Genomic DNA, 113,071 nt, shown 5'->3' with positions numbered 1-113,071 from the left:
GCCGCGGCATCAGCACGGACGCTTGCGCAGCTCCATCACGTAGTCGTGCGGCGCGCCGGCCGACTCGGCCGCGTCGGCGATCTCGCCCAGATAGCGCGCGGACGGCAGCCCGCCCTCGTATCCGTTCAGGACGTACACCCAGGCGGGCTCCTCGCCGTCCAACGTGTGCACGCGCACCCGCATCCGCCGGTAGATGTCGAGGCCGACACCCTCCCAGCGGTCCATGGAGTCCTCGTCCAGCGGTGCGATGTCGTACAGCGCGACGAAGACCTGGGAGCGCGGCGCCTCCACGATCGTGGCCAGCGCACCTTCCCAGCCCATCTGCTCCCCGCCGAACGTCAGCCGCCAGCCGTTGAGCCAGCCCGTGCCGCGCAGCGGGGAGTGCGGGGCGCGGCGGGTCATCAGCCGCGCGTCGAGGTTGCCGGCGTACGCGGCGTAGAGCGACATGGGATCGAGGGTACGGGAGGGGGAGCGGTGACCGCCTGTCCCGCCGACCTGTCCCGCTCACCCTGCATGGCGCCCCGCCGCGCCACCTCGCCCGGCGCGGGCCGGCCCCGGGCCCCGGCGCGAAGCACCTTGAGGCGTGCGGGACAATGGGTTCGACCGACCACCCGGCAGAGCGAGAGCGCGAGGCGTAACCCCAGTGACCCGGATCGTGATCATCGGTGGCGGACCCGGCGGATACGAGGCGGCCCTGGTGGGCGCCCAGCTCGGCGCGGAGGTGACCGTCGTCGACTGCGACGGCCTCGGCGGCGCGTCCGTCCTCACCGACTGCGTACCCTCGAAGACCCTGATCGCCACCGCCGAGGTGATGACGAACTTCGACTCCTCGCACGAGGAGCTCGGCATCATCGTCGCCGACGACACCCCGCACGTCGAGCAGGCAGCCCGGATCGTCGGCGTGGACCTCGGCAAGGTCAACCGACGGGTGAAGCGGCTCGCGCTCGCCCAGTCCCACGACATCACCGCATCCGTCACGCGTGCGGGCGCCCGCGTCATGCGCGGCCGCGGCCGGCTCGACGGACAGCAGGCCATGGACGGCTCCCGCCAGGTGGTCGTCACCGCGGCGGACGGCAGCGAGGAGCGCCTCACCGCCGACGCCGTGCTGCTCGCGACCGGCGGTCACCCGCGCGAGATCCCGGACGCGCAGCCCGACGGGGAGCGCATCCTCAACTGGACCCAGGTGTACGACCTGACCGAGCTCCCCGAAGAGCTCATCGTGGTCGGCTCCGGTGTCACGGGTGCCGAGTTCGCCGGTGCGTACCAGGCACTGGGCTCGCGGGTCACTCTGGTCTCCTCGCGCGACCGCGTGCTCCCGGGCGAGGACCCGGACGCCGCGGCCGTCCTGGAGGACGTGTTCCGGCGGCGCGGCATGAACGTCATGGCCCGCTCCCGCGCCCAGTCCGCCAAGCGTGTCGGCGACCGCGTCGAGGTGACCCTGGCCGACGGCCGTGTCATCTCCGGAACGCACTGCCTCATGGCCGTCGGCGCGATCCCCAACTCCGCGGGGATGGGCCTGGAGGAGGCCGGGGTCCGCCTCACCGAGTCCGGCCACATCTGGACCGACAAGGTCTCCCGCACCTCCGCGCCGGGCGTGTACGCCGCGGGTGACGTCACCGGCGTCTTCGCCCTGGCCTCGGTCGCCGCGATGCAGGGCCGGATCGCGATGTACCACTTCCTGGGCGACGCGGTGGCCCCGCTGAACCTCAAGACGGTCTCCTCGAACGTCTTCACCGACCCCGAGATCGCGACGGTCGGCTACACGCAGGCGGACGTCGACGGCGGCGTCATCGACGCCCGTGTCGTCAAGCTGCCGCTGCTGCGCAACCCGCGGGCGAAGATGCAGGGTATCCGGGACGGCTTCGTCAAGATCTTCTGCCGCCCGGGCACCGGAATCGTCGTCGGCGGAGTGGTCGTGTCCCCGCGTGCATCGGAACTGATCCACCCCATCTCGATCGCGGTCGACAACAATCTGACGGTCGAACAGATCGCAAACGCTTTCACCGTGTACCCCTCGCTGTCGGGCTCGATCGCAGAGGTGGCACGCCAGTTGCACACGCGGAAGACGACGAGCGTGGTGTAAGCCGGGCCAATCGCGGCCAAGCGGGGCCAAGCGAGGCGATCCCGTGAGGCAGTCGGCGTCGCCTTATCACATTTCGTTCCGCGGTGTGCGCAACTTCGCCAATTCGGCGCATAGTGCTGAAAACTATCGGCCGCTGGGGTTACTGTCAGTTTCGTGTTCGCTGCAGAACGTCGTCAATTGATCCTCGAAATGGTGCGGGCCAACGGGGCGGTCTCGCTCCGTGAGCTCGCCCGCGTCGTCCAGACCTCCGAAGTGACCGTACGGCGCGACGTGCGGGCACTGGAGGCAGAAGGACTCCTCGACCGCCGGCATGGCGGTGCGGTACTGCCGGGCGGATTCACGCGAGAGTCCGGCTTCCCGCAGAAATCCCATCTCGCGACCGCGGAGAAGACGGCCATCGCCGACGCAGCCGCGGCCCTGGTCGAAGAAGGCGAGGCCATCGTGGTCGGCGCGGGGACGACCACGCAGGAGCTGGCGCGCCGGCTCGCGCGGGTCCCGGGGCTGACCGTGGTCACCAACTCCCTGCTGGTGGCGCAGGCGCTGGCACATGCAAACCGTGTCGAGGTCGTCATGACCGGGGGCACGCTGCGTGGCTCGAACTATGCGCTGGTCGGCAGCGGGGCGGAGCAGTCGCTGCAGGGGCTGCGGGTCTCCCGGGCCTTTCTGTCGGGCAGCGGGCTGACCGCGGAGCGCGGGCTGTCCACGTCCAACATGCTGTCGGCGAGTGTGGACCGGGCGCTGGTCCAGGCCGCGGCGGAGGTGGTGGTCCTCGCGGACCACACCAAGCTGGGCACGGACACGATGTTCCAGACGGTGCCGACGGATGTGATCACGCGGCTGGTGACGGACGAGCCGCCGCCGCACGACGACCGGGCGGCGACGGAGCTCCAGGCTCTTGCGGACCAGGGGGTCCAGGTCGCGGTGGCGGGCGGCGGTGAGAGTGCGCGCCCTCGCCGTGAGGTCCCGCTCCCGGGCCAGCGCCGTACCCACCCCGGCCTGCGCCAGGCCCCCACGGCGGCGGCCCTCACGGCGGACCAGCCGGACCGCGTGCGGGTGGCGGACCTCCGACGCCGCTGATCACTCACGGGGCCTGACGCCCCCGTGCCCCCGCAGCCGCCCCCGGACCCCGCGGCTGCCCGGCGCCCGCGGCTGGGCCGTGCGGGGTGCGGGGTGACCCGGTGCCGGGTCGGCGTCCGGGGTGTCCGTCCTCCGGCGCGGGACGGGCTGGGTGTGTGGGGTCGGCCCGTGCCGTGCGGTTGCCGTCGGGGTCCGCTCCGGGGCTCGTGTCCCGGACTGTCGGTCCTCGCCGCGCTCCGCGCGAGCTGCGGGCGCCTTCACGTCCAGAACGCGACCCCTGCGCGTCCCCCTCGGGGGCCGGCCCCGGTGGCTGAGCCCGGTGAGCGGGTGCCCCATGGTTTGTGGGCAGTCGTTCCGCCCCGTGATTCGTGGGCAGTCGTTCCGCAGGGGGACGGGCGGGCACGAACCACCCACCTGGCGGCAACGGGTCCGCGTAGCCCCGCCTCGTCAGGGCCTCAAACCCCGCAGCGTCAGCGTCAGCAGACGGTCCGGGAGGCCCGGGTCGTCCGGGGCCTGCTCCGCGGCCAGGGCGATCGCGTTGGTGAGCTGCATGAGGTCGCCGATCGACACATCGGCGCGGACCGTGCCCGTCTCCTGGGCGCGCGCAAGGAGTTGGGCGCCCGCTTCGCGGAGGGGGACACTGCACTGGGACAGGGACGCGGACATGAGCGCCCGTGCCACGCCCCGGTACTCACCCGCATGGGTGATGATGGCGCGCAGCCACTCCACGAGCGCCGCGCACGGCTGCTCCGCCGAGGCCAGCTCCCGCGACCGCTCCAGCAGCGACGCCAGCGCCTCCTGGAAGACCGCGTTCATGAGCGCATGACGGTTCGGGAAGTGCCGGTACAGCGTCCCGATGCCGACACCCGCCCGCCGCGCGATGTCCTCGAGCGAGGCGTCCGTCCCGTGCTCCGCGAAGGCGGCACGCGCCTCGACGAGCAGCCGCTCGTAGTTGCGGCGCGCGTCGGCCCGCATCGGCCGGGCCGTCCCCGTCTCCGTACCGGCCTCCGTACTCGTGCCCGTGCTCGTGGTCATGGCATCCAGAATGCCGTACGCCCTTGCGCACGTGTGGGCCCGCCGGATGTACCCGGAAGGCCCACACAGAGACGCACAGAGGCGAGGCTCAGTCCTTGATCTCGCAGATCACCGCGCCGGACGTGAGCGACGCGCCCACTTCCGCCGCCAGTCCCTTGATCGTCCCGGAGCGGTGCGCGTTCAGCGGCTGCTCCATCTTCATCGCCTCGAGCACGACGACGAGGTCGCCCTCCTTGACCTCCTGGCCCTCCTCGACCGCGACCTTGACGATCGTGCCCTGCATCGGGGAGGCGAGGGTGTCGCCCGAGGCGGCGGGGCCGGACTTCTTCGCGACGCGGCGCTTCGGCTTCGCGCCACCCGCCGCGGCCGTACGCGCGAGCGTCATGCCCAGCGACGACGGCAGCGAGACCTCGAGCCGCTTGCCGCCGACCTCGACGACGACCGTCTCGCGGCCCGGCTCATCCTCCGCCTCGATGTCGACCGGAGCGGCGAAGGGCTTGATGTCGTTGACGAACTCGGTCTCGATCCACCGGGTGTGGACCGTGAACGGGTTGCCGTCGGCCGGTGCGAACGCGGGGTCGACGACGACCGCACGGTGGAACGGGATGGCCGTGGCCATGCCCTCCACCTGGAACTCCGCCAGCGCCCGCGCCGCACGCTGCAGCGCCTGCTCGCGCGTCGCGCCGGTGATGATGAGCTTGGCCAGCAGCGAGTCCCACGCGGGGCCGATGACCGAGCCGGTCTCCACGCCCGCGTCGAGCCGGACACCCGGGCCGGACGGCGGGACGAAGGACGTCACCGTGCCGGGCGCGGGAAGGAAGTTGCGGCCCGGGTCCTCGCCGTTGATGCGGAACTCGAACGAGTGGCCGCGCAGCGCCGGGTCGTCGTAGCCGAGCTTCTCGCCGTCGGCGATCCGGAACATCTCGCGGACCAGGTCGATGCCGGTGACCTCTTCGGTGACCGGGTGCTCCACCTGAAGCCGGGTGTTGACCTCGAGGAAGGAGATCGTGCCGTCCGTGCCGACGAGGAACTCGACGGTGCCGGCGCCGACGTAACCGGCCTCCTTGAGGATGGCCTTGGACGCGCGGTACAGCTCCGCGTTCTGCTCGGCGTTCAGGAACGGCGCGGGCGCCTCCTCCACCAGCTTCTGGTGGCGGCGCTGGAGAGAGCAGTCACGCGTCGACACGACGACGACGTTGCCGTGCTGGTCGGCGAGGCACTGGGTCTCCACGTGCCGCGGCTTGTCCAGGTACCGCTCGACGAAGCACTCGCCGCGGCCGAAGGCGGCGACGGCCTCGCGCACCGCGGACTCGTACAGCTCGGGCACTTCCTCCAGCGTGCGGGCGACCTTCAGGCCGCGTCCGCCGCCGCCGAAGGCGGCTTTGATGGCGATCGGGAGTCCGTGCTCCTCGGCGAACGCGACGACCTCATCGGCCCCCGAGACCGGGTCGGGCGTTCCGGCGACGAGCGGAGCCCCGGCGCGCTGGGCGATGTGACGGGCCGCCACCTTGTCGCCCAGATCGCGGATCGCGGCCGGCGGCGGGCCGATCCAGGTCAGGCCCGCGTCGATGACGGCCTGTGCGAAATCGGCGTTCTCGGAGAGGAAGCCGTAGCCGGGGTGGATCGCGTCGGCACCCGAATCGGCGGCGGCCTGCAGGACCTTGCCCATGTCCAGATAGCTGGTCGCCGGGGTGTCACCGCCCAGGGCGAACGCCTCGTCGGCCGCGCGGACGTGCAGTGCGTCACGGTCCGGATCGGCGTAGACGGCTACGCTCGCGATCCCGGCGTCCCGGCATGCACGGGCAACGCGGACAGCGATCTCGCCTCGGTTGGCGATGAGCACCTTGCGCACGATGGCTCCCTCCTTGCTGTGTTATCCCGGGGGATGCCACCCCCGGTGTGCGGCTACGCCGCGGGCCGGCCTCCGGCCGGACTCGTTCTCCCGGCCGAAGCACTCGGCGGGTCACCGCGCCGAAGACTTCGCTGAAACACGCTGAGTTTAGGGACTACCGACACGACGTTTCGACCCGTTCCCAGTCGTGAGCTTGCCCACACGGAGGGTGAAACGGGCCGCACCCGCGCCGCGAAACCCCTTGTCGCACCACGGTACGCCGGGTTCCTGCTGAGCAGCGTAGCCCCCGGATGTGGTCAAGGTCTCTGCGCAGGCGGTCAGCGGCGCGACACGTTTCTTTGTGGAGTCCCTACGAATGGCCGAATGATTCTTTGCCTGTGTCCGGGCCCTTGTCCGGAGGTTTACCCGTTAGTAGCGTTCGCGATGTCGTTCGTACTGCAGGTAACAGATGCTCGGAAACGAACCGGAACTGAGGGGTGGGCGCCGTGGCGCGCAGACCGGTGGCCGTGGTGGCCGCGCTCGTGCTCTTCGTGGAAGCCGTGGGGATCGTGGCGATCAACGGCATCCTCGCCACCGTCGTGGACAACCAGAGCATGTCCCTGGACGGCCTGGACCCCGATGTCATGTCGACCGGCACGTGGGTGATGGGCGGCGTCTTCGGCGCCTACCTCGCCTCCTGCGGGCTGGTCCTGCTGCTCGCCGGCCTGCGCGACCGCGCGCCGGGCCGCTTCGGACGGATCCTGCTCATCGTCTGTGCGGCCGTGCACGGCGTGCTGGGCGCGCTGTGCGTCGGACTGGTCGGCTGGTCCGCCTTCGCGTTCATGATGGTGGTGCTGGGCCTGATCGTGCTGACGCTGCTGGCGTACGAGAAGGGCGGGCCGGCCGGCCCGCCAACAGCGGACCCGGCGGACGGCTCCGCCCCGGCGACCACGAACGGGACGGCGACCACGAACGGGACGGCGCCCGCGTAGCCGTCGCGCGCGACGCGGACCTGCGGCGCCCCCGGGCCTGCTTGCCCGGGCTCGGCTCGCTCAGGTCCAGAGGTCGGTGATCCGGATCCCCAGTTCGCCGAGCAGCCGCCGCAGCAGTGGCAGCGACAGCCCGATGACATTGCCGTGGTCGCCCTCGATCGAGTCGACGAACGGTGCCGAGCGGCCGTCCAGCGTGAACGCGCCCGCCACGTGCAGCGGTTCGCCGCTCCCGACGTACGCGGCGATCTCGTCGTCCGTCGGGTCGCCGAAGTTCACCGTGGTCGAGGCGGTCGCGGAGGCGCGGCGGCCGGTGGCGGTGTCGATGACGCAGTGACCGGTGCGCAGGGCGCCCGTGCGGCCGCGCATGGCCTTCCAGCGGGCCGTGGCCTCCTCCGCGTCGGCCGGCTTGCCCAGGGCCTCGTCGTCGAGCTCCAGCACGGAGTCGCAGCCTATGACCAGCGCCCCGGCGGCCTCGGCGCGGCCCGCGACCGCGTCGGCCTTCGCCTCGGCGAGCACCAGGGCCAGCTCTCCCGGGCTCGGGGCGGTCAGGGCGTCCTCGTCGACACCGCTGACCATGACCTCGGGGGCCAGCCCGGCGTTCCGGAGCAGTGCGAGGCGGGCGGGCGATGCGGAGGCGAGGACGAGGCGGCGCGGCTGTTCGGTCATGCGGGCCATCGTAGGGGGCGGGGCGCACGGCGGTCCGGGGATCCTGGGTCGTGGGGTCCGTGGTCCCTGCCGGCGCGGGCTCGGTCAGCGCAGACCCACGACGCACATCGCGACGATCATCGCGAGCGCCAGCAGAATCCCCGCTCGGCGCATCTTCACCTGCATGTCGCGCATGTCCTCGGGGGGTTCGTTCTCGGGGTCGGACCACAGCATCCTTCGATCGTGCTGCTGTGACGTCCGGGGCGCCTGAGTATCCGTACTCAGGAGCCCCGGTGCCGAGGGACTAGTTCCGTCCCGGGCCGGTCCCGGGCCGGCAGCCCGGCGTGCCGGCCGTCGAGGCGCCGGACGGGCTCCGCATGAGCCCGTCCGGCGCCCGAGGGCACGCGCTAACCGGGCCAGAACGTGCGCGTCCAGGCCCGCGGGCCCGGGCGCAGGGCGCGTGCCCGTGCGATGCGGGCAGGATCCGACCACTCCTCCGGCACCCTGGGCGCGCCGGGCGCGGCGGAGGCCGACGCCGCGGCGCGCGCCTGGACCACCGCCAGTGCGGCGGCCAGCTCCTCCGGGGTGGGGTTGCCCCTCACGACCTTGATCACAGCGGCTCCTCTCGGTCCGGAGGGTTACAGGGGAATGTTTCCGTGCTTCTTCGGAGGGAGGTTTTCCCGCTTCGTCCGCAGCTGACGCAGGCCCTTCACGATCTGGGCGCGAGTCTCGGACGGCATGACCACCGCGTCGATGTAGCCGCGCTCGGCCGCGATGTACGGGTTGAGGAGCGTGTCCTCGTAGTCCGCGATCAGCTCGGCGCGGGCCGTCTCCTGCGCCTCCGCGTCACCGGCGGCCGCGATCGTGCGGCGGTGCAGGATGTTCACCGCGCCCTGCGCGCCCATGACCGCGATCTGCGCGGTCGGCCAGGCCAGGTTCAGGTCGGCGCCGAGGTGCTTGGAGCCCATGACGTCGTACGCGCCGCCGAAGGCCTTCCGCGTGATCACGGTGATCAGCGGAACCGTCGCCTCCGCGTAGGCGTAGATCAGCTTGGCGCCGCGCCGGATGATGCCGCTGTACTCCTGGTCCACGCCCGGCAGGAAGCCGGGCACGTCGACGAAGGTCAGCACCGGGATGTTGAACGCGTCGCAGGTGCGCACGAAGCGCGCGGCCTTCTCGCTCGCGTTGATGTCGAGACAGCCCGCGAACTGCATCGGCTGGTTGGCGACGATGCCGACCGGGAAGCCCTCGACGCGCCCGAAGCCCGTCAGGATGTTCGGCGCGAACATGGCCTGCGTCTCGAGGAATTCGCCGTCGTCCAGCACGTGCTCGATGACGGTGTGCATGTCGTACGGCTGGTTGGCGCTGTCCGGGATCAGCGTGTCGAGCTCGCGGTCCTCGTCGGTGAGGTCGAGAACGGCCTCCTCGGGGAAGGCCGGAGGCTCGGACAGGTTGTTCGACGGCAGGTACGAGAGAAGGGACTTGACGTAGTCGATCGCGTCCTTCTCGTCGCCCGCCATGTGGTGCGCGACACCGGAAGTGGTGTTGTGCGTACGGGCTCCGCCCAGCTCCTCGAAGCCCACGTCCTCACCGGTGACGGTCTTGATGACGTCGGGCCCGGTGATGAACATGTGCGAGGTCTGGTCGACCATCACCGTGAAGTCGGTGATCGCGGGGGAGTAGACCGCGCCGCCCGCACACGGGCCGACGACCAACGAGATCTGCGGGATCACGCCGGAGGCGTGGGTGTTGCGGCGGAAGATCTCGCCGTACATGCCGAGGGCCATGACGCCCTCCTGGATGCGGGCTCCGCCGGAGTCGTTGATCCCGATCATCGGGCAGCCGGTCTTCAGCGCGAAGTCCATCACCTTGACGATCTTCTGGCCGAACACCTCGCCCAGCGCCCCGCCGAAGACCGTGAAGTCCTGCGAGAACACGGCCACCGGGCGTCCGTCCACGGTGCCGTAGCCGGTGACGACGCCGTCTCCGTACGGGCGGGTCTTCTCCAGGCCGAAGTTGGTCGAGCGGTGCCGGGCGAGCTCGTCCAGCTCGACGAACGACCCCTCGTCCAGGAGCAGTTCGATCCGCTCACGGGCCGTCAGCTTGCCCTTGGCGTGCTGCTTCTCGACCGCGCGCTCGGAGCCCGCATGTGTCGCCTCATGGACGCGGCGCTGGAAATCCGCGAGCTTGCCAGCGGTGGTGTGGATGTCGATCTCTTGGGGCTCTGCCGGCTCGGACATCGCGATGCGGCTCCCTGCCTGGTCACGGGGGTGATGGGATGGTGGCTACTGACTCGTAGCGTATCGGCGCGGATACGGTTCGGCAGTGCGGCGTTGGCCACACCCGGTATGCCTTGCGGCGCGGCCGTACAGCGGCCCGCTACCGCCCGCGTGACCCGCGTCTTCGTCCTCGGACGCCGGACGGGTCCGTCCTCGAACGCCGTACGCGTTCGAGCGCCCGGGTTCGCGTCAGCGGGGTCGGAGAGGCCAAGCTGGGCCGCATGACGCCTCCCGCCGCTGCCGAAGGCCGCTGGTCCAACCTCGACCGGCCCCCGCTGAACGAACCCGCGCTGCGCCGCGCCCTGCTGCGTCCGGGCGGCCTGTGGACCTCGCTCGACGTCGTCGAGTCGACAGGCTCCACCAACTCCGACCTCGCGGCGCGCGCCGCGGCGGCCCCCGGGCTCCCCGAGGGCGCCGTGCTCGTCGCCGAGGAGCAGACGTCGGGCCGCGGCCGCCTCGACCGCAGCTGGACGGCGCCCCCGCGCTCCGGGCTCTTCCTCTCCGTACTGCTCAAGCCCGACGTGCCGGTCGAGCGCTGGGGCTGGCTGCCGCTGCTCACCGGTGTCGCGGCCGCGACCGGACTCGCCCGCGCCGCGGGCACCGACTTCGCCCTGAAGTGGCCGAACGACCTGCTGGTCAAGGTCGGCGGCGAGCATCGCAAGACCGGCGGCATCCTCGCCGAGCGCATCGGGAACGACGGCGTCGTCGTCGGGATCGGTATCAACGTCACGCTGCGCGAGGAGGAGCTGCCGGTTCCCCAGGCGGGCTCCCTCGCCCTGGCGGACGCCATCTCCACCGACCGCGACCCGCTGCTGAGGGCGCTGCTGCGTTCGCTGGAGCACTGGTACGGGGAGTGGCGCGCCGCGAACGGCGACCCGCACGTCTCCCGGCTCCAGGAGACGTACGCGGCGGGCTGCTCGACCCTCGGCCTCACGGTCCGTGCCGAGCTGCCCGGCGGCCACGCCCTCACCGGCGAGGCGGTCGCCATAGACGGCGACGGAAGGCTCGTGGTGGCCACCCCGGACGGCAAGGACCACCCCATCGGCGCGGGCGACATCGTCCACCTGCGGCCGGGCGGCTGAACGAGGCGGGGCACGGGGACGTGAGCTAGGGCACACCTGCCGTATCGTTGAGGCCGCGCCGGGGGTTCGCGGTATGCGCCGCGGACCGGCACGGCATGACAGATCGGCAGGGCAGTGCGCAGGGAACGGGCAGGAGGCGGCCGGTGACCGTCGACGACACGACTTCCGGTTCCGGCGCGGGCGCTTCCGGGTCTTCCGGTGGTACTGGCGCGTCCTCGGGAGGCTCCGCGGGCTCGGGCGGTCCCGGCGGCGGTGGGTCCGGGGGGTCCGGTGGTTCCACGGGCAACGGCGGTCCCGAGGGCAACGGCGGTCCCGAGGGCTCGGGCGGCGCCGGGGGCTCCCGCGGCTCCGGCGGGCGCCGGCAGCAGTCGTCCGACTCGTACCCCACCCCGCACCACGAGGTCGACCACACGGCCGAGCCGACCAAGGACCCGCTCGCCATCCGGCTGGAGCAGCTGATCCTCGGCGCCGACCGCCGCTACACCCCTTTCCAGGCGGCCCGTACGGCCGGGGTCTCCATGGACCTGGCCTCGCGCTTCTGGCGGGCCATGGGCTTCGCCGACATCGGCCAGGCCAAGGCGCTCACCGAGGCCGACGTCCTCGCCCTGCGCCGGCTCGCCGGTCTCGTCGAGGCGGGGCTGCTGAGCGAGCCCATGGCCGTGCAGGTGGCGCGGTCGACGGGGCAGACCACGGCGCGGCTCGCGGAGTGGCAGATCGACTCCTTCCTGGAGGGCCTGACCGAGCCGCCGGAGCCCGGGATGACCCGGACCGAGGTCACGTATCCCCTGGTCGAGCTGCTGCTGCCGGAGCTGGAGGAGTTCCTCGTCTATGTCTGGCGGCGCCAGCTCGCCGCCGCGACCGGCCGGGTCGTCCAGGCCGGGGACGACGAGGAGATGGTCGACCGGCGGCTCGCGGTCGGCTTCGCGGACCTCGTCGGCTTCACCCGGCTGACCCGCCGGCTGGAGGAGGAGGAGCTCGGCGAGCTCGTCGAGTCGTTCGAGACGACCTGCGCGGACCTGGTCGCCGCACACGGCGGCCGGCTGATCAAGACGCTCGGCGACGAGGTGCTGTACGCGGCGGACGACGCGGGCACGGCGGCGGAGATCGCGCTGCGGCTGATCGAGACGATGGCGCACGACGAGTCGATGCCGGCGCTGCGGGTCGGGATCGCGTTCGGGACGGTCACGACCCGGATGGGCGATGTGTTCGGTACGACGGTGAACCTGGCGAGCCGGCTCACCTCGATAGCGCCGAAGGACGCGGTCCTGGTGGACGGTGCCTTCGCGGAGGAGCTGTCGCGCACGGGCGACGCGCCGGTGTCGGAGGCGCAGGCGGCGGAGGAGGCCGCCGAGGCCGAGAAGAACGGCGAGGAGCCGGCCTCCCTGCCGAAGTACCGCTTCGCGCTGCAGCCGATGTGGCAGCGGCCCGTGCGCGGACTGGGTGTGGTGGAGCCCTGGCTGCTGACGAGGCGGCCCACCTAGGATCCTCCCGGTGAACCATCGTTAACACGCCGGGAGGTTTTGATCATGTCCGAGATCCTGTCGGAGCAGCGCTTCGGGGAGTTCGTCGTCGTACGCCGCCATGGGGACGGTCACGTCGCGGAACTCGTCCTCGACCGGCCCAAGGCGATGAACGCGGTCTCCACGGACATGGCACGGTCGATCGGCGCGGCGTGCGAGGCGCTCGGGGCCGACTCGACGGTACGGGTGACCGTGCTGACGTCCTCCCACGAGCGGGCCTTCTGCGTCGGCGCCGACCTGAAGGAGCGGAACTCCTTCACGGACGCGGAGTTGGTGCGGCAGCGGCCGACCGCCCGTGCTGCGTACACCGGGGTGCTGGAGCTGCCCATGCCGACGATCGCGGCGGTGCACGGCTTCGCGCTCGGCGGCGGGTTCGAACTGGCGCTCTCCTGTGATCTGATCGTGGCCGACGACACGGCCGTGGTCGGGCTGCCGGAGGTCTCCGTGGGCGTCATCCCGGGCGGCGGCGGCACGCAGCTGCTGCCGCGCCGGGTCGGCGCGGCGCGGGCGGCGGAGCTGATCTTCTCGGCGCGCCGGGTGGAGGGCCCTGCGGCGAAGGACCTCGGCCTGGTGGACGAACTGGTCGCGACCGGCGGTGACCGCGAGCGCGCCCTGGCCCTGGCGGAGACGATCGCCGCCAACTCCCCGGTGGGGCTGCGGGCCGCCAAGCGGGCGCTGCGCCTCGGGCACGGTCTTGACCTGCGGGCCGGTCTGGAGGTCGAGGACGCTGCGTGGCGGTCGGTGGCGTTCTCGGGCGACCGGGCCGAGGGGGTCGCGGCGTTCAACGAGAAGCGGAAGCCGGAGTGGCCCGGAGAGTGAGATTGCCCATAATGTCCCTAAGCTGGGGTGATGGGTGAGGATGTGCGACTGCGAGCCGTCGTGGCGCTCGCACAGTCGATGGCCGCCGCGCACACTCCGCGGGAGTCGTGGCGGGCGGCCGCGGTGGGCGCGTGCTCCGCGCTGACCGGGAGCTTTGCCGCGCTGTCGGTCTGGGAGCGGGGCCAGGGCCGGTTGAAGGTGCTCGTCAACGCGGGGGTCAGGGCCGCGGACGAGGAGGAGTTCCCGGACGGGGAGACGTATCCCGTCCACCGCTTCCCGGAGATCACGGAGTTTCTGCACGAGCAGTGGGCCGGGGGCGGTGCACCGCGCGCGTGGGTCGAGACGGCGGACGGCCCCGCGAACGGTGAACACGGGTACAGCCATCAGCGCGTCGACGCACTGCGGCAGCGCGGGCGGGGCTGCTGTGTCGTCGCGCCGATCGTGCTGCACGGGCGGGCGTGGGGCGAGCTGTACGTGGCCAGGGCGGCGGGGGAGCCGGTGTTCGACCGGGACGACGCGGACTTCGCGACGGTGCTGGCGTCGGTCGTGGCGGCGGGGATCGCGCAGCAGGAGCGGCTGGAGGAGGTGCGGCGGCTCGCTTTCACCGACCCGCTGACCGGGCTCGCGAACCGGCGCGCCGTCGACGTACGGCTCGACGAGGCGATCGAGCGGCACCGGACGGACGGGGCGGTGGTGTCGCTGGTGGTCTGCGACCTGAACGGCCTCAAGCGGGTCAACGACACCCTCGGCCATGCGACGGGCGACCGCCTGCTGGAACGCTTCGGGTCGGTGCTGTCGCTGTGCGGCGCGATGCTGCCGGGGGCGCTGGCGGCGCGGCTGGGCGGCGACGAGTTCTGTCTGCTGACGGTGGGGCCGACGGCGGACGAGGTGGTGAAGGTCGCGGACGAACTCTGCGAGCGGGCAGCTGCGTTGAAGCTCGGTGAGGGCGTGGCCTGCGGTGTCGCGTCGACGGGTGACCCCATCGGGCCCGTGCGGTCGGCCCGGCGGCTCTTCCGCCTCGCGGACGCGGCGCAGTACCGGGCGAAGGCGGCGCGGGCGCGGGCGGCGGTGGTGGCGGGGCGCGACGACACGGTGCTGCCCCTCGCGGACGCGCCTGCGCCGGCCCGCCAGGACCGCCGTCGCTTCCGCGACGCCCGCCCGTAGCCCCGGGGCGCCGCTCTCGGCCCGGAGCGCCCCGTGTGCGCGGGCGTGGCGGTGGCATGGGGCCCGCCCGGCCGGGTGTCCGTCCTCAAGCGCCGCAGGGGCCCGGAAGGGCCTGCTGCAGGCGCTCCGCCGCCCCCGGCGGCGGTAAGGAGTCCCTCCCCGGAGGGGTGGTGACAGAGAGGGATTCAATCCGTAGGGTGCTGAATATGGATATGCACACTGTCGTGGTGGGGACGTCCGGGACCACCGTCGCGGATGTCATCGCCGTCGCCCGCGGCAACGCCCGCATCGAGCTCTCCGAGGACGCCCGCACCGCGCTCGCCACCGCGCGCGGGATCGTCGACGCGCTGGCCGCGAAGCCCGAGCCGGTGTACGGGGTGTCGACCGGGTTCGGCGCGCTCGCGACCCGGCACATCGGTCATGACCTGCGCACCCAGCTCCAGCGCAACATCGTGAGGTCGCACGCCGCCGGCATGGGCCCGCACGTGGAGCGCGAGGTCGTCCGCGCGCTGATGTTCCTGCGGCTGAAGACCGTGGCATCCGGGCGCACCGGCGTCCGCCCCGAGGTCGCGCAGACCATGGCGGACGTGCTCAACGCCGGGATCACCCCCGTCGTCCACGAGTACGGCTCGCTCGGCTGCTCCGGCGACCTCGCCCCGCTGTCCCACTGCGCGCTGACGCTCATGGGGGAAGGCGACGCGGAGGGCCCCGACGGCACCGTCCGCCCCGCCGGTGAGCTCCTCGCCGCCCACGGCATCGCCCCCGTCGAGCTCCGTGAGAAGGAGGGCCTCGCCCTCCTCAACGGCACCGACGGCATGCTCGGCATGCTGATCATGGCCATCGCCGACCTGAAGCGGCTCTACACCTCCGCCGACATCACCGCCGCCCTCAGCCTGGAGGCGCTGCTCGGCACGGACAAGGTCCTCGCGCCCGAGCTGCACGCCATCCGCCCGCACCCCGGCCAGGCCGCCTCCGCCGCGAACATGAGCGCCGTGCTCAAGGGCTCCGAGCTCACCGGCCACTTCCAGGAGGAGGAGGCGCCCCGCGTCCAGGACGCGTACTCGGTGCGCTGCGCACCCCAGGTCGCCGGCGCCGGGCGCGACACCCTCGCGCACGCCCTGCTCGTCGCCGAGCGCGAGCTCGCCTCCGCCGTCGACAACCCCGTGGTGCTGCCCGACGGCCGTGTCGAGTCCAACGGCAACTTCCACGGCGCCCCGGTGGCGTACGTCCTCGACTTCCTCGCCATCGCCGCCGCCGACCTCGGCTCCATCGCCGAGCGCCGCACCGACCGGCTCCTCGACAAGAACCGCTCCCACGGCCTGCCGCCCTTCCTCGCCGACGACGCCGGCGTCGACTCGGGCCTGATGATCGCCCAGTACACACAGGCCGCGCTGGTGAGCGAGATGAAGCGGCTGGCCGTCCCGGCCTCCGCCGACTCCATCCCGTCCTCCGCCATGCAGGAGGACCACGTCTCCATGGGCTGGTCGGCCGCCCGCAAGCTGCGTACGGCCGTCGGCAACCTCACCCGGATCATCGCCGTGGAGCTGTACGCCTCCACCCGCGCGATCGAGCTGCGCCGCGGCCTGACCCCGGCCCCCGCATCGCAGGCGGCCATCGCGGCGCTCCGCGCGGCGGGCGTCGAGGGTCCCGGGCCCGACCGTTTCCTCGCGCCCGACCTGGCCGCCGCCGAGGCGTTCGTACGGGACGGAGAGCTCGTCGCAGCCGTGGAGCCGGTGACCGGACCGCTGGCGTAGGCGCAACGGGCACGCAGGACGTACCCGTACGTACGTGCGGTCAGTAGATACGCGCGCCCTGGCGCACGGCGAAGGTCACGAACCCCGCGCCGATCCCCAGGAACGTCACGCCACCGATCAGATACGGCGTGGTGTCCACACTGCCCGTCTCGGCGAGGCGCAGCTCCTCGGAACTGGAACCGGAACTGGAACCGGAGCCGGAGTCGCCTTGCCGAGACGCGGAAGCGGAAGTGGAAGCGGAAGGTCCGGATGCCTTCCCGGCCGCCTCGGCGTCGGCCGTCGCGTTCGCCGAGGGGACGAACCACAGCGCGCAGAGCAGGGTGCCTGCGGCGGTGGCGGTCAGCAGCGGGCGGCGAGCGACGGGCACGGGACGATCCCCCTTGTGACAACGGCGAATTGGCCGTGTGCGGTGATGCTGACGCGATGCTAGTGAAAGCAGCGGGTCGCAGGAAAGTCGGGATACCGGGGGGCCTACGCTCCGTCGTATGACCACTTCTGAGACATCACGCTATGTACGCCTGCACGTCGAATTGGTGCTTGAGATCGCGGAACCGGAAGAGCTGACCGGTGCCGCCCTGGAGCGCGTCGACGGGGACGAGTACATGCCCGGCGACGAGCGCTCCCACGCCCGCTCCACCGTGCGCGAGGACTCCGCCGAGGCCCTCGCCTACCTCATCGATCCGTTCGATCTGGTCAGCGAGGTGCCCGGGGTCGAGCTCGCCCAGGCCTCCTGGAGCTGCGAGCAGATCGACTACGACCCCGATGCCGAGGAGTGGGACCTCGAGGAGGAGGATGAGGACTTCGACGGCGAGGTCGAGGACGAACGCGAGGACGAGGACGACAGCGCGCGGCCGTAACGCACCGTGGCAGCAGCGGAACGGGTCCGGGGTCGCCGCAACCGCGAACCGGGGCCCGTTCGCATCCGTGCACCCCTTGGGGGACCGGGTCGTACGACCAGCGTCCCCGGAGCGGGAACCGGCGCGGCCCGCCGTGCGTCGATCAGTGGTGTTGCCCACATCTTTCCTCAGATGTGGAACCGGACGGACCTTTCTGGGTCTTCTTGAATGTGTTGGCAGGGAATCGGCAACGATGGAGAAGCGTGTGATGACGGACAGCAAGCGGCGCAAGAGGCTCATGGCCGCGTCCGCAATGCTCGGCGGCGTGCTGGTGCTCACCGGCTGCAGCAGCAGCAGCGCCGACTCGGGCGCCTCCGCCGAGAGCTCGAAGAAGTCACAGGCCGAGGTGGACGAGGCGGCCGCGAAGGACGCGTCGGACGCCCGAATAGTCATCGCGCCCAAGAACGGTGCCACCAACGCCTCCATCAACAAGGACGCCAAGGTCACCGTCAGTGCCGGCACGCTCACCGAGGTCACCATGACCGCGGCAGGCGGTGAGGCCGTCAAGGGCACGCTGTCCGCCGACGGCAAGAGCTGGCAGCCCGACGGCCAGTTGGAGCGCGGGACCGTCTACAAGATCACCGCCACCGCGAAGGACTCCGAGGGCCGCGAGGCGCACGAGAACTCGTCGTTCACGACCGTCTCGTCCTCAAACAGCTTCATCGGCAACTTCACGCCCGAGGACGGCTCCACGGTCGGTGTCGGCATGCCGGTCTCGATCAACTTCAACAAGGCGATCACGGACAAGGCCGCGGTCCAGGGGGGCATCAGCGTCTCCAGCAGCAGCGGCCAGGAGGTCGTCGGCCACTGGTTCAACTCCCAGCGCCTCGACTTCCGCCCCGACCAGTACTGGCAGGAGGGCTCCACCGTCACGCTGAAGCTGAAGCTCGACGGAGTCGAAGGCGCCGACGGCGTCTACGGCGTCCAGCAGAAGACGGTGACCTTCACCATCGGCCGCAATCAGGTCTCCACCGTCGACGTCGCCACCAAGACCATGACGGTCACCCAGGACGGCAAGACGATCAAGACCATCCCGATCTCCGCCGGCTCCCCCGAGAACCCGACCTACAACGGGCAGATGGTGATCTCCGAGAAGTTCAAGGAGACCCGGATGAACGGTGCCACCGTCGGCTTCACGGACGACGACGGCAAGGGCGAGTACGACATCAAGGACGTCCCGCACGCCATGCGGCTGTCCACGTCGGGCACCTTCATCCACGGCAACTACTGGGGCGCCGACTCGATCTTCGGCAGCGTCAACACCAGCCACGGCTGTGTCGGCCTGAACGACGCCAAGGGCGCGGGCGACCCGAACCAGCCGGCGGCCTGGCTCTACGACAACTCGATGGTCGGTGACGTCGTGATCGTCAAGAACTCCAAGGACAAGACGATCGCTCCCGACAACGGCCTCAACGGCTGGAACATGAGCTGGGCGGCGTGGACGGCCGGCTCGGAGGCCTGACGCCCGTTCATACGACCGAGCACGACGACGCCACGCACGACGGCGGCGGCTCCCGGAGGACTCCGGAAGCCGCCGCCGTCGTATGTGCGCCGTACGTGTCGACACGGTCTCCCTGCTGCGCCGGAGTCGGGACGACGTGGTCGGGCAGCGGCAACGACTCGTACGACAGGGTCGGTTCGCCCGTCAGCGGATGCCGCAACCGCTTCGTGTCGCGGCCCTTCGCAGACCGGGTCGACGAGGCGAACGAGCGGGTGCCGACGAGTGACGCCCGGTACCGCTTCGTGATCGACCCCTCGACGATCTGAGTCGACCCGGGTGGATCCGAGTCGATCCGAGTCGCCCTACCGGTCGGTGGAGATCCGAGGCACGGCCGAACTCGTCGGACAAGACTCTCCCGTACGAGCTCTCGCACAAGTACCTCGGGATCGACCCGCCCGCGGAGAGGCCGGAGGAGGTCCGGGTCATCGTGCGGATCACCCCGGAGCGGGCCATCGGCTTCGCGCCGTAGCCCACGCCCGCGTTCTCAGCGCGCGTGGTCGGCGTGGTCCTCGTCGCGCTCGTCGTCCGCGTCACGCTCGTCCTCCGCGTCACGCTCGTGGTCCGTGTGGCGCTCGTGGTCCGTGTCGTCCTCCTCCTCGTCCTCGTCCCCGTCCGACTCGAAACCGGAGAGCAGCAGCTCCAGGGCCGCCTGATCCGGACCGACCCACGGCGACGTTCCCGCCGCCGCGCCCAGGGTGTCGAGCATGTGGGCCGTGACGCCCGGCGCCGGCGGCAGATGGGCGGAGAGGATGAGGCCGGGGTTCCGGTCCCGTATCGGCTGGAAGGTGCCGAGGAACTTCGCCGGATCGACGTTCTCCACCCACGGGCTGTACACGGTGGCCCACAGCATCTGTGCGGCCTGCAGATCCTCGGCGTCGACCTCGCTCACGTCGTCGGCCTCCGCGAGGTCCGCGCTGGGCATGGGCCCGCCGAAGCAGTCGGAGGTGAAGCACGCCCCCGACCGGTCGTCGAAGAAGGCGACGGTCGTGGGGTTGTCGTACAGCGGCGGCCGGAAACCCGTGAGCGTCCGGTCGCCGACATCCAGGGACTGGCCCGGGTTCAGCAGGTGCAGCCGCTCGACCGGGAGGGGCCGCTCGGCCGACATGTCGCCGGCCGTCCCGAACGTACAGACGACACGGGCCTCGGGCGCCGCGGCGAGCAGATCGAAGATCCCGCCGGTGTGGTCGCGGTCCGCGTGCGTCAGCCAGATCCACCGCACATCGGCGGGGTCCATCACGGACCCGAGCGCTTCCAGAAAGTCCCTGCCGGGCAGCCCGAGCCCGGTGTCGACGACCACGGGCTGCGCCGCGAGCAGCACGAAGGCGTTGACGGACAGATACCCGATTCCCGGCACCGGCAGGCTGTCGCTGAGGACGCCGATGTCAGGGCGGACCTTGTGAACGCGCATAAGTCCATCGTGTGCCCCTGCCCATGGCCCCGCACCCCGCACCCGGGAGCGCCCGTGCGAGGTGCACGCGACAGGGTGTGCGGGGCAGGGTGTGCGGCGCCATGGGCGTGCGGATTTGTGCGTGGAGGTGGGGGTGGGCGGATATGCGCGTGCAGACGCGGGCGTCAGCCGATGCGGGCGCAGAGATCGTCGGTGGTGCCGTGCGCCATGGTCACGCTCTTGTACCCGGTGGCGCTGATCTCCATGGTGTACGCACCGTCGATGATGTACAGCCCGCGCGCCAGCGTGCCCCCGCCCTCCCTGAACCCGACGAGCACGGGCCCCAGCACCGCCCAGCGCTGCGAGCCGTCGACCCGGTACTCGACGACGGCCGTACCGCTCGCGTCCGCGTCGTAGAAGGCGCCGGTGTCGGTGTTCGTGACCCGTACGACCAGATCTCCCTTGTACGCGACGCGCTTCGCGGAACCGTCCGGCCTCCGCTCCAGCACCCGGCGTACGACCTCGTCGACGACAGGCTCGCCGTGGACGGGGAAGTCGCAGCGCGCGCCGGCGGGCACGTTCCAGGGAGCCGAGGGCGCCGGCTCCCAGCCGGGAGGCGTGAGGGTGGTGGCCGCGGCGGGTGCCGAGGCGAAGAGGACGGCGGCGAGTGCCGACAGCGCAACGATGGTGCGTCGCATGGCTGCTCCCTGGTCGGGTGGGCTCGGAGGACGACAAGGTCCACAGCCTCACGCCGGCCGCTGACCACACTCTCACCACGGCCGCACCCGCAGGCCATGGTTAGGCTGGCACCCGCCATGGAGTTCAAGCTGCTCGGCCCGTTCGAGGCCCGCCACCAAGGACAGCGGATCCTGTCGGGCAGCCGCCGACAGGAACGGTGCCTGCTGTCGATCCTCCTGCTGGACGCGGGCAACGTCGTGACGACCGCCCGCCTCGTGGACCTGCTGTGGAACGGAGCGGCACCCGACTCGGCCCGCGGCACCGTCCACACGTACATCGGAAGACTGCGCGCCCGCCTCACACCGCACGGGCTGCACATCGAGACCCGGCACGACGGCTACTCGATCGAACGCGACGGGCATGTGACGGACATTCAGGAGTTCCGGGCCCTCGTCCAGCGGGCGGCCGTGGACGGTGATCCCGGGGAGCGGCTGCGCTGTTACGACGAGGCCCTGGCGCTGTGGCGCGGACCCCTGCTCGCCGACGTGGCCGACGACCGGCTGCGTGAACGGCTCGGCGGCGGCGCACTCTCCGAACTGCGCCTGTCCGCCATGGAGCAGCGCGCCGAGGCCCAGCTCACCAAGGGCCTGCACGAACGGGTCGTGGCGGATCTGACCCCGTTGGCCCAGGAGCGCCCGGAGCGCGAGCGGCTCGTCGCCGCGCAGATGACCGCCCTGTACCGCAGCGGCCGCCAGGCCGACGCCCTCCAGCTGTACCGGAACACCCGAAAGGCCCTGGTCGACGGCCTGGGCATCGAGCCGGGCACCGAGCTCACCACGCTCCACGACCGCATCCTGCGTGGTGACCCCCGGCTGGACCGCCCACCGGCGCCCCTGTACGCGGTGCGGGTCGGTGACGAGTGGCTGCCGTGGGGCACGAGCGGCCATCCGGCGCTGGAGTTCTGCAACACGTACGCGGGATGGGGCGAGCGGGGCGGGCGCATACCCGGCTCGGACTGGCTGCGCCGTTACACGACCCTCGCCGTGTGGGCCGGCCATATGAACCTGGCGGACGACCACGACGTCACCCGTCTGCGTCGACAGGCCCTGCAGCACCCCGACGAGGCAGCCGAGGCGCTGGACGAGGCCCGCGACTTCCGTGCACAGCTGTACACCTGCCTGACCGAGCCGGAGGACGCCCGCGCCTTCAAGGCCGTGGCGGCCGTCGCCCAGGACGCGGCCCGGCTCTCGGTGTTCACCCGCGGCGACGACGGTCTCGGTCACTGGCGCCTGCCCCCGTCCGCCGGCCTCCGCCTCCCCACCCTCGCGACGGCCCGCACCGCCGCCGAACTCCTCGCGGACCCGCGCCGCTTCACGATCCGCACCTGTCCGAGCTCGGACTGCGGCTGGCTCTTCCTCGACGAGGGCGGCCGCCGCCGCTGGTGCAGCCTGTCGACGTGCGGCCGGGGGCGGGCGTCCGAGGGGTGACAGGCGTGCGTCAGCGAGCGCTCCCGTGATCGGCGATGACCTCATGGATCACGTGCCGCGCGGTGGCCGCCATCACCGGATTCGTGATCCGGTAGTACGCAAGCTCGATGAGCGCGATCGACAGCGCCCAGCCGCGTCCTCGCGCCCAGGCCGCGTCATCCACCCCCACCGCGTCCCGGAGGATGCCCCTCGCCTCGGCGTTCAGCAGGCTCCACGCGGCGATCAGATCGACGGCGGGCTCGCCGACGCCCATACACCCGAAGTCGATGCGGCCGTCAGCCGGTCACCGTCGAGCAGCACATTCCCCGGCGACAGATCCGCGTGCACCCATACGGCCGGGCCCTGCCACTCGGGCACCCGCAGGGCCGCGTCCCACGCCGCGCTCGCCGCGTCCGTGTCGACGACTCCGTGCAGCTTCCCGATCGCGTCGCGCGTCTCGGCGTCGCGTACCGCCAGGTGTTCGTGGCGGTACGCGGGCGGCGCGCCCGCCGGATCGATCCCCTGCAGTGCGACGACGAACGCCGCGAGATCCTTCGCGAGCCTTCCGTGGTCGGCCGTGCGGTGGACGACCGGGTTCTCGCCGTCGAGCCAGGGGTGGACGGACCAGGGCCAGGGATAGCCCTCGGCGGGCCTTCCCGCCGCGAGCGGAACGGGAACGGCAACCGGAAGCCGCGGCGCGAGGAGCGGCAGCCATCGCTGCTCCCTGTCCACGTCCTCGGCGCCGCCGGCGATGCGGGGGAGCCGTACGGCCATGTCCTCGCCGAGCCGGTAGACGGCGTTGACCGTCCCGGCGGAGTCGACCGACTCGACAGGCAGCCCCGCCCACTGCGGAAACTGGCCCGCGAGCAGTCGCCGGACAAGGGACACGTCGGTGTCGACCTCGTCGGCATGCATCTTGCCGGCGCCCATGCGCACTCCCGAACTGGACGGAAACCACCACGACTCGGCCGCCCATGCAAGTGGCTCGGCTCCACGCGGGTCAACCCGATTTCCGCCCGGGGACCGGGGCGCCGGGCGACGGATGTACGCTGCGCGCCACCCGGTACACGGGGCGGGACGGGGCGGGACACGCGGGGAACGGGGCGGGGAATGAGAAGGGCTCCGGGACGTCCGGGTCCGAGACGGGCGCTGACCACGATGGTGGCCCTGGGCGCCGGAGTCTTCCTGCTCGGCGCCGGCCTGATACGGCTCGAGACACAACGGATGGGCGTCCCCGGCCAATTCCGGGCCGATCGCTGCCAGTTGTCGGAGCCGGGTCAGCGTGACGAGGGTGTGTTCTGCTCCGGATCCTTCGAGGCCTCGGACGGCTCCTTCCGCATCGCGAGGGTGGAGGTCGACACCACCTTCGACGAAAGGCCTGCCGAGCCGGTGGCCACCAGGGTGGACGGCCCGTCGGCGACCGGGGCGGTCGAGGACCGGCTGAGCGCCGCACTGCTCCCGGCCGGCACGGGCCTGCTCCTGCTCCTCGTCGCGGTGCGCAACCTGTTCACCGCCTTCGGCCGCAGCCGCAGGAGCGGAGGAGCGGCGGCGGATTTCGACCAGCGGGGCGGCCGCCGGAGCACCAGCCCCGACCCGCGCCCCGCCCTCCCCGCACCGGAGGCAGCCCTGCCAGCCCTGGAACGGGTCCGGCGTCACTTCCGCGACCCCTCGTACCGCTTCGCCGTAGGACCAGGCTGGCTGCCGCTTGTGCTGCGGTGCCATGAAGCGGTCGTGGCGGAGTTCCCCGACTACGAACTCCTGGCGGTGAAGCAGAAGTGGGCGACCCTGGCCTTCCAGGCACGCCCTCGCCCGCGGACGTCCGGCGGCGACTGGACACCGGCCGAATCCACCAGGCTGGGTGAGCTGGTGGAGCGGTTCCGCCGGCTCAGCGCCACGGTCTGCGAACGCTGCGGAGCAGCGGGCACTCTCCGAGACCGGCGTCCGATCGAGAGGACGCTCTGCGACCGGTGCGATGCCGCGGTGGGCGCGGACGGCCGACTCTGAACTCGTACGGGAGCGACGGTCCCGGGGACCGCCGCTCACGCCACAACCGGGCGATCCCGGCGTGCTCCGCTGCCTCGTCCGTCACTCGGCGTGGGCCACGCCGGGGCAGCTCACGCCCGTCCCGCCGGGTTCGCCGCCGTGGCGGACTGCCAGGACGCATCACTGCCACCATCGGCGCCGGAGCCGCTCTCGGCCTGGCTCTGTCAGCTCAAGTCGTGGCACACCTGATCGACCGCGGATACATGGCAACCTCCGCCGCCTTGGTGGCAGTCGTCTCCGCCGTGCCGCCGCTTGTCGTGGCACACATGCTCCACATGGCAGCCATGCCGGCCGCCGAGGTGACAGCCGCCGAGCAGATGCGCGAGCTCGAAGAGACAGCCGCCTACCTCGCCGCCGAGGTGGCAGAAGCGCTCGACCTGGCGGGCCGACAGCTCGTGTCGAAGAGCCACGGCATCGTCAACGACTGCGACGTGCTGACATCCGCCGCCGAAGAGCTGGCAGCGGAGACCGGCACCGCCACCAGGAGCTGACTGGCAGCCTGGCAGAGGCCAGGGAGGAGGCGGCCCCCCCCGGCCGTCGTGAAGGAGACGGTCGCCGCCATGGCAGCCGAAGGCGCCAAGGTCGACGGCCAGAGCTGGAAGAGCGCCTCGGCGTCGCCGAACGGACGGGCTGTCGACATCTCGCCGCTCTTCAGACGGCATAGCGCCGGGAGCGCCCGCCTCCATCCCGACTCGGGCGAGGCGGCGCTGCGGGGCGCACGGTACGGGCGGTACAGCCTGATCAGCCCGAGTTGACCTTGACGCAGCGGCAGGGTTTCTACTGGGGGTCATACGGATCGCGGCCGGCATCGCGCTCGTCGAGGCGATCCGGGCTCACTGGAGAGGACACCGAGAGATGGGCACCGAAATGGGCACCGAGACGGTCACTGCCACCGAGAAGAACATGGCTCTGCTGCGTGCGGCCTACGCGTCGGTCGAGCGCGGCGATCTCGACGCGAGCGTCGAGCTGCTGACAGAGAACTTCATCGCCAACGTCCCCGGGGCACCCGAACCGCTGCACGGCCGTGAGATCTGGCGGTTCGGGACCCGGACCATGCTGGACGCCTTCCCTGACCTCCAGATCACCATCGAGGAGATCTTCGGCGTCGAGGACAAGGTCGTGGTGCGGGTCCACTTCCGCGGTACGCACCGCGGTGACTTTCAGGGTATGCCGGCCACGAACCGTGAGGTCAGCTACCGGAGCATCGAGATCTATCGCATGGAGGGCGACAAGATCGCCGAGGAGTGGGTCGCTCCGGACATGATCAGCCTCATGCAGCAGATCTCACCCGCGCCGGTCGCCGGCCAGTAGACGCACCACGCAAGGTAGCCGCAGAGGATGGGTCGCAGTGGGATATTCAGTGGTGAAACGGTCGCCTGAAAGGCGGGATTTGGACATGAACTCCCAGCTCAATGACGTGTCAGGCCATTCCTGGCTCGGTGCCCCGATCGATGCCCGCTCTCTCTTTGCTCCTGAGCAGGCCGCACGCATGGAAGCCCGGCGGGCCACTGCGTCACCGGTCAGTCCCGACGCTTCACGCAGCTGGCAGGCATGACGGTCTTCCTCTGCTCCAAGTGCGGCATCGAGCTCACGCCTGACGTGGCGGCGCTGCCCGCTGTCCCTGACCGGTCGTATGACGACAGTGATCGGGACAAGGAGACGCGGCGGGCACCGTCCACCGTGCCGCGAGGTCACTACGCGATCGAGCCCGAGCCGTGGGGTGCTCCGTACGTGCCGCACCCGGACCAGGAGAACGGCGGCGCTGCCCAGCCGCGAGGCCCGTGGATGTCCCGGGAGGGGGTTCTCATGATTTCTGCGGGGTCGCGCAACAACGTCGTCGTACATCCCGAAGATGCCGCCGGCCTCCAGCCGTTGCCCAACTGGGAGAACAGCGTGGCTGCTGCGGTCCGTCCGGTGACTGTGGCCTCAATGGCGCGTGTCCCTGCGGCGCCCGCGTTGCGACACTCGCCGCTGATTGCTTCGGCCCGTACGAACTGCACCTTGATCCGCTGCGGGTGTACGGGTTCGATCCCGACTGATCAGAGCCCCAATGGGTGGCTGGAGAGCCACCCGGAGTGGAGGTCGCGGAGTCTGTCGCGCTCTTCAGGTGTCGTCAGGATGACGTCGGCACCCCCGTCGTACGGGTGGTGGATGCGTCGAAGTTCCGTATCGGTGAAGAACACTTCGACGAGCGCCTCGTCCGCGACGGCGCGCAGCAGTTCATCGACACAGCCGAGTTTCCACGGGCGCCGGTCGGCGTACAGGCGGGTGTGGGTGTAGAACTCCGGGTCGGGGTCCTCCTGGTCCGACTCGGTCCACCAGAGGGTGCTGCCGGGGTGGAGAGTTTCTCGGGGTGTCGGGTAGCCGGCGGGCCCGGTCGGCGTGTTCGACCAGTCCATCGTCACCACGAACACGTCCGTGTCCGCGAACAGTTCGTCGAGGACCGTGTTGTACCGGTCCAGCACGATCGCGTATTCGTCGTTGGACTCCGGGTAGCGCTTCGAGCCCGGGAGGCTGTGGAAGCGCACCCAGCGGTCCGCGTACGTACTGCGGAACGTATGGGCGACGGGCGGACCTGACGGCCGGCGTTCTCGCCACAGCCCCGCCGGCAGCTCGGGGGTTGGGTCAGGGCTCACTTGCCGTCGGCCGGAGCGACACCGATCGGGCAAGAAACGCCCGTCCCGCCGATCCCGCAGTACCCACCGGGGTTCTTGTCCAGGTACTGCTGGTGGTAGGCCTCGGCCGCGTAGAAGGTGCGGCCGTCCGACGGAAGGATCTCCGTGGTGACCGTGCCGTGGCCGGCGCCGGTGAGGACCCTCTGGTAGGCCTCGCGGGAGGACTCGGCGGTCTCCGCCTGGTCCTCCGAGTGGGTGTAGACCGCCGAGCGGTACTGGGTGCCCACGTCGTTGCCCTGGCGGAAGCCCTGGGTGGGGTCGTGGGACTCCCAGAAGACCTTGAGCAGCTGCTCGTACGAGACGACCGAGGGGTCGAAGACGACGCGGACCGCTTCGGTGTGGCCCGTCCGGCCGGAGCAGACCTCTTCGTACGTCGGGTTCGGGGTGAAGCCGCCCTGGTAACCGACCAGGGTGGTCCAGACGCCCGCGGTCTGCCAGAACTTGCGCTCGGCGCCCCAGAAACAGCCCAGGCCGAAGTCCGCCACCTCGAGGCCCTCGGGGTAGGGGCCGAGGAGGGCGTTGCCGAGGACCGTGTGGCGGGCGGGGACGTCGAAGGCGGGGGTTTCGCGGCCGCGGAGGGCCTGCTCCGCAGTGGGCAGCTCGGGGACGCGGCGGGACAGGAACATGCGGGACTCCTCACGGGTCGACGTGCCCCAGCATCAACGCGGGGGCGGGGAGCGGGATTCCCCGGAACCGAGCCCCACGGCCGGAGCCTCCCGCCCCGCCCCCGAGCCTCGCCAACCGACCCTCGCCCTCAGTGCGTGCGGTTCTTCAGCACCTGCGCCGCCGTGAAGTCGCGCACATTCGTGTAGCGGTCCACCGGGTCGCCGGAGTACGTCCACGGGGCACAGCCGATGTGCCCCTCCGCCTCCACCTCGCGGAACTGCTCGAAGGCCTCCTCGTACCGGTCCTGCCAGTACAGCAGCCACGCCAGCATGTGCCGGGTCACGAGGATCCGCGGGTCCCGCGGCTCCAGGACGCCCGCCGTGGCCGCGGCCGCCACGTCGGCCAGGGCCGCGTCCACGGCCGCGACGATCTCCGGGCGCTTGTAGTACGTGTCCGGGTCCGCATCGTTCTCGTGGGTCTCGTACTCGAAGTACGCCTCCAACGGGATCAGGGTCAGGAGCTCGCCCGGCTCACCCTTGGCCGCCGCGCGGCGGGCGAAGTCCTCCGCCAGCTCGTGTGAGCCGCGCCACTTCGCGCACCAGTACTGGAGCGCGGAGATGTGCGCCGAGAAGCTGTGCGGGTCGCGCTTCTCGATCTCCGCCCACAGCTCGGCGAACATCTCGTGCGAGTAGCCGAGTCCCATCGCCACCGAGATCTCGCCGATGAACGGGGACGGGTCGTCACCGGCCAGCGCCTGTGCCTCGGCGAAGGCGTCCCGGGCCTCCCCGAGCACGCGGTGGAAGCTCGCGAACTGCTCCTGCGTCGTGTACTTCGCCCGCTTCGCGCCACGGATGTCCCACGCCACGCCCACCAGGGCGTTCGCGTGGATCGCCGCCGCCGCCGGGTCCTGCGGCCGCTCCCGGCGCCAGGCGAGCAGCCAGGCGTCGTCCTGCGCCGCCTCGTCGGCCAGCCAGCCGATGCGGCGGTTGCGCTCGTACCAGTCGCGTCCGGCCTCGGCGACGAAGGCCGCACCGGCCGCCCAGTCGCCGGACCGTACGGCTTCGCGGGCTGCCGCGTGGTGCGGGACGGTGGGGATCACCTGCTTGGTGACGAGCCGGTCGGCCGGTACGAGGCCCAGCGCGGCCGGGGCCTTCTTCACGTCGTCGTCCGTGACGACGTCGGGATGATCGGGGGAGGCCGCGGAGGCCTTCCTGCGCGCCTTCAGCCAGACGACGAGGGCGATGGCGATGACGGCGAGAGGGATCAGGCGTGCCATGGGATCAGGGTTCCGTTCCTATCGGTGCGCGTCGTGCGCGTCGTGCGCGTCGTGCGAAGTGCGAGGTGTGCGCGCCTTGCGAAGTGCGAGGTGTGCGCGTCGTGTGAAGTGCGAGGTGTGCGCGCCTTGCGGGGTGCGAGATGCGGGGTGTGCGCGCCTTGCGAGGACCGCGGTGCGCGTCATGCGTGGGGGTACGGGGCCGTGCGCGCCGCTCACGCGTGCGTGCCGACGAGCAGCTTCCGCAGCCCCTCCGTGTCCGGCTGGTCCGCCACCGCCGCGTCCAGAGCGGCCGGCAGCAACTCCTCGTACCCCTCCGGGAGGCGCAGCCGCGCCGAGTCCGACCAGGAGAGCTCCCAGCGGGCCCTGCCCGTCGCGGTGAACTCCCCGGCCACCAGGCGCGACAGCCCCCGGCGCACCGCCGGGCGAGCGAACTCGCGCGCCGCCCTGCCCGAAGCCGCGGCCGCCTCCTCCGACTTCGGCAGCCGGTCCGCGATCTGCCACAGCCTGCCCGCGTCGATCGCGTCCAGCAGCGCCCCCAGCGAGGGGTCGCCGCCCGTGACCTCGGCGGTCGCCCGCCGCAGCGGTTCCGCCTCCGCGGCGAAGTACGTCGTCATCGACTCGTGCACCAGCTCCGGCCAGTCCACGCGGCGCAGGCGCTGCGCCTCGGCCGTGAGCATCAGGTGCTCGAGACCGGCCAGCGTGTGCGAGGCGGAGTGGAGCAGCTCCAGCGCGGGGCGCACGGCCTCCGAGGCGCGTCCGTCGTCCGGCAGCGCCTCGATCCGGGCGACCCGCTCGGCGATCGGTGGGTGCGAGTCGTACGGGGACGACGGCTCCGTCGGCAGGTCGCGCCGCAGCTCGTCCAGCTCCCGCGTACGCGCCGCCAGCAGATGCCGTACGCCTCCGAACACCTCGCCTGGCGGCGGCAGCAGACCGGCCCCGACACCGAGCGTCGCGTACGACTCCATGTAGAAGTCGTGGGCGGCGTCGAGCACGGGGATCTCGCGCAGCGCGGACGCGGTCGCGTCCCGGCCCGCGATCCGCGCGGCGGCCAGGTCGGCGGCGAGCTCCTGGCGGCGTGAGCCGGACAGGGTGGCGCGCATGTAGAGCTTCCCGTACGCCGTGTAGATCTTCGCCATGGTGCGGTACGTGACACCCGCACCGACGGTGTCGACCTCCTTGGCCTTTTTCCCCTTCGCGAGCGCCTTCGCGTTCCGCTTCTCCTGCCGGGCCTTCTCCTTGGCGACCTTCTTCCCGGCCCGCTCCTCGAAGTGCGCGATGGTGCGCATGACCTGGACGCGGCCGCGCACGGTGATCCCGGAGAGCCGGGTGTCGGCGTTGCCGTAGTGGCCCATCTCATGGGCGAGCACGGAACGCAGCTGCGCCTCGCTCAGCCCGGTCATCAGCGGTACGCCGAGGTAGAGGCGGCGCCTGCCGCCGAGCAGCCCGAGGAGGCGGGCGTTCTCGGAGACGGCGGCGTTCATGTCGGCGGTCAGCAGGATCTCGTCCGGTGCGCGGGTGCCGACCTGCTCGGCGAGCTCGCGCACGGTCTGCCACAGCCGGGGCTCCTGCGCGTCGGTGACCGCCAGCCCGGCCGTGCCCTCGTCCTTCGGGGTGCGGAGCATGAACATGCCGCGCACGATGGGGACGGCGAGCACGGCGCTCACGATGTAGAGCTTGAGATAGACGCTGCCGGGCGTCCAGAGGGTGGCGGCCCAGTCGATCGCGGCGAGCAGGGCGAGCATGAGGAAGCCGAGCAGATAGAAGCCGGCCAGCAGAACGACAGCGCGGAACGCGCGCAGAGTGGTGCCCATCGGGCGATCCCCCCACGGGAAATGGACATGACGAAGCGACGTGGGGGGACGGTGAGTATTTCCCAGCGAAGTCGCTGGTGGCAAGGCATATTGCCGGTGGCGGAGGTGTACTCCTGGTGGGCTGGAAGAGCTTCAGCCGCATCATCGGCGTCGGTGATGTGAACGCCGACGGAACGAACGACCTCTACGCGCTGGGCGCACCGCTGCTGACGCTCTACGCGAACGACGGCACCGGAAAGCTCAGCAACGAGGGGGTACGACTACGACTGGGACGCGCGCGAGACCGCGTTCTGACGTACCGGTCGTCGAAGGGCGGCCCGCATCGGCACGGTGCGGGTCGCCCTCTCACGTCGACTCAGTGCAGGAGCGTCGCCGGGCTGCCGCCGTTCGCCTCGTACCCCGCGACCGCGAGCGCCCGGTACACCGCGTACTCCGCGGCCGGGTCGCCGCCCTGCGTCCACGGCAGTGCACCGACATGCCCGTCGACCCGCACCAGCTGCTCCATCGCCTCGCCCCAGCGCTCCATGCGCACCAGGAAGAAGACCAGCAGGTGCCGCACGTGCGGAAGCACCGGATCGTCCGCGCGGGCCGTCCGCGTCGCGTACAGCGCGCCCTCGACGGCCCGGGTGACGACCGCGCTCTCGTAGAAGCCGGCCACCAGATTGACCTCGGGCAGGTGCTCGTACACCGCGAACAGCGGAAGCGCGGCGAGCAGCGAGCCCTCGGGGGCGCGCGCCGCGGCCGTCGTCGCGAAGTGGTCGGCCTCCTCGCGGGAGCCGTGCCACTTCTCGCACCAGTAGTGCAGGGCCGCGAGATGCGCGCCCATGTGCGTCGGGGCGCGGTCGATGACCTTCGCCCACACCTGGTCGAACTCCTCGTGGGAGTAGGCGAGTCCACGGGCCGCGGCCAGCTCGACGAGGTACGGGACGGGGTCACCCGGGGCCAGTAGGGCCGCCTCGGCGCAGACCATGCGGGCCTCCTCCAGGATGATCCGGAAGTCGTCCGCCCCGGCCGACGAGGACCGCCACGCCTGCTGCACCAGGAACTCCGCGTGCACGGCGGCGCCGCCCGCGTCCTTCGGGGACTCCGCGCGCCACGCACGCAGCCACGAGCCGCCCGTGCCCGGCTGCTGCCGGAGCTCCAGTGAGGCCGCGCCGGCGAAGGCCTGCACCCGCTGCCAGCGCTGCTCGTCCTCCTTCGGCGTGCCGGCGAGCAGCTGCGAGGCGGCCCGCCAGTCCTGCGTGCGCTGCACGACCTCGAGCACGTCCAGGAGGTCCTGGTCGGGTCCCGGCAGCCGCAGATCGAGCAGCTCCTGCCGTACGAAGCCGTACGCAGCGGGGTCCGCGGCGTCCGGAGAGCCGGGTGCGACCTGCCGGATCGCGTTCCGGTTTCGCCGTACGAGCGGGCCTATGACCGCGGTGAGCATGACCAACGCGATCAGGAACCAGAGAATCTCCATGCCCCCATTGTCCCGGACGACGCGGGGTCGGTGACCTACCGGGACTACGCTCGGGCCTCATGAGCGACCAGCACACCCACCAGCACGGCCACGAGCACGGCTTCGAGACCATCGCCATCCACGCGGGCAACACCGCGGACCCAATGACCGGCGCGGTCGTCCCGCCCATCTACCAGGTGTCCACTTACAAGCAGGACGGTGTGGGAGGCCTGCGCGGCGGCTACGAGTACAGCCGCAGCGCCAACCCGACCCGGACCGCGCTGGAGGAGAACCTCGCTGCGCTGGAGGGCGGCCGGCGCGGCCTCGCCTTCGCGTCAGGTCTCGCCGCCGAGGACTGCCTCCTGCGCACCCTGCTGGTGCCCGGCGACCACGTGGTCATCCCGAACGACGCCTACGGCGGCACCTTCCGCCTCTTCGCCAAGGTCGTCCAGCGATGGGGAGTCGAGTACTCCGTCGCCGACACCTCCGACCCGGCGTCGGTACGGGCCGCACTGACCGACCGCACGAAGGTCATCTGGGTCGAGACGCCGTCGAACCCGCTGCTCGGCATCACCGACATCGCGCAGGTCGCGGGCATCGCCCGGGCGGCCGGGGTGAAGCTCGTCGTCGACAACACCTTCGCCAGCCCCTACCTGCAGCAGCCGCTCGCGCTCGGCGCGGACGTGGTGGTGCACTCGCTGACGAAGTACATGGGCGGGCACTCGGACGTCGTCGGCGGCGCGCTGATCACGGCCGACGCCGCGCTCGGTGAGGAGCTGGCGTACCACCAGAACGCGATGGGCGCGGTCGCCGGGCCGTTCGACTCCTGGATCGTGCTCCGCGGCATCAAGACGCTGGCGGTGCGGATGGACCGGCACAGCGCGAACGCGGCGCGGGTCGTCGAGATGCTGACCAAGCACCCGAAGGTCACCCGCGTCCTCTACCCCGGGCTGCCCGAGCACCCCGGCCACGAGATCGCGGCGAAGCAGATGAAGGACTTCGGCGGCATGGTGTCGTTCCAGGTGGCGGGCGGCGAGGAGGCGGCGGTCGAGGTCTGCGACCGGGCGGAGGTCTTCACGCTCGGCGAGTCCCTCGGCGGCGTCGAGTCCCTGATCGAGCACCCCGGCCGCATGACCCACGCGTCGGTCGTGGGCTCCGCGCTGGAGGTCCCGGGGGACCTGGTGCGGCTGTCGGTGGGCATCGAGTCGGTGGACGACCTGCTGGCGGACCTGCAGCGGGCGCTGGGCTGACGCCTGCGCTCTCCGGGGCTCCGCCCCGAGCCCCGCGCTTCACGCCGGACGGGCTCCGGAAGAGCCCGTCCGGCGATCGGGGACGGACACCCGGGTTCGCCGGCCGGTGCCGGGCGCAGCCCGGGGGCACGGGGGCCTGCCCCCTTTTCAGGGCGAGGCGGGGCGGGGCAGAGCCCGCCGCACGCGCCGGAGCCCGCACGACGCGTCAGGCGCTGACCTTGTCGTCCTCGAGCATGCCGCGGAGCTGCTCTCGCAGTTCCGGCGTGTCCGTGTGCCCGTGGACGGACACCGCGTGCTCGGCGGCGGCCTTGAGGACTTCCTCCTCCTCGCCCGCGATGGTGAGCGTGCATTTCGTCTCGCTCGGGAATTTGCGGCAGTCGGCAACTTTTCTGGTCATGGCAGACCTCCGGTGCTGGTGCGTTGCGCCGCTCGTTCCAGCGTAGGCCGGTGCCTGGGGCCGGGCTCGGGCCCGGGCCGGGCGCCGCCAGGCGTCACCAGCCCTCGATCTCCGGTGTCGTCTCGGCCGGCGGCACGGTCCACGGTTCGACGACCGCCGCCCAGACGGCGAACGCGACCGCCGCCGCCAGCAGCAGCAACCAGCCCGCGCGGTGCAGGGCGCGCCGGCGGCGCAGCAGCCGGATGCCGCGGTCGGTCGCGCGGGCGACCAGGTCGGCGGGGACCGGCGCGGGCGGGACGTCCAGCATGCGCCGGACCTCCTCCTCCCGGCGCCCCGGACTGCTGAGGCCGTTCATGACGCGCCTGCCGGCCGGTACCAGGGGCGGGCACCCGGCGAGGCCGTGCCCGGGGTGCGCAGGATGGTGATCGCGCGGCTGCAGATCGCCCGCACCCGCTCCACCGGCAGGCCCAGCAGCGCTGCCGTCTGCTCCTCGGCCACGCCCTCGTACAGCCGCAGCACCACGATCAGCCGCTCCTGCGCGGTGAGCCGGGACAGCGGACCGCCGCAGGTGCGGGGCAGGCGCCAGGCGGAGCGGGCGAAGCGGGTGGCGAGTTCCGCGCGGGTGCGGTCGTACGGATCCTCGCCGCGCAGCCGGTCCCACTCCGCGTACGTGTGCGCCAGCGCGGCGACCAGCAGGCGCTGCGCCTGTGGATTGCGGCGGGGCCGCTCGCCCGTCAGCAGCGTCGCGGCGTGCAGCAGCCTGCCTGCCGCACCCGCGACGAACGCGTCGAAATCACGGGCACGGCGGCTCGGGACCGGTGACTGCCGCCGCTGCCGCACGTGTTCATATCAGGCCAGGGCGGCACCCCCGGTCAAGAGGTCGGACGCCCATGGTGAGACCGCGGTCAGGTCGCGGTCAGGCCGGGGTCGGACCGCGGTCCGACCCCGGTCACGGGGCGGCGGCACGGCCGACTGCAGGGCCGGCCGCTCAGGACGCGGTCGGTGTCTCCGTCTCGGCGGCCGGCAGCCCGGCCTGACGTGCCGACAGTGCGGTGTTGAAGCGGGTGAGCAGGGTGCAGAACGACTCCCGTTCCTCCTCGGTCCAGCCGTCCGTCACCTGCCTCATCAGCTCGCGCCGCGAGGAGCGGACCTCCTCCAGGCGGGCCTGCCCGCGCGGTGACAGCTGGAGCACGACCGCGCGCCCGTCCTCGGGGTGCGAGGTGCGCTTGACCAGACCGGTGTCGACGAGCGGCGCGACCTGGCGGGTGACGGTCGACGAGTCGATGCCCATCCCGGCGGCGAGCGCCTTGACGCCCATCGGGCCTTCCTGGTCCAGCCGGTTGAGCAGCAGATACGCCGCGCGGTCCATCGAGTTGCGGACCTGACCCACCCCGCCCAGCCGGGTCTGCTCGGCCCGGCGGGCGAAGACGGCCACCTGGTGCTGGAGGGCATCGAGGAGACCGGGGTCTAGATCAGTCGTCATGTCCTGAGATGTGGGCATGGCTGCGGGGGCTCTCTCGTGCGGTGGTCGGTTGGTGGGGGACAGAGTACGCGGACGACAGCGGGTGCGTACCGGCCCTGCGGAAACCCGTGGACAACCGTCCGACCGAGGCCGCCGTCAGGCCGCTGAGCTGCGAGACTTGCTGTCATGAGCTTCCGTACGGCCGGCCCCTTTCACCCCCTCATCCTCGACGACGTACGAGGGGCCCGGAAGATGCTCTCCGGCGTGGCCCGGCTGACGCCGATGGAGGGCAGCCGTTATCTGTCGCAGCTGGTGGGCGCCCCTGTCCACCTCAAGTGCGAGAACCTCCAGCGGACGGGTTCGTTCAAGCTGCGCGGCGCGTACGTACGGATCTCCGGGCTGCGGCCCGAGGAGCGCGCGGCGGGCGTCGTCGCGGCCTCGGCCGGCAACCATGCGCAGGGCGTCGCCCTCGCCTCCTCGCTGCTCGGGGTGCGCTCCACCGTCTTCATGCCGGTCGGCGCCCCGCTGCCGAAGGTCGCCGCGACCCGTGACTACGGTGCCGAGGTGCGTCTGCACGGCCATGTCGTCGACGAGACCCTGGCCGCCGCGCAGGAGTACGCGCACGACACGGGAGCGGTGTTCATCCACCCCTTCGACCACCCGGACATCATCGCCGGTCAGGGGACGGTCGGCCTGGAGATCCTGGAGCAGTGCCCCGAGGTGCGGACGATCGTCGTCGGCATCGGCGGCGGCGGGCTCGTCGCGGGCATCGCGGTCGCGGTGAAGGCGCTGCGCCCCGATGTGAAGGTCATCGGCGTGCAGGCGGAGGGCGCGGCGGCGTATCCGCCCTCGCTGGCGGCGGGCCGCCCGGTCTCGATCGAGGCGCCGTCGACGATGGCGGACGGCATCCAGGTGGGGCGCCCGGGCGACGTTCCGTACGGGATCGTCGAGGAACTGGTCGACGAGGTGCGTACGGTCTCCGAGGACGCGCTCTCCTCGGCCCTGCTGCTCTGCCTGGAGCGGGCGAAGCTGGTGGTCGAGCCGGCCGGGGCGAGCACGGTGGCGGCGCTGCTGAGCGACCCGCGCGCGTTCCGGGGGCCGGTGGTCGCGGTCCTGTCGGGCGGCAATGTCGACCCGCTGCTGCTGCAGCGCATCCTGCGGCACGGCATGGCGGCGGCCGGCCGCTATCTGTCGCTGCGGCTGCGTCTCGCCGACCGCCCCGGGGCGCTGGCGACGCTGCTGGGCGTCCTCTCCGAGACGGACGCGAACGTTCTGGACGTGGGCCACGTCCGTACCGATGCGCGCCTCGGGCTCACGGAGGTCGAGGTCGAGCTCCATCTGGAGACGAAGGGGCCCGAGCACTGCACGGAGGTCGAGCAGGCGCTGCGCGGGGCGGGGTATCGCGTCATCCGCTGAGGGGCGTCCCCACCTGCGGAGCGTCCCCTGCGCCGAGGTCATGAGAGGCGGCACGGTCCGAGGCTTGTGTATCGCGATGTATCGCGTTACTGTGTGTCGCGGGCCATAAAACTGCCTGCGCGGAATGTCGGCCAAATCTAAGCTTGCGCGCGAAAAGCGACAAGCAAGCACCGCGTAAGAGCAAGCGAACCCGGAGTAACCCCCTAGCTTCCCCTGGGAGAACCCACATGCCAGGCGCCATCTACGCCGAAGGTCTGGTGAAGACCTTCGGCGACGTAAGGGCTCTGGACGGCGTTGATCTCGATGTCCCCGAGGGCACGGTCCTCGGACTGCTCGGCCCGAACGGCGCCGGCAAGACCACCGCCGTGCGCGTCCTGACGACCCTCCTCCAGCCCGACAGCGGCTCGGCGGTCGTCGCGGGCATCGATGTCCTCAAGAACCCCAACGAAGTCCGCCGGTCGATAGGCCTTTCCGGCCAGTTCGCCGCCGTCGACGAGTACCTCACCGGCCGCGAGAACCTCCAGATGGTCGGCCGGCTCTACCAGATGAGCGCGAAGGCGGCGAAGACCAGGGCGGGCGAGCTGCTGGAACGGTTCAATCTCGCCGACGCCGCCGACCGCCCCGCCAAGACCTACTCCGGCGGCATGCGCCGCCGCCTCGACCTCGCCGCGGCCCTGGTCGTCTCGCCGCCCGTGATGTTCATGGACGAGCCGACGACCGGCCTGGACCCGCGCAACCGCCAGGCGCTGTGGGAGGTCATCAAGGAGCTCGTCGGCGGCGGCACGACCCTGCTCCTCACCACCCAGTACCTCGAAGAGGCCGACCACCTCGCCGACGACATCTGCGTCATCGACCACGGCAAGGTCATCGCCCGCGGTACGTCGGACGAGCTCAAGGCCCGCACCGGCGGCGAGCGCGTCGAGGTCGTCGTCCACCGCCCCGACGAGATCGCCCCGGCCCGTGAGGTGCTAGCAGGCTTCGGCAAGGGCGAGGTCGCCGTCGAGGACCACACCCGCAAGCTGACCGTCCCGGTCACCGGCGGCGCCAAGCTGCTCGCCGAGGTCATCCGGGATCTCGACACCCGCGGCGTCGAGATCGACGACATCGGTCTGCGCCGCCCCACCCTCGACGACGTCTTCATCTCGCTGACCGGCCATCACGCCGAGGACGCGGCGGAGGGCAACGGCGAGGTCACCGACACCGACCGCAGGAGCAAGGGCAAGCAGGCCCGGAAGGAGCCCGTGAAGTGACGACCGTCCAGGAAGCGGCGGACCGGCCCCTCGCGGCCCCGGTCCCGCGCGGCGGCATCGCGCAGTCCGTCAGCGACTCGCTCGTCGTCGCCAAGCGCAACCTCATCCGCATGACGCGGATCCCGGAGATGATCATCTTCGGGATGATCCAGCCGATCATGTTCGTGGTGCTGTTCACCTACGTCTTCGGCGGATCGATCCAGGTCGGCTCGTCCATCTCGACCCAGGACTACCGCGAGTTCCTGATGGCGGGCATCTTCGCCCAGACCGTCACCTTCGCCACGGCGGGTGCCGGCGCGGGCATCGCCGACGACATGCACAAGGGCCTCATCGACCGCTTCCGGTCGCTGCCCATGGCGCGCGGCGCGGTCCTCACCGGCCGTACGCTCGCCGACCTGGTGCAGACGGCGCTCACGCTCGTCGTGCTCGCGGTCGTCGCGCTGATCGTCGGCTGGCGGGTCCACGAGAACATCGGCAAGGTGCTGCTCGGCTTCCTGCTGCTGCTCCTGCTCGGCTACGCGTTCTCCTGGATCGGCGCGCTGATCGGTCTTTCGGTCCGCACCCCCGAGGCCGCCACCTCCGGCGGACTGATCTGGCTGTTCCCGCTGACGTTCATCTCGAACGCCTTCGTGGACGCCAACAACATGCCCGGGTTCCTGCAGACCATCGCCGAGTGGAATCCGTTCAGCGCCACGGTGCAGGCCTGCCGTGAGCTGTTCGGCAATCTGCCGCCCGGCTTCGAGGCCGCCGACGCCTGGCCCATGCAGCACCCGATCCTGGCCTCGGTGCTCTGGTCGGTGCTGATCCTGGCGGTCTTCCGCACGCTGGCGGTCCGCAAGTACCGCTCGGCGAGCTGAACCGTACCGGGATCACCGCCCCGCGGCCCGCACGACCGAAGGCCCCCGGCACCACCTGGTGCCGGGGGCCTTGTGCATACGGCCTGCTGGGAGCAGCTGCTCAGCCCTGGTACGGCTTAGCCTCAAGGATCCTGACCATGGCGATCCTGCCGTTCGGCAGCTCGTACTCCGCGTCGTCGCCGACCTTCTTGCCGTTGACGCCGGAGCCCAGCGGGGACTGCGGCGAGTACGTCGAGATGTCGCTCGACGCGTACTCGCGGGAGGCGAGCAGGAAGGTCTCCGTGTCGCTCTCGTCGCCGTCGAAGGCGACGGTGACGACCATGCCGGGGGCCACCACGCCGTCGGCCGCCGGGGCCTCGCCGACCTTGGCGTTCTCCAGGAGCTGGGTCAGCTGGCGCACACGGAGCTCCTGCTTGCCCTGCTCCTCCTTGGCCGCGTGGTACCCGCCGTTCTCCCGCAGGTCCCCCTCCTCACGCGCTGCCGCGATCTTGGCAGAGATCTCCGTGCGCGCGGGACCAGACAGGTACTCCAGCTCGGCCTTCAGCTGGTTGTACGCCTCCTGGGTGAGCCAGGTGACGTTGTCGCTGGTCTGGGTCACAGGTGCTCCTCGTAGGTACTGGGAATACAAAGCATCGCCCTACCCAGAAGCATGTGCCTCCAGGAGTGGGCGAAACCACGAGCCTAACAATGAGTGGAGAAAAGAGGGAGGACCAAAAGCGCTCAAGAATGCGTCAATGCAGGTCAGACCCGAAGAGACGCAGGCTGAGGCTCAGCCTTTCGGGCCGCTGTCCGCGGTACAGCCCGCCAGCTCGGCGCTGGTCGCACGTGTCGTCGTACGCACCGTGACGACCTGGTCGATACGGCTCCCGGCGGTGTCGAACCGGACGTCCCTGCGTCCGACCTCGCTGCCGTCCTGGGCGCGGGAGCGCAGGGTGCAGTAGCCCGTGGCGTCCTTGTTCTTGCGGACCTCGAGATGGACCTGGACCCGGTCGTCCGCGGTCACGTCCCACTTGATCAGCTCGGCGCTGATCCGCTGGCCGTCGACGTAGTCGTAACCGAACCAGCCGACCATCGCGAGCAGGCCGGCCCCCAGCACGGCGCCCACGATCTTGAGACCACGGTCCGCACGCTCGTCCGCCGAGCGGCCGTAGCGGCTCCCGGGAACTCCTTCGCGTAGGGCGCCCATGATCGTCCTCCCAGACTCGGGGATGCCGGAATTTTCGGCCCCCCGGATCCGTCACTATAGAAGCCGCCCTGCCGCACCCGACCGCCGCCCCACACCGATGCCCCGACGGGACGGCCCACGATCCGGCGCGACCAATCACTGACGAATCAATGAGGATCGAGTCTTGACTGAGCAGCTGCGACTGATGGCCGTTCACGCGCACCCCGACGACGAGTCGAGCAAGGGTGCGGCCACGATGGCCAAGTATGTGTCCGAGGGGGTGGACGTGCTGGTCGTGACCTGCACGGGCGGTGAGCGCGGCTCCATCCTCAACCCGAAGCTCCAGGGCGACGCCTACATCGAGGAGAACATCCACGAGGTGCGCCGCAAGGAGATGGACGAGGCCCGCGAGATCCTGGGCGTCGAGCAGGAGTGGCTCGGCTTCGTCGACTCCGGCCTCCCGGAGGGCGACCCGCTGCCCCCGCTGCCGGACGGCTGCTTCGCCCTCGAGGACGTCGACAAGGCCGCCGGCGAGCTGGTGCGGAAGATCCGCTCCTTCCGCCCGCACGTCATCACGACGTACGACGAGAACGGTGGCTACCCGCACCCGGACCACATCATGACCCACAAGATCACGATGGTGGCCTTCGACGGCGCGGCGGACCCCGAGCAGTACCCGGAGTCGGAGTACGGGCCGGTCTGGCAGCCCCGGAAGCTGTACTACAACCAGGGCTTCAACCGTCCGCGTACCGTCGCCCTGCACGAGGCGCTGCTCGCGCGCGGCCTCGAGTCGCCGTACGGCGAGTGGCTGGAGCGCTGGAAGGAGTTCGAGCGCGCCGAGCGCACCCTCACCACGTACGTGCCGTGCGCCGACTTCTTCGAGATCCGCGACAAGGCCCTGATCGCCCACGCCACGCAGATCGACCCCGACGGCGGCTGGTTCCGCGTGCCGATGGAGCTCCAGAAGGAGGTCTGGCCGACCGAGGAGTACGAGCTCGCCAAGTCCCTCGTCGATACCTCCCTCCCCGAGAGCGACCTCTTCGCGGGCATCCGCGACAATGCCTGACATGAGTGCAAGCGCAAACCTCGCCATGACGCACCTCGTCCCGCTCGCCGCCAAGGAGCTCGACGAGAACAAGGTGACCCCGGGTGTCCTTGGCTTCGTCGTCTTCGCGGCGCTCGCCGTGGGCGTGTGGATGCTGATGAAGTCCATGAACCGGCACATGGGCCGCGTGAACTTCGAGGAGGCCCCGGAGGGCGCCGCCAAGGGCGCTGTCGGCGGCAGGGCCGCCTCCTCGGCCAAGGAGTGAGGCGCCGAGGGTGACCCCCCGCGCGGCCGGCGGCCCGCAGGGGGCATCCTCCGGCCCACCGGCAGCACAGGGTCACCCGAGGGGCACGAGCCGGGCCATCGGCGAGGCCGCTCGGGCCACCCGCGGCCTCACCCCCGCGCCGACTCCACCGGCACACCCATCACTTCCCGCGCGTGCCGGTTCGGGATCATCCCCAGCGACCACGCCTGCCAGCCGTCCTCCAGCCGCACGCCCCGCTCCAGCACCAGGGCGAAGGCCTCCATGCAGTCCTCCAGCTTGCCGTCGCGCGTCGGGTGGCGGTCCTCCCGGAGCCGGGCGAGCTCCTCCTGGGCGACCACCGTGCCGACCTCGATGCCCCCCGCGGAGGCGTAGGGGAGCAGGGTGCAGCGGAGGAAGCCGGCCCAGTCGGCGCCGCGGCGGTCGCGGTACGAGGCGAAGAGCGCGGCCGCCTCGTCGCACAGGGCGAGGGCCTGGGACGGGCGGTTGTTGCCCGCGTCGATGACGCCGAGCTCCAGACACGTCCAGGCCTCGCCGTGCGCCACGCCGATGCGGTGGAAATCGGCCCGGGCGTCGACGAGGAGCTGGCGGGCGAAGCCGGAGTTGCGCAGGTTGCCGGTCTGCGCGGCGCGCTGGTCGCGGGTGGCACGGCCCGAGTGGTGGCGTGCGCAGGCCAGTCCGTAGACGTCCCGCATCCGGGAGAACATGGTGCGGGCCCGCTCCAGCTCCCGTATCGCCTGATCGCGGTCGCCCCGCTCCTCCAGGGCCTGACCCAGGTAGTAGAGCGTCCACGCCTCGCCGCGGGCGTCCTCGCTCTCGCGGTGCCGGGACAGCGCGTGACGGAGCTGGTCCACGGCCGGGGACGGGTCGCCGTCGACCAGCCGGGCGCGGGCCAGCTGCGTCAGCGCCCACGCCTCGCCGCGGTCGTCGCGCGTGCGACCGTACAGATCGAGGGCGTCACGAAGCTCCGACTCCGCGCGCGGCACATCGCCCATGCGCAGAAACACCTGGCCGAACTGGAAGTGCGTCCAGGCCTCGCCGTGCAGCGACTCGCTCTCACGGTGCAGCCGAACCGCGTCCGTGAGGAGGGTCAGGGCCTCGGCGATGTTGGCCCGGTCCCGCTCCACCGCGGCCAGCGCGTGCAGGGTCCACGCGCGGTCGGCGGCCAGCGCGTCCGACGACTGGAGCCCGATCGCCTCCCGCAGCTTCGCCGCGGCCTCGGTGAGGTTGCCCTGGTGATGCAGGGTGATGCCCAGCGAACACAGGGCACGGGCGGCGCCCGCGTCGTGCTGTGCCTCGCGGTACAGGTCCACCACCGACGACAGCGTCGTGCGGGCCTTGTCCAGCTCGCCCAGCTGGCGGGCCGCGATACCCGTACGCCACTGGACCGAGCGGACCAGCAGACCCTGGTCGACGGCCTGCGTCAGCTCGTTGATCTCGCCCAGCCGGTAGAGGTCACCGCGCAGCAGGCAGTAGTCGCACAGCGCGCCCAGCAGATTCAGCACCGCCTGCTGATCGACACCCTCGGCGTGCCGCAGCGCCGCCGTGATGAAGCTCGACTCGTCGTCCAGCCAGCGCAGCGCCGCGTCCAGCGAGGCGAAGCCGTGGCCCCCGGCTGTGCTTTTCACGAACGTGTCCGCGCGCGTCGACGTCTTCCCGTCGACCAGCCGGATCACCGAGTCCGCGAGCTCCGCGTACCCGATGATCAGCCGCTCCTGCGCGGCCGTGCGGTCACCAGGCTGCTCCTCGTCCAGCAGCCGCGCCTGCGCGAAGGCGCGCACCACATCGTGCAGGCGGTAGCGCTCGCCCCGTACGTGGTCGAGCAGCCCGGCGCGGGCAAGCGCGGACAACAGCCGCTGTCCCTCCGTCTCGTCGGTGCCCAGCAGCGCGGCCGCCGCCGCAGCGCCCAGCGACGCCCGTCCGGCGAGGGCGAGCCTGCGCAGCAGCCGGCGCGCCTGCTCGGACTGGTCGGTGTAGCGCAGCCACAGCGTCCGCTCGACCGGCCCCAGCGGACCGTCCGCCGACAGGTCTGCCAGGTCCGCGGCCAGCTCCTGCGCGGTACGCGCCCCCAGCGACGAGCCCGCGATCCGCAGCGCCAGCGGCAGCCCGCCGCACAACTCCCTCACGGTGTCGGTGGACTGCGAGTCGTACGGCCCCTCGAGCGGCTCCTCAGCCGCCGCGTTCAGGAGCTCCTCTGCGCCCGCCGCGTCCAGCGCCTCCACCGGCAGCCGGTGCACCCAGGCGGGGATGTCCTCGGGCAGCTCCAGCGGCCCGCGCGCGGTGACCAGCACCAGCGAGTCGGAACGCTCCGGGAGCAGCGTCCGGACCTGACCGGCGTCGCTCGCGTCGTCCAGGACCACCGTGACCGGCAGCCCCGTCAGATGCTGGTGGTACAGCTCGCTCAGCCGCCGCACCTGCTGCTCCGCCGACGACCGCTCCCGGAACAGCAGTTGCTCACGCGGCGCGCCCAGCCGGTTCAGCAGATGCAGCAGCGCATCCCGCGTCGACAGCGGCTGCTCGCCCGCCGAACCGCCGCGCAGATCGACGACGCACGCGCCCCGGAACTGGTCCTTGAGCTCGTGCGCGGCCCGCACCGCCAGCGTCGTCCGCCCCGAACCCGGCTCGCCGTGCAGGACGACCACCGTCGGCTTCGTCTCCGTCGACGCCCGGGCCGCGTGCACCCACTGTGCGATCCGCGTCACGGCTTCACGCCGGCCCGCGAACGGCCCGTCCGGCGCGGGCAGATGCCCGAACGACTGCTCCAGCACACTCCGCCTGCGCGCGGCCTGACTCCGGTCCGCGCCCCGCAGCACCGGCCCCGTCGCGGCCTTCTTCGCCGGCCGCGTAGTGGAAGCCGCCAGCATCCGCTGCTGGTCCAGGAACGGACGGATGCCCCGCACCTCCAGGGCCGTCAGCCACTGGAGCCTCAGCTGCTCGGGCCCGCCGGGCTGCCCCAGCGCCCCGGCCCTGCGGTGCGCGGCGGGCCAGTGCGACGCGGTCACCTTGAGCACGGTCGCCGCGGCCCCGGCCACGGCGACGACCGCCCCGGCCCCGAGCGCCGTCCCCGTCGCCGTACCCAGCGCGACGTCCGCCCCGATCGCCGCGACCGACGCAACGGCCGTCACCAGCGCGGCAGTCGACACGTTCTGCCGGCTGAACCTCTCCGCCAGCGACAGCTGCCCGGCCTCGGCCTCCTCGACCGCCCGCAGATACGTCGTGTACTCCTCGCCCGCCGTGCCCGCCATCGCCTCCAGTGCCGACCGGCCGCGCGCGAGCAACGCCCCGGAGTCGGTACGTCCGCCGGAGCGGCGCACCTCCTCCTCGACGGCACGTACCAACAGCCGCTCGGCTTCCGCCCGATGGCTGTCCCGCATGTGGTCCCCCTCCGAGAGCTCCGGTTCCGGCGTCAAGTGTCCTGCGTGTCGCGCGTCGGCGCGAGGGAGTCGGGTGATCACATGGCGATCGAGCGGCGATCAAGTGGCCGGACATACGGGGTGGTTGGGCGAATTCCGGTGGCGGTGGCAGGCGACCCGCTGCGTGGATGCCCGAAGTGACCTCTGTGGATCTTGGTAATCGCCGCGACCTGCCGGCCCGGCTCGAGCGGTACTACGACGCGGCTCCCCGCTCCGGCGCGCGGGTCGAAGACCTGGGCCGCTGACCCTGTTCGTCCGCGAGGGCCCGGGTCGGCCCTCCTATGCACGTCCCGCACCGGGGTGGTCCGGAGCGGTGAGTGCAGCGGATGTGACCCGGGTGCGCGTACCACCCGCGTGGGTGATCCGTCGGCCGTGGTCCACGGTGGGGCAGGATGGGCATATGGCGAACCGTCTGGCCCATGAGACCTCCCCCTACCTCCTTCAGCACGCCGACAACCCGGTCGACTGGTGGCCCTGGTCCCCCGCAGCCTTCGAGGAGGCGCGCAAGCGCGGCGTGCCCGTGGTGCTCAGCATCGGATACTCGAGCTGTCACTGGTGCCATGTCATGGCTCATGAAAGTTTCGAGGATGAACAAACCGCCTCGTACATGAACGAGTACTTCGTCAACATCAAGGTCGACCGCGAGGAGCGCCCCGACGTCGACGCCGTCTACATGGAGGCCCTGCAGGCCGCCACCGGCCAGGGCGGCTGGCCCATGACCGTGTTCCTGACCCCGGACGCGGAGCCGTTCTACTTCGGTACGTACTTCCCGCCGGCCCCCCGCCACGGCATGCCCTCCTTCCGTCAGGTGCTGGAGGGCGTCTTCGCGGCCTGGAGCGGGCGGCGCGAGGAGGTCGCGGAGGTGGCCGGGAAGATCGTCAGGGATCTGGCGGGGCGGTCGCTCGCGTACGGGGGGCAGGGACAGCCCGGCGAGGAGGAGCTCGCGCAGGCGCTGCTGGCGCTGACCAGGGAGTACGACGCGAGGCACGGCGGGTTCGGCGGGGCGCCGAAATTCCCGCCGTCGATGGTTGTGGAGTTCCTGCTGCGGCACCATGCGCGGACCGGCGCCGAAGGGGCGCTGCAGATGGCCGCCGACACGTGCGAGGCGATGGCCAGGGGCGGGATCTACGACCAGCTCGGGGGCGGGTTCGCGCGGTACTCGGTGGACCGCGAGTGGGTCGTGCCGCACTTCGAGAAGATGCTGTACGACAACGCGCTGCTGTGCCGGGTGTACGCGCATCTGTGGCGGGTGACCGGCAGCGATCTTGCCCGCAGGGTCGCCCTGGAGACCGCCGACTTCATGGTGCGGGAGCTGCGCACGCCGGAGGGCGGCTTCGCGTCCGCGCTGGACGCGGACAGCGCCGTCGACGACGGATGGGGGCACCCCCGGGCCGAAGGCTCTGAGGGAGGCACGGGGAGGCATGTGGAGGGCGCGTACTACGTGTGGACGCCCGCGCAGCTGACCGAGGTCCTCGGCGCGGAGGACGCGGAGTTCGCCGCCCGCTGGTTCGGGGTGACCGAGGAGGGGACCTTCGAGGAGGGTGCCTCCGTGCTCCAACTCCCTCAGGACGCGGGCGTGGAGGACGCCGACCGGGTGGAGTCCGTACGGGCACGGCTGCTCGCCGCCCGCGAGGAGCGGGCCCGGCCGGGGCGGGACGACAAGATCGTCGCCGCGTGGAACGGCCTCGCGATCGCCGCGCTCGCGGAGACCGGCGCGTACTTCGACCGGCCCGATCTGGTCGAGCGGGCGACGGAGGCCGCCGACCTGCTCGTACGGCTGCACATGGACGCGGGCGCGCGCCTGACCCGTACCTCCAAGGACGGGCACGCCGGGGTCAACGCCGGGGTGCTGGAGGACTACGGGGACGTCGCGGAGGGCTTCCTCGCGCTCGCGGGTGTGACGGGCGAGGGCGTGTGGCTGGAGTTCGCGGGATTCCTGCTGGACATCGTGCTGGACCAGTTCGTCTCGGACGGCGGCGCTCTCTTCGATACTGCGCATGACGCAGAGCAGCTCATCCGGCGGCCACAGGACCCCACCGACAATGCCGCACCCTCCGGCTGGACGGCCGCGGCCGGCGCCCTGCTCTCGTACGCCGCGCACACCGGCTCCGAGGCCCATCGCACCGCCGCCGAGCGGGCGTTGGGTGTCGTGAAGGCCCTCGGCCCCCGGGCGCCCCGGTTCATCGGCTGGGGGCTCGCGGTCGCGGAGGCGGCACTCGACGGGCCGCGCGAGATCGCGGTCGTCGGGCCGCAGGCCGATCCGGGTACCCGGGAGCTGCACAGGGCCGCGCTGCTCGGCGCCGCGCCCGGGTCCGTGATCGCCGTGGGGGAGCCGGAGAGCGCGGAGTTCCCGCTGCTCGTGGACCGTCCGCTGGTCCAGGGCCGGCCCGCGGCGTACGTCTGCCGGCACTTCGTCTGCGCGGCGCCGGTCACCGAAGTGGAGTCTCTGAGGCGGGAGTTGACGCCTGGTACGTAAGGGGTTCCGCGGGAATCCGGTGGCCTGACCGAAACGCGCCATTCATCAAAACGGGCACACAGCCGTCACAGTTTCTGCCTATTCTCTCCACTGCTGACACAGCGGCTGCGCGTGGGGGACATGCGCAGGGGGGTCAGGGGGGAAGTGCGCGGCGGGCGAGGGGGTCTGCCGCGCTGTTCCCCCCTGCTTGAGGGGGACACATTGCTCACGTCCGTGTTCATCGCTGCCGTTTCCATGGCGCTGTTCTGGATGGCGGCGTTCACGCTCTGGTGGCAGATGCATGCGTGGCGTACGCCGGAGACGCTGGCGTCGACACGCTTCGAGAGTCCGGCGGGCGTGCAGGGATTGTCGTTCTCCCTGCTGCTGCCCGCCCGGCACGAGCAGCTGGTGCTGGAGCACACCATCAGCCGGCTGCTGGAGTCCAGCCACCGCGACTTCGAGATCATCGTCATCGTCGGGCACGACGACCCGGAGACGACCGAGGTCGCCGCGAAGGCCGCGGCCCGGGACCCGGAGCGGGTGCGGGTCGTCGTCGACACCCACGACACCAAGAACAAGCCGAAGGCGCTCAACACGGCCCTGCCGCACTGCCGCGGCGACGTCGTCGGGGTCTTCGACGCCGAGGACCAGGTCCATCCCGAGCTGCTCGCCCATGTCGACCACGCCTTCACCGCCACCGGCGCCGACGTCGTCCAGGGCGGCGTCCAGCTCATCAACTTCCACTCGTCCTGGTACGCGCTGCGCAACTGTCTCGAGTACTTCTTCTGGTTCCGCTCCCGGCTCCACCTGCACGCCGCGAAGGGCTTCATCCCGCTCGGCGGCAACACCGTGTTCGTCCGCACCGAGGTGCTGCGCGAGGCCGGTGGCTGGGACCAGAACTGCCTCGCCGAGGACTGCGATCTGGGCGTGCGGCTGTCCAGCAAGGGCAAGAAGGTCGTCGTCGCGTACGACGCGGACATGGTCACCCGCGAGGAGACCCCCGGCACGCTGATGTCGCTGCTCAAGCAGCGCACCCGCTGGAACCAGGGCTTCCTGCAGGTCTACCGGAAGAAGGACTGGAAGCAACTGCCGACGCTCGGGCAGCGGATGCTCGCCCGCTACACGCTGATGACCCCGTTCATGCAGGCCTTCACGGGCCTGATCATCCCGGTCAACGCGGCCGTCGCGTTCCTCCTCGACGTGCCTGTCGGGATCGCCTTCCTCACCTTCCTGCCGCTCATCACCGCCCTGGTGACCTTCGTCTTCGAGATCGTCGGGCTCCACGACTTCGGTACGCAGTACGGGCTCAGGGTCCGCTTCTCGCACTACCTCAAGCTCATCGTCGGCGGTCCCTTCTACCAGGTGCTCCTCGCGGGCGCGGCCGTGCGGGCCGTGTGGCGGGAGCAGCGGGGCCGTAACGAGTGGGAGCTGACCAGTCATGTCGGCGCGCATCTCTCCGGCGGCTCCGACTCCGGCTCCCGCGGCTCCCGCGACTCCCGAGAGGAAGTCCCCGCGTGACCTCCACCCTGACGGCGGCGCCACCGGTGGCGGCCGCCCGCTCCGCCGATCCCGCACGACACCTGGCCGTCCGGCCCGTCGTCCGATTCCGCTCCTCCCGGCCCGATCTGCTGCTCTGCGGGGCGCTGTTGGTGGCGATCCTGCTGGTGCAGGGCTGGAACATCCAGAACTTCCCGACCCTCAGCGACGACGAGGGCACGTATCTCGCCCAGGCCTGGGCGGTCCAGCAGGGCGAAGGCCTCGCCCACTACACGTACTGGTACGACCATCCGCCGCTCGGCTGGATCCAGCTGGCAGTGCTCACGTGGATACCCTCGCTCCTCGCGCCCGAGGCGATGACGGTCGCCTCGATGCGCGGCGCGATGCTGCTGGTCAGCGCGGTCAGTGCGGTCCTGCTGTACGTGCTGGCGCGGCGGCTGTGGCTGCCGCGCTGGGCGGCGGGGCTCGCGATGGTCCTCTTCGGCCTCTCACCGCTGTCCGTCATCCTCCAGCGGGAGATCTTCCTCGACAACCTCGCCGTGATGTGGATGCTGCTGGCGTTCTGCCTCGCCGCCTCGCCGAGCCGGCATCTGTGGCACCACTTCGCCGCGGGGCTCGCGGCGGCGGTCGGGGTGCTGACGAAGGAGACCATGCTGGTCGTGCTGCCCGCGCTGATGGTGACGATGTGGCGCTTCAGCCACCGCGACACCCGAAAGTTCGCGGTCACCGGCGCGGTCACGGCGTGTGCGCTGATCGGCTTCTCGTATCCGCTGTTCGCCCTGCTCAAGGGCGAGTTGCTGCCGGGCGCCGGCCATGTGTCGCTGTGGGAGGGCATCACGTACCAGATGAGCCGCCCGGGCTCCGGATTCATCCTCACCGAGGGCACCGGCTCGTACGGCGTGCTCCAGTCCTGGCTCTACTACGACCGCGTCCTGCCGCTCGGCGGCCTCGCGGGCGCGGCGCTGCTCCTGGTCACCCTGCGCTGGTCGGTGACCGCGCGGGCGCTCGCAGGCCCCGCGCTGGCCGTCGCGATCCTGGCGGCGGTCGCGATGCGGCCGTCCGGCTATCTGCCCGCGATGTACGTCATCCAGGCGCTGCCGTTCCTGGCGCTGGTGCTGGCGGGCGGCGCGGCGAGCGTCGCGCACGCGGTGCTGCGCCGATGGCGGCGGCCGGACGAGCGCCGCCCGCTGACCCTCGCGCGGCGGACGGCCGCGGTGCTGCTCGCGGCGAGCGCCGCCGTGTACGTCGTACCGCGCTGGTACGACGGCGACCGCACCGCCATGACGGCCGACGCCAACGCCCCGTACCGCGCCGCGGCCCACTGGCTCGCCACGGAGGTCGCGGTCCCGGCCCGCACCCGGGTCCTCGTCGACGACGCGCTCTGGCTCGACCTCGTGCACGCGGGGTACGAGCCGGGGCTCGGCGCGATCTGGTTCTACAAGGCCGACCTCGACCCTGCGGTCACGAAGACGATGCCCGGCGGCTGGCGCGACCTCGACTATGTCGTCGCCTCCCCGACGGTACGGCGCGATGCGCGCGACCTGCCCAACGTGAAGGCCGCGCTGGAGCATTCGACGGCCGTCGCCACCTTCGGCGAGGGCGAGGACCGGATCGAGATCCGCGAAATCGGGGGAGCTGACGGGAATTGACGACCCACCACACAGGAGTCGAAGGCGTGGACGATCCCTCCGGCCTCCCGTCGCCCGACCGGCGCCTCGATGCGCCCGTTCCACCCACGGACCGGCCCGGTGGGCCGGGTGCCGGATCTCAGCCCGCCGCGCACGGCATGGCGGCCGACCCGACGGCGGGGCGCCGCCACGGCGCGGGCGCGGCGCAGACGGTCGGTGACCGGCTCGCCCCGGAGCACGTGGCTCGGGTGGGCGACGCCGGGGCGGCTCATGTGCTCGTGGCCACGGACGCGCCGCCCGGACCGGCCGCGGGCACCGATGCGGCGGGCACCGACGCAGGACGGCGGGCCGCCGAGGTGCGGGAGCCGGCCGACGTCGCGGAGCCCGGTGCCGTCACCATCGTCATCCCCACCTTCAACGAGTCGGGGAACGTCCGCGAGTTGCTGCGCAGGCTCGCCGATTCGGTGCCCGTGCGGCTGCCCTGCGAGGTCGTCTTCGTCGACGACTCGACCGACGACACCCCGGCCGTGATCGCCGAGGCCGCGCGCGAGTGCCCGTTCCCGGTGTCCGTCATCCATCGCGACGTGCCCGAGGGCGGGCTCGGCGGGGCGGTCGTCGAGGGGCTGAGGGCCGCAGGGTCCGACTGGATCGTGGTGATGGACGCCGATCTGCAGCATCCGCCTGCCCTCGTGCCCGACCTCGTCGCCACGGGCGAGAAGGAGTCGGCCGACCTCGTCGTCGCCAGCCGCTATCTGCCCGGCGGCAGCCGCGCCGGGCTCGCGGGCGGCTACCGGGTCGCCGTCTCACGCGGCGCGACCTGGCTGGCCAAGGGGCTCTTCCCGCGCGCGCTGCGCGGTATCAGCGACCCGATGAGCGGCTTCTTCGCGATCCGCCGTGCGGCGGTGACCGCGGACGCGCTGAAGCCGCTGGGCTACAAGATCCTGCTGGAGCTGGCGGTACGCTGCCGGCCGGCCGCGGTCGCCGAGGTGCCGTTCGTCTTCCAGGACCGCTTCGCGGGCGAGTCCAAGTCGACGGCGAAGGAAGGCGCGCGCTTCCTGCGGCACCTGGTCGAGCTGCGTACCGCGTCGCCGCTCGCCCGGATGATCGCCTTCGGCCTGATCGGGCTCACCGGCTTCGTCCCCAACCTTCTCGCGCTGCACGTGCTGGTCGGCGGCGGGCTGCACTACCTGCCTTCCGAGATCCTCGCCAACCAGCTGGGTGTGCTGTGGAACTTCCTCCTCATCGAGGTGCTGCTCTTCCGCGACCGGCGCCATCACCGGCACTGGGCGGACCGGGTGGGCCGGTTCGCGCTGCTCGCCAACGCCGATCTGCTGCTGCGCCTCCCGCTGATCGCCCTGTTCGTCGGGCAGCTCCAGCTGGCGGTGGTGCCCGCCACCGCCCTCGCGCTGCTCACCACGTTCGTCCTGCGCTTCGCCGGGACCGAGGCGCTGGTCTATCTGCCCCGCGAGGGGCGTAGGAGTCGCACAGCAAGGAGCACCAGTTGATGCCATCCACGCGCAGACGCACCGCTCTGCTCGCCGTCGCCGTCATGACCGGAGGGCTGCTGCTCTCCGCCCAGCAGTCCGCGACCGCGGGCCCCAACCTCGTCAAGAACCCCGGCTTCGAGACCACCGGCACCGGCGACATGCCGTCCTGCTGGTCCAAGTCCGGCTGGGGGGACAACGACTTCACGTTCACCACGACCACCGACGCCCACAGCGGCTCCGCCGCGATGAAGGTCGAGCTGACCCGCCGCGTCGACGGCGACCGCAAGGCCCTCGTCACCGAGTCCGCCGCGTGCGCGCCCTCCGTCGTTCCGGAGCGGCAGTACGACCTGTCCCTCTGGTACAAGTCGACGACCCCGGACACCTCGCTCACCCTCTTCCGGCACGACGCGACCGCCGGCTGGCAGTACTGGACCGACCTGCGCACCCTCCCGATGGAGGCGGACTACACCCGCACCGAGGTCCGTACGCCCGTCGTCCCGCCGGGCACCGACCGGATCGCCTGGGGCGTCTCCGTCTTCGGCACCGGCAGCGTCACCACCGACGACTACGTGATGGAGGAGGTCGCCCCGCCCGCGCCCGACCCCGTGTGCACCGGCACGCCGGAGGAGTGCGTCAAGGGCAGGTGGGACGTCATGCCCACGCAGAACCCGGTGCGCTCCATGCACTCGGTGGTGCTGCACAACGGCAAGGTGCTGCTGATCGCGGGCTCCGGCAACGACCCGTCGATGTTCGAGGCAGGCACGTTCACCTCCGCCGTGTACGACCCGGTGGCCGGCACGTACAAGAACATCCCCACCCCGGCGGACATGTTCTGCGCCGGGCATGTGCAGCTCTCGGACGGGCGCGTGCTCGTGATGAGCGGCAACAAGGGGTATCCGTCGGCCGACGGCAGGATCGGCTACCAGGGCCTGAAGGACTCGTACATCTTCGACCCGGTGACGGAGACGTACACACGCACCAACGACATGCACGACGGCCACTGGTACCCGTCGGCGACGATCCTCGGCAACGGCGACGTCATATCCTTCGGCGGTCTGAAGGAGGACTCCACGGGCAATGTGACGGCGGAGAAGTTCTCGGCCGCGCAGAGCAAGTGGCTGCCGATGAACGAGGTCAACCAGACCTGGTCGTACTGGGGCCTGTACCCGTCGATGATCCTCATGCAGGACGGCCGGCTCTTCTACTCCGGCAGCCATGTCTTCGGCAACGGCACCGCGGGAACGGGCGCCTCGATCTACGACTACGACGCCAACACGATCACCGACGTCCCGGGCCTCAGGAACAAGGACCAGCGCGACGAGAGCGCGAGCGTGCTGCTGCCCCCGGCGCAGGACCAGCGGGTGCTGACGATCGGCGGCGGCAACAACGAGACCAACCCGACGGCCAACCGCCTCACCGACATCATCGACCTCAAGCAGCCGAACCCGCAGTACACGGCGGGCCCGCCGCTGCCGCAGGGCCTCGTCGACCAGGGCCAGGGCAAGCGTCCGCAGACCGGTGACGAGGGCAAGATGTTCGTCTCCGCCGTGCTGCTGCCGGACGGCAAGGTCCTGGAGACCGGCGGCGGACTGCACGACCGGGCCGACCCGGTGTACGAGGCGTCCTTCTTCGACCCGACGACCGACACGTACGAGGAGGGCCTGGCGGCGGACCCGATCCCGCGGACGTACCACTCCTCGGCCTTCCTGCTGCCCGACGGCCGGGTGATGGCCGTCGGCGACAATCCGGGCAACGGCACGTACAACCACAACGTGTCGATCTACACCCCGCCCTATCTGCTCAAGGGTCCGCGCCCGCGGATCACTTCGGTGATCGACCGGGAGTGGCAGTACGGCGACGCGCAGCGGATCACCGTCGACCGGCCGATCGCCAAGGCGGAGCTGATCCGTCCGGCGGCCGTCACCCACTCGTCGGACCCGAACCAGCGGTTCGTGGACCTGCCGATGAGCGTGGTGGACGACCGCACGATCGACCTGAACGTCACCGGCAACCCGAATCTCGCGCCGCCCGGCTGGTACATGCTGTTCGGCGTGGACGCCAACGGCATTCCGACGGTCGCGGAATGGGTGCACCTGGGGGCCGCGCCCGCGGCGCTGAGGTCGGCCGGCGAGGCGCCCTCTGCGCACGTCCACGACTTCGCGGGCGACCTCGCCAAGTCCCCGAAGAAGAACGGAAAGAAGCGGTCTTCCGCCCCGGTCAGCCCTCGGATCGCGGGCTGCGACCGGCACTACGGCTCGGCGAACGTGTGCGTCCCGCTCACCTTCCCCGAGCCGGTGAAGGCGACGACGAAGTCCCGCTGCGACTGGCTGGCCGCCCACGGGTACGGCCGGCTGAAGGTCAACGGCAAGGACGATCCGCTGCGGCTCGACCCGGACCGGGACGGCCGGACCTGCGGCAAGGGGGACGTGAGGAGGTAGCTCAGAGGGTCAGGGGGTGGCTTGCGGATCTTGCCAGGCTCGCGTGCCCTGGTGCCGCACCTCGCTGCGTTGTCGTCGGTCACCGACGCTCCGCGTCGATTTCCTCCTCCGCCTTGCGATGCACGGCACCAGACCCCGCTCGCTGATCCGGCCTGATCCGCAAGCCACCCCCTAGCCCGCCCCGGAGCGTGTCCAGGGTGCGGTTGACGAGCGCGACCAGATCGTCCTTCTGGTCGCGCTCGGCCCAGTAGAGCATCGCCTCGCGCAGCGCGCCCATCACCGACGCGGTGAACACCCGGACCTCCAGATCGTCGGGGTCGCGCCCGACGCGGTCGGCGATCGGGCGGGCCAGCAGCTGCGAGGTCGCGGCCATGGTCTCGGTCATCCGGGCACGGAGGGCGGGGACTTCGACCATGAGCCTCGTCCGCTGGCGCATCTCCTCGGGTTCGTTCTCGAGGATCTCCGCGACGGCGCCCGTGAGGATGATCCGCAGCGATTCCAGCGGCGGCTCGTCGGCGGGCCGGGCCCGCAGCACCTGTTCCATGATCGGGTCGTACTCGTCGGTGAGGACGATGTCTTCCTTCGTGGGGAAGTAGCGGAAGACGGTGGAGGGGGAGACCTCGGCCGCCGCGGCGATCTGCTCGATGGTGGTCGCCTCGTAGCCTTGCTCGGCGATCAGCCGGTAGGTGGCCTTGCGGATCGCGATGCGGGTCTTGAGCTTCTTGCGCTCGCGCAGGCCCAGGCGGGGCTCTGCGTCGGAGCGGAGTTCGGCGGCCATGCGGCTCATTCTCGTCCATCACTCCGGCCCTGAAGGAGCCCGTCCGGCGTCTGAGGACGGACACGCGGGCCGACCGGACGGTGCCGGTCACGTTTCGGAGGTCTGGGGGCTTGCCGACAGCTCGGGAAGTGGGGTCCCCCCACGCCGTAGGGCGTAGGGGGAGGGGCGGGGAGACGGCCCGCCGTAGGCGCCCCCGCCCCGCCGCAGGCGCACCCCGCACGCCGCCCCCGCCCCGCCGGTCACGGCACGCGCGTGCCGGCCGGATCCGCCTCCGGGGCCACCGGTGCGCGGCCCGGCAACAGCCTGGTGACCAGCGCCGCGGCCAGAGGGTTCTGTGCCGCAGCCATGCGGCCACCTTCGTAAGAGTAAGTGTCAAGTAGAATTAACTGTCAAAAGATTGCGAGCGTCAATAGGTTGGTGAGTGCGGGGCCGCGGAACGCCGAACGGCCCGCGGCGAGGGCCGCGGGCCGTTCGTGAGCGTCCGGGGAGGCGTGTCCCCGTGCGAGGTCAGGTGTGCTGGTAGGCCACCAGCGAGATGCCGACGTAGTGCACGACGAACGCCGCCAGCGTCAAGGTGTGGAAGACCTCATGGAAGCCGAACCAGCGCGGTGACGGGTTCGGGCGCTTGATCCCGTAGACCACTCCGCCCGCGCTGTAGAGCAGCCCGCCGACGATCACGAGCACGAGGACCGCGATGCCGCCCGTGCGCATGAAGTCGGGCAGGAAGAAGACGGCGGCCCAGCCCATCGCGATGTAGCACGGCGTGTAGAGCCAGCGCGGGGCGCCGACCCAGAACACCCGGAAAGCGATCCCCGCCGCCGCGGCCGCCCAGACCGCCCACAGCAGCACCCGCCCGGTGGAGTCGGGGAGCAGCAGCAGGGTCAGCGGGGTGTAGGTGCCCGCGATGATCAGGAAGATGTTCGCGTGGTCGAGCCGGCGCAGCACGGCCGTCGCGCGCGGCCCCCAGTCACCCCGGTGGTAGAGCGCGCTCACGCCGAAGAGCAGGCATGCGGTCAGTATGTAGATCCCGCACGCGATCCGGCCGCGCGTCGAGTCCGCGAGTGCCGTCAGGACGATTCCCGCGACAAGCACGGCGGGAAACATCCCTGCGTGCAGCCACCCCCGCAGCCTCGGCTTCACCGGCAGTCGATCTTCAGTCTCGGCCTCATCGGGCGAAGCAGCTGTCATGGCGGCATGCTACCTACGGGCCCGTAAGTTCTGAGCCTGAGTGGCGATGCTCACGTGAGAGGTCCTCTGGACATATGGGCGCACTGCACGGATGATCAGATGAGTGCGGTCGGCACCGGATGAGCGGCTACGAAGCGTCCGGGTCGCGGCCCCCACGGGGCAAACAACCTTCAAACCCCTCATTTAGGAGCGATCGTGGCGCGCGACATCGCGGCTCCCAGCACCGTCCCCACCAATCACCAGGAACTCGTCTCCTGGGTCGACGAGATCGCAGCTCTCACGCAGCCGGACAGGGTGGTCTGGTGCGACGGTTCCGAGGCCGAGTACGAGCGCCTGTGCGAGGAGCTCGTCTCCAAGGGCACGTTCAAGAAGCTGGACCCGATCAAGCGCCCGAACTCGTACTACGCCGCATCCGACCCGACCGATGTCGCCCGGGTCGAGGACCGGACCTTCATCTGCTCCGAGAAGGAGGAGGACGCGGGCCCGACGAACCACTGGAAGGCCCCGGCCGAGATGAAGGCCATCTTCGCCGGCGAGAGTGGGGGCACCTCCCAGGCCGAAGGCTCTGGGGGAATCTTCCGCGGCTCGATGCGCGGCCGGACGATGTACGTCGTCCCGTTCTGCATGGGCCCGCTGGGCTCGGAGCTCTCCGCGATAGGCGTCGAGATCACCGACTCCGCCTATGTCGCGGTCTCCATGCGGACGATGACCCGCATGGGACAGCCCGTCCTCGACGAGCTCGGCTCCGACGGCTTCTTCGTGAAGGCCGTCCACACCCTGGGCGCGCCGCTGGAGCCCGGCCAGGAGGACGTGCCGTGGCCGTGCAACAGCACGAAGTACATCTCGCACTTCCCGGAGACCCGTGAGATCTGGTCGTACGGCTCCGGCTACGGCGGCAACGCGCTCCTCGGCAAGAAGTGCTACGCCCTGCGCATCGCCTCCGTCATGGCCCGCGACGAGGGCTGGCTCGCCGAGCACATGCTCATCCTCAAGCTGACCCCGCCGCAGGGCGAGGCCAAGTACGTCGCCGCCGCGTTCCCGTCCGCCTGCGGCAAGACCAACCTCGCCATGCTGGAGCCCACGATCTCCGGCTGGACCGTGGAGACCATCGGGGACGACATCGCCTGGATGCGCTTCGGCGAGGACGGCCGGCTGTACGCGATCAACCCCGAGGCGGGCTTCTTCGGCGTCGCGCCCGGCACCGGTGAGCACACCAACGCCAACGCCATGAAGACCCTGTGGGGCAACGCGGTCTTCACCAACGTCGCGCTCACCGACGACAACGACATCTGGTGGGAGGGCATGACGGAGGAGACTCCCGCCCACCTGACCGACTGGAAGGGCAACGACTGGACCCCGGAGTCCGGCACCCCGGCGGCCCACCCGAACGCCCGCTTCACCGTCCCGGCCGCGCAGTGCCCGATCGCCGCGCCGGAGTGGGAGGACCCGAAGGGTGTGCCGATCTCGGCGATCCTCTTCGGCGGCCGCCGCGCTTCCGCCGTACCCCTGGTGACCGAGTCCTTCGACTGGCAGCACGGCGTCTTCCTCGGCGCGAACGTCGCCTCCGAGAAGACCGCCGCCGCCGAGGGCAAGGTCGGCGAGCTGCGCCGCGACCCGTTCGCGATGCTGCCGTTCTGCGGCTACAACATGGGCGACTACATGGCCCACTGGATCAAGGTCGGCAAGAACGCGGACGCGTCCAAGCTGCCGAAGATCTACTACGTGAACTGGTTCCGCAAGAACGACGCGGGCAAGTTCGTCTGGCCGGGCTTCGGCGAGAACGGCCGTGTCCTGAAGTGGATCGTCGAGCGCCTGGAGGGCAAGGCCGAGGGCGTCGAGACCCCCATCGGCATCCTGCCGACGCGCGATGCGCTCGACACGGACGGCCTCGAACTGGCCGAGACGGACCTGGACTTCCTGCTCAAGGTCGACGCGGACGTCTGGCGCGAGGAGGCCGCGCTGATCCCCGAGCACCTCAACACCTTCGGTGACCACACCCCGAAGGAGCTCTGGGACGAGTACCGCGCACTGGTGGCCCGCCTCGGCTGACGCGCAGCGCTCAGAGGTCCGGGCCCGCACCGTACAACGGCGTACGGGGCGGGCCCGGACCGCGTACGGCACCGGGCGGTAGAGCTGGACCAGAGCAGACGCATGTGTGCCGTGCCCAGCTGGGAACCGGGCACGGCACACATCAGGTCGTCAAGGTTTCCGGCCGGGGCAACCGCTCTGGAAACCCTGCCCCGTCTTCAGGCTCTAGGGGTTCGGGGGGAGGAACCCGTCGCCGACGAAGGGACCGCAGTCCAAGTCATCCGCCGGAGTCGCGCCTGGATCGCACGTCGCGACGTAGCCTCGACCGGACGTGTCCAGCGCCTTGATGTAGACGACGTCGTTGTCGATGATGTTGGCGAGGCCGAGGTCGAGGTCATCGCCCAAGCGCACCTCCTCATGGGTCACGGCGAGGGTGCAGAGGGGGGCGGTTACGGCCGTTTGGTCGATCGCCTCGCTGGAGCCGAGGTCGGGGTCGCCCGGCTCCGATTGCTTGGCCCACGCCTGCCCGTCGAAGAGAACGCCTTCAAACTGCCACGAGGCGATGATGGGGGTGGTCCCAACCGTCAACCCGGTCGAGGTGACAGCGTCCCACTCGATGCACGACGGCCCGCTGGGTCCGGTCGGTCCTTGCGGTCCGGTCGGTCCTAGCGGTCCGGTGGGTCCTAGCGGTCCGGTCGGTCCGGCGGGTCCGGTCGGACCCGTGGCGCCCTCGCCGGCAGGGCCCGTGGGTCCGGCGGGTCCGGTCGGACCCGTGGCGCCCTCGCCGGCCGGTCCGGTGGGGCCGGTGGCTCCCGTGTCTCCCGTGTCTCCCTTGGGTCCGGTCGGTCCGGTCGGACCGGTCGGGCCGACCTTCTTCTTCTTGTCCTTGTCGTCGTCGTCGCAGTCGTCGCTCAGCATGGTGAGTCGGCGACCGTCGGGGCCGTCCTCGGCCTCGTAGCACGAGTTGGCCGCTGACGTGCCTGCCGAGCCCCCGGGCGCGCCCGCGGGGCCGGCCGCCACCGCAGGAACGGTGAAGCCCAGCATCACGAGGGCCAGCGACGCCAACGCGCTGCGGGCGACCAGCTTGCCCCGCTGCGGAAGCGGGCCGAGGCCGGAAGGGGTCCTGTGCTCAGGACTCATGTATTGCTCCTTGGAACCGAGTGGGGTGATTGCTCCGGGAGGACCTGCTGACCTCCCCCTGGCATAGTTCGCCCGCCCGGACCGGGGCCTTACGCGACACACGGAACGATCAACACATTGGCCCAGCGCGAGCAGCCCGTTGGTATGACACGCGGCCGAGCCGGTCGCAGGAGGAGGCCGATCGGCGCGAAAAGACAGATGATCTCTTGAATCCACTGGCGTCCGGGCGGGATGTGCCGCCATTCGGAGGATTCCGACCACACAGGGGTTGGCTCGGAGCCAAGCCCCGGGCCTTGCCGGCATCTTGAGGGCCTCGGACAGCCCGAGGCAGCGCTGATCGCCGTGTGCGTGGTGCCCCCGACCCTCTGGGCCCGCCAGGCCCTGGGCATGCTCGCCGACCTTGATCCAGTGGGCCATGTAGTCGCCCATGTTGTAGCCGCAGAACGGCAGCATCGCGAACGGGTCGCGGCGCAGTTCGCCGACCTTGCCCTCGGCGGCGGCGGTCTGCTCGGAGGCGACGTTCGCGCCGAGGAAGACGCCGTGCTGCCAGTCGAAGGACTCGGTCACCAGCGGGACGGCGGAGGCGCGGCGGCCGCCGAAGAGGATCGCCGAGATCGGCACGCCCTTCGGTCCTCCCACTCCGGCGCGGCGATCGGGCACGGGCCGGCCGGGACGGTGAAGCGGGCGTTGGGGTGGGCCGCCGGGCTGTATCCATCTTCTGTCTGGGCGGACTCCGGTGTGCAGTCGTTGCCCTTCCACTCGATGAGGTGCTCGGGCAGCTCCTCGCTCATGCCCTCCCACCAGACGTCGCCGTCGTCGGTCAGCGCGACGTTCGTGAAGACGGAGTTGCCCCACCGGCGGCGGAGACGTAGGTGTACTTGGTCCGGCTGCACGGCCAGGGCACCGTCCTCCTCGCCCTCGGCCAGCGGTGTGCGCCGTGCCCGAACGGTCAGGGCACGGCACACATCAGTGGGATCCCGACGAGGTCAGGACCGCGTGTGGCTCTTCGAGAGCCCCTTCTCGACGGCCCGCGTGCTGACGTCCGGCGTCAGCACGCTGTTCTGGGCAGTGAGGGGCGCGTACGGCGGCTGCGGATTAGCCGCTACCCATACCGTGGGGAGTTGTGTCGCGGGGTCGGTGCAGTCCAGTACCGACGGCTCGCCCTGATCGATCCGGCAGAAGAGCTCGGCGACGAATCCGTCTGTGCCGATCACCTCGAAGAGGACGTCGTTGTTGTGCTCCGTGACCGAGATGTCACAGGGGTTGTCCGGGTAGGCGCCTGCCTGGGTGAGTTCCTCCCAGTTGTACGGCGGCGCGACGTTGAAGTCCTGGGTAGCCCCGAAGGGGGTCCCGTCGGGGCCCAGCACGGCCTTGACCTGGAATTCGGCGTTGGTCCGGAAGGAGTCGATGGCGACGCACACGCCGTCGCCGGCAGGGCCCGTGGGTCCTACGGGTCCGGTGGGTCCTGCGGGTCCGGTCGGACCCGTGGCGCCTACACCGGCCGGTCCGGTGGGTCCGGTGGGTCCGCGGTCTCCCGTGTCTCCCTTGGGTCCGGTCGGACCGGTCGGACCGGTCGGACCGACCTTCTTCTTGTCCTTGTCCTTGTCCTTGTCCTTGCCGTCGTCGTCGCAGTCGTCGCTCAGCATGGTGAGGCGGTGACCGTCGGGGCCGTCCTCGACCTCGTAGCAGGGGTTGGCCGCTGACGTGCCTGCCGAGCCCCCGGGCGCGCCCGCGGGGCCGGCCGCCACCGCAGGAACGGTGAAGCCCAGCATCACGAGGGCCAGCGACGCCATCGCGCCGCGGGCGACCAGCTTGCCGCGCTGCGGAAGCGGGCCGAGGCCGGAAGGGGTCCTGTGCTCAGGACTCATGTATTGCTCCTTGGAACCGAGTGTGGTGATTGCTCCGGGAGGACCTGCTGACCTCCTCCTGGCATAGTTCGCCCACCCGGGCCGGGGCCTTGAGCGACACACGGAACGATCAACACATTGGCCCAGCGCGAGCAGCCCGTTGGTAGGACACGCGGCCGAGCCGCCCCGACCCCCCGCCCCGGCCGGTGCCCGGGTTGCCTCCCGCTCACCGCCGCAACGTGCCATGCCCGCCCCGGCGTCGGCCGGATCGGATGGCTCCGACCCAGGCCGACCAGCGCGAATAGGCAGATGATCTCTTGATGCCACCGGCGTCCGTGCGGAATGTGCCGCCATTCGGAGGATTCCGACCACACAGGGGCAGGCTCGGAGTCAAGCCCCCGCGCCTGCTGGCATCTTGAGGGCCTCGGACAGCCTCAGCTTCGGGAAGGCATGGTCATGCAGGCACCCCCCACCGCCACCACCGGCTCACTCCCAGCGCAGCAATCGGCCCTCAAGGAACGGCAGTCGGAGCAGCCTTCGCGTGCATCTCTCTCCGCAGTCCCGTGGTGGATCTGGGCCCTGGCGGGAGCGCTGTTCCTCGCGTACGCGGCATTGTCCGTCCGGCTCCATCACCAGTTCCGCACCCATGCCTTCGACCTGGCGATCTTCGAGCAGGTCGTCCGCTCCTACGCGGACGGGCATTTGCCGGTCTCCGAAGTGAAAGGCCCCGACTTTCCCGTTCTGGGAGATCACTTCCATCCGATTCTGGCTCTGGTGGCACCCCTGTACCAGCTGTGGTCCTCGCCGGAGACCTTGCTCGTGGTGCAGGCCGCGCTGATCGCCGGGAGCGTGGTGCCGCTGACGCTCTGGGCCCGCCGGGCGCTGGGTTCCGCGGCCGCCGCGGTCATCGGCGTCTGCTACGGCCTCTCATGGGGCATCGCGAGTGCCGTCGGCTCGGACTTCCACGAAGTGGCGTTCGCCGTCCCCCTGCTCGCATGCTCACTGGTCGCGTTGGGGACCGGCCGGTCGCGCGCCGCGGTGTATTGGGCGCTGCCGCTGGTGCTGGTGAAGGAGGACCTCGGGCTCACCGTGGCCGCGATCGGTCTGGTCATCGCCTGGCGGGGCGAGCGCAGGCTCGGGATCATCACCGCGGCGGCCGGCGTGGCCGGGACGCTGCTGGCGATGCTGGTGATCCTGCCGGCCTTCAACCCGAAGGGGACCTACGGCTATCTCTTCTGGCTGACGGGCCCGGAGGGCGGCGAGGCAGGTCTGGGCGCTCTGCTGTACAAGAGCACGATCGGTCTCATCACTCCCGAGCCGAAGGTCAGCACGCTGCTGTTCCTGCTGGCCCCGACCCTGTTCCTGGCCCTGCGGTCCCCGCTGCTGTGGATCGCGCTGCCGACGGTGCTGTGGCGCTTCGCGTCGGAGCTCTACACCCACTGGGGGACGAGCCTCCACCATTCGCTGGTGCTGATGCCGATCGTCTTCGCGGCATTCGTCGACGCCCTGGTCCGACGGCGTTCGAACGCCCGCAGCCTGCGCCGCTACCTCGCGGGTTCTGCTGCGATGACCGCCCTGATCCTTCCGCAGTTCCCGCTGTGGCAGCTGACCCAGCCGGCCACCTGGCGGACCGATCCGCGCGTCGCCGTCGCCCACCGTCTGATGGACCGCATTCCCGACGGTGCCACGGTCCAGGCGAACAACGAGCTCGTGCCTCAGCTCAGCAACCGTACGAGCGTCAGCCTCTACGGCTGGCCGGACAGCCGGCCCAACCCTGAGTGGATCATGGTGGACACCCGGGTGCCGCCGCATCTGCGATGGCCCCAGAACTACTTCAAGGAGCGGATCTCGCTGGAACGTGCCCTTAAGCAGGGGTATCGGCTCGTGGCCGAACAGCAGGGATTCGTCCTGCTCAACCGCAAGAAGTGACGGCTGATCCGCCCCTGTTCGGCTGAGTGTCCGGCCGCTCACTGCCAGATACCTTCGCGCATCGGTCATGTGCGCCTTTGCGCCCGAGAGTTGGATGGACCCCGTGAAACCAACGGTCTGCCTGAACATGATCGTCAAGGACGAGGCCCCGGTGATCCGGCGCTGTCTCGAGTCCGTGCGTCCGCTGATCGACACCTGGGTCATCGTGGACACGGGTTCCACGGACGGCACCCAGGACGTCATCCGCGACGTCTACGGCGATCTGCCCGGCACGCTGTACGAGCGGCCCTGGAAGGGATACGACGGGAGCCGCACCGAGGCGATCGACCTCGCCCGGGACAGCGCCGACTACCTGCTCTTCATCGACGCCGACGACCTCATGGAGGTCAGGTCCGGCTTCCGCATGCCGAAGCTGACCCACGACGCCTACCGGGTCGCGCTGCACGACGGGCCCATGATCCACTGGCGCCCAGCTCTGGTCTCGACCCGGCTGCCCTGGCGCTACGTAGGCGTTCTGCACGAGTACATCGACTGCGGGCGGAAGCACAGCCTGGGGACGCTCAAGGGTGCCAACATCCTCTCCGTCGGCGGCGGGGCACGCCAGAGGGGCGAAGGCCTGCGGAACAAGTACCTCCGCGACGCCGCGACCCTGGAGCAGGGCCTGATCAAGGAACCCGACAACACCCGCTACGTCTTCTACCTCGCCCAGAGCTGGCGCGACGCCGGAGAGCCCGAGAAGTCACTCGCCACCTACGACAGGCGGGCGGCCATGGGCGGCTGGGCCGAGGAGGTCTTCTGTTCCCATCTCTACGCCGCACGGCTCGCGGCGGACCTCGACCGGCCGGCCGCCGAGGTGTTGGACCGTTATCTCCGTGCACACGAAAGCCGCCCCACACGTGCCGAAGCCCTCGGTGACCTCGCGCGCCACTGCCGCCTCAACGGCCCGCGCTGGCCGCTCGCCTACCTGTTCGCGCGGCAGGCTGCCCGGATTCCCTATCCGGGCGACATCCTGTTCGTCGAGTTCGAGTGGTACGCATGGCGCGCACTCGACGAACTCGCGGTCGCTGCCTACTGGGTCGGGGAGTACGAGGAGTCGAGGCGCTGCTGCGAGCGTCTCCTCGAAGGCGGCAAGCTGCCGGACGACCAGCGCGAGCGCGTGACCAAGAACCTCGATTTCGCGCGGACCAAGCTGGGCGCGAAGGAACTCGTGAACGCCTGACCCGACCTCGGTGCGGGCCTCACTTGGTGGCACCCGGTCCGCCCACCTCCGCGGCCCGCGGACCGGGGCCGTCAGGGGGCGCCGACGAGCTGCGCGTCGCGCAGGGCGGCGGTGTGCGCGTCCATGCGCTCGGCGGAGAGGATCGCGGCGGCGGTGTCGGCGCGTGAGGCCGCGACGACGAGAGCGCGCCCGGCGAGCGCGAGGGCGCGGTGGTGCAGGACGACGGGGTCGGCGCCGGTCAGTCCGGCGTGTCGCGCAGGCGGGGTGCCGCGGAGCCGGGCGACCTGCTCGGCGATGCGGTCGGCCTCGGCGCCGAGCCCGAGCTCGTCGGTGACGGCGAGGAGTGCGGCGAGGTGGCCTGCGAGCTGGATGTCCAGCTCCTCCTCGCGGCTGCGGTGCGGGAAGTCGGAGGCAGCGTCGGTCACCGAGTGGACGGACTTCGAGCGGATCGGTTCGTACATGGTGGATGGCCTCCCTCGCACTGTCAGGAGACCATCCTACCTTGGATTGAGTCTAAAGTTGTGCGTGCTCGGGAAAAGGCGGTCCGCGCCGGGTCGAGGGGGCGTCGCAGTGGCTACGGCTGGCTGTACCCGTCCAGGAAGTTCCCGATCCGCGTCACCGCGTCCGCCAGGTCCTTCGCGTTCGGCAGTGTGACGATCCGGAAGTGATCGGGCTCGTGCCAGTTGAAGCCGGTCCCGTGCACGACCATGATCTTCTCGGCCCGCAGCAGGTCCAGCACCATCTGCCGGTCGTCCTTGATCTTGTAGACGTCCGGGTCGAGGCGCGGGAAGAGATACAGCGCCCCCTTCGGCTTCACACACGTCACGCCGGGGATCTGCGTCAGCAGGTCGTACGCCACGTCGCGCTGCTCCAGCAGCCGCCCGCCCGGCAGCACCAGGTCCTCGATCGACTGCCGGCCCTGGAGGGCCGCGGCGACCGCGTGCTGCGCCGGCATGTTCGCGCACAGGCGCATGTTCGCCAGGATCGTCAGGCCCTCGATGTACGAGGCCGCGTGGGCCTTCGGGCCGCAGACTGCGAGCCAGCCGCTGCGGTAGCCCGCCACCCGGTAGTTCTTGGACATCCCGTTGAAGGTGAGCACCAGCAGGTCGGGGGCGATCGAGGCGGTCGGGGTGTGCGTGGCCCCGTCGTAGAGGATCTTGTCGTAGATCTCGTCGGAGCAGACGACCAGCTGGTGGCGGCGCGCGATCTCCGTCAGGCCGCGCAGCATCTCGTCGTCGTACACCGCGCCCGTCGGATTGTTCGGGTTGATGATCACGATCGCCTTCGTCCGATCGGTGATCTTCCGCTCGATGTCCGCGAGGTCCGGCATCCAGTCGGCCTGCTCGTCGCACCGGTAGTGCACGGCCGTGCCGCCGGCCAGCGCCACCGACGCCGTCCACAGCGGATAGTCCGGCGCCGGTACGAGCACCTCGTCGCCGTCGTCGAGCAGCGCCTGCATCGACATCTGGATGAGCTCGGAGACGCCGTTGCCGAGGTAGATGTCCTCGACCGACAGCGGGATGCTCTTGGTCTCGTAATGGCTCATGATCGCGCGTCGCGCGCTGAGCAGGCCCTTCGCGTCGCCGTACCCGTGCGCGTCCGCGACGTTCCGCAGTATGTCCTCGAGGATCGCCGGGGGGCACTCGAACCCGAAGGCGGCGGGGTTCCCGGTGTTCAGCTTGAGGATGCGGTGACCTGCAGTCTCCAGGCGCATCGCCTCCTCGAGCACCGGTCCCCGGATCTCGTAACAGACGTTGGCGAGCTTGGTCGACTGGATCACCTGCATGACGTGAGCTTACGGGGGCCCGGGGCGACGTGCTTCGTGTTTTGGGCCACGTCGGCGTACACGGTTCGGTGAGGAGGGCGGCAGCGGCCCGGCGAGTGAATAGCTCATGTGTTCGGTTAATTGGTTACGCTGGTGACATGGCAGCGGTGCATCTGCAGGGTTCGCTCTTCGACCAGACCGACGAGATCCGCCTCGGTCCGCTGGAGGACGTCCGCCGTACCGTGCTCGGCGACGGCGCCTGGCTCGACGTACTGCCCGGCTGGCTCACCGGGGCCGACGCCCTGTTCGCGACGCTCGCCGAGACCGTCCCCTGGCGCGCGGAGCGGCGGCAGATGTACGAGCGCGAGGTCGACGTTCCCCGCCTGCTCGCGTACTACGGCGAGGGCGATCCCCTCCCGCACCCCGTCGTCGCCGAGGCCCGGGACGCGCTCTCCGCCGCCTACGCCACCGAGCTCGGCGAGCCCTTCACGACGGCCGGGCTGTGCTACTACCGGGACGGCCACGACAGCGTCGCCTGGCACGGCGACACCATCGGGCGCGGCTCGCGCGAGGACACGATGGTGGCGATCCTCTCCGTGGGCTCCCCGCGCGACCTGGTGCTACGGCCGCGACGCGGCGGCGGGGCGCCGGTCCGCAAGGCTCTCGGGCATGGCGACCTGGTCGTGATGGGCGGCTCCTGCCAGCGCACGTGGGAGCACGCCGTGCCGAAGACCGCGCGGGCGGTCGGGGCGCGGATCAGCATCCAGTTCCGCCCGCGTGGCGTGAACTAGGTCCTGCTGGGCGGCTCTGTGCCTAGGCGCCTGCGGCGATCTTTCTCCCCGCACCGACCCTTCCCGCTGCGTCGATTTGCGGCTCCGCCGTGTGGGGGGCTCCGCCCAGCCCCCGCCGGGGCTCCGCCCCGGACCCGGCCCCTACGCCCCGCGGGCGTGGGGCAACCCAGAGCGGCTGGGTTTTTAAACTGCCTCTCCGCGTACGGACGTACGTTTGCGAACACTGCGGACTCGTCATCGACCGGGACGAGAACGCAGTACTCAACCTCGCCGCTCTGGTGAAGCGGCACGTCGCCGGGAGTGGCCCGGAGACAGAAAACGGACGTGGAGCCGACCGTAAGACCCCGCCCCGCGGGGCAGGTGGCCGTGAAGCGTCCACCCCGCATTGATCCTCCCGGGATCGAATGAGACGGGGACCTTCGCCCGGCAACGGGTGAACCACTGAGATTCGCTGAAACTCAGTGAACGGTCTGGCTTGCCCACAGTTCGGGAAGGGGCGGGGAGAGGGCCTGCCGCAGGCGCCCTACCCCGCTCACTCGCTGAGCGGCCGCAGCCTGCAGCGTGCCGGCCCCGCGGCCCGCAGCGTGATGCCCGTGTCGACGGGGACGTCCACGTCCACCGCCCGGAGTTCGTACGCCCGCAGGATCATCGAGAGCGCGAGCACGGACTCCAGCATCGAGAAGTGCTGGCCGATGCACGCCCGCGGCCCGCCGCCGAAGGGGAACCACGCATACCGGGGGCGCTCCTTCTCCCGGTCGGGGGTGAAGCGGTCGGGGTCGAAGCGTTCCGGGGCGTCCCAGTACCGCGGATGACGGTGCGTCACCCATGGCGCCACGATGACATCCGCCCCGGCCGGGATCGTGTGGCCTTCGATCTCGGCGGCGGCGACGGCCCGGCGGCCGATGACCGGGCCCGCGGGATACAGCCGCATGGCCTCCTTCAGCACGCGCGTGAGGTAGGGGAGCGCGTCGAGGTCGTACGCCTCCGGGACCCGCCCGGAAAGGACGTGCACGGCCTCCGACCTCGCCCGTTCCTGCTGCTCGGGGTGGCGGGCCAGCAGATGCAGGGCGAACGCCAGCGACGTGGCCGTCGTCTCGTGCCCGGCGAGCAGGAAGATCAGTACCTGGTCACGGATCTCGGACGCGTCGAGGCTGCCGTCCTCGGCACTCCCGGCCTGCGCGAGCAGGGTCAGCAGGTCGTCGCCCTGGGCCGCGTCGCCCTCGGCGCGCCGCCGCTCGATGATCCGGTCGCACACCGCGTACATCTCGGCGGTCGCGGCGGCGGCTCTGCGGTTGGCCGGAGTCGGCCAGTGGCGGGGCGGATTGGCCGGCGAGTATCCGCGCCGGAGCGTGTAGTTCCCGATCACCGGGAAGCAGCGCTCCACGACGGGAACGGCCGCCTCGACGTCCGTTCCGAACAGGATGCGCGCCACGGCGCGCAGCGTCAGCCCGGTCATCTCGTCGACGACGTCGACCGTGGCGTCCGGCGCGGTACGCCAGTTGGCGAGCAGTGCGGTGGTCTCGTCGGTGACAGCAGCGGCGTACCCGTCGACCCGGCGGCGGGTGAAGAGCGGCTGTACGAGCCGTCGCTGCCGGAGGTAGTCCTCGTCCTGGCTGGTCAGCAGGCCGTTGCCGAAGGACTCCCGGACCTCCTGGTAGAAGGCGTTGTCCTTGCGGAAGTTGGCCGACTCGGTCGCCAGCACCTGCTGCGCACCCTCCGCGGAGAACACCGCGTACAGCTCCGCGCGCAGCCCGGGCGGGCCGGCCGTGAAGCGGACGACGTCACCGTGCGCGCGCTGCGCGTTCAGAAACGTACCTAGCGAGTCCCGCTTGAGATCGAACATCGAGCCGAGCAACGGCAGGCCAGCAGGTCCGGGAATCTCCGTGCCGGTGGCTGTCATGACTCCCCCTGAGTCGGCGACGGGTGTGACAGGTGGTCGATGCCGATTGTGCCCGGCGGGCGCTGATCGCGCGCCTGCTCGGTCAGATCCGCACGGGAGAAATCCCGGTACCGGTCCGGTACCGGAACTGCGAGAGCTCACCCCTGAGCGCCGCCACCCTGCGCCGCACCTCCTCCGGCTCTATCGGTACCCGGCAGCCGTCGCACACCCCGTCGGGCAGCTTCTCCGGGGTGCCAGGCACGCCGCACTCCGTGCACTCGACGAGCGTGCGGCGCTGCGGTCGTACGGGAGCGGGCGGCGGCATCTTGTCGATCAGTCGACGGCGGGCGAAGGCGCCGGGGGAGTGGACCTGCTCCGGCAGGCCGGAGGTGAGGGCGTGGACCACCTGGTCCGGGGTTGCTCCATGTGCGAACCACTGTGCGGCGAGCGCTTCGAGCGCGCCGCACTCGGCGGCGGACAGCGTCATACGGGGGTCGGTGCGGCCGACGCGGGCGAGCGTGTCGTACGCCTGCGAGGGCGGTTCGGGGGTCGCCTCTTCGGGTGGTACGTCACCGCGCACGAACCGCGCCCACCAGGCACTGTCGCGGGCGGTGCGGGTGAAGTACGTACGGAACACCCACTGCGACAGCCCCTCCCCGAGCGGCTCGCGCACGCGCCGCAGATGCCCGGCCGCCGCCAGCGCGTTGAGCGCCTTGGTCACGGCCTGCTGACCGTAGCGCGGCAGCTCGCGGGCGAGTGTCTTGATGTCGATCGCGGCGCCCTCGGGGAGCCGGTCGATGTACGCGGCGACCTCCGCCTCGCGGGCGGGGAGATGGTCGAAGTCGCCCTTGCCGCGGGGCGTTTGGCCGGGGACGGTGCGCTTGCCGTAGCCCGGCTTGGCCATGGGGTGTGCGGGCGTGGGCAGGGCAGGGCTATTGTTTTCAGCAGCCACGAGATCGGCCTCTTCGATCTTGAAGGTCAGACCCCGGCGGGTGTTCCAGCACCCGGTCGGGGTCGTTTGTTGTTGCGAACGCTAGAGGGTCGCGACAGCCCGTGGCAAGCCGGTCACGAAAAGTCATCTCCCGTGGTGCGGGAGCCACTTGGGAGGGTGGGTGGGTTGGACCCACCACCCATTCCTTACATAAGGCGCTCGGCTCCCGAATCCCGGATCTCGGCCACGAAGGCGGTCCAGGCGGGGTCGGCGACGGCGAAGCGGGGGCTGGTGGCTCCGTCGCCGAGCTTGGAGTCGCGGACGTGGACGGTGTGGGGGGAGGTCGCGACTTCGATGCAGGCGCCGCCCTGGCTGTCGCTGTACGTGGACTTGCGCCATTCGAGGGCAACTTCGATGCAGGCGCCGCCCTCGCTGTCGCTGTAGGTGGACTTGAACCACGTGAGTCGGTCGCTCATAGCTCCTCCGCCACTTGCTTGATGAAGTCCGCCGAATCCTCGACGCTGAGGGCCTGCATGCGGATCATGCCATGAGCCTGCGTCAGTGCACTTACTCGGTCGGGGACCGAGTGGAGGGCGCTCGTCTCCGGTGCCTCGACGTAGGCGTACCGCTCGTGATCGCCGGTCTCGACCAGGATCATTGAGCCGTTGAGAGCCAGGCCGTTGCATCTCCCCAGGGGCAGCACCTGGATCGACACGTTACGCAGCTTGCCGAGTTCCAGCATGCGTTGCAGCTGGACCTTCATAGCCTTGGGGCCACCCACGTTCGTCCGTAGCGACACCTCGTGCACCACAAAGTTGAACATGGTGCTGGGCTTGCGCGTGAGCGCGTCCTGTCGCTGCATGCGCGCGCTCACCCGCTCCTCCACCGTCTCGTCGTCCAGCGGTGGACAGCTCTCGCCGATGAGAGCGCGCGCGTACTCCTCGGTCTGGAGCAACCCCGGAATCAGCAGCGGCTCGTACCAGTGCAGCGCGATCGCCTCCGCCTCGATCGCCATGTACTCCTGCGACCGCGCCGGAAACGGCTCCGGCTTCAGAAACTCCTGTGCCGCCACCAGCTTCCCCTGCGCCCCGCACATCTGATCCGCGATCTGGAGCAGCCGTGCCGTGGGTCTGCGGCGTCCCTGCTCCATGGACTTGACGGACTCGTACTCGTAGTTCGCTTCCTTGCCGAGCTGCTCCCGGGTGATCCCGGCCTCCGTCCGCCACAGCTTGATCTGGTTGCCGCAGTAGCGCCACGCCTCGCTCACGGGCCCGCCTCCCCGGGACGTACTGGGTACAACCACCCTGCGTACCCACGTCGTTACTTCATGAGGCTATAGCCGCGCCAGCAGCGTATGCGCCATGAATCAGCACATCGTGTGGCGGCTGCCCCGCCACCCCCGCAGCGCGGGCCGCGCCCGCGCGTTCCTGGCCGAGCAGGCGAAGGAATGGAAGCTCCCGGACGACACGACCGACACGGCCGTGCTGCTCGTCAGCGAGCTGGTCGCCAACGCCTGCCGCCACGCCCCGGTCCCGCCGGGGCGTGAAGTCTGGACACGGTGTGAGCTGCGGGACGGAACCCTCCGCGTCGAGGTGTCCGACGCGAGCGATGTGCTCCCGCTCCCGCGCGAGGCCGCACCCGACGACGAGTCGGGCCGCGGTCTCGCGCTCGTGGCCGCGCTTGCCGACGCGTGGGGTGCGCATCCCCGGGCGTGCGGGTTCGGGAAGACGGTGTGGTTCGAGATGTCGGTCGTGCCCGGAGCTCGGCTTGGTCTTCGACCACCGAGGCCGTCTGCTGCGTCTCAGAGCGGGCCCTGGGGATGACGCGGAGTGTCCCTGAACGTGCCGCCTGCCGGTACCAGCACGCCCGTCTCGTACGCGATCACCACCGCGTGCGTGCGGTTGAAGCCGTTCACGTAGGTGTGCTCGACCAGTGCGCCCTTTGCCGTCTGGACATGCCGTCGCCGCCCACGTCGTGGACCTTGTTGCGCTGGATGCGCAGACCGGTGATCGCCTCCCAGCTGGTGCCGGGGCCGTTCGGGTGCTCGGCCCTGCGGCCCAGGTGGAGGAGGTGCCGATACCGGTGCGGTCGACGTGGCGCACGGTCGAGTCCTCGATCTCCTCAGCGAACTCGTCGCCAACGCCTTCCGCCATGCCCGGGTCCCGCCGGGGCGTGAAGTCTGGACGCGATGCGAGCTGCGGGACGAAGCCCTCCGCGTCGAGGTGTCCGACGCGAGCGATGTGCTCCCGCGCCCGCGCAAGGCCGCACCCGACGACGAGTCGGGCCGCGGTCTCGCCCTGGTGTCCACGCTTGCCGACAACTGGGGAGCGCATCCCCGGGCGTGCGGAATCGGCAAGAAGGTCTGGTTCGAGGTGTCGGCTGCGAAAGGGCCGTACGAGCTGACGCTGCCCCTCTCCGGTTGAACCGGTCACGGGAGGCGCGAGTCCCGGTCGGGCGTGGCCGAGGAGTTCCTTGATCACGAAGGGTCGACGCCTTGCTCCAGGAGCAGGGTGTCGCTTCAGTGGCCACGAGGCAGAAACGAAGGCAGACACCAGCTCTTTCCGGCGCGATGTCGTCTACCGGGCTTTGCGAAACGGCGCTCACGCCGCCGAAGAGCAACCAGCGCACCTCTCGGCAGCCGCTTGGCATACGGCCAAGCGGACGTGACCTCACCCGACCGGGCAGTCGCCCCTCTCCCCGGCTCAATGACACCCGTTTCGCGTATGCACGCCGGGCGCCGCCCACCCAGGCCGCAGCCCCACAGGCGGTGGGACATCCACGGTACGAGGGGGCCGCCGGTGCCCCGCCGAGCACGACCCGTAGGGCAAAAGCTCGCAGATCAGAAGGCTGTGACGCCGCATTGGCGCTGTTGCGGTGGCGACCGGCGGACACCCGACTCGTGGACGAGACCAGTGCCCCCAGCTCCTGCGGTTGCCCGTCCCCGGCCGTGTCTCCGGCCGGCCTTCGCCGTCACTCGAAGAGCCCAGGATGTCGCTCGGGTGCCAGGCTCCGCAGTGGTGCGGAGTCGCGATCCGACGGACGGTGATCACGTCGCCACTGCGATCCGAAGAGCCGACGACGTGTCAGCCAGCGCAGTTGCGTCGAAAGGAAGACGTCTCATGCGTGCTGCTCGCACCCTGTTCGCCTCCGCCACCGTCGCGGGGCTCCTCGCCCTTACTGCACCCGTCGCGAATGCGATAGCCGCCCCGAATGCGATATCCGCGGCTGAGCACCGGACGCACGTCGCATCCAGCAGCTACGACGACGACGAGGACGCTCGCGACAAGCGTCGCGATGAGGACGACGAGGAGGAGGCTCGCGACAAGCGTCGCGATGAGGAGGAAGAGGAGGAGGCTCGCGACAAGCGTCGTGAAGAGGAGGAAGAGGAGGAGGCTCGCGAGCAGCGTCGCGATGAGGAGGAAGAGGAGGAGGCCCGCGAGCAGCGTCGCGATGAGGAGGAAGAGGAGGAGGCTCGCGAGCAGCGTCGCGATGAGGAGGAAGAGGAGGAGGCCCGCGACAAGCGTCGCGATGAGGAGGACGAGGAGGAGGCCCGCGACAAGCGTCGTGAAAAGGACGACGACGCAGAGGTGGCCCGCGACAAGGGGGACAAGGGGGAGTGGGGCAAGAAGCGGAAGGCCACGGACGTGAACGGGCCGAAGGCAGTCAAGAACATTCCGGGCTGCTACTTCTTCAAGGACGAGGTCTACTGCCCCCAGTAGGGCACAAGACAGTCATCCAGCGTGCTGGGCGGCGATCTGGTGAGCGATGAAGGCCGATGATCGCTGTGGGCGGTCGGCCGGGGAGGCGCTCCGCTCTCTTCGCCCGGCCGGAGCCGCGGGCGCCGTGCGCTGATGTCGTCGAGGGACTTCTGGCAGACCTGGGCCGCAAGAACGGCAGGGCGCCGGCCGAGCGGGCCGGGCATGCCACTCCGCGCCCACCGGATCCAGAAGTCCCTCGGCGGGCTGCTGCCCCTGCCCGGGGCCGCGTCACTGCCGCGCAGGCAGGACACACAAGGCGTGGAGCCGCCTCTCGAGTGCGCGGGGTTTGCCACCGGGAGGAGGGGTCGTCCTTCGCTCACCCGAACGGGAACACCTGGCCCAGGGCGCACGGAGCCCGGCCGCCGGGAGGGAAGCGAACACGGGCGGCCGGGCGGTATGGGTGGTGTGCTGCGAGGCAGGGGCCGGAAGCAAGGGGCCGAAGGGCTAACGGTCCTGGTCCGCGCCCACGTTCGGCGGGGTCGGGATCGGGTTTCCGAAGTAGTCGCGGGTGATCCCGTCGGCGACCGGGACGCCCGCGCCGAGTGCCGGGGAGCCCGGGCGCAGGCGGACGTCGCGTGGGGCGGAGGGGGAGGCGTTGGCGAACAGCGGGTCGGCGGTCAGGCCGGATGCGTCGCGGGGCTGGGACGTGCGCCAGTACAGGTTGTTCTCGTAGACGCACCGGTGTCGTTGATCGGGGAACCGCCCGTCGCGCCGACAAAGATGTTGTTGCGGAAGGTCACGCCCGTCGGGCCGTTGTCGGATACGAGGGGCGTGTTCGGCTCGTCGGTGACGATCGTGTTGCCGTGGACCTGCGTGTCCGTGGTCGGTGCGCAGACGACCGAGATCACGCCGTAGGGGGCCATCGTGTTGCGGTCGTTGACGCTGATGTTGTGGCGGACGCGGTTGCCGTTCGTCGTCATCCCGGCGCCGTTGCAGACCAACAGGAAGCCGCCCTCGTTGTCGTGGCTGTAGTTGTACTGGTAGACGTTGCGGTTGTTGCCTCCATCGATGTCGTACGCCATCGAGTCGAGGGTGCCGTGGCCGCCGGCCACCTCGTTGTACTGGTGGAACACGGCGTCCGAGTTCGACGCCCAGATACCGGCGTTGTAGCCGGCCGAACGCATGTTGAAGCCGTTCACGTAGTTGTGCTCGACCCGCGCGCCCTTCGCCGTCTGTACGACGATGCCGTCGCCGCCCACGTCGTGGACCTTGTTGCGCTGGATCCGCAGACCAGTGATCGCCTCCCAGCCGGTGCCGGTGCCGGGGCCGTTCGGGTGCTCGGTCCTGCGGCCCCGGACTCGTCGCTGCCCCGCAGACAGCCCACGTAATACGTGGTGCCGGTCGTGGGGCCGGGCTTTGCGTGGGCGGAAGCGGCCACCGGGAGGAGAGCGGTCACGCCACCGCCGCCGCGAGCGCGGTCACGGCGGCCTTTGCCGCGGATCAGGGAAATCGCCATGCGTCGGAAGCCAGCCGGGCCGCCGACGCCCGGGCCATGGACGGACGTACCCGGCACTCGGATCTCGTTTCGGCCCTCCCGCAACAGCTGCCGCACCGTCCCAATGCGTCCCCGCATCTCCTCGGCGCCCTGAGACACGAGCACGGTCACGCCATGTCACGCCGTACATCGAGGGAGAGTTCGTCCCATGGCTGTCCCGACTGCGCCGTAGGACAGGTGAATCCCGCCATGACGCGACCAGGATTCGGCCTGGACCGGCATCCCTGATCCTCGCCCGTTCGGCCGTGAACCGTCCGTCGCACACAAGGAGTTGCGCTGTGCGTCGCATCCGCACGACCACACGGACCGCAGGCGTCCTCGCGCCGAAGGGGAACCGTTGCGCATCGGCCGCCGGACGGCCTTTCAGGCGTCACACCGGGAAGAGATCCTCGGGCTGCAGCGGACACTGCTCCCGCGCATCCGTGAGTTGGAGCGGCGTCACGGATTACGTTTCGCCCGGCCGGTTCCGTGAAAGCAATTCACGCCGGGTGGCGTCTCGGCGCCGCCGCACCACCCGTCCGACCCGATGTCCGCCACGAGGTCCACGAGGTCCACGACCACGAGGTCCACCACGAGAGGGCTCGCATCATGCTCCGATCATCCGGCCTGCGACAGCAGGGCGCTCGGATTGTCATGTTCCTTTCCATAGTCATGGCGCTGCTGGTCCAAGGCGGCGCGCCCGCCCAGGCGTTCGCCGGCGCCGCCTTCCCCACGCAGAGCTCGGGCAACCGCGGCAGCGATGTCGTCGCCATCCAGCATCTGCTGGGCGCACACGGCCGCACGGTGTCCACCGACGGCGTCTTCGGCTCGGGCACGGCCGCCGCCGTCAAGTCGTTCCAGAGCTCCAAGGGCCTTGCCGCGGACGGTTTCGTCGGCCCTGCCACCTGGGGCAAGCTCGTCGTCACCGTACGCCAGGGCGACAACGGACCCGCGGTGAAGGCCGTCCAGTACCTGCTCAACGCCAAGCGTTCCGCGGGACTCACCGTGGACGGTGACTTCGGGCCCGCCACCGCCACGGCGGTGAGGAACTTCCAGAGCCACGCCGGCATCTCCGCGGACGGCGTCGTCGGCCCCGACACCTGGCGCAACCTCGTCTGGCATTACGAGCTCATCAACTTCGCCGCCAACATGTGCGACCAGAACCCGGACGGCAACGCCTCCGCGAACTGGGCCACCGCGGCTGCCGCCGCGCAGCTCGAAGCCGCCACCTCCTCCTTCGCCTCGACCGGCAACGGCAGGGTGCCGATGGGCGACGCAAGCTGGGAGCACGGCGGCGACATCCCGGGGCACGCCAGCCACGAGGTCGGCCTCGACATCGACATCTGGCCGGTCCGCACCGACTCGGGCCAGTGCACGGCGGGCCGGATCACCTGGCAGTCGGCCACCTACGACCGCGCCGCGACGCGTCAGCTCGTCCAGGCGATCCGCGCCGCCGCACCCGGACACATCGACCTGATCTTCTTCAACGACCCCACGCTCATCTCCGAGGGCCTCACCACGCAGTACCCGAACCACGACAACCACCTGCACATCCGCTACCGCTGACCCTGTCCCGTTCCCCACGCCGTGAAGGAGAGTCATGCGCAGACGTTTCCCGATGCTGATCGCCGCGGTCCTCGCCGCGATGGTCGCCGTACTGCTCGGACCGAACACCGCATCGGCCGCCACCTGGCCCGTCGTCGCCAACGGTGACAGCGGACCGCAGGTGACCACCATCCAGCATCTGCTCACCCACCGCGGGTACGCCACCACCGCCGACGGACAGTTCGGACCCGCCACCGAGGCCAAGGTCGTGTCCTTCCAGAGCGCCAACGGCCTCAGCCCCGACGGCTCGGTCGGCCCGCTGACCTGGCCCAAGCTGGTCGTCACGGTCCAGAACGGCAGCTCGGGCAGCGCTGCCAAGGCCGCTCAGACCCAGCTGAACCGGTACGGCTACGGGCTCGCCGTCGACGGGGCCTTCGGGCCCGCGTCGACCAACGCGGCCAAGGACTTCCAGGCCAAGCACGGCCTCACCGCCGACGGCATCGTCGGCCCGAACACCTGGAACGCCCTGGTCGGCGGCTCCGGCGGCGGCGGAGGTGGCAGCACCCGCGCCCAGCTCGCAGCGTCCATCGACGCCAACGCCAAGATCTCGCTCCTGACCTACCACGTCAGTGGAATCGTCGACAACGACTCCACGGCCCAGGCCAACATCACCGACACCAAGAACGGCACCACCGCCGAGACCAGCAACTACAGCGACGTCGGCGAGCGCGAGGTCTGGCTCTCGACGGCCATGCTCAACGGCATGCTCAAGCTGGCCACCGAGCGGGGCTACACCTTCCTGATCACCGAGATCGCCGGCGGTGACCACTCGACCAACTCCAACCACTACAGGGGCATCGCGTTCGACGCGGACAACATGTCCGTCAGCAACGGCACGTTCGTCAGCGCCTGCCGGGCGTACGGAGCCACCGAGGCCATCGACGAGGGCAACCACGTCCACTGCGCCTGGGAGTAGTGAGGCCCGCGGCCGACCGGGGCCGGTTCCTTCGGGGCCGGCTCCGGGGCGGCCACTGTAGGCTCGGCAGTCCGTGGGAACCGGGTGGGGATGAACTGACTGCTCATGTGGGTGCTGAGGCTGACCAAGGCCGGGCCGCGGCGGACCGGAGCCGCCGGCTCGCTGGCGATCGCCGTAGGCGGTCTCGCGTCCGGTGCGTTGCCCGCGCGTGAGCCGTGGGGCCTCTGGGTCCCGTACGGGCACGGGGTGACGGTCGCCGCCGCCGTACTCGCGTATGCGGGGCTGACCCTGCTGGTCCTGTCCTGGTGGGCGTACGGCCGGCAGCTCGTCGAGAAGAAGGCGACGGGGCCCGGGGAGGCGGGCGGGGCGCGCGACGTCCTCGTCACCCTCGGCTGGTGGGCCGCGCCGCTGGTCCTCGCGCCGCCGCTGTTCAGCGCCGACGTGTACAGCTACATCGCCCAGGGCGCGATGGTCCTCGAAGGCCATGACGTCTACGCACACGGGCCTTCGGTCCTCGGCCCAGGCTCGCTCGGGGCCGACGCCGCGGCGAGCGTGGGCGGCAACTGGACCGATACGCCCGCGCCGTACGGCCCGGTCTTCCTGCTGCTCGCGAAGGGCGTGACCTGGGCGACGGGCGGGGCGATCGTGCCGGCCGTGTTCGGGATGCGGCTGATCGCGGTGGCGGCGCTTGTCCTGATTGCCTGGTCGGTGCGGCACTTGGCGGTGGAGTGCGGCGTCGGTGAGGACCGCGCACTGTGGCTGGCGGCGCTCAACCCGCTGCTGCTGATCCATGTCGTGGGCGGTATGCACAACGACGGGCTGATGATCGGCCTCATGCTGACCGGCGTCGTCTGCGCGCTGCGCGGGCGGTGGCTGCTCGGCAGCGCGTTCGTCGCCCTCGCGACGACCGTCAAGTCACCGGCCGCCGTCGCCCTGCTCTTCATCGGCGTGATCGTCATCCGCGACGCGGGCCGGGGACGGTCGCCCGTCCTGCGGGCGGCGAAGGGCGTCCTCGGCCCCGGACTGGTCGCCGCCACGATCGCGGCCGCGGCCACCCTGCTCGGCGGCACCGGCTTCGGCTGGCTGCACACGCAGAGCGTCGCGGCGACGATACACACCCCGCTGTCCCTCACCAGCGACCTCGGTCTCGCGGCCGGGCACGCGGCACGCCTGCTCTCCGGCGACGTGGACCCGGCGGCGGTCAAGAGCCTGACCCAGACCCTGGGCCTCGCCGCCGCCCTCGTGGTGATCGTCTTCCTGGCGTACCGCTCGCTGCGCGGGAGGCTCCATCCCGTGCACGGCCTGGGCCTGTCCCTGCTGGCGCTCGTCGCGCTCTCGCCGATGGTGCAGCCGTGGTACCCGCTGTGGGGAATGGCGACGGTCGCTGCCGCGACTGCGGCGGGAAACAGCCGTGTTGTCCGGATCCTGATGGTTCTGTCGGTGGCCCTGGTGTACGAGACCCAGCCCTCGGGCCACACCCCGCCCTACGGCTTCGCGCTTGCCGCTGTCGCGGCCGCGACAGCGGTGACGGCACTGCGGCGGCGCGGGCTGCCCGATGCCGGGAAGCCCGCGCGGCCTTGGTCGCGCACGGAGGCGGACTCCCTTACGGGCGCGAGCCGGTAGGGCCCGGTGGGCGGGCCCCGCACCGCGCCCGTCCGGTCCATGGCCCCGGGGTCCCCGCGCGCTTCACGGGTGCCGGGGGCGCCACCCGGGGTCTTCGTGCGACGGCGGGAGGAAGGGTGTCGGTGATGTCGGATTTCGCACCCCGCTTCGAAGTGGAGCCCTTCGGTCCCTACAATTCGCGGCTGTGAGCCACCAGGAGAACGCAGTCTTCGTCGACGCCTCGGGGCGCCGGCGCCGCTTCATGAAATATGCGTCGGTTGCCGTCGGCGCCGCGTGCGTCTGCTTTGTCGCTGTTGTTCTGGCCGGGCTCTTCGGTGCCGGACCGGCCGGTGGCCCGCTGCCCTGGAGCCAGAGCCGGGAGGAGACGTCCCCGACGGCAGAGCCGTCGCCGTCCACCGCCGAGTCCGGGGAGCCCGCCGGCGGTGACCCCGTCGGGGAACCGATATCCGACCGGGCGTCTCCCTCCGCCTCCCCGGGCTCCGGCGCGTCGAAGAGCCCCGGCACCGACGCGACCGGCACGGCTGCCCCGTCCGCCACCACACAGGCGCCCCCGGCGGCCGCCCCCACGGCGAGCGCCCCGCGCGGAAACTCGGGCAACGCTCCCCGGCACACGCCCACCGCCGACGGCAAGGGCCCCAAGTGACCGGGCACGCCATCCGCCGGGATCCCCGCGCTCACTGGGTGCTGCTGACGCTCACCCTGGCCGTCGTCGCCACCGCCCTGCTCTTCAGCGGATACGGGCGGCACGAGATAGCCCCGACGGCCGCGCCGACCACACGGTGCCCGGCGAAGCCGGAGGTGCCGTTCGCGAACGGACCCGTCATGCGCCAGGACCCGAAGACCGGCGGAGTCCTCGCGACCCGGATGCCCGCAAGCACCGTCGCCCTCACCTACGACGGAGGGCCCGACCCGGCCTGGACCCCACGTCTGCTCGATCTGCTGAAGCAGCGCCAGGTCAAGGCCACTTTCTTCCTCACCGGCACCCAGGCCGCCGCCCACCCCGACCTCGTGCGCCGGATCAAGGACGAGGGCCACGAGATCGGCTCGCACACCTACACGGACGCGAACCTCGCCGGCCTCTCCGTGCCCCGTATCCGTCTGGAACTCGCCCTCACCCAGAACGTCCTGGCCGGCACCGCGGGTGTAGGAACCCATCTGCTGCGCCTCCCGCACACCGAGGACGCCGCCTCGCTCTGCGACGACATGGGCGAGGCCGCGCGGCGCGCCATCGTCGACGGTTATGTCGTCGTCGTTGCCGACGAGCCCGCCCGGGCCCCCGACCAGGGCGCCGTGCGCCAGTTCACCGGCTCGGCGGCCGCCGTCGCCGAGACCGAGCGGCTGCTGGCCGCCGGCCGCGGCGACCAGGTCAGGTACACGACCGTCGGCGCCGGTCTCGGTCTCCCGGGCACGACGTACGACGTCGGCACGGCCGCCGAGTGGCGGGGTGCCGCGGTCGTCCGTGCCCAGCAGGCCTCCCGGGCCTTCGCCGACGCCATGACCTGGTTCCTGGTCGCGGCCGGTGTGATCACCGCGGCCCGGCTGGTGATGCTCTTCACCGTCGCCCGTGTGCATGTGAAGCGCGTGCGGGCCAAGCGCTCCCGGCGCCGCGGCACCCCGCGCTTCCCGCCGCTCACCGACCCGGTCTCGGTGATCGTCCCCGCGTACAACGAGGAAGCGGGCATCGAGGCGACCGTGCGTTCGCTGCTGGCCTCCACCCACCAGGCCGTCCAGATCATCGTCGTCGACGACGGCTCCACCGACCGGACCTTCGAGATCGCCGAGTCGATCGACGACCGCCGGGTCATGGTGATCCGCCAGGCCAACTCGGGGAAGGCCGCCGCCCTCAACACCGGACTCGCGTGGGCCCACTTCGACATCGTCGTCATGATCGACGGCGACACGGTCTTCGAGCCCGACGCGATCTTCCACCTCATTCAGCCTCTCGCCGATCCGCGGGTCGGCGCGGTCAGCGGCAACACCAAGGTCGGCAACCGGCAGGGTGTCCTCGGCCGCTGGCAGCACCTCGAATACGTCATCGGTTTCAACCTCGACCGCCGCATGTTCGACGTCATGGAGTGCATGCCGACGGTTCCCGGGGCGATCGGTGCGTTCCGCCGTGACGCCGTCGTGGGCGTCGGCGGCGCCAGCGAGGACACCCTCGCCGAGGACACCGACCTCACCATGGCCCTGTGCCGGGCCGGCTGGCGTGTGGTCTACGAGGAGTCGGCCATCGCCTGGACCGAGGCCCCCTCGACGGTGCGTCAACTGTGGAAGCAGCGCTACCGCTGGTGCTACGGCACGCTGCAGGCCATGTGGAAGCACCGCGGCGCGCTGCTGGAGCGGGGCGCCGGCGGCAAGCTCGGCCGCCGGGGCCTGACCTATCTGCTGCTGTTCCAGATGGTCCTGCCGCTGATCGCCCCGCTCGTCGACCTCTTCGCCCTGTACGGACTGCTGTTCCAGGGCGCGGGTCAGGCGGCGGCGGTCTGGCTCGCCTTCACCGCGGTCCAGGTCTTCAGCGCGGTGTACGCGCTGCGCCTGGACCGGGAGAAGTTCGAGCCCCTGTGGACCCTGCCGCTCCAGATCTTCGTCTACCGGCAGTTGATGTACCTGGTCGTCGTCCAGTCGGTCGTCACGGCCCTGCTCGGCAACCGACTCCGGTGGCAGCGCCTGCAGCGCACGGGCTCGGCGACGGACGTCCTCGAGGATCGCGGAACGGTGCGTGCCTGACAGGGGCCCCGGTCGTACCTGACGCGGAGACGCTGATCCAGCTCACTCCGTCGGTTTCGGCTCATCGACCTTGGTCGGATCGCCTGTGTTCGACACGATGACGGCCAGCAGCTTTGCCGGTTCCGTCGAGCTCTCGTTCTCCGTGAGCGCGTGGTAGGAGTTCGGCGGTTCGACCCAGTGCTCGCCGGCGCGGTAGGTGCGGACCGGCTCGTTGTCGAGCTGGCTGCGCACGGTGCCCTCGAGCACGTAGGCGTAGACGAACGCCTCGCCATGGCGATGCGGCACCGCGCGTGCGGAGGGCGGGAAGTCGACGATCTCCGAGGTGAAGGTCTTGCCCGGGACATTCGGAAGTCCCTGCTCAAGCAGCACCTTCACCGTCTCGGTGGGCGGCGTGGCCTGCGTGGGGGACGTCGGTGGTGTGGGTGGTGAGGGCTGCTCGGTCCCAGAGACTGCCGCTTTCGCCGCGGATGGCTCGGCAGCAGTCGCTCCCCCTGCCGCGGGGACGAATGCGGCGGTCGCGGCCACCATGCCGGCAGCCAGACACCGCAAGGCACGTCGTGTTTTGATCATGACGTCGAACCTCCGTACCTACTCGACGGTCATCGACCAGCGCGCGGATCCCCCATCATCTGTGAGGAACCGCCCTCCCGCGACTTCGCGGTCATCGGTCCCGGCGGCCTCCCCGTACCGAGCGTCCCGCCAGCACGTCCGTCCGCTTCCCGTCCTCGATCACGAACCTGCCGTCGATCAGGACGTGCGGAATGCCGACCGGGAGGGTGCGCGGCTCCTCGTACGTCGAACCGGCCGCGACCGTGTCCGGGTCGAAGAGCACGAGGTCGGCGCGGTACCCCTCGCGCACGTGACCCCGGTCGGCGAGACGGAGCCGGGCCGCCGGCCGCGAGGTCAGATGGGCGACCGCCTCCTCCAGCGAGAGGACGCCGAGTTCGCGGGCGTACCGGCCGAGGTACTGCGGGAAGGTGCCGTACGCGCGCGGGTGCGGCTTGTCGCCCTGGAGGATGCCGTCGCTGCCGCCCGTGTGGACGCGGTGCCGCATGATCGCCCGGACGTTCTCCTCATGGCCGACGTGCTGCAGGATCGTCGAGCCGAGCCGGTCGTCGACGAGGAGCCGGCGGGCGGTGGCCCAGCCGTCCAGCCGGGTGCCGACATGGGCGGCGAGAGCGGGATCGCTCACGCCGGAGATCTCGATGGTGTCCCAGTCCATCGGGACCCCGTGACAGCCGTCCGATCCGACGACCTCGAGGTGGTGGCGGATCCGCTCGGCGGTCCCGTCGTCGCGGAGGCGGGCGAGGACCGCCTCGGGGCCGCCCTCGTTCGCCCAGCTCGGCAGGAGCGCGACGAGCGTCGTGCAGCCCGGGGTGTACGGGTAGGTGTCGAGGGAGATGTCGGCGCCCGTGTCGAGCGCCTCGTCGAGCAGAGCCAGCAGCTCGGGCGCACGGCCCTCGTTCACGCCGAAGTTCATGGTGGCGTGGGCGAGATGGAGGGCGCAGCCGGCCTCGCGGGTGAGGCCGACCATCTCCTCGTACGCCTCCAGGGCGCCCGCACCGTACGAGCGGTGGTGGGGGCAGTAGTAGCCGTCGTAGCGCGCCACCACCCGGCACAGCTCGGTGAGTTCGGCGTCGTTCGCGTACATGCCCGGGGTGTAGGTGAGGCCCGACGACATGCCGACGGCGCCCTGTTCCAGGCCCTCGGCGACGAGCTGCTTCATGCGGCGCATCTCGTCCGCCGTGGCGGGGCGGTCGTCCCAGCCGACGGCGTACATCCGCACCGTGCCCTGGGGGATGAGGTAGGCGGCGTTGACGGCGATGCCGCGGCCGCCGAAGTTCCGGTCGAGGCGGTCCAGGTACTCGCCGACGGTCCGCCAGTCGAAGTCGATGTCCGAACCATCACCGTTCCAGCCGGTGATGGCACGGCGGACCTCGCCGAGCGTGCGGTCGTCGACGGGCGCGTACGACAGCCCGTCCTGACCGAGGACTTCGAGCGTCACGCCCTGAGCGGCCTTGGCGCTGTGGTCCGGGTCGCGGAGCAGCGCGAGGTCGCTGTGCGCGTGCATGTCGATGAAGCCGGGGGAGAGGGCGAGGCCGTCGGCGTCGACGATGCGACGGGCGGAGGGGCGTGGGCCGCCCTGCCCTTCGCGGTGGATCGCGGTGATCCGGCCGTCCGTGATGCCGACGTCGGCACGGTAGGAGGCGCCGGCGGTGCCGTCGATGACGCGCGCGTCGCGGATGACGAGGTCCATGGGGGTGCCTTTCTGCGGGTGGGGCGCCTGCGGCGGGCCTTCTCACCGCCCCTCCCCTACGCCCACGTGGGGGGACCCGCACTTCCCGAACCGGGGCTCGGCCTCGGACCCGGGCGCGCCGGAACCGCCCGGTGGGCCGGGATGTCCGTCCTCGAACGCCGGACGGGCTGGGCTCGTGCCCGGTGGCGGAGCACCGAGGGCGGGTCTGGGACGAACCCCCGGTGGCGGCTGGGGACGGGCCCCGGTCCGGGAAGGGGACGGGCCCCGGTTCGGGAAGGGGAGGGGCGGGGAAAGGGAGGGGCGGGGAAAGGGAATCTGGGATCAGAAGAACGTACGGATGTAGTCCGTGACCGTGCCGTCCGCCTCCACCAGCGGAATCAGCTGCCACTTGTCGAACGACGTGCACGGATGCGACAACCCCATCCCGAGCCAGTCCCCGACCTCCAGGTCCGCCCCCTCCTCCGTCCGCACCCACCCGTGCTGGTCCGACAGGCCGGTGACCGTGATGCCGGTCGCGGGGCGGAGTTCGCCGGCGCGGGCGTCCCGTACGACCTGGGCCTCGGGCAGGTCGAGGTCGTACGCGGCGTCGCGCTTGCCCGCGTTGGTGAACGCCTGCTGCGGCGTCGGGCGCGAGACGACCTGGGCCCAGAGCCGGAACGCGGGCTCCAGGGCGCCCTCCTGAGGCACGCGGTTGAAGGGCGTCAGGTGCTTGTAGTGGCCGTCGTCGTGCGAGACGTACGCGCCGGAACGCAGGAGCTTCAGCACCGGAGCGGACAGCTCCGGGATCTCCGCGAAGACGTCGGCGACGGCGTCGAACCAGGCGCTGCCGCCCGCGCTGACGACGATCTCCTCGGCACCGGCGAACCGGCTGTCCTTGTCGAAGGCCGCCGCGAGCGCGACGAGTCGGCGCAGCCAGTCCCGTACCCGCTCGGGGGTCGCGTCGGGGACCTCGCCCTCGTAGCCCGCGACGCCGGCCAGGCGCAGGGTCCCGGTGGCGGCGACCGCATCGGCGACGGCGGTGCAGTCGGCCTCCGTACGGGCGCCGGTACGGGCGCCGTCGCCCGCGCCGAGTTCGACGACGACCTCCACGGGGCGGGTGGCACCGGCCGCCGTGAGGGCCTCGCCCATCAGCTCGACGCCGCGCACGGAGTCGACGTAGCAGACGAGCCGGAAGTCCGGGTCGCGGTCCAGCTCGCCCGCGAGCCAGCGCAGCGCCGCGGCGTCGACGAGCTCGTTCGCGAGGAAGATCCGCTCGATGCCGTAGGCGCGGTACACACGGACCTGGTGCGGCACGGCGGCGGTGATGCCCCATGCGCCGCGCTCCAGCTGGCGGTCGAAGAGCTGTGGCGACATGGAGGTCTTGCCGTGCGGCGCGAAGGCGAGGCCGTGGCGCTCGGCGTACGTCTCGAGAAGGGCGAGGTTGTGCTCCAGGGACTCCGCGGAGAGGGCGAGGACGGGAGTGGTGAAGCCGCCGGTGAAGAGGTTGCGGCGCTGGGCGGCCAGCTCGCCGACGGTGAGGCCCTCGGCGTCCGGCGGGAGCGCCTTGAAGCGGTGGTCGACGCGCTCGTTCGCGAGCTGCTCGACGGCCTTGTCGGCGGGCATGGGAGCCTCCTCGAAGAGTACGGTTGCAGTATGTGCAACGGTCATTGCGCATATCGCTAGTCGCTGTCTAACATCCGGGCCAATGCCGGGTCAATGGACCCACAGGACCAGTGAGGAGTGCCAGGGTGACCGGAACAGCGGCCGCCGACGCGGCCGTGGACGCGTGTCTCGCCTCGGCCGTCGACCCGGGCGACGTCGTGGACGCGGGCGGCGTCGTGGACGTCGTCTGCCTCGGCGAGTCCATGGTCACGTTCCTGCCCTCGCGGCCGGGCCGCCTCGCCGACGTGCCCTCCTTCGTCCGCACCATCGGCGGTGCCGAGTCGAACGTCGCGTGCGCGCTCGCGGCCGCCGGGCACCGCGCGAAGTGGGTCAGCAGGGTCGGTTCCGACGGCTTCGGCGACCATCTGATCGCCGCCGTCGCGGCGTACGGAGTCGACACCTCCGCCGTCCACCGCGACCCCGTCCGCCCCACGGGCATCTACTTCCGCACCGCGACCGACCGCGCCACGGACACCCACGAGGTCCTCTACTACCGTGCCGGTTCGGCGGCTTCCGCGATGTCGCCGGAGAACGTTCCGTACGGGGATCTCGCGCGCGGGCGCATCCTCCACCTCTCCGGCATCACGGCGGCCCTGTCCCCGGACTGCCTCGGCCTGATGCGCGCCCTGACCGCCCGCCGCCCCGGCCGCCCCCTCGTCTCCTTCGACGTCAACCACCGCCCCGGCCTCTGGCGCGAGGACCCCGCCGTCCTCCTCGACCTGGCGCGCGGCGCCGACCTCGTCTTCGTCGGCGAGGACGAGGCGGAGGAGGCGTGGGGCCTGCGGGGCGCGGAGGCGATCCGGGAGGCGCTCCCGGAGCCGGAGGTCCTGGTGGTGAAGCAGGGTGGGCGGGGCGCGACGGCGTACGCCCGCCGCGCTCGCTCCGAACCCGCGCCGGGGGACCTGCCCCCCGACACCGTCACCTCCGTCCCCGCCCCCACGGTCGACGTCGTCGCCCCCGTCGGCGCCGGCGACGCCTTCGCCGCGGGGTTCCTCTCCGCCACCCTCCGCGGCCTCGGCGACACGGCGCGCCTGCGCCTCGGGCACCTGACGGCCGCCGCCACCCTCACCGTCCCCGGCGACCTCGGCACCCCGCCGCCCACCCCGTACGCCGACCGCCTCGCCGCCCTCGACGACGATGCCTGGGGGAGACTGCACCTCGGCCCCGGCTGGACGGCAGCCGAGCAGGCCACGGAGGAGGTACGTACGTCATGAGCCAGACCGTCGACCGCGCCCTGAGCATCCTGCCGCTGCTCGCGCAGGGCCCCGCGGACCTCGGGCAGGTCGCCGACCGCCTCGGCGTCCACAAGTCCACCGCGCTGCGGCTCCTCCGCACCCTCCACGAGCACGGCCTCGTCTACCGCCAGCAGGACCAGCGCTACCGGCTCGGCGCCCGCCTCTTCGCCCTCGCCCAGGAGGCCGTTGAGAACCTCGACATCCGCGAGATCGCCCATCCCCACCTCATGGCCCTCAACGAGCGGACCGGGCACACCGTCCACCTCGCCGTGCACGAGGAGGGCGAGGTCCTCTACATCGACAAGGTCGAGAGCCGCTATCCGGTCCGGATGTACTCCCGTATCGGCAAGCCCGTCGCGATCACCGTCGCGGCCGTGGCGAAGCTCCTGCTCGCCGACTTCCCCGAGCCCGAGCGCCGCGCCATCGCCGCGAGGCTCGACTACCCCATGTACACGCCCCGTTCGATCCCGAACGCCGCCGCCTTCCTCAAGGAGCTGGCGACCGTACGCGAACAGGGCTGGGCCACCGACCTCGGTGGCCACGAGGAGTCCATCAACTGCATCGGGGCCCCCATCCGCGGTGCGGACGGCCGCGTCGTCGCCGCCATGTCGGTGTCCGCGCCGAATGTCGTCGTCACGGCCGAGGAACTCCTCACCCTGCTCCCGCTGGTGCGCCGCACCGCCGACGCCATCACCCGGGAGTACTCCGGCACTGCCTCCGACTCCTAGAGACCGGCCCACCCCCGAAGGACCACGCATGACCGAGAAGACCGCGATCACTCCCCCGACCCACACCGCCCCGCCCGCCAAGTTCTCCCACGGCGTCCGCAAGGGCAACATCCTCCAGGTCGCCGGCCAGGTCGGCTTCCTCCCCGCCGTCGAGGGCCGGGCCCCCACCCCCGCCGGTCAGACCCTGCGCGAGCAGACCCTCCAGACCCTCGCCAACGTCAAGGCGGTCCTGGAGGAGGGCGGCGCGAGCTGGGACGACGTGATGATGATGCGCGTCTATCTCACGGACACGGGCCACTTCGCCGAGATGAACGAGATCTACAACGCCTACTTCGAGGAGCAGGGTCTCAAGGAGGCCCCCGCCGCCCGGACGACGGTCTACGTCGGTCTCCCCGCCGGCCTCCTCATCGAGATCGACGCCCTGGCGGTCCTCGGCTGACCCGCCGACCTGCTGGCCCGCTGACCGGCCGATCTGCTGGCCCGCCGACCTGCCGGCCCGCTGACCGGCCGACCGGCTGACCCCGTGAGCCGATCCCTGAGCTGATCTCGCTGAAGCACACGCCTCACGGCACGGCGCCCACCGCTACGGCGCCGTGCCGCGCTCCCCCCTACCCAAAACGAGGTCTCCTGCCATGCTGCTCGCCGCCGACGCACCTCCACCACCCACGCCCCACACAGGCGGACTGCTCCATCTCATACCCGGTACCGCGGGACTGCTGACCGTCGCCGCCCTCGGCATCGCGCTCCTCCTCCTCCTGATCATCAAGGTCAGGGTGCAGCCGTTCGTCGCGCTCCTCGCCGTCTCCATAGCCGTCGGCCTCGCCGCCGGCCTGTCCGTCACGGAACTCTTCGGCACGGTCCAGAAGTCCGCCGCCGTATCGGTCATCGAGTCCGGCATGGGCGGCATCCTCGGCCATGTCGCGATCATCATCGGCCTCGGCACGATGCTCGGCGCGATCCTCGAAGTGTCCGGCGGCGCCGAGGTCCTGAGCTACCGTCTGCTCGGCCTCTTCGGCGAGAAGCGCGCCCCGCTGGCCATGGGCCTCACCGGCCTCATCTTCGGCATCCCGGTCTTCTTCGACGTCGGCATCTTCGTCCTCGCGCCGATCGTGTACGCCGCCGCCAAGCGGTCCGGCAAGTCGATCCTGCTGTACGCGATGCCGCTCCTCGCGGGCCTGTCGATGACCCACGCCTTCCTCCCGCCGCACCCCGGCCCGGTTGCCGCGGCCGGCCTGCTGCACGTCTCGCTCGGCTGGGTCATCCTCATGGGCATCGTCGTCGGCATCCCGGCCGTCCTCGTCGCCTGGGTCTACGCCGCCTGGATCGGCAGGCGTCTCTTCGTCCCCGTACCGGAGGACATGGTCGAGGCCGCGGAGGACGCCAAGGCCGCCGTCGCCGCCGAACAGGCCGCCGCGGGCCGCGCGCCTCAGGAGTCCCCGGTCTCCCTGGCGACCGTCCTCACCATCATCGGGACGCCGCTGGTGCTCATCCTCGCCGCGACGTTCTCCTCCATCGCGCTGGACGAGTCCACCCTGCGCTCGGTCATCGAGTTCTTCGGCAGCCCCTTCGTCGCCCTGACGATCGCCCTGTTCATGGCGTACTACCTGCTGGGCATCCGCCGCGGCTGGTCCCGCAAGTCCCTGGAGTCGGTGTCGACGCAGTCCCTGAAGCCGGTCGGCAACATCCTGCTCGTCGTCGGCGCGGGCGGCGTCTTCGGAGCGATCCTCAAGGCGAGCGGCGTCGCCCAGGCCCTCTCCGACACCTTCAACGACGTCGGCCTCCCGGTCATCGTCCTCGCCTATCTGATCTCCCTCGTCCTGCGCGTCGCCCAGGGCTCGGCGACCGTCGCGATCGTGACGACCGCGGGCATCGTCCTGCCGCTCGTGGAGGGCGGCGACCACTCGCAGGCGTTCCTCGCCCTGGTCATCATGGCGATCTCGGCGGGCTCGATCTTCGCCTCGCACGTCAACGACGGAGGCTTCTGGATCGTGGCGAAGTACTTCGGCATCTCGGAGCGGGACACCCTGAAGTCCTGGACGGTGCTGGAGTCGGTCCTGTCCGTGGCGGGCTTCGCGGTGGCGGCGGCGCTGAGCCTGGCCGTCTAGCGCCTGCTGACAACGGGGGCCGCCCGGGACCTCTGTCCCGGGCGGCCTCTCGGCCTCTCGGCCTCTCGGCCTCTCGGCCTCTCGGCCTCTCGGCCTCTCGGCCTCTCGGCCTCTCGGCCGTCAGGCCGGTCCGGCGCGGATCACCCCGACATACGCGTCGGCAGTACCGCAGTCGACGCCCGGCCGGGCCGCGCGGGCGGCGGTCCGGCCGTCGTCGCACCCACCGGATGCCTGGTCAGTCGAAGAGTCCTTCGACGACGTCCTCGGCGATCTCGCCACCGACCTCTTCGGCCGCCTCTTCCACGATCTCTTCCACGATCTCCCCGAAGATGTCGTCCATGCTGAACCCTCCCTGACTGTTGCGCAGTGCGCTTGCTGTCGACCCGGACCACGTCGGTCCGACGGGCCCGCACCACCGCGTGAGAGGTGCCGCGGACCCGTGGTCATCCCCTCAACGCCCTTTTACGGGGCCGAGTTCCCGCAGATCGGCCCGGGAGCGCCGGCCGTCGGTGAAAGGCCGGTGGCATCGAGTTGGACGGTGTGCGTACGCTGCGCCCAGGGGGCTCAGCCGGTGCAGTACTGCGCCTCCTTGCCGATCGACCGGTACATGCAGTCCGAGTTCTCCAGCAGCTGCAGCACCGCGTCGCGGTTGCGGCTCGTCTCGCGCTCGATCACCTCGTCGGGCGGGTAGAAACCGCCACCGCCGGTGCCCGTCGGGTACATCTCGAAGGTGTACGCGAAGATCTTCTGGTTGCCCCACAGCCAGTCGTCGATCGACCCGTCCGTGATGTACAGGTCGCTCGCCTGCTCGGCCGTGTAGCCGTTGCTCGCGGCCATCTTGCCGCCGACGGTGGCGAAGGCGTTGCGGTCGTCCTGGGTCAAGCCGGGGGCGGTGTCGGCCGTGGTGTAGCCGTACGGCCAGAGCACCAGCTCGCTGTACGTGTGGAAGTCGATCCCGGTCTTGATCTGCTGCTTTCCGCCGACGACCCGGGAGCGCACGAAGTCGGCGACGACCTTCACCTCGGGCGCGGACTCGGGGGCGGAGCCGCGGTAGGTCGCGGAGCTGGTGGAACCGGAGGAGCCGCCGCAGCAGCCCCACTTGAAGTTCCAGTTGCGGTTCATGTCGGTGCCGACGTACGACGAGCCCGCGTTGGGCTGCCGGTTCTTGCGCCAGCTGCGGTAGGAGCCGGTGGCGATGTCGTACTCGCCGCCGTCCGGGTTGAGGTCCGGCACGATCCAGATCTCGCGGCCGTTGACGGCGTTCGTGACGCGCGAGTCCGTTCCGTAGTCGTCGCCGAGCTCGCGCAGCAGATAGAGCGCCATCTCGACGGTGAGGTGCTCGCGGGCGTGCTGGTGGTGGGTGAAGAGGACCTCCGGCTCGTTCTCGTCCGTGCCGACGTTGTCGCTGATCTTGATGGCGACGATGTCGCGGCCCTGGTAGGACTTGCCGATCACCCGCTTGTTCATGATGTTCGGGTGGGCGGCGATGCGCTGGTCGATCTCCGCGGTCATCTCCGCGTAGTTGTGGTATCGCGCATCGGCGGAGGGGAAGTCGAACGGCTGGGCTGCGGCGCCCGCCGCCTTGCGGTCGGGCGGTGCGGGCAGGGGTTCGAGTACGTGGCCGAGTGCTCGGAGGCGTCTCGCCTGGGCGGCGTTGGCGCTGACGACGATCGCGTGGTCGTCGGCCTCGTCGATCGAGACACCGGTCGCGGCGACGGCGGTGCGCTCGGCGACGGTCGACGGACCGTGGATCTCGTACTGACGGATCTCCTCCTCGGCCTCGGCTGCGGCTGCGGTCCCGGCGTCGGTGACGGTGGCGCGGATGCGGTCGGGGTCGGGGGCGGGCGCGGCGGTTGCCGTGAACGGGGCCGCCACGGCCAGGGCGAGCAGGGTCGCGAGGGCGGCGGACCGAGTGACGGACCTTCCGCCGCTGCCGCGTGTGCGAAGTCGCATGCGATCTCCTGGGTAGGGAGTGTGGGGGTGGCTCAGTGCGACATGTACGGCGTGCTTGTTGATGCGGGTGGGCACATGGTGGGCGTGTGGCATGCTCCGGTCAAGAGCACGCTTCGGCCACGAGTTCGATGATGAGCGGAAAGGCGGCCTCAACCATGGCAGACACGACGGAAGAAGACGCAGCATCGGACAACCGGGCGATAATCTCTCCGCCCCGCAAGGCGAGCTGGCGGTTCATCGGGCCGGGCATCGTCGTCGCCGCGACCGGCGTCGGCGCCGGTGACCTCGTCGCGACGCTGATCGCGGGCAGCAAGTTCGGCTACACCCTCCTGTGGGCCGCGGTCATCGGCTGCCTCGTCAAGATCTCCCTCGCCGAGGCCACCGGCCGCTGGCACCTGGCCACCGGACGCACCATGTTCGACGGCTGGCGCAGCCTCGGGTCGTGGACCTCCGTCTACTTCGGCATCTACGTCGTCGTCTGGGGCTTCATCTACGGCGCCACGGCCATGTCGTCGACCGCGCTGCCGCTGGCCGCGCTCTTCCCGGACACACCCGGCGGCCTCAAGACCTTCGCGATCGCCGCCGGCCTGATCGGCCTCGCCCTGGTCTGGTTCAACCGCTACGCACGCTTCGAGAAGCTGATGACGGTCCTCATCGGCATCAAGTTCCTGATCGTCGTGTACGTCGCCGCCCGCGTGGCCCCCGACCTGCCGGCCGCGCTCGCCGGCCTCGTACCCGTCCTCCCGGACGGTTCGTTCTTCTACACCCTGGGCCTCATCGGCGGTGTCGGCGGCACGATCACCATGGCGGCGTACGGGTACTGGATCAACTCCAAGGGCTGGACCGACGCGTCCTGGATGAAGATGATGCGCCTGGACAACCGGGTCGCCTACCTCACGACCGGTGTCTTCGTCGTCGCCATGCTCATCATCGGCGCCGAGCTGCTGCACGCCTCGAACATCGCGCTGGCCGGCGGCGACAAGGGCCTGCTCGAACTGAGCAACGTCCTGGAGGACCGCTTCGGCGTCTTCACCGCCAAGCTCTTCCTCGTGGGCTTCTGCGCCACCTCGTTCTCCGCGCTCGTCGGCGTCTGGCACGGGGTGAGCCTTCTCTTCGCCGACTTCACCGAGCGCATCGTGCGCACGCGCAAGGGCATCGACGAGAACGCGGTCGAGGAGGTGGCCAAGGGTCGCCGCGAGCGTTCCTGGCCGTTCCGCGCGTACATGCTGTGGCTGACGTTCCCGCCCATGGGCCTGCTCTGGCTGGACCAGCCCTTCGGCCTCGTGATCGCGTACGGCGTACTCGGCGCCTTCTTCATGCCGTTCCTGGCGCTGACCCTGATCTGGCTGCTCAACTCGTCCCGAACGCCGAGCGAGTGGCGCAACGGCTGGGTGAGCAACGGCATGCTGGCCGCGGCAGGGCTGCTGTTCGTCGTGCTGTGCGTGCAACAGGTGCGGGAACTGCCCTGGTAGGGGCCCGGCTCCGGTCATACTTACGTACATGACCTATGGCGGCTACCCGGACCGGCACCACCCCCAGGGCGCACCACCGTCCCCGCCCCCGCCGCCTCCGGGTTTCGGCCCTCCGATCCCGGTACAGCCCGGGTACGGCCCGCCGCCACAGCAGGTACAGCAGGTACAGCCGTTCCCGCCGGCCGGCCCGGAGTTCGTCGCGCACGACCGCCACAACTCGGTCATCGTCGACGAGTCGGGTGTGGCCCTGGAGATCCAGGGCCACACCCTGGAGTTCCCCTGGGCGGTGATCAGCACCGTCCACTTCGCCCCGGCGCCCTTCGGGACCGTCCTCATGGTCGCTGTCGCGCATCCCGGCGGCATGCTCTACGAGTGCCGGATCGCCGCCCGCAAGCAGGCCGTCCTGCAGCAGTGGCTCGCCGGGCTCGGTCCCGTGCTCCACCACTACCTGGCGAACCGCCCACCGGCGTACTAGCGGGCCGGTGGGCGGTTCGACGGGGGACCTGGCTGCCGCTACGGCAGGTTGTGCACGTGCGGCCCCACCGCGTTGGACCAGGCGTTCCCGGCGGTGGCGTCCCAGTTCGTGGACCAGGTCATCGCGCCGCGCAGGCTCGGGTACGTGCGCGAGGGCCTGAAGGAGCCGCAGTTCGTGCCCCGGGTGAGGCAGTCGAGCGCGTTCTTCACGATCTGCGGGTCGACGTAACCGCTGCCCGCGCCCCGCGTGGAGGCCGGGACGCCGAGGCCGACCTGGGACGGGTCGAGGCCGCCCTCGAGCTGGATGCAGGCGAGCGCGGTGAGGAAGTCGACCGAACCCTGCGAGTAGACCTTGCCGTCGCAGCCGAGCATCGAACCGCTGTTGTAGTACTGCATGTTGACGACCGTGAGGATGTCCTTCACGGCGAGGGCGGTCTTGAAGTACTCGGTGCCGGTGTTCTGCATGTCGAGGGTCTGCGGCGCCATCGTCAGCACGAGCGAGGAGCCCGCCTTCTGCGAGAGCTGCCGGAGCGCCTTCGTCAGATAGGTGGAGTTGATCCCGTGCTCGAGGTCGATGTCGATGCCGCTGAAGCCGTGGCTCTGCATGAGCGCGTACGCGCTGTTGGCGAAGGCGGTCGCGGACGCGTCGCTGTTGATCGTGACGTTGCCGCGCTCGCCGCCGACCGACAGGATCACCGACTTGCCTGCGCTCTTCTTGGCGCTGATGTCGCTCTTGAACTCGTCGACCGAGCCGTAGCCGACCGCCGGGTCGAGGGTGAAGGTGATCTCACCGGGCGTCGCGGTCGAGTCGGCGAAGGACACGGCGATGATGTCGTACTGCGACTGGACGTCACGCAGCTTCTGCACGGTGGCGCCGTTGTTGAAGTTCTGCCAGTAGCCGGTCAGCACGTGCCTCGGCACGGCGGGGTTTCCGGGGTTGCCGCCACCGGACGTCGTCGCGGTCACCGCGGCGGACTTCGCCGACTCGCCGGCCGCGTTGGTCGCGCTCACCTGGAACTGGTACGAGGTCGACGCGGCCAGCCCCGTCACGGTCGCCGAAGTCCCGCTCACGGACTGCACCTTGGTGCCGTTGCGGTAGACGTTGTACCCGGTCGCCCCGGAGGCCCCGTTCCAGCTCAGCGCGACGGACGACGAGGTCACCGATCCGACGGCCAGCCCGCCCGGAGCGGGCGGCACGACCGGGTCGGGGTCACCGCCGCCGCCCCCGTCGGGCCCGAACACCGAGATGTCGTCGGCGTAGTAGGCGGCCTGCCCGTACCACCCGTGCGTGTACACGGTCACCGAGGTCGTGCTCGCGCCGGTCGTGAAGCTGGTGCTGAGCTGCTGCCACCCGGTGTTCCCGGGGGTCCACGTCGACACATCGGTCGTCCCGGTCCCGCTCGCCCCGAGATACACGTACGAGCCCTGCACCCAAGCACTCAGGCTGTACGTCGAGTCGGGCTTCACGGACACGGTCTGCGAACACTTCGCGTGGTCCTGCCCGGCAGGCGTCCCCTTGAGCGCGGCGGCCCCACCGTGCACGGGCGACGACACGAGCGCCCCGCTCCCGCCGGTGCACGTCCAGTTCGCGAGCCCGGACTCGAACCCCGCGTTCTTCGCGTTGTTCACATCGGCCGCCTGCGCGGTCCCGGCCCCGCCTGCGAGCCCGAGCCCGGCGCCCAGGGCCAGTGCCAGGACTCCGCCGAGCCATCTGCGGGTGCGGGTGGTGGGTTCCCTGAGGTTCGTGCGGTCCACTTGCTGCCTCCGGTGGGGGAGTTGGGGAGGAGGAGGTACGGGAAGGAACGGTGGCCACCGCTGGGCGTACAAGTTGGTCCAGACCAATCGGGTTGTCAAGACCTGTGGCGCAGGGTCGTATACAAAAGGGCCCGGTCCTCGACAGGACCGGGCCCCGACTGAGCAGACCCCCGTTCCGCTCAGGCGTCCTCCTGCAGTCTGTCCGCCGCGTACCCCGCGACGCACCCGACCGCCAGCACCGCGTTGGACATGAGTAGCCCCTCGGCCGCCAGGGCGTCCCACTGCAGCGCCATGTTCAGCAGCTGCGCCGCCAGCGGCACGGTGAGCGCCGCCGTCAGATGCTGGGGCGGGGAGTGCCGGTACGGGTCCCGGTGAACGCGACCCGCGGCCCATGTCGCCAGCCCGATGCACAGGGCGTTCGGGAGATGGATCAGCAGCAGCCGCCCCCCGAAGGTCTCCAGCTGCGACTTCGTCGCCAGATAGTCGTACACCACCGTAGCCTGGACGTATTCGGTGAGGAGCAGGACGACAATGCCGGCCGCCCAGGCGCGTACGAGCGCGAACACCGCCGCTCCGCGTCCCTCGTCCCGATGGGCGGACGCCCCCGGGTAGCCGTACCTCGTCATGGTCACTCGCCTCCAGTCGAACTGCTCAGATCACTGTGAACAGGAACACCGCCGCGAACCCGGCGGTCGCCATCCCGCACCCGGCCACCAGCGCCAGGCACTGGATCACCGGGGACCAACTGCCGCGCCCCGCGATCGTGGCGGTGCGCCCGGGGGCGACCGGGTCGTACGCCACCATGACCCGTGTACCGGTCCGCATCGACCAGCTCGCCAGGTCCTCGAACTCGACCTCCTTGCCTTCACGAGTGCGGAAGGCGAAGAAGTGCCGGTATGCGTCCGAGCTGTTGCCCGGCTCTCTCTCGACCCGCACGCATGCGCCTTCTGCGCGCTCGCCCCGCCGTATCGAGCGCACCACGGTGACCAGGCGGCGGGCGTACTTCACCGTCAGCCAGCCGAAAAGCGCGATCATGCCGCAGAAGAAGATGTAGTCGCCGCCCGGGACATCCATGCACGCCGCCCTAGCCGTTCGCGGCCTTGAGGACCGTGACCGAGTCGATGATCCTTTTCAGATCTCCGTCGTCGAGCCGGCCCTTGACGGCATCGATGCGCACCGCGTACGCCTTCTTTTCCGCGTCCAGGCCCGTGACGATCACACCCTTGACCCGGTCGCCCTTCTCCGTGAACTCGAAGTCGATCCGGCGGGCCTCCTGCGTGCCGTTCGGGCCCGCGACCTGGATCTCTTCCTGTCCCTTGAGCGTGGATCCGAGCGCGACACCGGCCTCGGCGCCGATCGCCGCCTCCTCGGCCGAGTCGGCGTTCGTGAAGCCGAGCTGGACGGTGATGATGCCGACCGTCTTGCCGCCCTCGATCAGCGTGGCCGCAGCGGCGTTGAACTTGTTGCGCTCGGCGTCGCCCTGCTCCTTGAACGCCGGCGGGTGGGCGACGGTGACGGAGGGGGTCTTCAGCGTCCCCCAGCCCTCGGGCGTCGTTCCTGCGGTCGAGTCCGACCCGCACGCCGTGGTGGCCAGCAGGGCCGTGGCCGCGACCAGCCACCCGGTCGTCTTCTTCGTGCTGCTCATGGCGTGTGTGCTCCTGTCCCGGGATCAGTTCGCACAGTAGCTGTACGGGACGTAATCGCGGCCGTCTCCTCGTGGCGCTCCGAGGAATTCCGCGTCGTTGAGGACTTCCTCCTTCTTCTCGGTCGAGACCGAGAATCCGAGGCTCAGACCCAGGTTCAGCTCGAAGCCGTACTCCGCCGCCTCGGTCTTGCCCGTGTACGTCGTCCGGCTCGACAGCCCCTCGTCGAAGAGCAGCTGACCGAACGTGTCGTCGTTGCCCGGACGCTTCGTGGGGGCGTGATCGTCGAACATGTAGGTGAAAGGCATGCCGTACTTCCCCTTCCCGTCCAGCCACTCCTGAGCAATCGCGCGCTGTTTCGCCCCTTCGGCGCCCGGCGGGATGACCACGGAGTTGGTCACGACCTCGATCCCGGTCTCCTGGTCGCTGCCCTTGGCGCTTGCATTGCCGCCGCGCTTGTCGTCCTTGTCCTTGCCGTTGTCGCCGCCGACCTTCACGCCGTCCTTGGTGGCGCCCTTCTCGACGGTGCTGGTCATGTCGATCCGCAGGAGCTCGCCGGTCTTCTTGTCGTGCGTCACGGTGATGGTGCCTGTCCGGGTGGTCGACGCGGACGACTCACCGCTGATCACTCCAGCTTCATATCCGACCTTGGACCCGTACTCGATCGAGGCGCTGTACGTGTACGACTTGGTGCCCTTGTAGTTGTTGTCGGTCCAGGTCCCCTCGGGTGAGAACTTGAAGTTGCCGCCGAGTGTGGCACTCAGCTTCTTCTCGTCCGCGGCGGACAGCTTGAGACCGGCTGCCGCGCTCACCTCGAGGCCGACCTTGCCGTAGCTGATGTGACGGTTGCCGAGCTTCTCCTCGATGCGGTTGCGCAGCTTCTCCTCCTCGGCCATGGGGCCCTTGCCGAAGAGATAGAGGATGCTGTTCCCGAGGCCGCCGCCCCGGGCGTTGGCGTGCCGGTTGGTCAGCTCGTACGTCTTGAGCATCTCGATGTCGTCGCGGAACGCCTTGGCGTCCGCTTCGCTGTCGAAGACCCAGGTGTCCCCGTTGGTGACCTTGATCCCCGCACCCAGCTCGACCTTGTCGGAACCGAACTTCCCGACTTTGGCGCCAGGCTTCCAGTCCTTCTTGGCTGCGATCGAGGCGGCGTCGGTGAAGGTCATGAAGACCTGCTGGTCGTTCTCGTCGACCTTGCCGTCCTTGTTGATGTCGGACTTGGCCTGGAAGGTCTGCTGTTGGAAGCCGTACTCCTCGCCCCACTCGATGAAGAGCAGCTTCCCCTTGGCTCCGGCCTTGTCGCTGATGGACGAGATCTGGCAGAGCGGAGGCTCGTAGTCGGCGTCGGTCTTGGGGCGGGCCCGCTCCTGGGTGCCGTTGTCCGAGCCGCAGGATCCGCCGGTGATCACGCACTTGATCTTGTCACCGATGAGCTGGCCGACTCCAGTGACGCTGACGGCGCCGATGACCGCAACGACGACCACGAGCATCCCGATGTACTCGGTGGCCGTGACCCCCTTGTCGTCGAAGTGGAGTCCGGTCCGACCGTTGGTCCGTCGCTGTCTCTCAGCGGGTGGAATCCGCTCTTCCTCGTCCAACTCATCCATGCCGACGCCCCCCTGAGGCCGTGTGTCCGCCGTGACCGGAATCGGAGATTACGCAGCGGCGGGAAGGATGGGCGTGGGCCCGGGGACCCCATTTCGGGCCCAGGCCGTTGATTGGGCCCGCCGGCGACGCAAGGGCACCTCTCAATTCGGTCATTCCAACCCTCCCAGGATCAATGGGTGTTGAATGGAAACCCTTCGGCGAGGGGACCGGAATTCGATCTTGATGTGGCGTCAGTGCTCTGTGCTGGCGAAATGGGTCGAGGTGAAAGTCAAGCGGAATCGCGGCAGGGTAAGTCGCCCAGGTGGTACAGAAGTAAACAACCTTCGGTGCGGCCCGGATTCGCCGGTGAGCATTGCGTGTGGGTTACCGCACTGGGGCCTGAAACCTGTTCTCTGCCTCGTAAGACGTGGATAAGGTGCTGAGGCAGAAGCATTGAGCAGGAGGGAACTGCGGTCGCCGGGACGCCGGCGGCCGGAGCTGAACGGGGAACCTGTGCCGACCGCAATCGCTGTCACCAGCGCTGACCTGGTGCTACCACCGACGGATCATCAAACGCCGACCGCTGCACTGTTGCATGCGCCCGGAGACCAGCCGCTCGACGCGGCCCTGGCCGACATGGCCGTACTGCTGGAGCAGCACGGCTACGTCATCGCGCTCTATCCCGCCTCCATCACGGCTGCACATGAACGCCGCCTGCACACCGTCAGATCGGTGTTGGAAAGCAGCCGTATAGCCCTCCTCAAGCTGGATCTCCCGCCGCTGGGAGTCGCCGTACTCGTCCGTCAGTTGCGCCAGCTTTCCATCTGCGACTTCGGCGCCGGAGTGGTCGCCTCCGCGGCGCGCCTGCTCTCTCACTACATCTACGCGGGTGCAGTGCTGAACTCGGTCACGAGGCTCGACCGGGTGCCGGTAAGTCTCAAGTCCCATGCCAAGTCATGGGTTCCAGGGTCGCAGTTCGGGGTGCTGGCCACCCCCAACCCGCAACTGATCAAGATCGGGGGTGGGGAGCTGGTCGGTCCGGAGTTCGCCACCCAGCTGTTGGTTGCGAAGGGGCAGCTGCAGACGGACTGGGTGACCTCGACCCTGGCGCCGGGGTGGCGGGTCCAGGGCGTGCAGGAGTCGGCGCTGCCGGGTGACTCGCCCAAGTGGTGGGGCACGGCCAAGGTGGTCGAATTCGCCGCCTTCCTGCCGGACATCTCCGTTCTCTACCAGCTGGTTTCGTCTGTTCGGCGAGAGGTCTGCTCCTGGTGCGGAATCGAACTCATCGGTGATCGCTGCGGGTTCTGCTCGGCTCCCCTCGCACCTCCCGAGAACCAAACACACGCCCCAGGTGTCCTGAACCAAGGGGCCTCCATGCAGCACGGCTCGTAGCCGACGGCCGGCATCGCTCCCGGCAGCAGCACTCTCCGGACCGGTCGCCGCAGCCCAGACACGTGCACAGTCCTGATCTCCGTCCACTCCGTCCACGTTCCTGAACGAGGGTCTTCCGCTCATGAATTCACGTCAGCGCCGCGGTGTCATACTCCTGCTCCTGTCGGTCCTCTGCGCCTTCGGTGTGTTCGCCGGTGTCCTGTCCGTCATCAGCGACGTGAACTCGAAGGTGGGGCCGGAGGTCACGGCGTACCAGTTCAAGTCCGACGTTGCCCCCTATACGCCGCTGGACGCAGGACAGTTCGAGAAGATCCAGATGCCCAAGCGGTGGCTGTCGGGGAACGCCGTCACCGACTTGTCGGTGGTCGACGGCAAGATCGCAGTGACACAGCTCAAGAAGGGGTCGCTGCTCCAGGACGACATGTTCATCAAGAAGCCGGCTCTCGCCAATGACGAGCAGGAGATCGCCATCATGATCGACGCCGCCACGGGTGTGGCGGGCAAGATCACTCCTGGAGCGCTGGTCAACATCTTCGCCACCTTCGGCGGACAGAACGAGGGCGGGAAGGACCAGTCCCGGATCATCGTCTCCAACGCCAAGGTCATCGACGTCGGCAAGCTCACCGCTCTGGAGCCGAGGGGCGACGACCGCGGTGCCCAGCCCGCCAAGGCTGTTCCCATCACTTTCGCGCTGAACACGAAGGACGCGCAGCGCCTCGCCTACGCCGAGTCCTTCGCCGAGCACGTCCGGCTGGCCCTGCTCGCCAAGGGCAGCCCGATCACACTCGGTCCGGGCGACGGCACCTACACCCTCGACGAAGACAAGAACAAGTGAGGGCTGAATGACGACACGAATCCTCCCGGCAGTCGGGGACGCCGACGCCGCGCGGTCCATCACCACCTTGCTGAGCCAGCTCCCCGACGCAGAGCCGGCAAGCCCCGTCGGTGACTCGACCACGCTTCTCGACACCCTGGCTCGGCTGGCCGGGGAGTCGATCGACGAGCTGCCGGAGGTCGTGCTGGTCCACGAGCGGATCGGTCCGGTGCCGGCGCTCGAGGTGATCAGGGAGGTCGCCCTCCGCTTCCCGGCGGTCGGCGTCGTGCTCATCACCGCCGATGCCAGCCCGGGGCTGTTCTCTGCCGCCATGGACTCAGGCGCGCGGGGCCTGATAGGGCTCCCGCTCAGCTACGAGGAACTTGTCACCCGCGTGCAGGCGGCGGCGGCCTGGTCCGTGGGCGTGCGACGTCACCTCGGTCAGGGAAACGACGTCTTCACAGGACCGGGCGGCACCGTCGTCGCGATCGCCGGCGGCAAGGGCGGCGTGGGCACGACGGTGGTCGCCGTCCAGCTCGCGCTCGCCGCCCGTGCCTCCGGCCAGAACACGGCACTCGTCGACATGGACCTGCAGGCCGGCGACATTGCCTCGTTCCTGGATGTGCAGTTCCGGCGCTCCATCGTTGACCTGGCCGGTATCCAGGACATCTCCCCCCGCGTCCTTCAGGACGCGGTCTTCAACCACCAGACCGGTCTCGGCCTGCTGCTCGCCCCCGCCGAGGGCGAACGGGGAGAAGAGGTGACCGACCGCGTCTCCCGCCAGGTCGTCAGTGCTCTTCGCCAGCGGTACCAGGTCGTGGTCATCGACTGCGGCTCCCAGATGAACAGTGCCAATGCGACGGCCGTCGAGATGGCTGACGCGGCAGTGCTGGTCACCACACCGGACGTCGTGGCCGTCCGCGGGGCCAAGCGCATGGTCCGCCTCTGGGACCGGCTCCAGATCCGCAAGGCCGAGGAGACCGTCACGCTCGTCAACCGCTACACCCGCACCACCGAGATCCAGCCACCGCTCATCGAGCGGATCACCGGCACCCGGGTGGCGCGCGTCGCCGTCCCGTCGAACTTCAAGGAGCTCCAGGGCGTGGTCGACGCCGGCCGCATGCAGGACCTGGAGGCGAAGAGCACGGTCAAGCAGGCTTTGTGGGCTCTGGCGGGAGAGCTGGGCCTCATCAAGTCGGCGGAGGACGAAGGCAAGGGCGGGAAGCCCGCGAACGACCGGGGGTCACTCTCCTTCGGGCGACGGTCGCGAGGCGACACATCCAGAGACGGGAAGAGGGGCACAGGGGGATGAGAACCGGAAGGCTCGACGTGCTCGCCGCCGCCGTCATCGGACGGCGGCTCGGTGTGCGGCATCGCGAACGGGACCGGGGGCAGACGGCGGTCGAGTTCGTCGGCATGCTGCCGATCATTCTGGGGACGTGCGTGATGCTGTGGCAGGCCGTTCTCTACGGCTACACGTACACGCTCGCCGCCAACGCCGCGGACAGGGCGGCCCACGAAGTCGCGGTCATGCAGGGTGACCAGAGCTGGACAGCCGAATGCAACGAGGGCGCCCGGCTTGGTCTCGCGGACAACGACTTCAGGTTCGCTGCCGACTGCGATCTGGACGAGGCGCACCAGTCGGTGCGTGCGTCCGTCGAGGTCCCGGTCCCGGTGCTGCTTCCCGGCTTTATCGACTTTCCGTTCTCGGTGACCGGCGAAGCCAGTTCGCCGCAGGAGGGCTGACCGATGGCCGAAGCCACCAGGCACACCAGGGATCGCGGACAGACCGCTGTCGAGTTCATCGGGTTCCTGCCCTTCCTGATCCTGATCGGGCTCGTGGTGATCCAGCTCGGGATGGCGGCCTACGCCATCCAGCAGGCCGGTACGGCGTCCCGTACCGCGGCCCGTATCGCTTCTCACGACAACGCGGGTGACCCCGTGGCGGCCGGCAAGGCGGCGGTCAGTGACTGGATCCGCGGCGGCACGGCTATCCGTATGGGCGGTGGTGACGCGTACGACGAGGTGAAGGCAACCGCGAGGGTCGACATCCCGTCGATCGTCCCCGGCCTTGATTTCGACCCGGTCGAGCGGTCGGCCACGATGCCGCGCGACTGACCGGGGCGCCGCCCCGGTCGAACAGTCAAGTACAGCAGGGAGTTGTGGACAATGAGTCTTCTGGAGCGCAGGGGCGCCCCCGAGGAGAACGGCGGGAGCCGTGAGGACGGCCATCTCGTCGCCACCTACCGGGCGAAGCTTCTCCAGGAGATCGACCTTGCGGAGATGTCCGCCCTTGCCGCGGCCGAGCGCAGGGTGCGACTGGAGCGCGTCCTCGGCCACATCATCAGCCGCGAGGGGCCTGTTCTCTCCACGGTCGAGCGTGCCCAGCTCATCCGCCGGGTCGTCGACGAGGCACTCGGCCTCGGCATCCTCGAACCCTTGCTGGAAGACGCCTCCGTCTCCGAAATCATGGTGAACGGGCCGGACCAGATCTTCGTAGAGCGCGGCGGTCGGGTCGAGCTTCTCCCGATGCGCTTCGCGTCCAACGAACAGCTCATGCAGACCATCGAGCGCATCGTCTCCACGGTCAACCGTCGTGTGGACGAAGCGAATCCCATGGTCGACGCCCGGCTCCCCAGCGGCGAGCGTGTCAACGTGATCATTCCGCCGTTGTCGCTGACCGGTGCGACGCTCACCATCCGTCGCTTCCCGCGTGCCTTCACCCTGCGCGAGATGATCGGACTCGGCTCGCTGGACGAGCACATGCTCCACCTGTTGTCCGGCCTCGTACAGGCCAAGATGAACATCATCGTCTCCGGCGCCACCGGTACGGGAAAGACCACGCTGCTGAACGCGCTCTCGGGGTTGATCCCGGAGGGCGAACGCATCATCACCATCGAGGACTCCGCCGAGCTCCAGCTCCAGCAGTCCCATGTGATCCGGCTGGAGACCCGTCCGCCCAACGTCGAGGGCAAGGGTCAGATCACCATCCGCGACCTGGTCCGCAACTCCCTGCGTATGCGCCCCGACCGCATCATCGTCGGTGAGGTTCGTGGCGGCGAAACGCTTGACATGCTCCAGGCAATGTCGACCGGTCACGACGGGTCGCTCGCCACGGTCCACGCCAACAACGCCGAGGACGCACTCATGCGTCTGCAGACACTCGCCTCGATGTCGGAGGTGGAGGTCCCTTTCACCGCGCTGCAGGACCAGATCAACAGCGCCCTCGACGTGATCGTCCAGCTCACCCGGCACGCCGACGGATCTCGCCGGATCACCGAGATCGCGATCCTCGACTCGCACGGCCGCGAACCCTTCAAGATCGTCTCTGTCTGCCGGTTCCTCGCCCAGCCGATGGCCGCCGACGGAAAGATCTACGGCCAGTTCGAGTACTACCCGCTCCCGCGCCGCATCGCGGACCGCCTCTACATGGCCAGCCAGCCCATCCCGCAGGCCTTCGGCGTCGCACAGTCCGAAGACCAGCTCGCCACCCGAGAAGCCAAGTAGCAAGTAGGAAGCCTGGAATGGATAACCTCGCGCAGCTGACCATCGGGGCCACGCTGCTGTTCTGCGTGCTCGCGACCGCGGGCCTTCATACGTACGTATCGGGCAAGGCGCAGCGCGAAGCGCTCGTACACCGGCTGTCGTCGACCCAGCAGGTGCCTGCCGTGGGGCGGCGCCGACGTTTCCAGGGCGTCGATCGGCGGCTGAAGGGGACCAGTTTCGGCAAGAAGGTCGACAACAGGCTCGCATCCACGGGTCTCGACCTGACGCCCGGCGAGTTCTTCGTCTACATGCTCGCGGCCATCGCGGGATTCTGGCTGCTGGCCAGTGCCATGCTCGCCCCCTTCTTCGGGCCGATCGCCGCACTGGTCGCCCTGTGGTCGGCGTTCGCGTTCCTCAACTGGCAGCGTCAGAAGCGCATCGAGCGCTTCATCAACCAGCTCCCCGAGCTCTCCCGCATTCTCGCCAACGCCACCCAGGCCGGCCTGGCCCTGCGGATGGCGCTCGCCATGGCCGCCGAGGAGCTCGAGGAGCCGGCCGGTGAGGAGCTGGGGAAGGTCGCCAACGCCCTGGCCGTGGGGCACTCCATCGACGACGCTCTCGGCGAGCTGTCGGACCGGCTGCCCTCCCGGGAGCTCGTCGTGCTGGTCACCACCCTCGTCCTGTCCAACCGCTCAGGTGGAACGATCGTCAGCTCCCTGCGCAACCTCACCGAGACGCTGGAGGAGCGCAAGGAGACCCGGCGTGAGGTCCGTACCCAGCTGTCCCAGGTGACGATGACCGCCTACATCGTCCCGGGCATGGGCCTCGGCTGCCTGCTCTTCATCGACAACCTGTACCCGGGTGCCCTCGACAAGATCACCGCCTCCGCCTTCGGGCAGGTCGCGGTCCTCATGTCCCTGGCGCTGTACGGCTTCGGGTTCTTCCTCGTCCGCCGCCTCGCCAAGATCCAGATCTGAGAGGGCTCCGCTGATGGAACTGCTGCTCGCACTCGGCGCCGGCCTGTGCACCGCGGGTGTCTTCTACGGCATCAAGCTGTACCGCGCCGACGCGAAACTCCCCGGCGACCTCGCCATCGCCCTTGAAGTGGGCTCCAGCCGCACCAGCGCCGTCGGCGGTGGAATCGACCGCCTCGGCATGCGCTATGCGCCAGCGGTACTGCGCATGATGGGGCCCAAGCAGGTCAACAAGCTGCGTGTGAAACTCGACATGGCCGGTAACCCGGGCGGACTCACCGTCGACCGGTACGCCGCCCGGCGCGCCGTCTATGCCTTCGTGGGGGCGCTCGGCGGACTCGCCATGCTGACCAACGGGCACCCGATCCTGGCCCTCATGTTCGTGGCCTTCGGCATCTGGTGGATCGAGATCGGCATCTGGTCGGCCATGCGGGAGCGCAAGGCGGCCATCGAGCGCACGCTCCCCGACTTCCTCGACGTCCTCGCCGTCGTCGTCTCCGCCGGACTCGGCTTCCGGCAGGCCCTCGACCGTGTGGCGGAGAAGTACCAGGGACCGTGGGCCGACGAACTCAAGATCACTCTCCGTCAGATGGACATGGGGGTGAGCCGGCGCGATGCGTTCGAACAGCTCCGCAAGCGCAATTCGTCCGACCAGGTGGCCCAGTTCGTGACTGCGCTGCAGCAGGGCGAGGAGCTCGGTGCGCCGATCGTCGACACTCTCATCGCCATCGCCAATGACATGCGCAGGACGGACGCGCAGAATGCCCGTCGCAAGGCTGCCAAGGCGGTCCCGCAGGCGACCGGCATCGTGACCATGGTGATGGTGCCGGCCACCATCCTGCTCATCGGTGTCGGCATGTTCCTGGGCTCCGGCCTGAGTATCGGCTGATGGCTCCGACGGGGGAAGGAGAGAGGAGCATGGCGATACACCGGGCGTCCACGGACGCCTCGGCACTGGTCGTGACGGGTGGGAGCAGTCTTCTCGGCGGACCGGCCGGATCGGTGTCGGACGCGGAGCCCGCGCTCAAGATCCAGCTGAGCGCCCTGCAAGCGATGTGCCGACAGGTGTTCGGGTTCAGGCTCGCCATGATCGCTCTCGCGTCGCCCTTTGCGCTCCACCGGCTGGAGAAGGGCTGGCCGACCTGGATCGTCGGGTTCGCCATCCTGGTCACGTTCATGGGGTCGTATCTGCTGTTCCGCGACTGGGAACGGTTCGGGCCCGCGCTGCTCAAGCACCCGTCGCTGCTCGGCATCGACCTCTTCTTCGGGGCGCTGCTCCTGCTGACCGCCACACCGGCAAGCCCGCTGAGTTACGTCACCATCTGCACGCCGCTGCTCGCCGGACTCGTCTACGGCTGGCGGGGCGCGGGCTTCTTCGCCGCCCTCACCGTGCTTTTCGTGGCCATCGCGTACGGCGCGAACGAGCAGCTCGAGGCCTCCCTGGCCGACTCCAGCCTGCTGCCGGGCCTGTGCGCCATCGTCGGCGCGGTCGGCGTGAGCCTGCGCGGAATGATGCTCCGCTTCGGTACGGCCACCCAGGCACTGAGCGAAGTGCGCTCCCGGCTCGCGGTGAACGAGGCGGTGGAGGGCGAACGCGCCCGGCTGGCACGGGAGATGCACGACTCCGTCGCCAAGACCCTGCACGGCGTCGCCATGGCCGCGGACGGACTGGCCTCGTCCGCCGACCGCATGGACCCGCTCACCGTCAGGCACCAGGCGGAACTCGTCGCCCGCTCCGCGCGACGCGCGGCGGCGGAATCGCGCGAACTGCTCTCCGATCTGCGACGCCAGAGCGACCTCGGGTCCACCGGTGTCGACGTCGTCAGGGAACTGGGCGCCCGTACCGATGACTTCGCCAGGAAGACCGGCCTGCGTGCTGCCTGGCGCATCCTCGGGGACGGCGCTGTCCCCGAAGTCCCGCACGCCGTCGCCCGTCAGCTGCTGACCATCGCCTCCGAGGCGATGGAGAACGCCCACCGTCATGCCCACCCGAGCTATGTGGATGTCGCGGTGGGCGTGGTCGACGGCGCGCTCCGCATCAGCGTCTACGACGACGGCGCGGGGCTGCCCCCCGGTACCACGCTCGACGAGCTCAAGCGGGCCGGCCACTTCGGTCTGGTCGGCATGGTCGAGCGCGCCGCCGGGATCGGGGCCCGCATCCGCATCGGGCGCGGCCGCGCCGCCAAGGGCACCGAAGTACGCCTCGAGATCCCCGTCAACGCGCTACCACCCGCCGGTCCGCAGAGCCAGCACGCTCCACCGCTCGCCGGCTGATCCCCCCACCCACGCACGTCCCCTACACCCGAGAGGAGGCCGCACGATGTCGGACGACATCTCCTACACCTCAGGGCAGCATCACGCGCCCTCGTCACACGTGTCCCAGCACACGTCGTCGCACAGCACACCGATCCGCTCCGAGCACACCCCAGCTCGGGTTCCGCTCCTTCCGCCGACAGCGGCATCCGGAGGATTCCCAGCCCTCCCCACCCCAGCCGCACCGACCCCCCTGCGGGTCGTCGTCGCGGACGACAACCCCGTCGTCCGAGCAGGTCTTCAGGTCCTGCTGTCAGGCCGCGACGACATCACGGTCGTCGCGGAGGCGGCTGACGGCCGCCAGGCCTACGAAGCCGCCCAGCAGCACCGGCCGGACGTCGTACTCCTCGACGTACGCATGCCCGGCGTCGACGGCATCTCCGCCCTCCCGCACCTCGTGCGCATCGCACCCGTGATGATGCTGACGTACAGCCGCGAGAACGCGATCGTGCAGGAGGCGCTGCGCCTGGGCGCGGGCGGCTACCTGGTGCACGGCGAGTTCACGGCGGACCAGCTCGTGAGTGCCGTGCGGGACATCAAGGAGGGCCGCCCGCACTTCACCGCCTCGGCGGCGAACGCCCTGCTGGCCCATATGCGCGGCGGTCCCGCGCCCAATGAGGCCCAGCCGCTGCCTGAGGGCCTCGGGCAGGCCTTCACCGGCGCGGTGCCTCAGGTGGGCCCGGGGCCGGGCGGGGGTGCCGGGTCGGGACAATTTCCGCCAGTGCCACCCATTGGTGCAACTGCACATGGTGGGTACCCGCAGAACGAACAGTCACAACCAGCCAATACCGGTGCTCCCGGCGGCGCTTATGTCTCGAATCCGTTGCAGGCGCCGCCCGGCACTTCGCAAGTGCAACCGAATGTGCCACAGTCTATGGGTGTGCAGCGGGATCCCCGCATGCACCCGGCATCGGCAGTATCGGCACAACCCGCAAGGTCCAAGGAAGAGTTCGGCCTGAGTTCCAGGGAGGTGGAGGTGATGGACCTGATCGCGGCAGGCATGACCAATCAGCAGATCGCCGCCACCTGCTTCATCAGCGAGAAGACCGTCAAGAACCACATCAACCGCATCTTCGCCAAGCTGCACAGTGCCAGCCGCAGCGAGGCGATCGCCGTCTGGCTCGGCACGGCCCGCGGCCGCGGCGGCGACGACCGAAGGGGGACAGCCGGCCATGCGTGAACGGGGGATGGAGCGTGTGGGTCTTCGGGCCCACGTCGCGGAACGGGAGGCCCAACCTTCGCTTTGGGCCTTGGATTGGGCCCTGGGACCCTCTTCCGGGCCCCCCGATCGGGCGTACGTTTCTCGTGTCGAAAGCGGCACCGGCCAGGAGGAAGCCGGAACCGCGGAAGGCGCCACAGAGACTTACGAGTCGGCCGGCAAGCGGTCGGCCGGACCCGGAGGGGAACATCATGAGCAACTGGGCGAACACCACCGTCGCGTACCTGCAGGCTCGCCTCAACGTCAAGAGCGACAAGGGCCAGACCGCGGTCGAGTACATCGGCATGCTGGTGGCGGTCATCGCGATCATCGCGGTCGTGGCCGGCATGACGGACATCGGCGACACGATCGGCCAGAAGATCCAGGAAGTCGTGGGCACCGCCGGCGGCTGATGATCGACTCTATGGCACGGAAGCGTCGCGAGGCAGGGCAGGCTCTCCCCATCTACATCACGGTGGTGGCGAGCCTGCTCTTCCTCGCGTTCGGCTATTTCGTGGTCGGTAAGGCCGCGGACAAGCGATCCGACGCCCAGGGTGCCGCCGACGCCGCCGCGCTGGCAGCCGCCCAGGAGGCACGGGACCAGATCGGGCGGGATCTCCTCGCATCGCTCCTCAACCCGGCCAACTGGAAGGACCTCATCGAGGGCCGGGGCTTCGGATACGGCCAGTCGTGTGCCGAGGCAAGCCGCTTCGCGGCGGAGAACGATTCGAACGTGCTCCTGTGTGACCGTTACTACGGTTACCGCGACGGATTCACTGTAGAAGTCGAAACGGTTGACGCCGTGGGTGATTCGGTGATCCCCGGAACTGAGAACAAGAAGGGGACAGCCCGGGCCAGGGCCATCATCGAGCCGCGATGCACCTTCGAGGAGAAGCCGAAACCGGACGATGGCGAAGATGCCGACGAGGGTCGGGGGAACGACAAGCCAGACTTCCCCGGACTGCTGACCTGCAACGGCAAAGACATGCCGATCGACCCGGAGAACCTCGACTTTTTCCCGGACGTAGCGGACCTTTTCACTGTCCGTCTCGTCGATGCCGACTGACCCGATCGAACAACTATCAGAGGAACTGTAGAGATGAGCATGCGGAAGTTCTCGCCGGTGCGGGCGGCGGCGGCCGTCACGGCGGCTGTGGCCCTGACCTTCACATTGGCGGCTTGCGGCGGAGGGGACGACAAGGCTGGCGACGACGCCGGTACTCAGTCCGAGTCCCCCGGCAAGGGCGGTTCGGAGCAGCAGGAGCAGGGCAACAAGCCGCAGGAATCCGAGACGGTGATCGCGACCATCAAAGGTCAGGACGAGATCACTCTTGAAGTGACCTCCGTCGTACGTGATTCCGGTGGCTTCGTCACTGTGAAGGGCCACGTCAAGAATGCCGGCGACAAGGACTTCTACGGCACCAAGATGTGGACAGGTCCCGAGCTGGACATCAAGAAGGGTGCCGGTGGCAGCTCGATGGCTGGCGCCACGCTGGTGGACAAGTCGGAGAAGAAGCGCTACTACATCCTGCGCGACACCGAAAACCGACCCCTGGCGACCACCGGCATCCCCGTTCTGAAGGCCGGTTCCACCACTCCGGTCTTCATGCAGTTCCCGGCGCCTCCGGAGAGTACGACCGAGGTCGACTTCGAGATGCCGACCTTCGCGGCCAGCACTCTCAAGATCACGGGTGAGTGACGGCATGCGCACTGGAACCAACCTGCGCCGCGGACGGACGGCGGTGATCGGCTCATTGGTCCTCGCGCTGTCGGTGGTCACGGCCCCTCTGGCTCTGGCCGACGACAATCCTCGACCGTCCGCGTCCTCAGTAGCGATCGAAAAGATCGACGCGAACGATCCTGATCTCCAGATGGTGGACGGAGCCACGCTTGCTCCGCCGAAGGTCCTTGAGATCAAGACGGTCGTCGGCGACGAGGCTGGCGAGGAGACCCGTGAGGACAGCAATTCGGACGTCAAGTTCGCTCTCCAGGCCGAAGTGCTCTTCGGTAAGGACAGCGCCAAGTTGAGCAGCGCGGCCAATGCCCGCATCACAGCCATCGCGGATGAGATCAAGAAGCAGAACCCGAAGGAAGTCCGCATCTTCGGCTTCACGGACAACCTCGGTTCTTCCGCCCACGGCGATGTGCTGTCCAAGCAGCGCGCGGATGCGGTGCACAAGGTGTTGTCTCAGCAACTGGGCTCGGGCATCACATACGAGATCCGGGGCTATGGCGAGCAGTACCCCATTGCCGACAACAACACCGAGGAAGGCCGCAAGAAGAACCGTCGCGTGGAGGTCTCCTTCCCGCGCGGCACGAACTGACGCCGTGCAGACATCGGGCCGGGCCACAACTCCTGTGGCCCGGCCTCTGCCTGTGCCTCTGCTCAGACGCCCTCGATGTGCACTCTGTTACCGCAGAGCTTCATCATGTCGTCGACAGCCGAAGTCAGAATGATGCGTGGCCCGCTATAGCTCAATGCCGTGGCAGCAACAACGGCGTCGATGGCGTACTTGTGCCCATGCAGGTTCGCGTTGCGCAACAGGTCGATCGCGCTCCAGGTGAGAGCTTCGGTGACCGGAATGACTTCGAGGCGCGACACGTACCAGCGGAATCGCTCCATCCGAACACTGGTGTGCCATGCCTCGATGAGCGTCAGGTCGCTCACCGCAACCAGCATGTCCTTGGCCTGAGCCGCTCTGACGAAAGCAGTGACTTGTGGGTCGGCGTTCACAGCCTTCGACAAGCCCTCACCGTCGAGCAGCAGGATCCCGTGGCTCAGCTGGCCACGCGGCCGTGCCATGTGTCGTCCCCCTGGTCGGTGTCGCCGTCGTTCTCCGACGCTGCGAGAGCCTCGGCCGCGCGGATGGCCTCAGCGGCGCGGTCCTGCATGGCCTGAGGAATCGGGCCGACCTCTTCCTCGCTCGCCTGCAATAGCTCTTCCAGCAGGTCACGCTGTATCTGCCGCTCGACGGCCGCACTGACATAGGCCGAGAAGCCTCGTGCTCCGACGCGCGCCTTCACGGCCGCGATCCGACCAGCGGGCATGGAAACGCTGACTTTCTGGGCCGGGCCCTCGTCCGGGCCGTACTCCGGGGGAGTGTCCATGAAGCGAGAGTAGCAAATCATGTAGCAATCGGCATCGGCTCCGGCCGGGATCCCGTGGAGCCAAGGCTCAGAGCAGGTGGTCCGCCTTGCCGGCCTTGATGTCGCGGATCAGGTTCCGCAGGGCCTCGCGGCTGTCGGTGAGGTATCGATCCTCCTGGCCGAAGACGGCTATGTAGCTGTTGCCGTCGTCGTCGGTGCCGAGCCGGTAGCAGCTGGCCCCTTCCCCGCAGAACGGCTCTTCCCATGTGACGTCGGGCATGGAGCCCCTCCTCAGAGACGACGCGCGATGTCGTGAATGAAGTCCCGCGATGCTTGGGGCGCGAGCGCGATCCGTTCCATCCAGTCCATGTGCGCACGATACTTTGCCAACTGAGCGTCGCCGTACAGCAATTCAGGACCGTGTGAACTGTCGATCTGGACCGTGTCCAGTTGAGGACCGGGCCCTCGGCGTAGTTGACAGTCTGGCCGGCGCCAGGGAACGCCCCGGCCTCGAACGGGATGACTCGTAGCGTGATGTGCTCGCGCTCGGACAGCGTAATCAGCTGCTCGAGCTGGGTGCGTGCCACCTTGCGGCCACCGAACTGCATCCGCAGCGCCGCTTCGTGTATGACGCCGACGTACTCCTGTGGGCTGTCACCCTCGAGGACCTGCTGCCGTTCGACACGGTGGGCCAGCCGGAGGGCGACTTCGTGTTCGGGCAGCGGCGGGATCACGACTCGGAAGACGGCGAGGGCGTGGTCGGTGGTCTGAAGAACCCCTGGAATGTGAACCGAGTGGGCCGACCGCACTCGTGGCGGAGCCCCGCAGCGCGGGCATCGCACGGAATGCGATCACCTCTGCACTGAACGCACACCGCCTCGCCCCGTACGCTCTCCCCGCCACGCATGCAGTCACCGAACTGATCTGCGCGGCAGCGAGGTTGACCCCCGATGAGGACCTATACGTTTCCCTTCGCCATCGCGACGACGTACTCCGCCTCGTCGTGTGGGACCAGCACCCCTCACACAGTGATCCCGACGCAGGAACCGTGTGCCGGAAGCGCCGCCGCCGGGCGCTCTGGCTGCTTGCCGCGGTCGTGGACGACTGGGGTGGGGGTGGGGCATGTGCGACGCGCGCCCTCCGCACCATGGGACCGAGTCCTGGGTCGTACTGCCCCGCTAGAGCCAACGCCGTTCAGTTAGGGCGGAGTCGGGTGTGTCAAGAGGTGTCCGTGAGCATGGTGATGCTGATGGTGGCCTTGTAGGTGGTCCGGTCGATG

Annotated in this window: 105 protein-coding genes and 3 pseudogenes; 60 read left to right on the top strand and 48 right to left on the bottom strand. The window is 70.3% G+C overall.

All coding sequences use genetic code 11. From position 1 onward, the window contains the following. Positions 1-9 precede the first annotated feature (9 nt). Positions 10-447: a gamma-glutamylcyclotransferase gene (locus ACWCP0_RS00540; protein WP_018889198.1), complete on the bottom strand. Its 438-nt coding sequence runs from the start codon at positions 445-447 to the stop codon at positions 10-12. A gap of 196 nt (positions 448-643) precedes the next feature. On the opposite strand from ACWCP0_RS00540, the gene ACWCP0_RS00535 reads away from it, so the two are divergent. Next, the gene (locus ACWCP0_RS00535; protein WP_451076681.1) at positions 644-2,083 is read left to right on the top strand and encodes an NAD(P)H-quinone dehydrogenase; all 1,440 of its coding nucleotides are present in this window, start codon (positions 644-646) and stop codon (positions 2,081-2,083) included. Positions 2,084-2,236: 153 nt separating this feature from the next. Beyond that, positions 2,237-3,160: a DeoR/GlpR family DNA-binding transcription regulator gene (locus ACWCP0_RS00530; protein ID WP_451076680.1), complete on the top strand. Its 924-nt coding sequence runs from the start codon at positions 2,237-2,239 to the stop codon at positions 3,158-3,160. A 447-nt stretch (positions 3,161-3,607) separates the two neighbouring features. Here the strand turns inward: ACWCP0_RS00530 and ACWCP0_RS00525 are convergent, their stop codons facing one another. Together ACWCP0_RS00525 and ACWCP0_RS00520 are read right to left on the bottom strand one after the other, a co-directional pair. Then, entirely contained in the window at positions 3,608-4,135 is a 528-nt protein-coding gene (locus tag ACWCP0_RS00525) for a TetR/AcrR family transcriptional regulator (protein ID WP_451076992.1), read from the bottom strand. A 148-nt stretch (positions 4,136-4,283) separates the two neighbouring features. Continuing rightward, the gene (locus ACWCP0_RS00520; protein WP_451076679.1) at positions 4,284-6,047 is read right to left on the bottom strand and encodes an acetyl/propionyl/methylcrotonyl-CoA carboxylase subunit alpha; all 1,764 of its coding nucleotides are present in this window, start codon (positions 6,045-6,047) and stop codon (positions 4,284-4,286) included. Between the two features lie 476 nt (positions 6,048-6,523). On the opposite strand from ACWCP0_RS00520, the gene ACWCP0_RS00515 reads away from it, so the two are divergent. Next, positions 6,524-7,018, top strand: a complete 495-nt coding sequence (locus ACWCP0_RS00515; RefSeq protein WP_451076678.1) for a hypothetical protein — start codon at positions 6,524-6,526, stop codon at positions 7,016-7,018. A 60-nt stretch (positions 7,019-7,078) separates the two neighbouring features. On the opposite strand, the gene ACWCP0_RS00510 is transcribed toward ACWCP0_RS00515, so the two are convergent. The 4 genes from ACWCP0_RS00510 to ACWCP0_RS00495 form a co-directional block, all read right to left on the bottom strand. After that, positions 7,079-7,693 carry a Maf family protein gene (locus ACWCP0_RS00510; RefSeq protein ID WP_451076677.1) on the bottom strand — a complete coding sequence of 205 codons (615 nt, stop codon included), beginning with the start codon at positions 7,691-7,693 and terminating at the stop codon, positions 7,079-7,081. Between the two features lie 75 nt (positions 7,694-7,768). Beyond that, positions 7,769-7,897 (bottom strand): morphogenic membrane protein MmpB, encoded by a 129-nt coding sequence (gene mmpB / locus ACWCP0_RS00505; RefSeq protein ID WP_351229531.1) that lies wholly within the window; start codon positions 7,895-7,897, stop codon positions 7,769-7,771. 173 nt (positions 7,898-8,070) lie between these two features. Beyond that, positions 8,071-8,277, bottom strand: coding sequence for an acyl-CoA carboxylase epsilon subunit (locus tag ACWCP0_RS00500; RefSeq protein ID WP_451076676.1), 207 nt, complete (start codon positions 8,275-8,277; stop codon positions 8,071-8,073). A 24-nt stretch (positions 8,278-8,301) separates the two neighbouring features. Beyond that, a complete protein-coding gene (locus ACWCP0_RS00495) occupies positions 8,302-9,903 on the bottom strand; it encodes an acyl-CoA carboxylase subunit beta (protein WP_451076675.1) in 1,602 nt (533 codons plus the stop codon). A 260-nt stretch (positions 9,904-10,163) separates the two neighbouring features. Between ACWCP0_RS00495 and ACWCP0_RS00490 the strand changes: the two genes are divergently transcribed. The 5 genes from ACWCP0_RS00490 to hutH all read left to right on the top strand — a co-directional run bounded on the left by ACWCP0_RS00490 (position 10,164) and on the right by hutH (position 16,281). Further along, entirely contained in the window at positions 10,164-11,024 is an 861-nt protein-coding gene (locus ACWCP0_RS00490) for a biotin--[acetyl-CoA-carboxylase] ligase (RefSeq protein ID WP_451076674.1), read from the top strand. 143 nt (positions 11,025-11,167) lie between these two features. Beyond that, the gene (locus ACWCP0_RS00485; protein ID WP_451076673.1) at positions 11,168-12,505 is read left to right on the top strand and encodes an adenylate/guanylate cyclase domain-containing protein; all 1,338 of its coding nucleotides are present in this window, start codon (positions 11,168-11,170) and stop codon (positions 12,503-12,505) included. Between the two features lie 45 nt (positions 12,506-12,550). Beyond that, the gene (locus ACWCP0_RS00480; RefSeq protein ID WP_451076672.1) at positions 12,551-13,363 is read left to right on the top strand and encodes an enoyl-CoA hydratase/isomerase family protein; all 813 of its coding nucleotides are present in this window, start codon (positions 12,551-12,553) and stop codon (positions 13,361-13,363) included. A gap of 30 nt (positions 13,364-13,393) precedes the next feature. Further along, positions 13,394-14,527, top strand: coding sequence for a diguanylate cyclase domain-containing protein (locus ACWCP0_RS00475; protein ID WP_451076671.1), 1,134 nt, complete (start codon positions 13,394-13,396; stop codon positions 14,525-14,527). Positions 14,528-14,739: 212 nt separating this feature from the next. Then, positions 14,740-16,281 (top strand): histidine ammonia-lyase, encoded by a 1,542-nt coding sequence (gene hutH / locus ACWCP0_RS00470; RefSeq protein WP_451076991.1) that lies wholly within the window; start codon positions 14,740-14,742, stop codon positions 16,279-16,281. A gap of 40 nt (positions 16,282-16,321) precedes the next feature. Here hutH and ACWCP0_RS00465 read toward each other — a convergent pair whose 3' ends face one another. Next, positions 16,322-16,648 carry a hypothetical protein gene (locus ACWCP0_RS00465; protein WP_451076670.1) on the bottom strand — a complete coding sequence of 109 codons (327 nt, stop codon included), beginning with the start codon at positions 16,646-16,648 and terminating at the stop codon, positions 16,322-16,324. 118 nt (positions 16,649-16,766) lie between these two features. Between ACWCP0_RS00465 and ACWCP0_RS00460 the strand changes: the two genes are divergently transcribed. From ACWCP0_RS00460 to ACWCP0_RS00450, 3 genes are all read left to right on the top strand, one after another. Further along, positions 16,767-17,138, top strand: coding sequence for a hypothetical protein (locus ACWCP0_RS00460; protein ID WP_451076669.1), 372 nt, complete (start codon positions 16,767-16,769; stop codon positions 17,136-17,138). Between the two features lie 232 nt (positions 17,139-17,370). Beyond that, complete coding sequence (locus ACWCP0_RS00455; protein ID WP_451076668.1) at positions 17,371-18,639, top strand: L,D-transpeptidase; 1,269 nt, start codon at positions 17,371-17,373, stop codon at positions 18,637-18,639. Positions 18,640-18,734: 95 nt separating this feature from the next. After that, positions 18,735-18,944 (top strand): hypothetical protein, encoded by a 210-nt coding sequence (locus ACWCP0_RS00450; RefSeq protein ID WP_451076667.1) that lies wholly within the window; start codon positions 18,735-18,737, stop codon positions 18,942-18,944. Positions 18,945-19,162: 218 nt separating this feature from the next. Here the strand turns inward: ACWCP0_RS00450 and ACWCP0_RS00445 are convergent, their stop codons facing one another. Next, on the bottom strand, positions 19,163-20,086 hold the full coding sequence (locus tag ACWCP0_RS00445; RefSeq protein WP_451076666.1) for an MBL fold metallo-hydrolase: 924 nt from the start codon (positions 20,084-20,086) through the stop codon (positions 19,163-19,165). Positions 20,087-20,250: 164 nt separating this feature from the next. Next, on the bottom strand, positions 20,251-20,763 hold the full coding sequence (locus tag ACWCP0_RS00440) for a hypothetical protein (RefSeq protein WP_451076665.1): 513 nt from the start codon (positions 20,761-20,763) through the stop codon (positions 20,251-20,253). Positions 20,764-20,880: 117 nt separating this feature from the next. On the opposite strand from ACWCP0_RS00440, the gene ACWCP0_RS00435 reads away from it, so the two are divergent. Next, positions 20,881-22,230 carry a BTAD domain-containing putative transcriptional regulator gene (locus ACWCP0_RS00435; protein ID WP_451076664.1) on the top strand — a complete coding sequence of 450 codons (1,350 nt, stop codon included), beginning with the start codon at positions 20,881-20,883 and terminating at the stop codon, positions 22,228-22,230. A 10-nt stretch (positions 22,231-22,240) separates the two neighbouring features. On the opposite strand, the pseudogene ACWCP0_RS00430 reads toward ACWCP0_RS00435, so the two are convergent. Further along, positions 22,241-23,139: pseudogene (locus ACWCP0_RS00430) on the bottom strand (aminoglycoside phosphotransferase family protein). A gap of 228 nt (positions 23,140-23,367) precedes the next feature. Between ACWCP0_RS00430 and ACWCP0_RS00425 the strand changes: the two are divergent. From ACWCP0_RS00425 to ACWCP0_RS00410, 4 genes are all read left to right on the top strand, one after another. Next, the gene (locus ACWCP0_RS00425; RefSeq protein WP_451076663.1) at positions 23,368-24,213 is read left to right on the top strand and encodes a hypothetical protein; all 846 of its coding nucleotides are present in this window, start codon (positions 23,368-23,370) and stop codon (positions 24,211-24,213) included. A 215-nt stretch (positions 24,214-24,428) separates the two neighbouring features. After that, positions 24,429-24,743: a hypothetical protein gene (locus ACWCP0_RS00420; protein WP_451076662.1), complete on the top strand. Its 315-nt coding sequence runs from the start codon at positions 24,429-24,431 to the stop codon at positions 24,741-24,743. Positions 24,744-24,812: 69 nt separating this feature from the next. Further along, positions 24,813-25,007 (top strand): hypothetical protein, encoded by a 195-nt coding sequence (locus ACWCP0_RS00415; protein ID WP_451076661.1) that lies wholly within the window; start codon positions 24,813-24,815, stop codon positions 25,005-25,007. 100 nt (positions 25,008-25,107) lie between these two features. Then, entirely contained in the window at positions 25,108-25,563 is a 456-nt protein-coding gene (locus tag ACWCP0_RS00410; protein ID WP_451076660.1) for an ester cyclase, read from the top strand. A 728-nt stretch (positions 25,564-26,291) separates the two neighbouring features. Here ACWCP0_RS00410 and ACWCP0_RS00405 read toward each other — a convergent pair. The 5 genes from ACWCP0_RS00405 to ACWCP0_RS00385 all read right to left on the bottom strand — a co-directional run bounded on the left by ACWCP0_RS00405 (position 26,292) and on the right by ACWCP0_RS00385 (position 32,079). Next, a complete protein-coding gene (locus tag ACWCP0_RS00405; RefSeq protein WP_451076659.1) occupies positions 26,292-26,888 on the bottom strand; it encodes a DUF3885 domain-containing protein in 597 nt (198 codons plus the stop codon). After that, the gene (gene msrA, locus ACWCP0_RS00400) at positions 26,885-27,553 is read right to left on the bottom strand and encodes a peptide-methionine (S)-S-oxide reductase MsrA (RefSeq protein ID WP_451076658.1); all 669 of its coding nucleotides are present in this window, start codon (positions 27,551-27,553) and stop codon (positions 26,885-26,887) included. The genes ACWCP0_RS00405 and msrA overlap by 4 nt, the downstream gene beginning before the upstream one ends. A gap of 128 nt (positions 27,554-27,681) precedes the next feature. Further along, positions 27,682-28,809 (bottom strand): hypothetical protein, encoded by a 1,128-nt coding sequence (locus tag ACWCP0_RS00395; RefSeq protein WP_451076657.1) that lies wholly within the window; start codon positions 28,807-28,809, stop codon positions 27,682-27,684. 212 nt (positions 28,810-29,021) lie between these two features. Further along, a complete protein-coding gene (locus tag ACWCP0_RS00390) occupies positions 29,022-30,620 on the bottom strand; it encodes a M48 family metalloprotease (protein ID WP_451076656.1) in 1,599 nt (532 codons plus the stop codon). 355 nt (positions 30,621-30,975) lie between these two features. Then, a complete protein-coding gene (locus tag ACWCP0_RS00385; RefSeq protein ID WP_451076655.1) occupies positions 30,976-32,079 on the bottom strand; it encodes a hypothetical protein in 1,104 nt (367 codons plus the stop codon). Between the two features lie 59 nt (positions 32,080-32,138). On the opposite strand from ACWCP0_RS00385, the gene ACWCP0_RS00380 reads away from it, so the two are divergent. Continuing rightward, positions 32,139-33,308, top strand: coding sequence for a cystathionine gamma-synthase (locus ACWCP0_RS00380; RefSeq protein ID WP_451076654.1), 1,170 nt, complete (start codon positions 32,139-32,141; stop codon positions 33,306-33,308). 205 nt (positions 33,309-33,513) lie between these two features. Here the strand turns inward: ACWCP0_RS00380 and ACWCP0_RS00375 are convergent, their stop codons facing one another. The 4 genes from ACWCP0_RS00375 to ACWCP0_RS00360 form a co-directional block, all read right to left on the bottom strand. Then, the gene (locus ACWCP0_RS00375; RefSeq protein WP_451076653.1) at positions 33,514-33,705 is read right to left on the bottom strand and encodes a DUF1059 domain-containing protein; all 192 of its coding nucleotides are present in this window, start codon (positions 33,703-33,705) and stop codon (positions 33,514-33,516) included. 94 nt (positions 33,706-33,799) lie between these two features. Continuing rightward, a complete protein-coding gene (locus ACWCP0_RS00370; protein WP_451076652.1) occupies positions 33,800-34,012 on the bottom strand; it encodes a hypothetical protein in 213 nt (70 codons plus the stop codon). A gap of 44 nt (positions 34,013-34,056) precedes the next feature. Continuing rightward, positions 34,057-34,545: a sigma factor-like helix-turn-helix DNA-binding protein gene (locus ACWCP0_RS00365; RefSeq protein ID WP_451076651.1), complete on the bottom strand. Its 489-nt coding sequence runs from the start codon at positions 34,543-34,545 to the stop codon at positions 34,057-34,059. Between the two features lie 148 nt (positions 34,546-34,693). Beyond that, entirely contained in the window at positions 34,694-35,206 is a 513-nt protein-coding gene (locus ACWCP0_RS00360; protein ID WP_451076650.1) for a MarR family winged helix-turn-helix transcriptional regulator, read from the bottom strand. Positions 35,207-35,353: 147 nt separating this feature from the next. Between ACWCP0_RS00360 and ilvA the strand changes: the two genes are divergently transcribed. The 3 genes from ilvA (at position 35,354) to ACWCP0_RS00345 (ending at position 38,690) form a co-directional block, all read left to right on the top strand. After that, complete coding sequence (gene ilvA / locus ACWCP0_RS00355; RefSeq protein ID WP_451076649.1) at positions 35,354-36,583, top strand: threonine ammonia-lyase; 1,230 nt, start codon at positions 35,354-35,356, stop codon at positions 36,581-36,583. Positions 36,584-36,810: 227 nt separating this feature from the next. Further along, positions 36,811-37,833, top strand: coding sequence for an ATP-binding cassette domain-containing protein (locus ACWCP0_RS00350; protein WP_451076648.1), 1,023 nt, complete (start codon positions 36,811-36,813; stop codon positions 37,831-37,833). Beyond that, positions 37,830-38,690, top strand: a complete 861-nt coding sequence (locus ACWCP0_RS00345; RefSeq protein ID WP_451076647.1) for an ABC transporter permease — start codon at positions 37,830-37,832, stop codon at positions 38,688-38,690. The genes ACWCP0_RS00350 and ACWCP0_RS00345 overlap by 4 nt, the downstream gene beginning before the upstream one ends. Positions 38,691-38,790: 100 nt before the next feature. On the opposite strand, the gene greA is transcribed toward ACWCP0_RS00345, so the two are convergent. Together greA and ACWCP0_RS00335 are read right to left on the bottom strand one after the other, a co-directional pair. Further along, positions 38,791-39,288 (bottom strand): transcription elongation factor GreA, encoded by a 498-nt coding sequence (greA, locus tag ACWCP0_RS00340; RefSeq protein WP_451076646.1) that lies wholly within the window; start codon positions 39,286-39,288, stop codon positions 38,791-38,793. A gap of 171 nt (positions 39,289-39,459) precedes the next feature. Further along, positions 39,460-39,876, bottom strand: a complete 417-nt coding sequence (locus ACWCP0_RS00335; RefSeq protein ID WP_451076645.1) for a DUF4307 domain-containing protein — start codon at positions 39,874-39,876, stop codon at positions 39,460-39,462. A 163-nt stretch (positions 39,877-40,039) separates the two neighbouring features. On the opposite strand from ACWCP0_RS00335, the gene mca reads away from it, so the two are divergent. Together mca and ACWCP0_RS00325 are read left to right on the top strand one after the other, a co-directional pair. Next, the gene (gene mca, locus ACWCP0_RS00330; RefSeq protein ID WP_451076644.1) at positions 40,040-40,921 is read left to right on the top strand and encodes a mycothiol conjugate amidase Mca; all 882 of its coding nucleotides are present in this window, start codon (positions 40,040-40,042) and stop codon (positions 40,919-40,921) included. Then, complete coding sequence (locus ACWCP0_RS00325) at positions 40,914-41,165, top strand: hypothetical protein (protein WP_451076643.1); 252 nt, start codon at positions 40,914-40,916, stop codon at positions 41,163-41,165. Before mca ends, ACWCP0_RS00325 begins: the two co-directional genes overlap by 8 nt. A 128-nt stretch (positions 41,166-41,293) precedes the next feature. Here ACWCP0_RS00325 and ACWCP0_RS00320 read toward each other — a convergent pair whose 3' ends face one another. Beyond that, positions 41,294-44,536, bottom strand: a complete 3,243-nt coding sequence (locus tag ACWCP0_RS00320; RefSeq protein WP_451076642.1) for a tetratricopeptide repeat protein — start codon at positions 44,534-44,536, stop codon at positions 41,294-41,296. Between the two features lie 439 nt (positions 44,537-44,975). Here ACWCP0_RS00320 and ACWCP0_RS00315 point away from each other — a divergent pair, with 439 nt between their 5' ends. The 5 genes from ACWCP0_RS00315 to ACWCP0_RS00295 all read left to right on the top strand — a co-directional run bounded on the left by ACWCP0_RS00315 (position 44,976) and on the right by ACWCP0_RS00295 (position 54,080). Further along, positions 44,976-47,051: a thioredoxin domain-containing protein gene (locus tag ACWCP0_RS00315; RefSeq protein WP_451076641.1), complete on the top strand. Its 2,076-nt coding sequence runs from the start codon at positions 44,976-44,978 to the stop codon at positions 47,049-47,051. A gap of 201 nt (positions 47,052-47,252) precedes the next feature. Beyond that, on the top strand, positions 47,253-48,548 hold the full coding sequence (locus tag ACWCP0_RS00310) for a glycosyltransferase (protein WP_451076640.1): 1,296 nt from the start codon (positions 47,253-47,255) through the stop codon (positions 48,546-48,548). Beyond that, positions 48,545-50,176 (top strand): ArnT family glycosyltransferase, encoded by a 1,632-nt coding sequence (locus ACWCP0_RS00305; RefSeq protein WP_451076639.1) that lies wholly within the window; start codon positions 48,545-48,547, stop codon positions 50,174-50,176. The genes ACWCP0_RS00310 and ACWCP0_RS00305 overlap by 4 nt, the downstream gene beginning before the upstream one ends. A 26-nt stretch (positions 50,177-50,202) precedes the next feature. Next, positions 50,203-51,660, top strand: coding sequence for a glycosyltransferase (locus ACWCP0_RS00300; RefSeq protein WP_451076638.1), 1,458 nt, complete (start codon positions 50,203-50,205; stop codon positions 51,658-51,660). Next, the gene (locus tag ACWCP0_RS00295) at positions 51,660-54,080 is read left to right on the top strand and encodes a galactose oxidase-like domain-containing protein (protein ID WP_451076637.1); all 2,421 of its coding nucleotides are present in this window, start codon (positions 51,660-51,662) and stop codon (positions 54,078-54,080) included. Before ACWCP0_RS00300 ends, ACWCP0_RS00295 begins: the two co-directional genes overlap by 1 nt. A 79-nt stretch (positions 54,081-54,159) precedes the next feature. On the opposite strand, the gene ACWCP0_RS00290 is transcribed toward ACWCP0_RS00295, so the two are convergent. Both ACWCP0_RS00290 and trhA read right to left on the bottom strand, forming a co-directional pair. Next, a complete protein-coding gene (locus ACWCP0_RS00290; protein WP_451076636.1) occupies positions 54,160-54,858 on the bottom strand; it encodes a TetR/AcrR family transcriptional regulator in 699 nt (232 codons plus the stop codon). 507 nt (positions 54,859-55,365) lie between these two features. Next, a complete protein-coding gene (gene trhA, locus ACWCP0_RS00285) occupies positions 55,366-56,046 on the bottom strand; it encodes a PAQR family membrane homeostasis protein TrhA (RefSeq protein ID WP_451076635.1) in 681 nt (226 codons plus the stop codon). Between the two features lie 195 nt (positions 56,047-56,241). On the opposite strand from trhA, the gene ACWCP0_RS00280 reads away from it, so the two are divergent. Beyond that, complete coding sequence (locus ACWCP0_RS00280; RefSeq protein ID WP_451076634.1) at positions 56,242-58,095, top strand: phosphoenolpyruvate carboxykinase (GTP); 1,854 nt, start codon at positions 56,242-56,244, stop codon at positions 58,093-58,095. Between the two features lie 204 nt (positions 58,096-58,299). Here the strand turns inward: ACWCP0_RS00280 and ACWCP0_RS00275 are convergent, their stop codons facing one another. The 3 genes and pseudogenes from ACWCP0_RS00275 to ACWCP0_RS00265 all read right to left on the bottom strand — a co-directional run bounded on the left by ACWCP0_RS00275 (position 58,300) and on the right by ACWCP0_RS00265 (position 61,082). After that, complete coding sequence (locus ACWCP0_RS00275; protein ID WP_451077021.1) at positions 58,300-59,214, bottom strand: hypothetical protein; 915 nt, start codon at positions 59,212-59,214, stop codon at positions 58,300-58,302. A 393-nt stretch (positions 59,215-59,607) separates the two neighbouring features. Continuing rightward, positions 59,608-60,080: pseudogene (locus ACWCP0_RS00270) on the bottom strand (phosphoenolpyruvate carboxykinase domain-containing protein); the annotation flags it as partial. A gap of 120 nt (positions 60,081-60,200) precedes the next feature. Then, positions 60,201-61,082: a hypothetical protein gene (locus ACWCP0_RS00265; protein WP_451076633.1), complete on the bottom strand. Its 882-nt coding sequence runs from the start codon at positions 61,080-61,082 to the stop codon at positions 60,201-60,203. A gap of 435 nt (positions 61,083-61,517) precedes the next feature. Between ACWCP0_RS00265 and ACWCP0_RS00260 the strand changes: the two genes are divergently transcribed. Both ACWCP0_RS00260 and ACWCP0_RS00255 read left to right on the top strand, forming a co-directional pair. Then, positions 61,518-62,990, top strand: a complete 1,473-nt coding sequence (locus ACWCP0_RS00260) for a DUF2079 domain-containing protein (RefSeq protein WP_451076632.1) — start codon at positions 61,518-61,520, stop codon at positions 62,988-62,990. A gap of 103 nt (positions 62,991-63,093) precedes the next feature. After that, entirely contained in the window at positions 63,094-64,209 is a 1,116-nt protein-coding gene (locus ACWCP0_RS00255; RefSeq protein WP_451076631.1) for a tetratricopeptide repeat-containing glycosyltransferase, read from the top strand. A gap of 71 nt (positions 64,210-64,280) precedes the next feature. Here ACWCP0_RS00255 and ACWCP0_RS00250 read toward each other — a convergent pair whose 3' ends face one another. Then, positions 64,281-64,670, bottom strand: a complete 390-nt coding sequence (locus ACWCP0_RS00250; RefSeq protein WP_451076630.1) for an SCO4983 family protein — start codon at positions 64,668-64,670, stop codon at positions 64,281-64,283. Positions 64,671-64,783: 113 nt separating this feature from the next. Beyond that, entirely contained in the window at positions 64,784-65,995 is a 1,212-nt protein-coding gene (locus ACWCP0_RS00245; protein WP_451076629.1) for a pyridoxal phosphate-dependent aminotransferase, read from the bottom strand. A 137-nt stretch (positions 65,996-66,132) separates the two neighbouring features. Between ACWCP0_RS00245 and ACWCP0_RS00240 the strand changes: the two genes are divergently transcribed. Next, positions 66,133-66,765, top strand: coding sequence for an alpha-ketoglutarate-dependent dioxygenase AlkB (locus ACWCP0_RS00240; protein ID WP_451076628.1), 633 nt, complete (start codon positions 66,133-66,135; stop codon positions 66,763-66,765). Positions 66,766-66,854: 89 nt separating this feature from the next. After that, positions 66,855-67,154 carry a zinc ribbon domain-containing protein gene (locus tag ACWCP0_RS00235; protein ID WP_451076627.1) on the top strand — a complete coding sequence of 100 codons (300 nt, stop codon included), beginning with the start codon at positions 66,855-66,857 and terminating at the stop codon, positions 67,152-67,154. A 143-nt stretch (positions 67,155-67,297) separates the two neighbouring features. Here the strand turns inward: ACWCP0_RS00235 and ACWCP0_RS00230 are convergent, their stop codons facing one another. The 4 genes from ACWCP0_RS00230 to ACWCP0_RS00215 all read right to left on the bottom strand — a co-directional run bounded on the left by ACWCP0_RS00230 (position 67,298) and on the right by ACWCP0_RS00215 (position 70,842). Further along, the gene (locus ACWCP0_RS00230; RefSeq protein ID WP_451076626.1) at positions 67,298-68,665 is read right to left on the bottom strand and encodes a cytochrome P450; all 1,368 of its coding nucleotides are present in this window, start codon (positions 68,663-68,665) and stop codon (positions 67,298-67,300) included. Between the two features lie 82 nt (positions 68,666-68,747). Next, positions 68,748-69,596, bottom strand: coding sequence for a hypothetical protein (locus ACWCP0_RS00225; protein WP_451076625.1), 849 nt, complete (start codon positions 69,594-69,596; stop codon positions 68,748-68,750). A gap of 185 nt (positions 69,597-69,781) precedes the next feature. Continuing rightward, positions 69,782-70,051 (bottom strand): DUF397 domain-containing protein, encoded by a 270-nt coding sequence (locus ACWCP0_RS00220; RefSeq protein ID WP_451076624.1) that lies wholly within the window; start codon positions 70,049-70,051, stop codon positions 69,782-69,784. Then, positions 70,048-70,842, bottom strand: coding sequence for a helix-turn-helix domain-containing protein (locus ACWCP0_RS00215; protein ID WP_451076623.1), 795 nt, complete (start codon positions 70,840-70,842; stop codon positions 70,048-70,050). Before ACWCP0_RS00215 ends, ACWCP0_RS00220 begins: the two co-directional genes overlap by 4 nt. Positions 70,843-70,936: 94 nt before the next feature. On the opposite strand from ACWCP0_RS00215, the gene ACWCP0_RS00210 reads away from it, so the two are divergent. The 3 genes from ACWCP0_RS00210 to ACWCP0_RS00200 all read left to right on the top strand — a co-directional run bounded on the left by ACWCP0_RS00210 (position 70,937) and on the right by ACWCP0_RS00200 (position 73,294). Then, a complete protein-coding gene (locus ACWCP0_RS00210; RefSeq protein ID WP_451076622.1) occupies positions 70,937-71,398 on the top strand; it encodes an ATP-binding protein in 462 nt (153 codons plus the stop codon). A gap of 270 nt (positions 71,399-71,668) precedes the next feature. Next, positions 71,669-71,998 (top strand): ATP-binding protein, encoded by a 330-nt coding sequence (locus tag ACWCP0_RS00205; RefSeq protein WP_451076621.1) that lies wholly within the window; start codon positions 71,669-71,671, stop codon positions 71,996-71,998. 696 nt (positions 71,999-72,694) lie between these two features. After that, on the top strand, positions 72,695-73,294 hold the full coding sequence (locus ACWCP0_RS00200) for a hypothetical protein (RefSeq protein ID WP_451076620.1): 600 nt from the start codon (positions 72,695-72,697) through the stop codon (positions 73,292-73,294). A 656-nt stretch (positions 73,295-73,950) separates the two neighbouring features. On the opposite strand, the gene ACWCP0_RS00195 is transcribed toward ACWCP0_RS00200, so the two are convergent. Next, positions 73,951-74,556 carry a hypothetical protein gene (locus ACWCP0_RS00195; RefSeq protein WP_451076990.1) on the bottom strand — a complete coding sequence of 202 codons (606 nt, stop codon included), beginning with the start codon at positions 74,554-74,556 and terminating at the stop codon, positions 73,951-73,953. Positions 74,557-75,461: 905 nt separating this feature from the next. On the opposite strand from ACWCP0_RS00195, the gene ACWCP0_RS00190 reads away from it, so the two are divergent. From ACWCP0_RS00190 to ACWCP0_RS00170, 5 genes are all read left to right on the top strand, one after another. Beyond that, entirely contained in the window at positions 75,462-76,373 is a 912-nt protein-coding gene (locus ACWCP0_RS00190; protein WP_451076619.1) for a penicillin-insensitive murein endopeptidase, read from the top strand. Positions 76,374-76,407: 34 nt separating this feature from the next. Beyond that, on the top strand, positions 76,408-77,328 hold the full coding sequence (locus ACWCP0_RS00185) for a peptidoglycan-binding domain-containing protein (RefSeq protein ID WP_451076618.1): 921 nt from the start codon (positions 76,408-76,410) through the stop codon (positions 77,326-77,328). 105 nt (positions 77,329-77,433) lie between these two features. Then, on the top strand, positions 77,434-78,951 hold the full coding sequence (mptB, locus tag ACWCP0_RS00180; RefSeq protein WP_451076617.1) for a polyprenol phosphomannose-dependent alpha 1,6 mannosyltransferase MptB: 1,518 nt from the start codon (positions 77,434-77,436) through the stop codon (positions 78,949-78,951). A 184-nt stretch (positions 78,952-79,135) separates the two neighbouring features. Then, complete coding sequence (locus ACWCP0_RS00175; RefSeq protein ID WP_451076616.1) at positions 79,136-79,594, top strand: hypothetical protein; 459 nt, start codon at positions 79,136-79,138, stop codon at positions 79,592-79,594. Further along, complete coding sequence (locus tag ACWCP0_RS00170; protein ID WP_451076615.1) at positions 79,591-81,678, top strand: bifunctional polysaccharide deacetylase/glycosyltransferase family 2 protein; 2,088 nt, start codon at positions 79,591-79,593, stop codon at positions 81,676-81,678. Before ACWCP0_RS00175 ends, ACWCP0_RS00170 begins: the two co-directional genes overlap by 4 nt. Positions 81,679-81,720: 42 nt before the next feature. Here the strand turns inward: ACWCP0_RS00170 and ACWCP0_RS00165 are convergent, their stop codons facing one another. The 3 genes from ACWCP0_RS00165 to ACWCP0_RS00155 form a co-directional block, all read right to left on the bottom strand. Further along, the gene (locus ACWCP0_RS00165; protein ID WP_451076614.1) at positions 81,721-82,248 is read right to left on the bottom strand and encodes a cupin domain-containing protein; all 528 of its coding nucleotides are present in this window, start codon (positions 82,246-82,248) and stop codon (positions 81,721-81,723) included. Between the two features lie 91 nt (positions 82,249-82,339). Then, the gene (locus tag ACWCP0_RS00160) at positions 82,340-83,935 is read right to left on the bottom strand and encodes an N-acyl-D-amino-acid deacylase family protein (protein WP_451076613.1); all 1,596 of its coding nucleotides are present in this window, start codon (positions 83,933-83,935) and stop codon (positions 82,340-82,342) included. A 321-nt stretch (positions 83,936-84,256) separates the two neighbouring features. Next, a complete protein-coding gene (locus tag ACWCP0_RS00155; RefSeq protein WP_451076612.1) occupies positions 84,257-85,537 on the bottom strand; it encodes an alanine racemase in 1,281 nt (426 codons plus the stop codon). Positions 85,538-85,779: 242 nt separating this feature from the next. Here ACWCP0_RS00155 and ACWCP0_RS00150 point away from each other — a divergent pair, with 242 nt between their 5' ends. The 4 genes from ACWCP0_RS00150 to ACWCP0_RS00135 all read left to right on the top strand — a co-directional run bounded on the left by ACWCP0_RS00150 (position 85,780) and on the right by ACWCP0_RS00135 (position 89,644). Beyond that, positions 85,780-86,790, top strand: a complete 1,011-nt coding sequence (locus ACWCP0_RS00150; RefSeq protein WP_451076989.1) for a sugar kinase — start codon at positions 85,780-85,782, stop codon at positions 86,788-86,790. Continuing rightward, positions 86,787-87,539: an IclR family transcriptional regulator gene (locus ACWCP0_RS00145; RefSeq protein WP_451076611.1), complete on the top strand. Its 753-nt coding sequence runs from the start codon at positions 86,787-86,789 to the stop codon at positions 87,537-87,539. The genes ACWCP0_RS00150 and ACWCP0_RS00145 overlap by 4 nt, the downstream gene beginning before the upstream one ends. A 28-nt stretch (positions 87,540-87,567) precedes the next feature. After that, the gene (locus ACWCP0_RS00140; protein ID WP_451076610.1) at positions 87,568-87,978 is read left to right on the top strand and encodes a RidA family protein; all 411 of its coding nucleotides are present in this window, start codon (positions 87,568-87,570) and stop codon (positions 87,976-87,978) included. A gap of 193 nt (positions 87,979-88,171) precedes the next feature. Next, entirely contained in the window at positions 88,172-89,644 is a 1,473-nt protein-coding gene (locus tag ACWCP0_RS00135) for a GntP family permease (RefSeq protein ID WP_451076609.1), read from the top strand. A gap of 564 nt (positions 89,645-90,208) precedes the next feature. Here ACWCP0_RS00135 and ACWCP0_RS00130 read toward each other — a convergent pair. Continuing rightward, positions 90,209-91,597, bottom strand: a complete 1,389-nt coding sequence (locus ACWCP0_RS00130) for a M14 family metallopeptidase (RefSeq protein WP_451076608.1) — start codon at positions 91,595-91,597, stop codon at positions 90,209-90,211. A gap of 155 nt (positions 91,598-91,752) precedes the next feature. On the opposite strand from ACWCP0_RS00130, the gene ACWCP0_RS00125 reads away from it, so the two are divergent. After that, positions 91,753-93,069 (top strand): Nramp family divalent metal transporter, encoded by a 1,317-nt coding sequence (locus ACWCP0_RS00125; protein ID WP_451076607.1) that lies wholly within the window; start codon positions 91,753-91,755, stop codon positions 93,067-93,069. Positions 93,070-93,097: 28 nt separating this feature from the next. Further along, positions 93,098-93,544 (top strand): hypothetical protein, encoded by a 447-nt coding sequence (locus tag ACWCP0_RS00120; protein ID WP_451076606.1) that lies wholly within the window; start codon positions 93,098-93,100, stop codon positions 93,542-93,544. A gap of 38 nt (positions 93,545-93,582) precedes the next feature. Here ACWCP0_RS00120 and ACWCP0_RS00115 read toward each other — a convergent pair whose 3' ends face one another. The 5 genes from ACWCP0_RS00115 to ACWCP0_RS00095 all read right to left on the bottom strand — a co-directional run bounded on the left by ACWCP0_RS00115 (position 93,583) and on the right by ACWCP0_RS00095 (position 98,548). After that, positions 93,583-95,298, bottom strand: a complete 1,716-nt coding sequence (locus tag ACWCP0_RS00115; RefSeq protein WP_451076605.1) for a chitinase — start codon at positions 95,296-95,298, stop codon at positions 93,583-93,585. Between the two features lie 179 nt (positions 95,299-95,477). Then, positions 95,478-95,924 (bottom strand): hypothetical protein, encoded by a 447-nt coding sequence (locus ACWCP0_RS00110; RefSeq protein ID WP_451076604.1) that lies wholly within the window; start codon positions 95,922-95,924, stop codon positions 95,478-95,480. Positions 95,925-95,949: 25 nt separating this feature from the next. Beyond that, positions 95,950-96,372: a DUF3592 domain-containing protein gene (locus ACWCP0_RS00105; protein ID WP_451076603.1), complete on the bottom strand. Its 423-nt coding sequence runs from the start codon at positions 96,370-96,372 to the stop codon at positions 95,950-95,952. Between the two features lie 10 nt (positions 96,373-96,382). Continuing rightward, positions 96,383-96,943 (bottom strand): hypothetical protein, encoded by a 561-nt coding sequence (locus ACWCP0_RS00100; protein WP_451076602.1) that lies wholly within the window; start codon positions 96,941-96,943, stop codon positions 96,383-96,385. A gap of 24 nt (positions 96,944-96,967) precedes the next feature. After that, positions 96,968-98,548, bottom strand: a complete 1,581-nt coding sequence (locus tag ACWCP0_RS00095; RefSeq protein WP_451076601.1) for a hypothetical protein — start codon at positions 98,546-98,548, stop codon at positions 96,968-96,970. A gap of 493 nt (positions 98,549-99,041) precedes the next feature. Between ACWCP0_RS00095 and ACWCP0_RS00090 the strand changes: the two genes are divergently transcribed. The 14 genes from ACWCP0_RS00090 to ACWCP0_RS00025 all read left to right on the top strand — a co-directional run bounded on the left by ACWCP0_RS00090 (position 99,042) and on the right by ACWCP0_RS00025 (position 111,029). Beyond that, a complete protein-coding gene (locus ACWCP0_RS00090) occupies positions 99,042-99,920 on the top strand; it encodes a hypothetical protein (protein ID WP_451076600.1) in 879 nt (292 codons plus the stop codon). 121 nt (positions 99,921-100,041) lie between these two features. Further along, positions 100,042-100,755, top strand: a complete 714-nt coding sequence (gene cpaB / locus ACWCP0_RS00085; RefSeq protein ID WP_451076599.1) for a Flp pilus assembly protein CpaB — start codon at positions 100,042-100,044, stop codon at positions 100,753-100,755. Positions 100,756-100,762: 7 nt separating this feature from the next. Continuing rightward, positions 100,763-102,046: an AAA family ATPase gene (locus ACWCP0_RS00080; protein ID WP_451076598.1), complete on the top strand. Its 1,284-nt coding sequence runs from the start codon at positions 100,763-100,765 to the stop codon at positions 102,044-102,046. After that, positions 102,043-102,480, top strand: a complete 438-nt coding sequence (locus ACWCP0_RS00075; protein ID WP_451076597.1) for a TadE/TadG family type IV pilus assembly protein — start codon at positions 102,043-102,045, stop codon at positions 102,478-102,480. The genes ACWCP0_RS00080 and ACWCP0_RS00075 overlap by 4 nt, the downstream gene beginning before the upstream one ends. Before the next feature lie 3 nt (positions 102,481-102,483). Further along, a complete protein-coding gene (locus tag ACWCP0_RS00070; RefSeq protein WP_451076596.1) occupies positions 102,484-102,852 on the top strand; it encodes a TadE/TadG family type IV pilus assembly protein in 369 nt (122 codons plus the stop codon). A gap of 51 nt (positions 102,853-102,903) precedes the next feature. Further along, positions 102,904-104,241: a CpaF family protein gene (locus ACWCP0_RS00065; protein WP_451076595.1), complete on the top strand. Its 1,338-nt coding sequence runs from the start codon at positions 102,904-102,906 to the stop codon at positions 104,239-104,241. A gap of 17 nt (positions 104,242-104,258) precedes the next feature. Further along, complete coding sequence (locus ACWCP0_RS00060; RefSeq protein ID WP_451076594.1) at positions 104,259-105,197, top strand: type II secretion system F family protein; 939 nt, start codon at positions 104,259-104,261, stop codon at positions 105,195-105,197. Between the two features lie 13 nt (positions 105,198-105,210). Beyond that, a complete protein-coding gene (locus tag ACWCP0_RS00055) occupies positions 105,211-106,083 on the top strand; it encodes a DUF5936 domain-containing protein (protein WP_451076593.1) in 873 nt (290 codons plus the stop codon). A 29-nt stretch (positions 106,084-106,112) separates the two neighbouring features. Continuing rightward, positions 106,113-107,468, top strand: coding sequence for a sensor histidine kinase (locus tag ACWCP0_RS00050; RefSeq protein ID WP_451076592.1), 1,356 nt, complete (start codon positions 106,113-106,115; stop codon positions 107,466-107,468). A gap of 46 nt (positions 107,469-107,514) precedes the next feature. After that, on the top strand, positions 107,515-108,687 hold the full coding sequence (locus tag ACWCP0_RS00045) for a response regulator (protein WP_451076591.1): 1,173 nt from the start codon (positions 107,515-107,517) through the stop codon (positions 108,685-108,687). A gap of 230 nt (positions 108,688-108,917) precedes the next feature. Further along, the gene (locus tag ACWCP0_RS00040; RefSeq protein ID WP_451076590.1) at positions 108,918-109,118 is read left to right on the top strand and encodes a hypothetical protein; all 201 of its coding nucleotides are present in this window, start codon (positions 108,918-108,920) and stop codon (positions 109,116-109,118) included. A gap of 11 nt (positions 109,119-109,129) precedes the next feature. Next, positions 109,130-109,771 (top strand): pilus assembly protein TadG-related protein, encoded by a 642-nt coding sequence (locus tag ACWCP0_RS00035; RefSeq protein ID WP_451076589.1) that lies wholly within the window; start codon positions 109,130-109,132, stop codon positions 109,769-109,771. 57 nt (positions 109,772-109,828) lie between these two features. Then, positions 109,829-110,404 (top strand): hypothetical protein, encoded by a 576-nt coding sequence (locus tag ACWCP0_RS00030; RefSeq protein ID WP_451076588.1) that lies wholly within the window; start codon positions 109,829-109,831, stop codon positions 110,402-110,404. A gap of 4 nt (positions 110,405-110,408) precedes the next feature. Further along, positions 110,409-111,029 carry an OmpA family protein gene (locus ACWCP0_RS00025; RefSeq protein WP_451076587.1) on the top strand — a complete coding sequence of 207 codons (621 nt, stop codon included), beginning with the start codon at positions 110,409-110,411 and terminating at the stop codon, positions 111,027-111,029. Positions 111,030-111,091: 62 nt separating this feature from the next. Here the strand turns inward: ACWCP0_RS00025 and ACWCP0_RS00020 are convergent, their stop codons facing one another. The 4 genes and pseudogenes from ACWCP0_RS00020 to ACWCP0_RS00005 all read right to left on the bottom strand — a co-directional run bounded on the left by ACWCP0_RS00020 (position 111,092) and on the right by ACWCP0_RS00005 (position 112,601). Beyond that, on the bottom strand, positions 111,092-111,508 hold the full coding sequence (locus tag ACWCP0_RS00020) for a type II toxin-antitoxin system VapC family toxin (protein WP_451076586.1): 417 nt from the start codon (positions 111,506-111,508) through the stop codon (positions 111,092-111,094). Further along, positions 111,484-111,813: a hypothetical protein gene (locus ACWCP0_RS00015; RefSeq protein ID WP_451076585.1), complete on the bottom strand. Its 330-nt coding sequence runs from the start codon at positions 111,811-111,813 to the stop codon at positions 111,484-111,486. Before ACWCP0_RS00015 ends, ACWCP0_RS00020 begins: the two co-directional genes overlap by 25 nt. A 67-nt stretch (positions 111,814-111,880) precedes the next feature. Beyond that, positions 111,881-112,072: a hypothetical protein gene (locus ACWCP0_RS00010; RefSeq protein ID WP_451076584.1), complete on the bottom strand. Its 192-nt coding sequence runs from the start codon at positions 112,070-112,072 to the stop codon at positions 111,881-111,883. Positions 112,073-112,083: 11 nt separating this feature from the next. Next, positions 112,084-112,601, bottom strand: a pseudogene (locus tag ACWCP0_RS00005) (DUF5753 domain-containing protein). Between the last annotated feature and the right edge of the window lie 470 nt (positions 112,602-113,071).

The organism is Streptomyces sp. NPDC001970 (genome assembly GCF_053594115.1).
This window is presented reverse-complemented; position numbering and strand designations above follow the sequence as displayed.

Coding starts and splice junctions, on each gene's coding strand:
- ACWCP0_RS00220 (WP_451076624.1), bottom strand. CDS start 70,051: ATGAGCGACCGACTCACGTGGTTCAAGTCCACCTACAGCGACAGCGAG.
- ACWCP0_RS00525 (WP_451076992.1), bottom strand. CDS start 4,135: ATGCGGGCCGACGCGCGCCGCAACTACGAGCGGCTGCTCGTCGAGGCG.
- ACWCP0_RS00210 (WP_451076622.1), top strand. CDS start 70,937: ATGAATCAGCACATCGTGTGGCGGCTGCCCCGCCACCCCCGCAGCGCG.
- ACWCP0_RS00145 (WP_451076611.1), top strand. CDS start 86,787: ATGAGCCAGACCGTCGACCGCGCCCTGAGCATCCTGCCGCTGCTCGCG.
- msrA (WP_451076658.1), bottom strand. CDS start 27,553: ATGTTCCTGTCCCGCCGCGTCCCCGAGCTGCCCACTGCGGAGCAGGCC.
- ACWCP0_RS00440 (WP_451076665.1), bottom strand. CDS start 20,763: ATGCGACGCACCATCGTTGCGCTGTCGGCACTCGCCGCCGTCCTCTTC.
- ACWCP0_RS00130 (WP_451076608.1), bottom strand. CDS start 91,597: ATGCGACTTCGCACACGCGGCAGCGGCGGAAGGTCCGTCACTCGGTCC.
- ACWCP0_RS00150 (WP_451076989.1), top strand. CDS start 85,780: ATGGTCACGTTCCTGCCCTCGCGGCCGGGCCGCCTCGCCGACGTGCCC.
- ACWCP0_RS00455 (WP_451076668.1), top strand. CDS start 17,371: ATGGAGAAGCGTGTGATGACGGACAGCAAGCGGCGCAAGAGGCTCATG.
- ACWCP0_RS00155 (WP_451076612.1), bottom strand. CDS start 85,537: ATGCCCGCCGACAAGGCCGTCGAGCAGCTCGCGAACGAGCGCGTCGAC.
- ACWCP0_RS00095 (WP_451076601.1), bottom strand. CDS start 98,548: ATGGATGAGTTGGACGAGGAAGAGCGGATTCCACCCGCTGAGAGACAG.
- ACWCP0_RS00065 (WP_451076595.1), top strand. CDS start 102,904: ATGAGTCTTCTGGAGCGCAGGGGCGCCCCCGAGGAGAACGGCGGGAGC.
- ACWCP0_RS00125 (WP_451076607.1), top strand. CDS start 91,753: ATGGCAGACACGACGGAAGAAGACGCAGCATCGGACAACCGGGCGATA.
- ACWCP0_RS00475 (WP_451076671.1), top strand. CDS start 13,394: ATGGGTGAGGATGTGCGACTGCGAGCCGTCGTGGCGCTCGCACAGTCG.
- ACWCP0_RS00035 (WP_451076589.1), top strand. CDS start 109,130: ATGGCACGGAAGCGTCGCGAGGCAGGGCAGGCTCTCCCCATCTACATC.
- ilvA (WP_451076649.1), top strand. CDS start 35,354: ATGAGCTTCCGTACGGCCGGCCCCTTTCACCCCCTCATCCTCGACGAC.
- ACWCP0_RS00200 (WP_451076620.1), top strand. CDS start 72,695: ATGCGTGCTGCTCGCACCCTGTTCGCCTCCGCCACCGTCGCGGGGCTC.
- ACWCP0_RS00445 (WP_451076666.1), bottom strand. CDS start 20,086: ATGCGCGTTCACAAGGTCCGCCCTGACATCGGCGTCCTCAGCGACAGC.
- ACWCP0_RS00410 (WP_451076660.1), top strand. CDS start 25,108: ATGGGCACCGAAATGGGCACCGAGACGGTCACTGCCACCGAGAAGAAC.
- ACWCP0_RS00335 (WP_451076645.1), bottom strand. CDS start 39,876: ATGGGCGCCCTACGCGAAGGAGTTCCCGGGAGCCGCTACGGCCGCTCG.
- ACWCP0_RS00240 (WP_451076628.1), top strand. CDS start 66,133: ATGGCAGCGGTGCATCTGCAGGGTTCGCTCTTCGACCAGACCGACGAG.
- ACWCP0_RS00080 (WP_451076598.1), top strand. CDS start 100,763: ATGACGACACGAATCCTCCCGGCAGTCGGGGACGCCGACGCCGCGCGG.
- ACWCP0_RS00385 (WP_451076655.1), bottom strand. CDS start 32,079: ATGGAGATTCTCTGGTTCCTGATCGCGTTGGTCATGCTCACCGCGGTC.
- ACWCP0_RS00190 (WP_451076619.1), top strand. CDS start 75,462: ATGTTCCTTTCCATAGTCATGGCGCTGCTGGTCCAAGGCGGCGCGCCC.
- mptB (WP_451076617.1), top strand. CDS start 77,434: ATGTGGGTGCTGAGGCTGACCAAGGCCGGGCCGCGGCGGACCGGAGCC.
- ACWCP0_RS00165 (WP_451076614.1), bottom strand. CDS start 82,248: ATGATCAAAACACGACGTGCCTTGCGGTGTCTGGCTGCCGGCATGGTG.
- ACWCP0_RS00110 (WP_451076604.1), bottom strand. CDS start 95,924: ATGACGAGGTACGGCTACCCGGGGGCGTCCGCCCATCGGGACGAGGGA.
- ACWCP0_RS00425 (WP_451076663.1), top strand. CDS start 23,368: ATGGTGGCCCTGGGCGCCGGAGTCTTCCTGCTCGGCGCCGGCCTGATA.
- ACWCP0_RS00015 (WP_451076585.1), bottom strand. CDS start 111,813: ATGGACACTCCCCCGGAGTACGGCCCGGACGAGGGCCCGGCCCAGAAA.
- ACWCP0_RS00415 (WP_451076661.1), top strand. CDS start 24,813: ATGGCAGCCGAAGGCGCCAAGGTCGACGGCCAGAGCTGGAAGAGCGCC.
- ACWCP0_RS00320 (WP_451076642.1), bottom strand. CDS start 44,536: ATGCGGGACAGCCATCGGGCGGAAGCCGAGCGGCTGTTGGTACGTGCC.
- ACWCP0_RS00135 (WP_451076609.1), top strand. CDS start 88,172: ATGCTGCTCGCCGCCGACGCACCTCCACCACCCACGCCCCACACAGGC.
- ACWCP0_RS00260 (WP_451076632.1), top strand. CDS start 61,518: ATGCAGGCACCCCCCACCGCCACCACCGGCTCACTCCCAGCGCAGCAA.
- ACWCP0_RS00120 (WP_451076606.1), top strand. CDS start 93,098: ATGACCTATGGCGGCTACCCGGACCGGCACCACCCCCAGGGCGCACCA.
- ACWCP0_RS00010 (WP_451076584.1), bottom strand. CDS start 112,072: ATGCCCGACGTCACATGGGAAGAGCCGTTCTGCGGGGAAGGGGCCAGC.
- hutH (WP_451076991.1), top strand. CDS start 14,740: ATGCACACTGTCGTGGTGGGGACGTCCGGGACCACCGTCGCGGATGTC.
- ACWCP0_RS00160 (WP_451076613.1), bottom strand. CDS start 83,935: ATGGACCTCGTCATCCGCGACGCGCGCGTCATCGACGGCACCGCCGGC.
- ACWCP0_RS00510 (WP_451076677.1), bottom strand. CDS start 7,693: ATGGCCCGCATGACCGAACAGCCGCGCCGCCTCGTCCTCGCCTCCGCA.
- ACWCP0_RS00075 (WP_451076597.1), top strand. CDS start 102,043: ATGAGAACCGGAAGGCTCGACGTGCTCGCCGCCGCCGTCATCGGACGG.
- ACWCP0_RS00245 (WP_451076629.1), bottom strand. CDS start 65,995: ATGCAGGTGATCCAGTCGACCAAGCTCGCCAACGTCTGTTACGAGATC.
- ACWCP0_RS00350 (WP_451076648.1), top strand. CDS start 36,811: ATGCCAGGCGCCATCTACGCCGAAGGTCTGGTGAAGACCTTCGGCGAC.
- ACWCP0_RS00325 (WP_451076643.1), top strand. CDS start 40,914: ATGCCTGACATGAGTGCAAGCGCAAACCTCGCCATGACGCACCTCGTC.
- ACWCP0_RS00040 (WP_451076590.1), top strand. CDS start 108,918: ATGAGCAACTGGGCGAACACCACCGTCGCGTACCTGCAGGCTCGCCTC.
- ACWCP0_RS00375 (WP_451076653.1), bottom strand. CDS start 33,705: ATGACCAGAAAAGTTGCCGACTGCCGCAAATTCCCGAGCGAGACGAAA.
- cpaB (WP_451076599.1), top strand. CDS start 100,042: ATGAATTCACGTCAGCGCCGCGGTGTCATACTCCTGCTCCTGTCGGTC.
- ACWCP0_RS00140 (WP_451076610.1), top strand. CDS start 87,568: ATGACCGAGAAGACCGCGATCACTCCCCCGACCCACACCGCCCCGCCC.
- ACWCP0_RS00390 (WP_451076656.1), bottom strand. CDS start 30,620: ATGGGCACCACTCTGCGCGCGTTCCGCGCTGTCGTTCTGCTGGCCGGC.
- ACWCP0_RS00060 (WP_451076594.1), top strand. CDS start 104,259: ATGGATAACCTCGCGCAGCTGACCATCGGGGCCACGCTGCTGTTCTGC.
- ACWCP0_RS00105 (WP_451076603.1), bottom strand. CDS start 96,372: ATGGATGTCCCGGGCGGCGACTACATCTTCTTCTGCGGCATGATCGCG.
- ACWCP0_RS00295 (WP_451076637.1), top strand. CDS start 51,660: ATGCCATCCACGCGCAGACGCACCGCTCTGCTCGCCGTCGCCGTCATG.
- ACWCP0_RS00230 (WP_451076626.1), bottom strand. CDS start 68,665: ATGACAGCCACCGGCACGGAGATTCCCGGACCTGCTGGCCTGCCGTTG.
- mmpB (WP_351229531.1), bottom strand. CDS start 7,897: ATGCTGTGGTCCGACCCCGAGAACGAACCCCCCGAGGACATGCGCGAC.
- ACWCP0_RS00395 (WP_451076657.1), bottom strand. CDS start 28,809: ATGGCACGCCTGATCCCTCTCGCCGTCATCGCCATCGCCCTCGTCGTC.
- ACWCP0_RS00045 (WP_451076591.1), top strand. CDS start 107,515: ATGTCGGACGACATCTCCTACACCTCAGGGCAGCATCACGCGCCCTCG.
- ACWCP0_RS00480 (WP_451076672.1), top strand. CDS start 12,551: ATGTCCGAGATCCTGTCGGAGCAGCGCTTCGGGGAGTTCGTCGTCGTA.
- ACWCP0_RS00100 (WP_451076602.1), bottom strand. CDS start 96,943: ATGAGCAGCACGAAGAAGACGACCGGGTGGCTGGTCGCGGCCACGGCC.
- ACWCP0_RS00370 (WP_451076652.1), bottom strand. CDS start 34,012: ATGCTGGACGTCCCGCCCGCGCCGGTCCCCGCCGACCTGGTCGCCCGC.
- ACWCP0_RS00050 (WP_451076592.1), top strand. CDS start 106,113: ATGGCGATACACCGGGCGTCCACGGACGCCTCGGCACTGGTCGTGACG.
- ACWCP0_RS00315 (WP_451076641.1), top strand. CDS start 44,976: ATGGCGAACCGTCTGGCCCATGAGACCTCCCCCTACCTCCTTCAGCAC.
- ACWCP0_RS00055 (WP_451076593.1), top strand. CDS start 105,211: ATGGAACTGCTGCTCGCACTCGGCGCCGGCCTGTGCACCGCGGGTGTC.
- trhA (WP_451076635.1), bottom strand. CDS start 56,046: ATGACAGCTGCTTCGCCCGATGAGGCCGAGACTGAAGATCGACTGCCG.
- ACWCP0_RS00495 (WP_451076675.1), bottom strand. CDS start 9,903: ATGTCCGAGCCGGCAGAGCCCCAAGAGATCGACATCCACACCACCGCT.
- ACWCP0_RS00460 (WP_451076669.1), top strand. CDS start 16,767: ATGACCACTTCTGAGACATCACGCTATGTACGCCTGCACGTCGAATTG.
- ACWCP0_RS00540 (WP_018889198.1), bottom strand. CDS start 447: ATGTCGCTCTACGCCGCGTACGCCGGCAACCTCGACGCGCGGCTGATG.
- ACWCP0_RS00290 (WP_451076636.1), bottom strand. CDS start 54,858: ATGGCCGCCGAACTCCGCTCCGACGCAGAGCCCCGCCTGGGCCTGCGC.
- ACWCP0_RS00185 (WP_451076618.1), top strand. CDS start 76,408: ATGCGCAGACGTTTCCCGATGCTGATCGCCGCGGTCCTCGCCGCGATG.
- ACWCP0_RS00070 (WP_451076596.1), top strand. CDS start 102,484: ATGGCCGAAGCCACCAGGCACACCAGGGATCGCGGACAGACCGCTGTC.
- ACWCP0_RS00380 (WP_451076654.1), top strand. CDS start 32,139: ATGAGCGACCAGCACACCCACCAGCACGGCCACGAGCACGGCTTCGAG.
- ACWCP0_RS00265 (WP_451076633.1), bottom strand. CDS start 61,082: ATGAGTCCTGAGCACAGGACCCCTTCCGGCCTCGGCCCGCTTCCGCAG.
- ACWCP0_RS00275 (WP_451077021.1), bottom strand. CDS start 59,214: ATGAGTCCTGAGCACAGGACCCCTTCCGGCCTCGGCCCGCTTCCGCAG.
- ACWCP0_RS00360 (WP_451076650.1), bottom strand. CDS start 35,206: ATGCCCACATCTCAGGACATGACGACTGATCTAGACCCCGGTCTCCTC.
- ACWCP0_RS00250 (WP_451076630.1), bottom strand. CDS start 64,670: ATGTACGAACCGATCCGCTCGAAGTCCGTCCACTCGGTGACCGACGCT.
- ACWCP0_RS00490 (WP_451076674.1), top strand. CDS start 10,164: ATGACGCCTCCCGCCGCTGCCGAAGGCCGCTGGTCCAACCTCGACCGG.
- ACWCP0_RS00025 (WP_451076587.1), top strand. CDS start 110,409: ATGCGCACTGGAACCAACCTGCGCCGCGGACGGACGGCGGTGATCGGC.
- ACWCP0_RS00020 (WP_451076586.1), bottom strand. CDS start 111,508: ATGGCACGGCCGCGTGGCCAGCTGAGCCACGGGATCCTGCTGCTCGAC.
- ACWCP0_RS00435 (WP_451076664.1), top strand. CDS start 20,881: ATGGAGTTCAAGCTGCTCGGCCCGTTCGAGGCCCGCCACCAAGGACAG.